The sequence below is a fragment of the Streptomyces sp. NPDC014764 genome, assembly GCF_043082785.1.
GTDB classification, from domain to species: Bacteria; Actinomycetota; Actinomycetes; order Streptomycetales; family Streptomycetaceae; genus Streptomyces; species Streptomyces althioticus.
Window position 1 is genome coordinate 1 of the sequence record NZ_JBIBXY010000024.1, and the last position, 89,146, is coordinate 89,146.

Annotated in this window: 94 protein-coding genes, 1 rRNA gene and 2 pseudogenes; 42 read left to right on the forward strand and 55 right to left on the reverse strand. The window is 72.2% G+C overall.

The genetic code is table 11. The features are described 5' to 3' along the window. The first annotated feature begins 418 nt into the window (after window positions 1–418). On the forward strand, window positions 419–1,081 hold the full coding sequence (locus ACF1AG_RS32025) for a Type 1 glutamine amidotransferase-like domain-containing protein (RefSeq protein WP_359599550.1): 663 nt from the start codon (window positions 419–421) through the stop codon (window positions 1,079–1,081). Window positions 1,082–1,140: 59 nt separating this feature from the next. On the opposite strand, the gene ACF1AG_RS32030 is transcribed toward ACF1AG_RS32025, so the two are convergent. From ACF1AG_RS32030 to ACF1AG_RS32065, 8 genes are all read right to left on the reverse strand, one after another. Continuing rightward, complete coding sequence (locus ACF1AG_RS32030; RefSeq protein ID WP_359599548.1) at window positions 1,141–1,629, reverse strand: DUF5959 family protein; 489 nt, start codon at window positions 1,627–1,629, stop codon at window positions 1,141–1,143. Window positions 1,630–1,708: 79 nt separating this feature from the next. Beyond that, the gene (locus tag ACF1AG_RS32035; protein WP_359599547.1) at window positions 1,709–2,161 is read right to left on the reverse strand and encodes a DUF4234 domain-containing protein; all 453 of its coding nucleotides are present in this window, start codon (window positions 2,159–2,161) and stop codon (window positions 1,709–1,711) included. 158 nt (window positions 2,162–2,319) lie between these two features. Then, a complete protein-coding gene (locus ACF1AG_RS32040) occupies window positions 2,320–2,526 on the reverse strand; it encodes a hypothetical protein (protein WP_359599545.1) in 207 nt (68 codons plus the stop codon). Between the two features lie 124 nt (window positions 2,527–2,650). Continuing rightward, window positions 2,651–3,118 (reverse strand): type II toxin-antitoxin system VapC family toxin, encoded by a 468-nt coding sequence (locus tag ACF1AG_RS32045; protein WP_387798757.1) that lies wholly within the window; start codon window positions 3,116–3,118, stop codon window positions 2,651–2,653. Next, the gene (locus ACF1AG_RS32050) at window positions 3,108–3,377 is read right to left on the reverse strand and encodes a type II toxin-antitoxin system Phd/YefM family antitoxin (RefSeq protein ID WP_387798759.1); all 270 of its coding nucleotides are present in this window, start codon (window positions 3,375–3,377) and stop codon (window positions 3,108–3,110) included. Before ACF1AG_RS32050 ends, ACF1AG_RS32045 begins: the two co-directional genes overlap by 11 nt. Window positions 3,378–3,432: 55 nt before the next feature. Then, window positions 3,433–4,431 carry a type I glyceraldehyde-3-phosphate dehydrogenase gene (gene gap, locus ACF1AG_RS32055; protein WP_359599540.1) on the reverse strand — a complete coding sequence of 333 codons (999 nt, stop codon included), beginning with the start codon at window positions 4,429–4,431 and terminating at the stop codon, window positions 3,433–3,435. Window positions 4,432–4,539: 108 nt separating this feature from the next. After that, window positions 4,540–5,496, reverse strand: a complete 957-nt coding sequence (locus ACF1AG_RS32060; RefSeq protein WP_359599538.1) for a helix-turn-helix domain-containing protein — start codon at window positions 5,494–5,496, stop codon at window positions 4,540–4,542. A gap of 35 nt (window positions 5,497–5,531) precedes the next feature. Then, a complete protein-coding gene (locus tag ACF1AG_RS32065) occupies window positions 5,532–5,954 on the reverse strand; it encodes a DUF2000 family protein (RefSeq protein WP_387798764.1) in 423 nt (140 codons plus the stop codon). 49 nt (window positions 5,955–6,003) lie between these two features. On the opposite strand from ACF1AG_RS32065, the gene ACF1AG_RS32070 reads away from it, so the two are divergent. After that, entirely contained in the window at window positions 6,004–6,831 is an 828-nt protein-coding gene (locus tag ACF1AG_RS32070; RefSeq protein WP_359747231.1) for an AraC family transcriptional regulator, read from the forward strand. Between the two features lie 139 nt (window positions 6,832–6,970). Here the strand turns inward: ACF1AG_RS32070 and ACF1AG_RS32075 are convergent, their stop codons facing one another. Together ACF1AG_RS32075 and mshA are read right to left on the reverse strand one after the other, a co-directional pair. Next, window positions 6,971–7,486 carry a YbjN domain-containing protein gene (locus ACF1AG_RS32075; RefSeq protein WP_359599534.1) on the reverse strand — a complete coding sequence of 172 codons (516 nt, stop codon included), beginning with the start codon at window positions 7,484–7,486 and terminating at the stop codon, window positions 6,971–6,973. Beyond that, complete coding sequence (gene mshA / locus ACF1AG_RS32080; RefSeq protein ID WP_359599532.1) at window positions 7,479–8,816, reverse strand: D-inositol-3-phosphate glycosyltransferase; 1,338 nt, start codon at window positions 8,814–8,816, stop codon at window positions 7,479–7,481. The genes ACF1AG_RS32075 and mshA overlap by 8 nt, the downstream gene beginning before the upstream one ends. A gap of 220 nt (window positions 8,817–9,036) precedes the next feature. On the opposite strand from mshA, the gene ACF1AG_RS32085 reads away from it, so the two are divergent. The 3 genes from ACF1AG_RS32085 to ACF1AG_RS32095 all read left to right on the forward strand — a co-directional run bounded on the left by ACF1AG_RS32085 (window position 9,037) and on the right by ACF1AG_RS32095 (window position 12,857). Continuing rightward, window positions 9,037–9,858 (forward strand): class I SAM-dependent methyltransferase, encoded by an 822-nt coding sequence (locus ACF1AG_RS32085; RefSeq protein WP_359599531.1) that lies wholly within the window; start codon window positions 9,037–9,039, stop codon window positions 9,856–9,858. A 205-nt stretch (window positions 9,859–10,063) separates the two neighbouring features. Further along, on the forward strand, window positions 10,064–11,179 hold the full coding sequence (locus tag ACF1AG_RS32090; RefSeq protein ID WP_391810853.1) for a C40 family peptidase: 1,116 nt from the start codon (window positions 10,064–10,066) through the stop codon (window positions 11,177–11,179). A gap of 334 nt (window positions 11,180–11,513) precedes the next feature. Then, window positions 11,514–12,857, forward strand: a complete 1,344-nt coding sequence (locus tag ACF1AG_RS32095) for a fused response regulator/phosphatase (RefSeq protein ID WP_359599529.1) — start codon at window positions 11,514–11,516, stop codon at window positions 12,855–12,857. A 166-nt stretch (window positions 12,858–13,023) separates the two neighbouring features. On the opposite strand, the gene ACF1AG_RS32100 is transcribed toward ACF1AG_RS32095, so the two are convergent. The 3 genes from ACF1AG_RS32100 to ACF1AG_RS32110 all read right to left on the reverse strand — a co-directional run bounded on the left by ACF1AG_RS32100 (window position 13,024) and on the right by ACF1AG_RS32110 (window position 14,829). After that, window positions 13,024–13,356 carry a DUF2516 family protein gene (locus tag ACF1AG_RS32100; protein ID WP_359577532.1) on the reverse strand — a complete coding sequence of 111 codons (333 nt, stop codon included), beginning with the start codon at window positions 13,354–13,356 and terminating at the stop codon, window positions 13,024–13,026. 196 nt (window positions 13,357–13,552) lie between these two features. Further along, window positions 13,553–14,212, reverse strand: coding sequence for a hypothetical protein (locus ACF1AG_RS32105; RefSeq protein WP_359747245.1), 660 nt, complete (start codon window positions 14,210–14,212; stop codon window positions 13,553–13,555). Between the two features lie 77 nt (window positions 14,213–14,289). Next, complete coding sequence (locus tag ACF1AG_RS32110) at window positions 14,290–14,829, reverse strand: helix-turn-helix transcriptional regulator (RefSeq protein ID WP_359599526.1); 540 nt, start codon at window positions 14,827–14,829, stop codon at window positions 14,290–14,292. 97 nt (window positions 14,830–14,926) lie between these two features. Here ACF1AG_RS32110 and ACF1AG_RS32115 point away from each other — a divergent pair, with 97 nt between their 5' ends. From ACF1AG_RS32115 to ACF1AG_RS32130, 4 genes are all read left to right on the forward strand, one after another. Next, window positions 14,927–15,496, forward strand: coding sequence for a S1 RNA-binding domain-containing protein (locus ACF1AG_RS32115; RefSeq protein WP_359599524.1), 570 nt, complete (start codon window positions 14,927–14,929; stop codon window positions 15,494–15,496). 69 nt (window positions 15,497–15,565) lie between these two features. Beyond that, window positions 15,566–16,633 (forward strand): MerR family transcriptional regulator, encoded by a 1,068-nt coding sequence (locus tag ACF1AG_RS32120; protein ID WP_359599522.1) that lies wholly within the window; start codon window positions 15,566–15,568, stop codon window positions 16,631–16,633. A gap of 74 nt (window positions 16,634–16,707) precedes the next feature. Further along, complete coding sequence (locus ACF1AG_RS32125; protein WP_359599520.1) at window positions 16,708–17,631, forward strand: GNAT family N-acetyltransferase; 924 nt, start codon at window positions 16,708–16,710, stop codon at window positions 17,629–17,631. After that, window positions 17,628–18,524, forward strand: coding sequence for an aminoglycoside phosphotransferase family protein (locus ACF1AG_RS32130; RefSeq protein WP_359599518.1), 897 nt, complete (start codon window positions 17,628–17,630; stop codon window positions 18,522–18,524). Before ACF1AG_RS32125 ends, ACF1AG_RS32130 begins: the two co-directional genes overlap by 4 nt. Here ACF1AG_RS32130 and ACF1AG_RS32135 read toward each other — a convergent pair. After that, a complete protein-coding gene (locus ACF1AG_RS32135) occupies window positions 18,517–19,050 on the reverse strand; it encodes a hypothetical protein (protein WP_387798824.1) in 534 nt (177 codons plus the stop codon). The genes ACF1AG_RS32130 and ACF1AG_RS32135 overlap by 8 nt on opposite strands. A gap of 136 nt (window positions 19,051–19,186) precedes the next feature. Here ACF1AG_RS32135 and ACF1AG_RS32140 point away from each other — a divergent pair, with 136 nt between their 5' ends. Next, window positions 19,187–19,816 carry a DinB family protein gene (locus ACF1AG_RS32140; protein ID WP_359599515.1) on the forward strand — a complete coding sequence of 210 codons (630 nt, stop codon included), beginning with the start codon at window positions 19,187–19,189 and terminating at the stop codon, window positions 19,814–19,816. Here ACF1AG_RS32140 and ACF1AG_RS32145 read toward each other — a convergent pair whose 3' ends face one another. The 4 genes from ACF1AG_RS32145 to ACF1AG_RS32160 form a co-directional block, all read right to left on the reverse strand. After that, window positions 19,817–20,653: a carbohydrate ABC transporter permease gene (locus tag ACF1AG_RS32145; RefSeq protein ID WP_102637980.1), complete on the reverse strand. Its 837-nt coding sequence runs from the start codon at window positions 20,651–20,653 to the stop codon at window positions 19,817–19,819. Next, window positions 20,650–21,681, reverse strand: coding sequence for a carbohydrate ABC transporter permease (locus ACF1AG_RS32150; protein ID WP_387798773.1), 1,032 nt, complete (start codon window positions 21,679–21,681; stop codon window positions 20,650–20,652). Before ACF1AG_RS32150 ends, ACF1AG_RS32145 begins: the two co-directional genes overlap by 4 nt. After that, window positions 21,678–22,973 carry a sugar ABC transporter substrate-binding protein gene (locus ACF1AG_RS32155; protein ID WP_359747262.1) on the reverse strand — a complete coding sequence of 432 codons (1,296 nt, stop codon included), beginning with the start codon at window positions 22,971–22,973 and terminating at the stop codon, window positions 21,678–21,680. The genes ACF1AG_RS32150 and ACF1AG_RS32155 overlap by 4 nt, the downstream gene beginning before the upstream one ends. Window positions 22,974–23,132: 159 nt before the next feature. Further along, a complete protein-coding gene (locus ACF1AG_RS32160; protein ID WP_387798775.1) occupies window positions 23,133–24,359 on the reverse strand; it encodes an aminotransferase class V-fold PLP-dependent enzyme in 1,227 nt (408 codons plus the stop codon). Between the two features lie 224 nt (window positions 24,360–24,583). Here ACF1AG_RS32160 and ACF1AG_RS32165 point away from each other — a divergent pair, with 224 nt between their 5' ends. Continuing rightward, window positions 24,584–25,279 (forward strand): FCD domain-containing protein, encoded by a 696-nt coding sequence (locus tag ACF1AG_RS32165; protein WP_359599511.1) that lies wholly within the window; start codon window positions 24,584–24,586, stop codon window positions 25,277–25,279. Window positions 25,280–25,292: 13 nt separating this feature from the next. On the opposite strand, the gene ACF1AG_RS32170 is transcribed toward ACF1AG_RS32165, so the two are convergent. The 4 genes from ACF1AG_RS32170 to ACF1AG_RS32185 form a co-directional block, all read right to left on the reverse strand. Further along, entirely contained in the window at window positions 25,293–27,332 is a 2,040-nt protein-coding gene (locus ACF1AG_RS32170; RefSeq protein ID WP_359599510.1) for an AAA family ATPase, read from the reverse strand. A gap of 46 nt (window positions 27,333–27,378) precedes the next feature. Continuing rightward, window positions 27,379–27,981 carry a TetR family transcriptional regulator gene (locus ACF1AG_RS32175; RefSeq protein ID WP_359599509.1) on the reverse strand — a complete coding sequence of 201 codons (603 nt, stop codon included), beginning with the start codon at window positions 27,979–27,981 and terminating at the stop codon, window positions 27,379–27,381. Between the two features lie 38 nt (window positions 27,982–28,019). Beyond that, window positions 28,020–30,146: a phosphotransferase gene (locus tag ACF1AG_RS32180; protein WP_391810855.1), complete on the reverse strand. Its 2,127-nt coding sequence runs from the start codon at window positions 30,144–30,146 to the stop codon at window positions 28,020–28,022. Between the two features lie 256 nt (window positions 30,147–30,402). Continuing rightward, window positions 30,403–31,281, reverse strand: coding sequence for a winged helix-turn-helix domain-containing protein (locus tag ACF1AG_RS32185; protein WP_387798779.1), 879 nt, complete (start codon window positions 31,279–31,281; stop codon window positions 30,403–30,405). A 184-nt stretch (window positions 31,282–31,465) separates the two neighbouring features. Here ACF1AG_RS32185 and ACF1AG_RS32190 point away from each other — a divergent pair, with 184 nt between their 5' ends. Then, window positions 31,466–31,648, forward strand: coding sequence for a hypothetical protein (locus ACF1AG_RS32190; protein WP_359599505.1), 183 nt, complete (start codon window positions 31,466–31,468; stop codon window positions 31,646–31,648). On the opposite strand, the gene ACF1AG_RS32195 is transcribed toward ACF1AG_RS32190, so the two are convergent. Together ACF1AG_RS32195 and ACF1AG_RS32200 are read right to left on the reverse strand one after the other, a co-directional pair. Further along, a complete protein-coding gene (locus ACF1AG_RS32195; RefSeq protein ID WP_359599504.1) occupies window positions 31,639–32,364 on the reverse strand; it encodes an HAD-IA family hydrolase in 726 nt (241 codons plus the stop codon). The two genes, ACF1AG_RS32190 and ACF1AG_RS32195, sit on opposite strands and share 10 nt — an antisense overlap. 29 nt (window positions 32,365–32,393) lie before the next feature. Next, a complete protein-coding gene (locus tag ACF1AG_RS32200; protein ID WP_359599503.1) occupies window positions 32,394–33,278 on the reverse strand; it encodes a winged helix-turn-helix domain-containing protein in 885 nt (294 codons plus the stop codon). Window positions 33,279–33,480: 202 nt separating this feature from the next. On the opposite strand from ACF1AG_RS32200, the gene ACF1AG_RS32205 reads away from it, so the two are divergent. Further along, the gene (locus tag ACF1AG_RS32205; RefSeq protein ID WP_190003044.1) at window positions 33,481–33,669 is read left to right on the forward strand and encodes a hypothetical protein; all 189 of its coding nucleotides are present in this window, start codon (window positions 33,481–33,483) and stop codon (window positions 33,667–33,669) included. A gap of 69 nt (window positions 33,670–33,738) precedes the next feature. Here ACF1AG_RS32205 and ACF1AG_RS32210 read toward each other — a convergent pair whose 3' ends face one another. Beyond that, the gene (locus ACF1AG_RS32210; protein WP_359599502.1) at window positions 33,739–34,653 is read right to left on the reverse strand and encodes a GntR family transcriptional regulator; all 915 of its coding nucleotides are present in this window, start codon (window positions 34,651–34,653) and stop codon (window positions 33,739–33,741) included. 176 nt (window positions 34,654–34,829) lie between these two features. On the opposite strand from ACF1AG_RS32210, the gene ACF1AG_RS32215 reads away from it, so the two are divergent. Further along, window positions 34,830–35,015, forward strand: a complete 186-nt coding sequence (locus ACF1AG_RS32215) for a hypothetical protein (protein WP_048458968.1) — start codon at window positions 34,830–34,832, stop codon at window positions 35,013–35,015. Between the two features lie 174 nt (window positions 35,016–35,189). Here ACF1AG_RS32215 and ACF1AG_RS32220 read toward each other — a convergent pair whose 3' ends face one another. After that, window positions 35,190–36,446, reverse strand: a complete 1,257-nt coding sequence (locus ACF1AG_RS32220) for a GNAT family N-acetyltransferase (protein WP_359599500.1) — start codon at window positions 36,444–36,446, stop codon at window positions 35,190–35,192. Window positions 36,447–36,506: 60 nt separating this feature from the next. Next, window positions 36,507–37,154, reverse strand: coding sequence for an aerial mycelium formation protein (locus tag ACF1AG_RS32225; RefSeq protein WP_359599499.1), 648 nt, complete (start codon window positions 37,152–37,154; stop codon window positions 36,507–36,509). Window positions 37,155–37,331: 177 nt separating this feature from the next. Here ACF1AG_RS32225 and dtd point away from each other — a divergent pair, with 177 nt between their 5' ends. After that, window positions 37,332–37,757, forward strand: coding sequence for a D-aminoacyl-tRNA deacylase (gene dtd, locus ACF1AG_RS32230; RefSeq protein ID WP_359599498.1), 426 nt, complete (start codon window positions 37,332–37,334; stop codon window positions 37,755–37,757). A 45-nt stretch (window positions 37,758–37,802) separates the two neighbouring features. Here the strand turns inward: dtd and ACF1AG_RS32235 are convergent, their stop codons facing one another. The 6 genes from ACF1AG_RS32235 to ACF1AG_RS32260 all read right to left on the reverse strand — a co-directional run bounded on the left by ACF1AG_RS32235 (window position 37,803) and on the right by ACF1AG_RS32260 (window position 42,465). After that, window positions 37,803–38,771, reverse strand: coding sequence for a folate-binding protein (locus tag ACF1AG_RS32235; protein WP_359599496.1), 969 nt, complete (start codon window positions 38,769–38,771; stop codon window positions 37,803–37,805). Window positions 38,772–38,780: 9 nt separating this feature from the next. After that, entirely contained in the window at window positions 38,781–39,218 is a 438-nt protein-coding gene (locus ACF1AG_RS32240; protein WP_359599494.1) for a transcriptional repressor, read from the reverse strand. Window positions 39,219–39,352: 134 nt separating this feature from the next. Beyond that, a complete protein-coding gene (locus ACF1AG_RS32245) occupies window positions 39,353–39,928 on the reverse strand; it encodes an FABP family protein (protein WP_359599493.1) in 576 nt (191 codons plus the stop codon). A gap of 223 nt (window positions 39,929–40,151) precedes the next feature. Next, window positions 40,152–41,006, reverse strand: a complete 855-nt coding sequence (locus ACF1AG_RS32250; protein WP_359599492.1) for a hypothetical protein — start codon at window positions 41,004–41,006, stop codon at window positions 40,152–40,154. Next, entirely contained in the window at window positions 41,003–41,794 is a 792-nt protein-coding gene (locus tag ACF1AG_RS32255) for a hypothetical protein (RefSeq protein WP_359599491.1), read from the reverse strand. Before ACF1AG_RS32255 ends, ACF1AG_RS32250 begins: the two co-directional genes overlap by 4 nt. Next, window positions 41,791–42,465, reverse strand: a complete 675-nt coding sequence (locus ACF1AG_RS32260; protein WP_359599490.1) for a hypothetical protein — start codon at window positions 42,463–42,465, stop codon at window positions 41,791–41,793. Before ACF1AG_RS32260 ends, ACF1AG_RS32255 begins: the two co-directional genes overlap by 4 nt. Before the next feature lie 152 nt (window positions 42,466–42,617). Between ACF1AG_RS32260 and ACF1AG_RS32265 the strand changes: the two genes are divergently transcribed. Further along, window positions 42,618–42,980, forward strand: a complete 363-nt coding sequence (locus tag ACF1AG_RS32265) for a DsrE family protein (protein ID WP_359599488.1) — start codon at window positions 42,618–42,620, stop codon at window positions 42,978–42,980. Window positions 42,981–42,985: 5 nt separating this feature from the next. Here ACF1AG_RS32265 and ACF1AG_RS32270 read toward each other — a convergent pair whose 3' ends face one another. The 8 genes from ACF1AG_RS32270 to ACF1AG_RS32305 all read right to left on the reverse strand — a co-directional run bounded on the left by ACF1AG_RS32270 (window position 42,986) and on the right by ACF1AG_RS32305 (window position 48,244). Beyond that, window positions 42,986–43,246 carry a DUF3099 domain-containing protein gene (locus ACF1AG_RS32270; RefSeq protein ID WP_359599487.1) on the reverse strand — a complete coding sequence of 87 codons (261 nt, stop codon included), beginning with the start codon at window positions 43,244–43,246 and terminating at the stop codon, window positions 42,986–42,988. Between the two features lie 71 nt (window positions 43,247–43,317). Further along, window positions 43,318–43,605: a DUF1416 domain-containing protein gene (locus tag ACF1AG_RS32275; protein ID WP_004986406.1), complete on the reverse strand. Its 288-nt coding sequence runs from the start codon at window positions 43,603–43,605 to the stop codon at window positions 43,318–43,320. 32 nt (window positions 43,606–43,637) lie between these two features. After that, window positions 43,638–44,483 (reverse strand): sulfurtransferase, encoded by an 846-nt coding sequence (locus tag ACF1AG_RS32280; RefSeq protein WP_359599485.1) that lies wholly within the window; start codon window positions 44,481–44,483, stop codon window positions 43,638–43,640. Window positions 44,484–44,618: 135 nt separating this feature from the next. Then, complete coding sequence (locus tag ACF1AG_RS32285) at window positions 44,619–44,726, reverse strand: putative leader peptide (RefSeq protein ID WP_350328463.1); 108 nt, start codon at window positions 44,724–44,726, stop codon at window positions 44,619–44,621. Between the two features lie 183 nt (window positions 44,727–44,909). Further along, complete coding sequence (locus ACF1AG_RS32290; RefSeq protein ID WP_359599484.1) at window positions 44,910–45,650, reverse strand: DUF2993 domain-containing protein; 741 nt, start codon at window positions 45,648–45,650, stop codon at window positions 44,910–44,912. 296 nt (window positions 45,651–45,946) lie between these two features. After that, on the reverse strand, window positions 45,947–47,026 hold the full coding sequence (locus tag ACF1AG_RS32295) for a hypothetical protein (RefSeq protein ID WP_359599482.1): 1,080 nt from the start codon (window positions 47,024–47,026) through the stop codon (window positions 45,947–45,949). 2 nt (window positions 47,027–47,028) lie between these two features. After that, on the reverse strand, window positions 47,029–47,283 hold the full coding sequence (locus ACF1AG_RS32300; protein WP_359599480.1) for a MoaD/ThiS family protein: 255 nt from the start codon (window positions 47,281–47,283) through the stop codon (window positions 47,029–47,031). A 40-nt stretch (window positions 47,284–47,323) separates the two neighbouring features. Continuing rightward, a complete protein-coding gene (locus ACF1AG_RS32305; RefSeq protein WP_359599478.1) occupies window positions 47,324–48,244 on the reverse strand; it encodes an alpha/beta fold hydrolase in 921 nt (306 codons plus the stop codon). A gap of 245 nt (window positions 48,245–48,489) precedes the next feature. Here ACF1AG_RS32305 and ACF1AG_RS32310 point away from each other — a divergent pair, with 245 nt between their 5' ends. The 6 genes from ACF1AG_RS32310 to ACF1AG_RS32335 all read left to right on the forward strand — a co-directional run bounded on the left by ACF1AG_RS32310 (window position 48,490) and on the right by ACF1AG_RS32335 (window position 54,175). Further along, window positions 48,490–49,269: a response regulator transcription factor gene (locus ACF1AG_RS32310; protein ID WP_359599476.1), complete on the forward strand. Its 780-nt coding sequence runs from the start codon at window positions 48,490–48,492 to the stop codon at window positions 49,267–49,269. Window positions 49,270–49,376: 107 nt separating this feature from the next. Further along, entirely contained in the window at window positions 49,377–50,399 is a 1,023-nt protein-coding gene (locus tag ACF1AG_RS32315; protein ID WP_359599474.1) for a LacI family DNA-binding transcriptional regulator, read from the forward strand. Between the two features lie 315 nt (window positions 50,400–50,714). Further along, window positions 50,715–51,680 (forward strand): trypsin-like peptidase domain-containing protein, encoded by a 966-nt coding sequence (locus tag ACF1AG_RS32320; RefSeq protein ID WP_359599472.1) that lies wholly within the window; start codon window positions 50,715–50,717, stop codon window positions 51,678–51,680. A gap of 98 nt (window positions 51,681–51,778) precedes the next feature. Beyond that, window positions 51,779–52,513 carry a response regulator transcription factor gene (locus tag ACF1AG_RS32325; RefSeq protein ID WP_359599470.1) on the forward strand — a complete coding sequence of 245 codons (735 nt, stop codon included), beginning with the start codon at window positions 51,779–51,781 and terminating at the stop codon, window positions 52,511–52,513. Continuing rightward, window positions 52,510–53,976: a HAMP domain-containing sensor histidine kinase gene (locus ACF1AG_RS32330; RefSeq protein WP_359599468.1), complete on the forward strand. Its 1,467-nt coding sequence runs from the start codon at window positions 52,510–52,512 to the stop codon at window positions 53,974–53,976. Before ACF1AG_RS32325 ends, ACF1AG_RS32330 begins: the two co-directional genes overlap by 4 nt. A 13-nt stretch (window positions 53,977–53,989) precedes the next feature. Then, window positions 53,990–54,175: a DUF1737 domain-containing protein gene (locus tag ACF1AG_RS32335; protein WP_048458949.1), complete on the forward strand. Its 186-nt coding sequence runs from the start codon at window positions 53,990–53,992 to the stop codon at window positions 54,173–54,175. A 63-nt stretch (window positions 54,176–54,238) separates the two neighbouring features. Here ACF1AG_RS32335 and ACF1AG_RS32340 read toward each other — a convergent pair whose 3' ends face one another. After that, window positions 54,239–56,062 (reverse strand): bifunctional metallophosphatase/5'-nucleotidase, encoded by a 1,824-nt coding sequence (locus ACF1AG_RS32340; protein WP_387798799.1) that lies wholly within the window; start codon window positions 56,060–56,062, stop codon window positions 54,239–54,241. 182 nt (window positions 56,063–56,244) lie between these two features. On the opposite strand from ACF1AG_RS32340, the gene mshD reads away from it, so the two are divergent. Further along, window positions 56,245–57,171, forward strand: coding sequence for a mycothiol synthase (gene mshD / locus ACF1AG_RS32345; protein ID WP_359599464.1), 927 nt, complete (start codon window positions 56,245–56,247; stop codon window positions 57,169–57,171). 111 nt (window positions 57,172–57,282) lie between these two features. Here mshD and ACF1AG_RS32350 read toward each other — a convergent pair whose 3' ends face one another. The 5 genes from ACF1AG_RS32350 to ACF1AG_RS32370 form a co-directional block, all read right to left on the reverse strand. Continuing rightward, window positions 57,283–58,014 (reverse strand): ABC transporter, encoded by a 732-nt coding sequence (locus ACF1AG_RS32350; RefSeq protein WP_359599462.1) that lies wholly within the window; start codon window positions 58,012–58,014, stop codon window positions 57,283–57,285. After that, window positions 58,011–59,531, reverse strand: a complete 1,521-nt coding sequence (locus ACF1AG_RS32355) for an ABC transporter permease (protein WP_359599461.1) — start codon at window positions 59,529–59,531, stop codon at window positions 58,011–58,013. The genes ACF1AG_RS32350 and ACF1AG_RS32355 overlap by 4 nt, the downstream gene beginning before the upstream one ends. Then, window positions 59,528–60,388: an ABC transporter ATP-binding protein gene (locus ACF1AG_RS32360; RefSeq protein ID WP_359599460.1), complete on the reverse strand. Its 861-nt coding sequence runs from the start codon at window positions 60,386–60,388 to the stop codon at window positions 59,528–59,530. Before ACF1AG_RS32360 ends, ACF1AG_RS32355 begins: the two co-directional genes overlap by 4 nt. A 68-nt stretch (window positions 60,389–60,456) precedes the next feature. After that, window positions 60,457–61,308, reverse strand: coding sequence for a zf-HC2 domain-containing protein (locus tag ACF1AG_RS32365; RefSeq protein ID WP_359599459.1), 852 nt, complete (start codon window positions 61,306–61,308; stop codon window positions 60,457–60,459). Continuing rightward, entirely contained in the window at window positions 61,305–61,856 is a 552-nt protein-coding gene (locus ACF1AG_RS32370) for an RNA polymerase sigma factor (RefSeq protein ID WP_114874191.1), read from the reverse strand. Before ACF1AG_RS32370 ends, ACF1AG_RS32365 begins: the two co-directional genes overlap by 4 nt. A 110-nt stretch (window positions 61,857–61,966) precedes the next feature. On the opposite strand from ACF1AG_RS32370, the gene ACF1AG_RS32375 reads away from it, so the two are divergent. The 11 genes and pseudogenes from ACF1AG_RS32375 to pstB all read left to right on the forward strand — a co-directional run bounded on the left by ACF1AG_RS32375 (window position 61,967) and on the right by pstB (window position 73,335). Then, window positions 61,967–62,392 carry a GntR family transcriptional regulator gene (locus ACF1AG_RS32375; protein ID WP_190003067.1) on the forward strand — a complete coding sequence of 142 codons (426 nt, stop codon included), beginning with the start codon at window positions 61,967–61,969 and terminating at the stop codon, window positions 62,390–62,392. Then, window positions 62,389–63,276 (forward strand): ABC transporter ATP-binding protein, encoded by an 888-nt coding sequence (locus tag ACF1AG_RS32380; protein ID WP_359599456.1) that lies wholly within the window; start codon window positions 62,389–62,391, stop codon window positions 63,274–63,276. The genes ACF1AG_RS32375 and ACF1AG_RS32380 overlap by 4 nt, the downstream gene beginning before the upstream one ends. Then, window positions 63,273–64,274, forward strand: coding sequence for an ABC transporter permease (locus ACF1AG_RS32385; RefSeq protein ID WP_359599454.1), 1,002 nt, complete (start codon window positions 63,273–63,275; stop codon window positions 64,272–64,274). Before ACF1AG_RS32380 ends, ACF1AG_RS32385 begins: the two co-directional genes overlap by 4 nt. A gap of 271 nt (window positions 64,275–64,545) precedes the next feature. Further along, a complete protein-coding gene (locus ACF1AG_RS32390) occupies window positions 64,546–66,780 on the forward strand; it encodes an RNA degradosome polyphosphate kinase (protein WP_359599452.1) in 2,235 nt (744 codons plus the stop codon). Continuing rightward, window positions 66,761–67,072: pseudogene (locus tag ACF1AG_RS32395) on the forward strand (CHAD domain-containing protein); the annotation flags it as partial. The gene ACF1AG_RS32390 and the pseudogene ACF1AG_RS32395, both read left to right, overlap by 20 nt. A gap of 447 nt (window positions 67,073–67,519) precedes the next feature. Next, window positions 67,520–68,524 (forward strand): annotated as a pseudogene (locus tag ACF1AG_RS32400) (CHAD domain-containing protein); the annotation flags it as partial. Window positions 68,525–68,549: 25 nt separating this feature from the next. Then, window positions 68,550–68,978: an NUDIX hydrolase gene (locus ACF1AG_RS32405; protein ID WP_359599451.1), complete on the forward strand. Its 429-nt coding sequence runs from the start codon at window positions 68,550–68,552 to the stop codon at window positions 68,976–68,978. Window positions 68,979–69,187: 209 nt separating this feature from the next. After that, window positions 69,188–70,315, forward strand: a complete 1,128-nt coding sequence (gene pstS, locus ACF1AG_RS32410; RefSeq protein ID WP_359599449.1) for a phosphate ABC transporter substrate-binding protein PstS — start codon at window positions 69,188–69,190, stop codon at window positions 70,313–70,315. A 133-nt stretch (window positions 70,316–70,448) separates the two neighbouring features. Continuing rightward, complete coding sequence (gene pstC, locus ACF1AG_RS32415) at window positions 70,449–71,453, forward strand: phosphate ABC transporter permease subunit PstC (RefSeq protein ID WP_359599447.1); 1,005 nt, start codon at window positions 70,449–70,451, stop codon at window positions 71,451–71,453. Then, complete coding sequence (pstA, locus tag ACF1AG_RS32420; protein WP_359599445.1) at window positions 71,450–72,508, forward strand: phosphate ABC transporter permease PstA; 1,059 nt, start codon at window positions 71,450–71,452, stop codon at window positions 72,506–72,508. Before pstC ends, pstA begins: the two co-directional genes overlap by 4 nt. A 50-nt stretch (window positions 72,509–72,558) precedes the next feature. Continuing rightward, window positions 72,559–73,335, forward strand: coding sequence for a phosphate ABC transporter ATP-binding protein PstB (pstB, locus tag ACF1AG_RS32425; RefSeq protein ID WP_359599443.1), 777 nt, complete (start codon window positions 72,559–72,561; stop codon window positions 73,333–73,335). A gap of 104 nt (window positions 73,336–73,439) precedes the next feature. Here pstB and ACF1AG_RS32430 read toward each other — a convergent pair whose 3' ends face one another. Next, window positions 73,440–74,438: an inorganic phosphate transporter gene (locus ACF1AG_RS32430; RefSeq protein WP_359599442.1), complete on the reverse strand. Its 999-nt coding sequence runs from the start codon at window positions 74,436–74,438 to the stop codon at window positions 73,440–73,442. A 7-nt stretch (window positions 74,439–74,445) separates the two neighbouring features. After that, the gene (locus ACF1AG_RS32435) at window positions 74,446–75,066 is read right to left on the reverse strand and encodes a DUF47 domain-containing protein (RefSeq protein ID WP_026244101.1); all 621 of its coding nucleotides are present in this window, start codon (window positions 75,064–75,066) and stop codon (window positions 74,446–74,448) included. 237 nt (window positions 75,067–75,303) lie between these two features. Between ACF1AG_RS32435 and ACF1AG_RS32440 the strand changes: the two genes are divergently transcribed. Further along, a complete protein-coding gene (locus tag ACF1AG_RS32440) occupies window positions 75,304–75,726 on the forward strand; it encodes a metal-sensitive transcriptional regulator (RefSeq protein ID WP_359599441.1) in 423 nt (140 codons plus the stop codon). A gap of 24 nt (window positions 75,727–75,750) precedes the next feature. Here ACF1AG_RS32440 and ACF1AG_RS32445 read toward each other — a convergent pair whose 3' ends face one another. Both ACF1AG_RS32445 and ACF1AG_RS32450 read right to left on the reverse strand, forming a co-directional pair. Beyond that, a complete protein-coding gene (locus ACF1AG_RS32445; protein WP_190003076.1) occupies window positions 75,751–75,936 on the reverse strand; it encodes a hypothetical protein in 186 nt (61 codons plus the stop codon). Between the two features lie 114 nt (window positions 75,937–76,050). Next, entirely contained in the window at window positions 76,051–76,893 is an 843-nt protein-coding gene (locus ACF1AG_RS32450; RefSeq protein ID WP_359599439.1) for a hypothetical protein, read from the reverse strand. A gap of 453 nt (window positions 76,894–77,346) precedes the next feature. Between ACF1AG_RS32450 and ACF1AG_RS32455 the strand changes: the two genes are divergently transcribed. Continuing rightward, the gene (locus ACF1AG_RS32455; RefSeq protein ID WP_359599437.1) at window positions 77,347–78,888 is read left to right on the forward strand and encodes an FAD-binding oxidoreductase; all 1,542 of its coding nucleotides are present in this window, start codon (window positions 77,347–77,349) and stop codon (window positions 78,886–78,888) included. Between the two features lie 77 nt (window positions 78,889–78,965). On the opposite strand, the gene ACF1AG_RS32460 is transcribed toward ACF1AG_RS32455, so the two are convergent. After that, window positions 78,966–79,673 carry a phosphatase PAP2 family protein gene (locus ACF1AG_RS32460; protein ID WP_359599435.1) on the reverse strand — a complete coding sequence of 236 codons (708 nt, stop codon included), beginning with the start codon at window positions 79,671–79,673 and terminating at the stop codon, window positions 78,966–78,968. Window positions 79,674–79,883: 210 nt separating this feature from the next. Then, window positions 79,884–80,894 carry a bifunctional lytic transglycosylase/C40 family peptidase gene (locus tag ACF1AG_RS32465; RefSeq protein ID WP_359599433.1) on the reverse strand — a complete coding sequence of 337 codons (1,011 nt, stop codon included), beginning with the start codon at window positions 80,892–80,894 and terminating at the stop codon, window positions 79,884–79,886. A gap of 351 nt (window positions 80,895–81,245) precedes the next feature. On the opposite strand from ACF1AG_RS32465, the gene ACF1AG_RS32470 reads away from it, so the two are divergent. The 6 genes from ACF1AG_RS32470 to ACF1AG_RS32495 all read left to right on the forward strand — a co-directional run bounded on the left by ACF1AG_RS32470 (window position 81,246) and on the right by ACF1AG_RS32495 (window position 88,381). Next, the gene (locus ACF1AG_RS32470) at window positions 81,246–81,554 is read left to right on the forward strand and encodes a hypothetical protein (protein WP_006136301.1); all 309 of its coding nucleotides are present in this window, start codon (window positions 81,246–81,248) and stop codon (window positions 81,552–81,554) included. Between the two features lie 199 nt (window positions 81,555–81,753). Beyond that, window positions 81,754–82,554, forward strand: coding sequence for a hypothetical protein (locus ACF1AG_RS32475; RefSeq protein ID WP_387798818.1), 801 nt, complete (start codon window positions 81,754–81,756; stop codon window positions 82,552–82,554). After that, window positions 82,544–83,866, forward strand: a complete 1,323-nt coding sequence (locus ACF1AG_RS32480; protein WP_391810854.1) for a hypothetical protein — start codon at window positions 82,544–82,546, stop codon at window positions 83,864–83,866. Before ACF1AG_RS32475 ends, ACF1AG_RS32480 begins: the two co-directional genes overlap by 11 nt. Further along, window positions 83,863–85,422, forward strand: coding sequence for an SCO6880 family protein (locus ACF1AG_RS32485; protein WP_359747334.1), 1,560 nt, complete (start codon window positions 83,863–83,865; stop codon window positions 85,420–85,422). Before ACF1AG_RS32480 ends, ACF1AG_RS32485 begins: the two co-directional genes overlap by 4 nt. 14 nt (window positions 85,423–85,436) lie before the next feature. Then, window positions 85,437–86,846, forward strand: coding sequence for an ATP-binding protein (locus ACF1AG_RS32490; RefSeq protein WP_359599426.1), 1,410 nt, complete (start codon window positions 85,437–85,439; stop codon window positions 86,844–86,846). 20 nt (window positions 86,847–86,866) lie between these two features. Beyond that, window positions 86,867–88,381, forward strand: a complete 1,515-nt coding sequence (locus tag ACF1AG_RS32495) for a type VI secretion protein (protein WP_387798822.1) — start codon at window positions 86,867–86,869, stop codon at window positions 88,379–88,381. On the opposite strand, the gene ACF1AG_RS32500 is transcribed toward ACF1AG_RS32495, so the two are convergent. Next, window positions 88,370–88,933 (reverse strand): GNAT family N-acetyltransferase, encoded by a 564-nt coding sequence (locus ACF1AG_RS32500; protein WP_359747338.1) that lies wholly within the window; start codon window positions 88,931–88,933, stop codon window positions 88,370–88,372. The two genes, ACF1AG_RS32495 and ACF1AG_RS32500, sit on opposite strands and share 12 nt — an antisense overlap. A 128-nt stretch (window positions 88,934–89,061) precedes the next feature. Then, a 5S ribosomal RNA gene (gene rrf / locus ACF1AG_RS32505) occupies window positions 89,062–89,146 on the reverse strand; the annotation flags it as partial.

Sequence of the window (89,146 nt, forward strand, 5' to 3'; positions counted from 1 at the left end):
GCGATCCCCGCAACTACCTGGCCTTTCTCGGCCTCGCCGCCGCCCTGTGCTGCTACAAGCGGCTCATCCGCCTCACCACGTAGGACACGGTCTTAGGCGGGTCTGATTGCCGGGCCGGTCTCGGCGAGGCGGCCGTCTACGACCAGGCGGCCGGCCGCCGCCGGTCACCTGGTGCGCTCGGTGTGGCCGTCGTACTCTTCGCGGGCGGTGATGACTTCTGTGATGTGGCCGGGTCTCCGCCTCCAGCCGGGCGATCGGTGGACTCCCCGTCCGACCCGCTGCCCGTCCTCCGGCCTCGGCGAACGGAAGCGGGTGCGCCGTCGAGAACGGCAGCCACCGTTTTGCGGGCCCGCGATGAGTTACAGCTCGGTCCGGAGTCCTCAGGTGCGTCCACTTTCCGCGCGCGTCTGGAGACACCTTGAAGCTCTTGCTCACATCGGGCGGCGTCACGAACCCGAGCATCCGGTCGGCCCTCGTGCAGCTTCTCGGCAAGCCGATCGACGAGTGCCGTGCCCTCTGCATCCCGACGGCACAGTGGGGTCACCCGATGTGCGGTCCTACGTCGGTCCGGGGCCTCGCCGCCGCGGAGCCGCTGTGGCAGCACCTGACCGGCCTGGGTTGGGGGACGCTCGGCGTCCTCGAACTCACCGCCCTGCCGACCATCGGCACGGACCGATGGGTCCCCTGGGTCCGGGACGCCGACGTGCTCCTGGCCGACGGCGGCGACGCGACCTACCTGTGCCACTGGATGCGGGAGTCCGGGCTTGCGGATCTGCTGCCGTCGCTGCCGGACACGGTCTGGGTGGGAGTGAGCGCCGGAAGCATGGTGATGACACCGCGCATCGGCACGTACTTCGTCGAGTGGCCGTCCGCCCCGGACGACCGCACCCTGGGAGTCGTCGACTTCTCGATCTTCCCGCACCTGGACGCGTTCCCGCAGAACACCATGGCCGACGCGGAGCGCTGGGCCGCGGACATCGGCGTCCCGTCCTACGCCATCGACGAGCAGACGGCCGTGAGCGTCGTCGACGGGACCGTCGACGTCATCTCCGAGGGGCGGTGGGCGAAGTTCGGGTCGTAGCCGCCCATCGATCGGCCCGGCTCACCGCCCGTCCTGACAGCCGTCAGGAGAGCCCTGCTTCAGCCGGTCGCCTCCGGTTCCACCGTCGGGCGGCCATGCCGCCACTCGTACGCGCCGAGTGACGTCTTGACCACCTCTTGCGGGTACGCCTCGCGTACCCCGGCGAGACGACTCCGTTGGTCGGCGGTCCAGGCCGGCGGCAGAGGCGTCAACGGGACGGTGACGGTGGCTCCTCCGGCCGGTTCGTCATGGACGGAGACAAAAAGGGCACCGGCCGTCCGGGTGAACTCCAGGGACGGGGTTCTGCCGGAGTCGAGCCACCTGGCGGGTTCGCCGGCCTCCAGGCGCGCCAAGGTCTCCTCCCAGTCCTCCAGGTCTTCGGGGAGCAGGGTCACCGGGTAGGACGCGCTGTGGTTCTGACCGGTCGTCACGGAGATCTCGGCATCGAGGAAGTCGTGGCCGGTCAGGATGCCGGGCTGGGCGCGGCCCAGGATGACTACCGAGACGCTTCGGCCGCTGTCGTCGGCCAGGTGGATCAGGATGAGCATGGGGGCATCATGCCGGGCCCTGAGACACCACGGCCCACGGCGTCCGCGAGGGCGGCCGTGGGCCGTGGAGGGGGCGGGGTCAGGCCGCCAGGGGGACCTGGGTGCCCGGGGTCGCGCCCGGGTACGCCTCGGTCACGCGGTTCAGTTCGCGCTGCATGTACCAGACGTTGATGCCGAAGGCGAAGGCCAGCCAGGTGCTCGCGGCGGGGCTGCACGTCACCTGGAGACCGGCCGCGCGCTGCGCGTTCGCGATCGCCTTGCCGGTGTTGTGGAACGAGATCAGCGGGGCGATCAGGGTCCAGCCCAGGAAGAGCAGCACCAGCAGGCTGCCCGCGGGGCTGAGGTCCTGACGGCGGTCGTACTCGTTCAGCTCCTTGTGGATCTTGTAGTACCAGACCAGCTGGTAGATGCCGAACGTGATGATCGGAAGACCCAGCCACACTGCGACGGGGCCGCGGCGCTTCATGGCCAGTCCCGACAGGGGGGCCGCGGTGTCCGGACCGGCTTCGGTGGTGGGCTGTGTGTCGGCCATGGCGGCGCTCCAGGTGCGAGTGCGGAGTGATGCGTACGGATCGGTAGTGATCTCGGGCCGCGCCAGCATGGCAAGAAGTAAAGGCTACGTGAAGATCCGTGATGGTTTCATGGATGCTTTTGTCATGCACTCGTGATCAAGTGCTACACCCGCCGAGGTCAGACGCGCGTGCGCCGGGCCCGGACGTGGCGGACGCCGAGGGCCGTCAGGGCGGCGAGGGTGACCAGGCCGGTGGCCAGGTTCACGACGAGGGGCGCCTGGGCGACGGACGAGACGAGGTTCGCCACGCCGCTCACGGCCACGAGGGCCCACAGGGCCGTGTGGGTCGTGGAGTTGTCGGACGCCTTGGGGTGGGTGGTCGTCATGGTGCCTGCTCCTAGCGGGAGTTCGGACGCGATTTCGTGGTGTCCACGCTAGGAAGCGGGGCGTTCACCGTCGCGCCGGGAGGCACCCGTTTCCGCGGTACAGCAGGCTGTACCGTCCGCCGCCTCAACGCTCGTGCGGCACTCCCGGGCGACCGACCGGAACGACGGTGAGGAGGTCGTCCAGCCCCTTGAAGTCGTCGGGGTTCGTGGTGAACAGCGGCAGGCCCTCGGCCACGGCGATCGAGGCGATCATCAGGTCGGCGATCCGACGGCGCGGCCTGCGGCCTGCGCTGATCACCGCCGCGCAGATGCGGCCGTAGATGCGTGCGGCTTCGGCGCCGAAGGGGATGGGGTCGAATTCGTTCTCGGCGCGCTGGAGGACGTCCACTCTGCGGGCGCGTTCGACGTGCTCGTCGTAGGCGCTCTGCTCGTCGTTGCGGCGAACCTCGTGCGGGCCGGCCGACAGTTCCGTCAGTGTGATGGCGGTGATCGCCATTTCGTCCGGCAGTTCCTCGGGATCGACCCAGCGCCGAAGGATCACGATGTCGGTGTCGAGGAGCCCCTGCTCGTAGGTCGTGCGCTCAGCGGGCATACGGGTCGTCCAGATAGGTGTCCGCCGTGGCGTCCTGGTCGACGCGGAAGGTGTCGATATCGATGTCCGCAGCCGCCTTGGACATCGCGGCGAACTCCCGGCGCGAAACGAAGCGACGGCGCCTGTGCAGCGGAACGAGCTGCCCGATCGGGTGACCGTCGCGGGTGACGGTGAACGACTGACCACTCTGTATGGCGTCCATGATCTCCCGGGACCGGTTCCGCAGGTCCCGCTGGGTGATTTCCGGCTGAGCGCTCATACCCGACGGCAGCAAGGTGTGGCACCAGGTGCCACACCTTGCTGTGGACTGCCGCTCAGCCCCGCGCCAGCAGCTCCAGCGTGTCGATGACCCGGTTGGAGAAGCCCCACTCGTTGTCGTACCAGGCGACCACCTTGACGTGGCGGCCGTCGACGCGGGTGAGGGCCGAGTCGAAGATGGACGACGCCGGGTTGCCGGTGATGTCCGAGGAGACCAGCGGGTCCTCCGAGTACTCGAGGACGCCGGCCAGCGGGCCCTCCGCGGCCGTGCGGTACGCGGCCAGCACGTCCTCGCGCGTCACGTCACGGGAGACCGTCGTGTTGAGCTCGACGATCGACCCCACCGGCACCGGCACCCGGATCGAGTCGCCGGACAGCTTGCCGTCGAGGTTCGGCAGCACCAGGCCGATCGCCTTCGCGGCGCCGGTCGTGGTCGGCACGATGTTGACGCCGGCGGCGCGGGCGCGGCGCGGGTCGCGGTGCGGGCCGTCCTGGAGGTTCTGCTCCTGCGTGTAGGCGTGCACGGTCGTCATGAACCCGTGCTCGATGCCGGCCAGGTCGTCGAGGACGGCCGCCAGCGGCGCGAGCGCGTTGGTGGTGCAGGACGCGTTGGAGACGATCGTGTGCAGCTCCGCGTCGTACGCGTCCGTGTTCACGCCGTACGCCAGCGTCACGTCCGCGCCGTCCGAGGGCGCGCTGACCAGTACCTTCCGCGCGCCCGCGTCGAGGTGGGCGCGGGCGGCCTTGGCCGAGGTGAAGCGGCCGGTGGCCTCCAGCACGAGGTCGACGTCCAGCTCGGCCCAGGGAAGCTGAGCCGGTTCGCGCTCGGCCAGCACCTTGATCCGGCGGCCGTCCACGACGAGCGTGTCGCCGTCGACGCTCACCGGGCGTCCGAGGCGGCCGGCGGTGCTGTCGAAGGCGAGCAGCCGGGCGAGGGCGGCCGGCTCGGTCAGGTCGTTGACGGCGACGACCTCCAGGGCGGTGTCCCGCTCCAGCAGGGCGCGCAGCACGTTGCGTCCGATGCGGCCGAATCCGTTGATGGCGATGCGAGTCATGAGTGGTGTCCCTTCCTCTCGTCATCCAGGCTCGCGCGCCGCCGACGTCGCTGCCAGTGGCGGGAACGCCATGGTTCACAAGTATCCCGCCAGGCCCGCGAGGGCCCTCTACTCCCCCCGCGTGAACGTGCGCCGGTACTCGCTCGGCGTCGTCCCGAGGATCCGCTGGAAGTGCAGCCGCAGATTCGCCCCGGTGCCGAGCCCGGTGTCGGCGGCGATCTGCTCGACGCTGCGCTGCGAGCGTTCCAGCAGCTCACGGGCCAGGTCGACGCGGGCGCGCATCACCCACTGCATGGGCGTGTAACCGGTCTCCTCCACGAACCGCCGGGAGAACGTCCGCGGCGACACCCCCGCCTGCCGCGCCAGCACCTCCAGGGTGAGCGGATCGCCCAGCCGGTGCAGCGCCCACTCCCGCGTCGCCGCGAACCGCTCCCCGAGCGGCTCGGGCACGCTGCGCGGCACGTACTGGGCCTGGCCCCCGCTGCGGTACGGCGCCGCGACCAGCCGCCGGGCCGCGTGGTTGGACGCGGCCACCCCGAGGTCGCCGCGCAGGATGTGCAGGCACAGGTCGATCCCGGAGGCGGCGCCCGCCGAGGTGAGCACGCTGCCCTCGTCGACGAACAGCACGTTCTCGTCGACCTTGATCCGCGGATACCGGGCCATGAGGGCGCGCGCGTAGTGCCAGTGCGTGGTGGCGCGCCGCCCGTCCAGCAGGCCGGTGGCGGCCAGCGCGAACGCGCCCGTCGAGATCGCGGCGAGCCGCGCGCCCCGCTCGTGCGCGGCGACCAGCGCGTCGACGACGGCCGGCGGCGGGTCCTCCCGGTCCGGGAAGCGGTATCCGGGCACGAAGACGACGTCGGCCCACTCCAGTGCGTCGAGGCCGTGCGAGACGGCGTACGCGAGACCGTCCCCGCCGGTCACCAGGCCGGGCGCCGCCCCGCACACCCGCACCTCGTACGGCATGCTCGCGCGGGTCGTGAAGACCTGCGCGGGGATCCCGACGTCGAGCGGCTTCGCGCCCTCGAGCACCAGGACGGCGACACGATGCAGACGGGGAGCGGGCACGGAGAAAGCGTACGCGGCGCATCGCCGCAGCCCTCTTACGGATGCATCCGCGCCCCCTTCAGCACCTTGTCCACCGCGTTCCTCGGGCCGTGCACCGCGAGACCCACCAGGTCCAGGTCCGCAGTAGCCACGGCCCGGACCGCCGCGCGGTTGGCGTCGTCGTGACCGGTGGCGAAGAGGTCGGAGGTGAAGACCGCGCGCGGCAGGGCGCGGGACAGGGCGCGTTCGTGGGCCGCCCTCAGGACCTCCTTGGCGCCCTGGAAGACCAGCACCGGCTGGCGGAACATCGGCAGGTACGGCACGCCGTCCGCGTCCTCGTACGGCTGCCCGATCAGCTCGGGGAGCTGTGTGCCCAGGCCGCTGACCAGGAACGCGGTGACGTTGAGGCGCTGCCAGGGCTCCAGGTCCTCGCGCAGCAGGACGGCGATCTTCGTGTCGAAACGGGTGCTCGTGCTCATGCCGTGAGACTGCCGTCCGGCGCTGTCCCCGGTCTTGTACGTTGTTTGCATGCCCGCCCCGGCATCCCCGCCCCCGGAACCGGCGCCCACGAGCGTCTCCGCCTGGCGGCCCTCCGTCCCCGGTGTCGTCGAGGTGTTCCACGCGCGGTTCACCGAGTACGCCTATCCGATGCACGTCCACGACGCCTGGACGCTGCTGATCGTCGACTCCGGCGCCGTGCGGTACGACCTGGACCGGCACGAGCACGGCACCCCGGACGACACCGTGACCCTGCTGCCGCCGCACGTCCCGCACAACGGCGAACCGGCCACCGCCGAGGGCTTCCGCAAGCGGGTGCTGTACCTGGACTCCAGCCGGCTCGACGACGACCTCATCGGGGCGGCCGTGGACCGCCCCGACCTGCGCGATCCGCTGCTGCGCCGGCGCGTCGGGCAGGTGCACTCCGCGCTGGTGCGGCCGGGGGACGAACTGGAGGCGGAGAGCCGGCTGACGCTGGTCGGGGAGCGGCTGCGGGAGCATCTGGAGTCGCGGGAGCCTGCCGCGCCCCGCCGCCCCGACCCCGTACTGGCGCGGAGGCTGCGGGAGTTGCTCGACGCGCGGGTGGCCGAAGGGCTCACGCTGGCGGAGGCGGGCTCCGAGCTGTCGGCCCATCCCGCCCATCTGGTAAGGGCGTTCAGCACCGCGTACGGCATCCCGCCGCACCAGTACCTGATGTCCAGACGGGTCGGGCGGGCGAGGCGGCTGCTGCTGGAGGGGTGGCCGCCGGGCGACGTCGCGGCCACCGCCGGGTTCTACGACCAGGCCCACCTGACCCGGCACTTCCGCCGGCTGGTGGGGGTCACTCCGGGGCGGTACCGGAGCGCCGGACACCCTTGAGGAAGCACTCCGCCGGGGGTCCGCATACGCGAAACCCCCGCGGCGCGGTCGGACCCCTGTGTCCGGGGCCCGGATCGGGGCAGGTCAACAGCCCGTCCCCGCACACCCGTTCGGACCGCCAGAGGTCGGTCGCGGGGCGTCAGTCGTCCGAGGGCCGTTGCAGCAAGTGCGTGAACGCGTCCAGGTTGCGCGTGGACTCGCCCCGGGCCACGCGCCAGGCGTACTCCTTGCGGATCGCGGAGGCGAAGCCCAGCTCCAGCAGGGTGTTGAAGCTTCCGTCGGCGGCCTCCAGGACCTGTCCGAGCAGCCGGTCGAGCTCCTCGGGGGTGATCGCGGGCAGCGGCAGGCGGCCGGTGACATAGATGTCGCCGAGCGGGTCGACCGCGTAACTCACCCCGAACAGCTTGAGGTTGCGCTCCAGGAGCCAGCGGTGGACGCCGGCCTCGTTCTCGTCGGGGTGACGGATGACGAAGGCGTTGAGGGACAGGGTGTGCCGGCCGACGATCAGGGAGACCGTCGTGGACAGCTTGCGGGTGCCGGGGAGTTTCACCACGTAGTTCCCGGGGGCCGGGCTCTCCCACTCCAGCTCGGCGTCCTTCAGCACGCTCTCGACGACCCGTACCGCCGCCCGCTGCTCCGCTTCCGTGTCAGCCATGGTGGGAGCGTACGTGACGGCGATGGGCCTGGGTCGCGGCCGTGTACACGTCGGCCGTGGCGGCGGCCGCGGTGTCCCAGCCGAAGGACTGGGCGTGCCGGGCGGCGGCCTCACCCATGCGCGCGGCGAGCTCCGGCCGGTCGGCGAAGTCGCGCAGGACGCGCGCGTACGCGGCCGGGTCGTGGCCCTGGATCAGGAAGCCGGTCTCCTCGTCGCGCACGGCGACCGGCAGGCCGCCGACGGCCGCGGCGAGCACCGGGGTGCCGGACGCCTGCGCCTCTATGGCGACCAGTCCGAACGACTCGCTGTACGACGGCATGACCAGCACGGACGCGGCGCGGAACCAGTCCGCGAGCTCCTCCTGCCCGACCGGCGGGTGGAAGTGGACGACGTCGGCGATGCCGAGCCGCGCGGCGAGCTTCTGCAGCCCTTCCGGCTTGGCGAGGCCGCTGCCGCTGGGGCCGCCGACGACGGGAACGCAGACGCGGGAGCGCAGCTCGGGCCGTTCGGCGAGCAGCTCGGCGACCGCCCGCAGCAGCACGTCGGGGGCCTTGAGCGGCTGGATACGGCCGGCGAAGAGCGGGATCAGCGCGTCCTGGGGCAGCCCCAGGCGGGCGCGGGCGGCGGCGCGGCCGTCGGCGGGGCGGAAGCGGCCCAGGTTCACGCCGGGGTGGACGACGGCGACCTTGGCGGGGTCGGCGGCGTAGTGGTGGACGAGCTCGCCGGCCTCCTCGGTGGTGTTGGCGATGAGCCGGTCCGCGGCGGCGACGATCTGGGTCTCGCCGATCACTCGGGCGGCGGGCTCGGGTGTGTCGCCGTCGGCGAGGTTGGCGTTCTTGACCTTGGCCATGGTGTGCATGGCGTGCACCAGGGGGACGCCCCAGCGCTGGGCGGCCAGCCAGCCGACGTGGCCGGAGAGCCAGTAGTGGGAGTGGACCAGGTCGTAGTGGCCGGGACGGTGCCCGGCCCAGGCCTGCATCACGCCGTGGGTGAAGGCGCACAGCTGGGCGGGCAGGTCCTCCTTGGCCAGTCCCTCGTAGGGGCCCGCGTCGACGTGCCGGACGAGGACGCCGGGCGCGAGCTCCACGACGGGCGGGAGGGCGGCCGTGGTGGCCCGGGTGAAGATCTCGACCTCGATGTTGATCGCGGCGAGCCGCTGGGCCAGCTCCACGATGTAGACGTTCATGCCGCCCGCGTCGCCGGTGCCCGGCTGGTGCAGCGGCGAGGTGTGCACGGAGAGCATCGCCACGCGGCGTGGCCTGCGGTGCAGCCGCAGCCGCGGCGGTACGGCGGGAGAGCGCCGCCCGAGCCTCGCGATGTACTGGCTCACGTGGCGTTCCTCCTCGCTGCGGGCACGGCTGGGGGAGGGCGTACGACCCTCGGCGACTCCAACGTCGGAAGATTGCGTTCCCATTTCCGCGGGACGCCGTCGACGGCGGTCTTTACCGAATCTTGGCCTGGGGTAGCTCAACCGTTCGACCGTGTGGCGCGTGCCCGTGGCGGCGCACGCGCCGCGATCCGGGGGCGGGTACCCCCGTACCCTCGTCCTCATGACACCGCGTCCCGCTTCCGCCCCCGTGGGCACGGTGACGCGCGGCACCACCAATCCCAACCGGCTGCGCCGCATGGACCGCTGGATCGCGGCCGCGCACGGGGCCGAGCTGCGCCGCGCCGCCGACCCCCTCGCCGTCGACCTCGGCTACGGCGCGGCGCCCTGGACCGCGCTCGAACTGCTGCACCGGCTGCGCACGGCGGCCCCCCGCACCCGGGTGGCGGGCGTGGAGATCGATCCGGCCCGGGTCGCCTCGGCACGGCCGTACGAGCGGGAGGGGCTGGCGTTCCTGCGGGGCGGCTTCGAGATCCCGGTGCCGGGGAGCCCGGTCCTGGTCCGCGCGGCGAACGTGCTGCGCCAGTACGACGAGGGGGAAGTCGCCGGCGTGTGGCGGCGGCTGTGCGCGCGGCTCGCCCCGGCCGACCCGGCGACCGGCTCGCGCGGCGGGCTGCTGGTCGAGGGCACCTGCGACGAGATCGGACGCCGGCACGTGTGGGTCGCGCTCGGCCCCGAAGGGCCGCGCACGGTCACCTTCGCCACCCGGCTCGGCTCCCTGGAACGCCCCTCCGACCTGGCCGAACGACTCCCCAAGGCGCTCATCCACCGCAACGTCCCCGGCGAGCCCGTGCACGCATTCCTGCGCGACTTCGACCGCGCCTGGGCCGCCGCCGCGCCCTACGCCTCCTACGGCGCGCGCCAGCGCTGGATCCGGACCGTGCGGGACCTCACGGCCGACTGGCCGGTGGCGGACGGCCCGGCACGGTGGCGGCAGGGCGAAGTCACCGTGCGGTGGGGGGCGTTGGCGCCGCGCGGGTGGTGAGAGCACCGGAGGTCCAGCCTCCACTTGTATCGGCCGGGAACGATCGGCCCAGGCCGTTCGTCACATCGACCGGGACGACGGTCGTACGGGGACCAGCGGGACGGAAGGGGTGTTGTCCACACCCCCTGTCGTTTCTCGCTCATTGATGGCAGCATCCCCCCGGACACGAAAAGTTACTGACGATTAACCAGGCGGGGGTGCACGCATGGGGGCAGGCAAGCGCGGAGTGCTGACGGCGGCCGTGACCGTGGTCTGCGCGGTCACCGTACTGGCCGTGCCCGGTGCGGCGTTCGCGGCGCCCGCTCCCCCGCCCGGCCCGGGCGCGACGGCGAGCCCGGATCCGGGCACGACGGCCAGCGTCACCGTGGTCACCAGCGACGTCGAGCTCGAGGCCGTCCGCAAGAGGCTCGACAAGCTCTACCGCGCGGCGGCCAAGGCCACCGACGAGTACAACGCGGCCGAGGAGAAGGCCCGGCAGCAGACCGCGCAGGTCGTGCGGCTGGCGAAGAAGATCGTCGAGGGCCGGGAGAAGCTGGACGACCTCAAGGACCGCGCGGGCGCCGCGGCGGCCGCGCAGTACCGGGGCGGCGGGCTGCCCCCCGAGGCGCGCCTGGTGCTGAGCGACGACCCGCAGGACTTCCTCGACGGCGCCGGCCGGGTCCGGCAGGAGCAGCACGCGACCAAGGGACTGCTCGGGGAGATGACGCGCACCCAGCGGGACTTGGAGGAGTACGCCGAGGACGCCCGGGAGCAGATGCGGAAGCTGGAGGCGGGCCGCAAGGTCAAGGCCGCCGCGCAGAAACGGATCGAGACGCAGATCGAGGCGGCCGAGAAGCTCGAGGCCGAGCTCGAGCAGGAGGAGAAGGAGCGGCTGGCCCGGCTCGAGCGGCAGGCCGCCGCCCGCGCCCAGGCCACCTGGCTGAGCTCCGGCGTGCTCGACGATCTGACCTCGAAGGCGACCGCGCAGGGCCGCAAGGCCGTGGCGTACGCCACGGCGCAGATCGGCAAGCCCTACCAGTGGGGAGCGGAGGGTCCGAACACGTTCGACTGCTCCGGGCTCACCTCGCAGGCGTGGCTGGCCGCGGGGAAGACCATTCCGCGCACGTCGCAGATGCAGTGGCAGCACCTGAAGCGCGTCGCCGTCGAGGACATGCGGCCCGGCGACCTCGTCATCTACTGGGCCGACGCCAGCCACGTCGGGATGTACGTGGGCGACGGCGTCATGGTCCACGCGCCCCGGCCCGGCCGGACCGTGACGCTTGCCGGGGCCGGTTCGATGCCCATCCTGGGCGTCGTACGGCCCGATCCGGCCGCCGAGTGACGTCCGGGGGCGCTGCCCCGCGTCCCCAACGGCCCGGTGGCACCGGCCACGTGACCCACCGCACGTGGATCTCGTGGCCAACGCCCCGTGGACGTGACGTTCGTCATCCCCACGGCATCTCCGGCCTGTCCAACTGCGGTAGCAAACGCGGCATATGACAGCGGCCGTTGGCCGGGCGGCGTGGTTCACACCATTCCGCTGCGGCGCGGTCACCCGCTATGGTCCCCGTTCGAAGGGGCATCCCCTGCCCGCCCAAGCCAGACGCACGCGGGGGACAGGGCCGAGATCCGTCGCCCCCGCCATGCCCTCGGGGGGAGGGAAGGAACCCGGAACAATGCCCGCACCCGTACCGCGGCAGAGAGCGATCCCGGCCGCGGAAGGTGGTCAGGGAACGGTCGCCGCACCGAACGAGGCCGCACAGGAGTTGCCCGAGAACCGGACGGCGGCCGTCGACGCGGCCACCCCGTCCGACACCGAACCGGCGAAGACCACGACCACCACGACACCCGCGCAGCTCACCCTGCTGCTCATCGAGGACGACCCGGGCGGCACGCCGATCGTGCCCGACCTGCTCGACCAGGCCGGGCGGCCGATTCGCATCCGCACCGCCCGCAACCTCACCGAGGCCGAGCGGCTGCTGACCGACGACGTCCACTGCATCCTGCTGGACCTGGCGCTGCCCGCGCCCGGCCGGGCGGACGACGGCGACGAGCTGACCGTCCTCCGGCACGTCCTGGAGCTGGCGCCCCGGCACGCCGTCCTCGCCCTCACCGGCGCGGACGACACCGAGCGCGGCGCCGAGGCCGTGCGGGTCGGCGCGCAGGACTACCTGGTCCGCGACGAGCTGGACGGGCGGCTGCTGAGCCGCGCCATCCGCTACGCGGTGGAGCGCAAGCGGTCCGACTCCGCGGAGCGGCGCCTCGCCGAGGGCCGGCTGCGCGCCCAGGAGAACCGCCGGCTCGAGCGCGGCCTGCTGCCGACGCCGCTGCTGGACGGCTCCCCGCTGCGGTTCGCCGCCCGCTACCGGCCCGGCCGCTCACGCGCCCTGCTCGGCGGCGACTTCTACGACGTGGTCCGCACGCCCGACGGCACCGTGCACGCCATGATCGGCGACGTCTGCGGGCACGGCCCGGACGAGGCGGCGCTCGGCGTGGAGCTGCGCATCGCATGGCGGGCGCTGACCCTGGCCGGGCTGTGCGGTGACCAGCTGCTGAGCACGCTGCAGCAGGTGCTGGAGCACGAACGCCCGGACGACGAGATCTTCGCGACGCTGTGCACGGTGGACATCGCGCCGGACGGCCGCCGCGCGGGGCTGTGCCTGGCCGGCCACCCGTCGCCGCTGCTGGCCCGCCCCGGCATGCCAGCAAGGCTCCTGCCGTACGACAACAACGGCCCCGCCCTCGGAGTGCTGCCCGGCGCCCGCTGGCCGCGGATGCAGGTGGAGCTGGGCGCCGAATGGAGCCTGATGCTCTACACCGACGGCCTGATCGAGGGCCGCGTCGGCGACTCCGGGGAGCGGCTGGGCCAGGACGGCATGGTGGACCTGATCCGCCGCAGGCTCTCCGAGGGTCTGAGCGGGGAGGAGCTGCTGCGCACGGCGGTCAATGAGGTGCGTGACCTCAACGGGGGCGAGCTCACGGACGACGTGGCGGTACTGCTGCTGGACCGCACCCGGTGACGGGCGTCGGCCGAGGTTCCGGGCCGGCCGCGTCCCGTCCTCAGCCGTTCGCGCAGTTCCCCGCGCCCCTGAAGGCGCTGCGGTGAGCGCGCCCTGAAGGGGCACGGGGAACTGCGCGAGAAACCACGACGCACCCGCGGATGCGACTCAGGGCGACGGGTTCCGGTCACCGACCGCCGTTGTACGGCCCGTACGGACCGTCGCTGCTGGAGCCCTTGCGGGCCCGGCCGCCGCCGGGGAGCGACCTCAGGGCCGGACGGACGTCGACCATGTACACGATCGTCGCGATCAGACCGATGATCGGCAGGAACGACAGGATGTTGAAGATCAGGTTCACCACGAAGGCGAGACCCAGGACGATCAGCCAGAACGGCTTGGTCTTCTTGTCCGCGGCCCGGTAGGCGTCCTCACGGCGCGTGGCGGCGTCGATCAGCGCGAAGCCGCTGAACACGATCAGAGCCATGCTCAACAGCCACAAGAAGTTAGCGAAGCCCTGCATCAGCACTACGTCCACCACCCGTAATCGGCTCGTCCACCGCGCCGTCGTCCTTGCCGCGCCGCCGACGGGCGCCACGTCGTCCTACCGCCGTCACCGTACCCGCATCCGCCGGTCGGCTACCCGATGAACGGGCCGGGCACCGCGTAAGTGCCCGGCCCGTGCCGTTCCGTCCCGTTTCAGCGGGCTGCGACACCGCTCACTTGGCGGGCGGGGTCGTCTTCTTCGCCGTGGCCTTGCGGGCCGCCGGGGCCTTCTTCGGGGCGGCGGGCTTCTTCGCGGCGGCCTCGGCGGGCTTGGCGTCCGCCGGCTTGACCTCCGTGACCCTGGCCTCGGCCGGCTTGGCCTCGGCGGGCTTCTCGGCCGTCCTGGCCTCGGCCGGAGCGGCCGCGGGCTTCGGCCGGGCCGGCGGCTCGACGGCCACCGCGATGTCCTCGATGCCGTCGGCGGCGTCGCCGCGCCAGGTCTTCACGGCCTGCTCACCGTGCTCGGCGAGCTTCTCGTAGGTCTCGCGGGCCTTGACCGCGTACTCGGCGGCGACGCCCACGCTGCGCAGCGCCAGGTCCTGGGCGGTCTCGCCGAACTTCTTCAGGTCGGTGTCGATCGTCCCGAACAGCTCGTTGGCCTTCGCCTGCAGGGTCTCCTGCGTCTCCCGGACCCGGACGGTCACCCGCTCCTGGACGGCCTTGGGGTCGGTGTTGCGCACGGCGTCGATGCGGGCCGGGGCCTCGGTGCGCAGCTGCTCCACCAGGGCCGGCACCTTCCTGGCCTGCTGCATCGCAAGATCGGCGGTGCCGGCGGCGAAGTAGAGCGGCTTGGGGTCGCTGAAGGTCTTGCGCAGGTCGTCGGTGATGGCCATGGTGATGGTCCTCCCGGATGTCGTGTTCGGCTGAGGGTCTGTGTGGTCCGTGGCGGGCGCCCGGCGCCCTGGCCGGCTCAGCCGGCCGTCCGCCGCGGACCGTTGTCGTCACCGCCGGCCTCGTGGCCGGGGCGCTCGGCGGGTCTGCCGCCCGTGCCGGCGGAGGCCTGCGTACCCGGCCCGGGCCCGACGGCTTCCACACCCGGCCCGGGTCCGACGGCTTCCACCGCACCGTCCTCGGTGCCCGCGAAACCGTCCTCGGTGCCCCCGAATCCGTTCTCCTTGCGGAAGGACTCGTAGATCTGGAGGAGCACTTGCTTCTGGCGCTCGTTCAGCGTGGGGTCGGCGAGGATCACGGCGCGCGTCTCGACCTCGTCCCGGTCGCGCTCGGCGTCGAGGATCCCGGCGCGGACGTACAGCGTCTCGGCGGAGATGCGCAGCGCCTTGGCGACCTGCTGGAGCACCTCCGCGCTGGGCTTGCGCAGCCCGCGCTCGATCTGGCTCAGGTACGGATTGGACACCCCGGCGGCATCGGCGAGCTGCCGCAGCGACAACTGCGCGCTGCGCCGCTGCTCGCGCAGATACTCGCCGAGTCCGCCGACGTTCAGGGATGCCATGCCCCCACCATGACGCACCGCGCTAACTATTGCAAGCAACCTGCTTGCAAGAGTGCGCTCCCTCTCCGCGCGGCCCGCGAGGATTACGCTCGCCTCCGTGCCCGAGCCTCCCACCGACCCCCGCCTGCGGGCCCTGATCGACACGCTCCGGCCGGGGGCCGTGCGAAGGGTGAAGGTCACCGGGTTCGACGGAGCGGACGTCCTGGTGCGTCTCCCGGACGGCGAAGGGGACTCCTGGACGGGCCGGATTCCCGGGCATGAGGCGTCGATGCGTCGGACGGGACACCCGTCCGAGCTGTTCGAGGCCTGCCGGGAACTCGACGCCGAAGAGATCGGCCGCCTGCGCGGAGGTCGGCTCCACCTTTCCGCCAGGGCGTGCGAGACCCCGGCCCTGCGGTCCTTCCTCCTCGGGCTCGCACCGGGGCAGGTGGTCGCCGGCACGGTCTCCGCGGTCCACGACATCGGGATCTTCGTCCATGTCGACGGCGAACCGGACGGTCTGTGCACCGGCTTCCTCAGGGTGCCGGACCTGGCACGGGACCGGATCGGCCACCCTTCCGAAGTGGTCGCGGCCGGACGGCGGATCACCGCCGGGGTGATCATCGCCGACACGCGCTCCGGGCAGGTCACCCTCTCGCCGAAAGGTGCCGGGAAAGCCCGCTGTTGACCTTCACCCAAGGGGAGCGCCCAGCATCGACGGTGCCGGGCGACGGGCCCGGTACGAGGAGGGACACGCATGGAGCTGCTGACCATCGGGGCGTTCGCCAAGGCGTCCCGGCTGTCGCCGAAGGCGCTGCGGCTCTACGACGAGCTCGGCCTGCTGACTCCCGCCCGCGTCGACCCGGACACCGGCTACCGCCGTTACGCACCCGGGCAGCTGGAGCAGGCCCGGCTGGTCGCCTGGCTCCGCCGGCTGGGCATGCCGCTCGCCCGCATCCGGCGGGTGTGCGCCATGGAGCCGGGCGAGGCGGCCGGCGAGATCCGCGCGTACTGGGCGCGGGTCGAGGCCGACACGGCCGCGCGGCGGGACCTGGCCGCCTTCCTCGTCGACCACCTCACCGGGAAGGACCCCACCATGTCCCGCACCACCGCACCTCTCGCCCTCCGCTACGCCGCCCTCTCCGACACCGGCCGGGTCCGCGCGAGCAACCAGGACACCGCCTACGCGGGCTCCCGCCTCCTCGCCGTCGCCGACGGCTACGGCACCCGGGGCGCCCCGGCCAGTGCGGCCGCCGTCGACGCGCTGCGAAGTCTGGAGTCGGAGACCGTCCCGGCGGGCGACCTGCTCAACGCGCTCGAGGACGCCCTCGGCCGCGCGGAACAGGCCGTGCACGGCGTCTCCTCACCCGGCGACGACGCCGGCACCACGCTCACCGCGATGCTCTGGACCGGCTCGCAGCTCGCCCTCGTCCACATCGGCGACTCCCGCGTCCATCTCCTGCGCGACGGGGAGCTGTTCCAGATCACCCACGACCACACGGTGGTGCAGTCGCTGATCGACGAGGGGCGTCTCACCCCCGAGGAGGCCGCATCGCACCCGCAGCGGTCCCTGCTGATGCGCGCCCTGGGCCGGGGCGCCGACTCCACGCCCGACCTGCGGCTGCACGACGCCCGCGCCGGCGACCGCTACCTCCTCTGCTCGGACGGCCTGTCCACGGCCGTGGCCGCCGGGGACGTCCACCGCGTGCTCGCGGACACGCCCGAGCCGGAGGCGGCCGTCCGTGAACTCGTCGGCCTGGCCAACGCGTCGGGCGGCCCGGACAACGTGAGCTGCGTGGTCGCGGACGTGGTGGCACAGGCGTAGGACCTTCCGGCCACCCGTCGGCGGGATCGGTGCGAACCCCCGCTCGCCCGGTCCCGCGTCCGGCACGATGAGGCATGCTCCCGGACCACTGGCATCTCACCACCGACGTCGAGGACTTCCTCGCCCGGGCCGGCGCCTTCCTGCGCTCGCGCCCCGCCCTGCACACCACCGCGCTCACGGACGTCGAGAACCTGCGCCTCGACGGCGCGGGCGACCGGCTCCTCGGCCGGCTGGAGACGGAGGGCGAGGTCCGCGCGGTCTGCTACCTCACCCCGCGCGGCCGCCTCGGCCTCACCCCGCTGACCGCCGACGACGCCGACGTCCTCGCCGCCCGCCTGTCCGCGCTCGGCCACGCCCCCGCCCAGGTCGTCGCCGACCAGGAAACCGCCGACGTCTTCGCCTCGGCCTGGCAGGAGCACACCGGCGCGACGCCGAAGCCGTTCTGGCACACGCACCTCTACCGCCTCGGCACCCTCACCCCGCCCCGGCCGCACCCGGAGGGCCGCGCCCACCCCGCGCGGGCGGAGGACCGCGAGCTCGTGGTGCGCCGGTGCAGGGAGTTCTGCGTCGAGGTCGGAGAGCAGCCGTCCATCGACCTGATCGACGCGGGCGCCTGGGACCGATCACGGTTCGGAGACCGGCACTTCACCTTCTGGCGGACCCCGGACGGCGCGCCCGTCTCGATGGCCGCCGTCACCTCCGTCACCGGCGGCATGGTCCGCGTCGACCCCGTCCACACCCCGTCCCGCTTCCGCGGCCACGGCTACGCGGGCGCGGTCACGGCCGCGGTGAGCCGGGCCGCGATCGAGGCGGGCGCCACGGACGTCGTCCTGTTCGCGGACCCGGCCAACCCCACCAGCAACGCCCTCTACCAGCGCCTCGGCTACGTCCACCTCACCGACTGCGCCGGCTACCGCTTCACGTACGACGGTTGCGAGGGGGACGGGCGGAAACCCGGTGGCCTCCGACGCCGCGCCGGGACCACACTTCCCGGGTGACGTCGCTGCACGAGAACGAGATCACCGTCGACGAGGGCCTCGTACGGTCGCTGCTGCGGGCCCAGTGCCCGCAGTGGGCGGACCTGCCGCTGCGGCCCGCGGGCGCGGGCACGGACAACACCATGTACCGGCTGGGCGACGACCTGCTGGTCCGCCTGCCGCGCAAGCCGGACGGCGGCCCGTCCCTGCGCAAGGAACAGCGGTGGCTGCCCCGCCTGGCGCCCCTCCTCCCCCACCGTGTGCCGGAACCCGTGCACGCCGGGACGCCCACCGACGCCTACCCGGTCCCCTGGGCCGTCCACCGCTGGATCGACGGCGAGGACGTCGGCCCGGACACGGTCCGCGACTGGGCCGTCTTCGGCACCGACCTGGCCACGTTCGTACGGGAGTTGCACCGCGTCGACCTGATGGGAGCCACGCGGGAGGACGGGCTGTCCTGGTATCGCGGAGGCACCCTGGCGGCGTGCGACGAGTGGGTCGGGCCGGGCTTCGACGCGTGCCAGGCCGTCGAAGGGCTGGACCTCGACATCGACACGCTGGAAGAGATGTGGCGGGAGGCGCTCGCGCTGCCCGACCCCGCCGGGCCGCACGTGTGGCTGCACGGCGATCTCAGACCGGCCAACCTCCTGGCCCGCGACGGGAAGCTCCACGCCGTGATCGACTTCGGCGCGCTCTCGATCGGCTTCCCCGACGCCGAGCACGCCCCCGTCTGGGACCTCCCGCCCGAGGCCCGCCGCGCCTACCGGGACGCCCTGTCCCTCGACACCCCGACCTGGCTGCGCGCCCGCGCCTGGGCGGTCGCGGTCGCCGTCGTCGGCATCCCGTACTACCGGGACACGTTCCCGGCGTTCGCGGCGGAGTGCCGCGGCCGCCTGGAGGCGGTCCTCAGCTGAGCGCGGGCACGGGCTCCTGAGTCCAGAGGTTGAGGTCGCTGCTGGTGGCGACCGCGAGGGTGCGGCCGGACGGGGAGAAGCCGGCGGTCCGGAACTCCGACCAGGACGCGTGGTGGACGTGCCACCAGCTGCCGCCCGGCTCGCCGCGGTGTCCACCCCCGTCCGCCGAGAGGATCACGCGGTGGTCGGGCCAGTCGGGAGCGACGACGTCCAGCGTCCAGCCGTCGGGTGTGGTGTGGTGCAGGCCGCCGCCGAAGAGGCCGGCGATCCGTACCGGCACGCCCTCGACCGGACCGAGCCCGGGGCAGGCGAGGTCGGGTCCCGCATCGGGGGTGCTCGTGTCCGGGCCGGGGTCACGGTCGCGCGCGACGATCTCACCGGTCGCCGCGTCGAAGAGGCCGTGGCCCGCGGTCGACACGGTCATCACCAGGTCCTGACCGGTGCCGGGATGGACGGCGAAGCCGATGCCGAGCAGGCCGCCGACCGGCCGGTCGAGCACCTTGCGCCACGGCTCCGGTGCCGCCATGACGGGCGCGGAGAGGTACCGCTCGCGGATCCTCCGCCGATGGTCCGTGATCACGCCGCGAGAGTCCCACACGCGGCGCCCCCGGGGCGAACGATTTCGGCGGACGCGGGCGCCCCCGTCCGACAGACTGAACCCCATGCCACTCACCGACACCGCCAAGGCCGACCTGCACCGCTACCTCCAGGAGGCGCGCGACGCGCTGGTCTGGAAGCTGGAAGGGCTGTCCGAGTACGACGTCCGGCGGCCGCTGACGCCGACCGGGACCAATCTCCTCGGGCTCGTGAAGCACGCCGCCGGTGTCGAACTCGGCTACCTGGGCGACACGTTCGGGCGTCCGTCCGGCGAGCCGCTGCCGTGGCTCGCGGAGGGCGCCGAGGTCAACGCGGACATGTGGGCCGCGCCCGACGAGACGCGTGACGGCATCGTGGCGCTGTACCGGCGGGCCTGGGCCCACGCGGACGCGACGGTCGAGGCGCTGCCGCTGCACACGACCGGCACGGTGCCGTGGTGGCCGGAGGACCGCGCCGAGCTGACCCTGCACCACGCCGTGGTCCGCGTCATCGCCGACACCAACCGGCACGCGGGCCACGCCGACATCCTGCGCGAGCAGCTGGACGGCGCGACGGGCGAGCGGCCTGGCGCGACCAGCCTGCCCGCGGCCGACCCCGCATGGTGGGCGTCCTACCGCGACCGGCTGGAGCGGGCGGCGCTGGAAGCCGCCGGGAACGACACCGCCGACGGCCCCGGCACCCGCGCCGCGCCCTGATCAGCCCTTCACCGCCCCCGCCGTCAGGCCCTGCACGATGTGCCTGCTGGCGAAGGCGAACAGCACCATCGTCGGCAGGATCGTCAGCACCGCCGCCGCGGACATCGAACCCCAGTCGATGTTGAAGCTGGAGATGAAGCCGTTGAGCGCGGTCGGCACCGTCTTGTTCTCGTCGCTGTTCATCAGCGTCACCGAAAGGAACAGTTCGTTCCAGCAGTTGACGAAGTTGAAGATGAACGCGGCGACGATCCCCGGCCGCATCACCGGCAGCAGCACCCGCACCAGCGCCCCGAGCCGGGACAGGCCGTCGATCATCGCGGCCTCCTCCAGCGCGTCCGGGACGTTCTCGAAGAAGCCGCGCAGCATCACCGTGCAGAAGGGGATGCACACGGCGATGTAGACCAGCATCAGCCCCAGCCGGTTGTCGACCAGCTGGAGGTCGGTCATCAGCAGGTACAGCGGGCCCAGCGCGATGAACGACGGGATCATCTGTGTGACCAGGAACGCCATCAGCAGCGCGGACTTGCTGCGGAACTCGAACCGGGCGAGGACGTACGCCGAGAGCGTCGAGATGGCGGTGGCCACCGCGCCCGCGACGGTCGACACGACCAGGCTGTTCACCAGGTACGTGCCGAAGTCCGCCTTGCCGAACAGACCTTGGTAGTTCTCCAGGGAGAACCGCTCGGGCCAGTAGGCGATCGGGAAGGAGAAGATGTCACCGGGGTCCTTCAGGGACGTGACGGTGATCCAGTACAGCGGGAAGAGGGAGAAGACGAGCCAGAGCCCCAGGAAGGTGAACTTCGCTGCCCGGCCGGCCGTGGTTTCCTTGCCGATCACGCCCGCACCCCTCGCTTTCCGCCCTTGCCGGCGCCCCGGCGGCCGCCGCGCCGCTCCCTCGTCGCGGTCAGGAAGAACATCGCGAACACCAGGAGCACCGCCACCACCAGCAGGCCGAGCGCGGAGGCCTTGCCGTAGTCGCCCTGCTGCGTGATCTTGATCATCCAGGTGGTCACGATGTGCGTCTCGTCGTTCGGCCCGCCTCCGGTCATGCCGAAGATCAGGTCGGGGAAATTGAAGATCCAGATGACCCGCAGCAGCACCGTGAGCACCAGGGTCACGCGGATGTAGGGGATGGTGATGCGGAACAGCGTCCGTGCCTTGCCCGCGCCGTCCAGCGCCGCCGCCTCGTACAGCTCGTCCGGGATCGACTGCAGCGCGGCGAGGATCATGATCGCGAAGAAGGTGACCCCGTACCAGACGTTGGCGACCAGCACGGCGATCATCGCGGTGTCGGGGTCGGCGAGCCAGGCGACCGGCTCGTCGATCAGGCCGGCCTTCTGGAGCAGGTCGTTGACGACGCCGAACTCGCTGTTGAACATCCAGCGGAACAGGATGCCGATGAGGAACCCGGAGATCGCCCACGGGAAGAAGATCAGCGCCTGGTACAGCCCGCGGAGGCGGAACCTGCGGCGCAGCCACAGCGCCAGCGCGAACCCGATCACCAGCTGCGGCACGATCGAACCGACCACCCACAGCGCGGTGTTGCCGAGCACCGTGCCCCACGCGGGGTCGGTGAAGACCTCCCGGAAGTTCTTGAGACCCACCCACGAGGTGTCCGTGAGGTCGGTCAGGTTCCAGTTACGGAACGCCATCTGGCTGCCGGCGATCATCGGGTAGTACGTGAAGAGCGCCACGAAGACCGCCGCCGGCGCCATGAACGCGGCGATGACCAGACCGCGTCGGGCGGTGAACTCCCGCCCCCGGCGTCCACCGGCGCCGGTGCCGCGGGGCGGGGCGCCCTCCTTGCGCACGGAGGGCGCCGCGGTCACGCCGGACGCGGGCGTGGACGTACCGGACATGGTCACTTCTTCCACTTCTCGGTCCAGTAGGCGTCCCAGCCGGCCAGCAGCTCCTTCGGCGTCAGCTTGCCGAGGATCATCTTCTGCACGTCCGTGTCGGCGCGCTGCTGCCACTCCGTCCACCACGCGACACCGCGCGGCTGGGTGACGACCAGGTACTTGTCCGGGTTCTCCGTCATGGTGACGTAGCTGGCCCACGGTCCGGTGCGGTAGAACTCGTCCTCCGCCGCCGCCTTCAGGATCGGCACCAGGCTGTTCCCCTTGGTGAACCGCGTCGACGCCTCCCCCTCGGAGAGGAACTCCACCAGCTTCACGGCCTCGGCCTTGTGCTTGCTGCCCTCCGCGACCCCCCATCCGGCGGTCGCCAGCGGCTGCACGGTCCTGCCGCTCGGCCCGGCCATCAGCGGCGCGGTGCTCCACTGGTCCGCGTCGATCGACTTCGACTCGGAGACGGTGGCGATGACCTCGGGGTCCTGGAGCAGGAACGCGGTCGAGCCGTTGGAGAAGCCCTCGACCATCTCCGGGTAGCCCCACGCCACGGACGACTTCGGCGACGCCTGCTCGAACAGCTTCAGGTACATCTCCATCGCGTCCAGCGCCTCGGGCGCCGAGAAGATGGTCCTGCCGTCCTTCAGCAGGTAGCCGTTGGCCGGGTCGATCCTGTCGGCGACGTACGCCTCGATGGCGGCCGTGGCGTTGCTGTGCGCGTTGGGACCGCCGCGGAAGGCGTAGCCGTACCGGCGCGAGGACGGGTCGTGGATCTCCGACGCCTGCTCCAGCAGCTCCTCCCAGGTGGCCGGGGGCTTGTCGAAGCCGGCGTCCTCGATGAGGTCGGTGCGGTGGAAGAGGCTCAGTCCGTAGAAGCCGTACGGCACGAAGTAGGTGCGGCCCTTGGCGTCCTCGGAGGCGGCGACAGCGTTGTCGGTGAGCGCGTCCCAGCCCTTCCAGCCGGTCAGGTCCTTCTTCATGTCGTACAGCCAGCCGTTGTTCGACCAAGGCCCGACGGTGATGTCGCGGACCTCCAGGACGTCGACGCCGCTGCCCGACTGGAGCATCTGCTGGAGCTTCTGGTCGGCCTGCTCGGTGGGCGGTGAGACCAGCTTGACCTTGATCTTCGGGTTCTGCTTCTCGAAGTCGGCTATCAGTTCCTCGAGCAGGTCGGTGCGGGCGGGATTGGTCAGGCTCTCCACCATGTTGAGGGTGACCGTTCCGCTCTCACCGGGGCTCATGGTGGAGCAGCCGGTCAGGGCCATCGCGGCGGCGGTGCCGAGCGCGAGAGCTGCCGTCCTTCTTCTCATCGTGCTGACCTCTTCCTTGGGTGAACGGGGCGACGGGGCGGGGGGAGGTGCAGAGGATGGGGGGTGCGGGGGATGGGGGGTGCGGGGGATGGGGGGTGCGGAGGATGGGGGGTGCGGAGGATGGGGGGTGCGGAGGATGGGGGGTGCGGAGGATGGGGATCAGGGGCGGGCTGCGCGGGCCCATTCGCCGAGCACGGGCACGCACCGCTCGGCGAAGTACTCGTAGTCCTCGGGGGTGTTGTAGAGATGCGCGGACAGCCGTACGTAGCCGACGCCGCCGAAGGCGGTGAACGCGGCCTCGACGCCCAGCTCCGCGGCGGCGCGGTCGCGTAGGGCGTCCGCGGCCTCCCGCCGGTCGGCCAGGCCGTCCGGCAGCCGCACCAGCCGCATGCCCGGCACCGGCATCCCCACGTCCACGCGGGCGTCCTCGCCGGTCAGCGCGGTGACGGCGGCGGCGACGATCCGCTCGCCGTACCCGGCCAGCTCGTCCATGTAGCGGCGGGCCGCCTCCCAGCCCCAGGTGCTGTCGACGAAGTCCAGCGCGGTCTGCGCGGCGAGGTAGTTGGTGGCGTCGAGCGTGCCCTGATGGTCGAACCGGTCCGGGTACGGCTCCGGCGCGCCCCAGGAGTCGATCAGGGGGTGGAGACCGTCACGGAGCGGGCCGCGGGCGACCAGGGCGGCGGTGCCGCGCGGGGCGCAGGCCCATTTGTGGAGGTTGCCCGCCCAGAAGTCGCAGGTCAGGCCTTCGAAGGGGGCGGCGAGCAGGGCGGGCGCGTGGGCGCCGTCGACGAGGAACGGCACACCGCGCCGCGCCGCCTCCGCGCCGATCCGCTCCACGGGGAAGCGGCGGGCGGTCGCGGAGGTGATCTGGTCGACGACCAGCAGATCGGTGGCGTCGCCCACCTCCGCCATGACCGCCTCGTACGCCTGCTCCTCGTCCGCGTCCAGCGGCACCCGTGCGGTGCGCACCCGGCCGCCCCAGCGGCGGGCGAGGCGTTCGGCGCCCATGGTGACGGCGCCGTAGCCGTGGTCGGTGACGACGATCTCGCCGCCGGCACTCTTCTCCAGGTTGGCGTAGACGACGCTGACGCCGGCGCTGGCGTTGGGCACCAGGGCGAGGTCGCCCGCGTCCACGCCGAGGAACGCGGCGAGGCCGGTCCGGGCCTTCGCGATCCGCTCCGGCAGCTCGGGGAACCACACGACCGGCGCCCGCTCCATCTCCTCCCGCAGCGCGTTCTGCCGCTCCTGGGCGACCAGCGGGACGGCGCCGAAGGAGCCGTGGTTGAGGTGCCGCAGGGCGGGGTCGAGCGACCACGCGTCCACCGCGGGCCGTCCGTCGGCCAGCAGCAGGGGGCGGGGCGTGGTGCTGACGTCGGTCTCGCTCACATGACTCCCATCCGCGAGGGACATCGGACCATCGGGAGACCCGAGGGCCAAGACGTATGATGACTCGGGATGTTGGCATGGTGTTTTCCGCCATGACAAGACCTGTGAGCCACAAGAAATCAGATGACTCGGAGATGTTTCACGGAAGACATCTGATCTCTCGTCCCGCTACGCTTCACTCGGACGGGGGCGCGGAGGACGCGGCCCGTCAGGGGAGGCAACGGATGTCGGCAGTCGACAAGGCGTTCCACGGCCTGCGCCACATGATCGCCACGGGGCGGCTGGGCGCCGGGGAACGCATTCCGCCCGAGGCGGACCTCTGCGAGGAACTCGGCGTCTCCCGCGGCTCGTTGCGCGAGGCGGTACGGATGCTGGCGGCGCTGGGCGTGATCGAACCGCGCCACGGCTCGGGTACGTACGTCTCGCAGCTGCGCCCCGAGGATCTGATCGGCAGCCTCTCCCTGACCCTGCAACTCCTGCCCCTGCCGGGCCTGTTGGAGGTGTACGAGATCCGCCGCGTCCTGGAGGCCCACGTGGCGGCCCAGGCGGCGGCCCGTGCGACCCCGGAGACGGTCGGGACGCTGTTCTCCCTCATCGAGGCGATGGAAGCCACGGAGGACCCGACGGAGGCGTCCGACCTGGACCACCGCTTCCACGCGGAGATCGCCCGCACGGCCGGCAATCCCACCCTTGCGTCCCTCCTCGCGGTCTTCCGCGCGCGCTCCCGCAAGTATCAGGTCTTCACCCTCCCCGAGGGCCCCGACCTCCGCCGCAAGAGCGACGCCGACCACCGTAATCTCGCCACGGCCATCGCCGCCCACGACCCGGGCGCGGCTGCGGGCGCGGCGGAGGCGCATGTGGCGCAGACGGAACGGTGGCTGAGGGCGCTGGAGCCGCCGGTGGAGGACGAGGAGGCGTGAGCGGCGCCCCGCGTCAGAACGGCAGGGGCCGCGCCCGCACCACCTCCAGGCGGGACACCGCCCGGGTGAGCACCACGTAGAGCCGGTGCAGCCCGCGCTCCTCCGCCTCGGCGATCGCGGCCGGCTCCACCGCCACCACGTGGTCGTACTCCAGGCCCTTGGCGACGCTCGCGGGAATCACGGCGACACGTGCCTCCAGCGACTCCGGCGCCGCGGCCTCCACTCCTGCCGCCGCCAACGTGTCCCGAAGCAAGGGGACATCGGCGTCCGCCGCGACGACACCGACGGACCCTTCCCGCTCCAGGGCATCCCGGACCGCGACCACGACCGTGCCCGGCACGTCGGCAGGGGCATCGACGATCCGGCTGCGCAGCTCGCCGTCCGGGCGCAGGGATCGCGCCTCCGGCACCTCGACGTCCAGCCGTCTCAGCAACCGGTTGGTCAGCTCCACCACTGCCTGAGGCACCCGGAAGCCGGTGGTCAGCGGCACGACGGCCGCCTCTGGACGGCCGAGGTGACGCAGCGTTCCGGGCCAGGAGCGGGACGCCCAGGGTGTCGTCCCCTGCGCCAGGTCGCCCAGCACCGTGAGCGAGCCGAACGCGGCCCTGCGGGCGATGGCCCTGCACTCCATCGGGGACAGATCCTGCGCCTCGTCGACGACGACGTGTCCGTAACCATCGGGGTGCTCGATCAGCCCGGCCACCTCGTCGAGCAGCAGCAGGTCCGCGGCCGACCAGCGTGCCGAACGCCACGACCGCGGCGGACGCGTCCACAGCAGGGCGCGCTGCTCCTCCGCATCCAGGATCCCGTCGGCCGCCCGCGCCAGCCGGTCACCGTCGGAGAGCAGTTCCGCCACCACCTGCTCCGGCCGCACGGCCGGCCAGACGGCGTCCACGTACGCCGACACCGGCCGCGCCCGCTCGATCCGGCGCACCCAGGCGGCGCCCCGCGGACCGCCGCGCCGCTCGGCCTGGTCCTGGACGGCCCGCACGATCCGGGCCCGCACTCTCTCCCTCCCCACGGCGTACGGCGGTTCCTCGTCCAGCACATCGGCGACGATGCGTGCCGACGCCTCCCCTTCGACCCGCCACCGGTAGGAGCCGTCGGGGACGGCGAGGGAGTCACCGTGATCGTTGCGAACCCGCGCGTACAGCGCACGGCGCAGCAGCTCCGCCGTGCGGGCGTCGTGCTTGAGGAGGGCGGTCGGTTCGTCGTCCTTGCCGGTCACCGGGTGCCGGGCGATTTCCTCGGCGAGGGTCGACTGGCGTACGCCCGTCTCACCGAGGGAGGGCAGGACCTCCGCGATGTAGGTGAGGAAGGTCCGGTTCGGGCCGAGGACGAGCAGGCCGCCGCGCCGCATGCGCTGCGGATGGGTGTAGAGCAGATAGGCGGCCCGGTGCAGGCCGACGGCGGTCTTGCCGGTGCCGGGAGCGCCCTGCACGCACACGGTGAGGCCCAGGTCGCCGCGGACGAGGTCGTCCTGCTCGGGCTGGATGGTGGCGGCGATGTCCCGCATCGGGCCGAAGCGGGGCCGCTCGATCTCCCTGGCGACGATCCCGCTGACGCGGTCCTCGCCCCGCGCCAGGTGCTCGTCCTCCAGGCCGGTCAGATCACGGGAGTCGCCCTGGCTGCCGGACGCCCAGCCGAACCTGCGGCGCACGGTCACCCCCAGCGGGGCACGGGCGGACGCCTGGTAGAACGTGCGGGACACCGGCGCCCGCCAGTCGATGACCAGGGGCGGGGCGGCCGGGTGCTCGGTGATCCGCAGGCGCCCGACGTGGTAGGTCTGGCCCGCATGGCCGGGCTCGTCCGTGCCGAAGTCCAGGCGCCCGAAGAACAGCGGGCCGGGCGGCAGCTCCCCCAGCTCCTTGGCCCGGCTGCGCAGCCGGTACCCGAGGACCTCGGCGTCGGCGCCGGACGCGGAGACGTCCTCGCCGTTCCTCACCTGGTCGTCGGCTCCGCCGGTCATGGCGGTGAGGGCCTCACGGCAGCGGTCGTGGTGAGCGCGTTCCTGGTCGAGGGCGCACTGGGACACGGGGGCGTCGGACGTCATTCCCCGAGCGTAACAAAAGTGAAACTCGGTAACGTTATTTACCCGGTCACGACGATGGCAGACTCCGCGCCAACGAGCCGAAGGCCCTCTCCGCCGCGACCACGGCGTCCTCGCCCACGGCGTCGAGGTGCTCCCCCGCCGCGATCCGACGCCAGTTCTCCTGCGCGAGGATCCGCCGCACGGCCACGATCTGCCCGGCGGCCAGCCGGGCGTCGAGCCCGCCCCCGAGCGCCTCCGCCAGCGTCTCCTCGGTCCGCTCCAGGTGGCCGTACAGCCGGACGACCAAGGAGGGCGTGCCGTAGAGCAAGGTGTGGAAGGCGAGCACTTCGGGGTCGTCGTTGAGCCCCGTCACGGGGTCGTGGCGCTCCAGGCCCTCCAGGAAGTGGCGCTTCAGTGCCTCGACGGGGGTCGGCCCCTCCCGCACGACACGAGCGGGCTCCTCCTCGTGGTCCGCGATCCGGTACAGGACGAGGTCCTCCTTGGCGGGGAAGTACCGGAAGAGCGTCGGCTTGGAGATCTCGGCCGCGGCGGCCACCTCAGCGACGGACACCGCGTCGAACCCGCGCTCCAGGAACATCCGGATCGCGATGTCCGACACCGTCCGGTACATCCGCCGCTTCTTCCGCTCCCGCAGCCCGATCTCGCTCATGCGGGCGAGCCTACGCACCCGAGCAGGCCGCGCCGGCCTCACATCAGGGCGCGAGCGAGGTACGGGTTGGCCGTGGCCCGCACCGGCATGCCGAGGGCGCCCGTGGCGACTTCCAGGGTCACCGCGTACGAGGCGACCGCACGACGGACGTTGGGGGCGTCGAGGCTCGCTCCGGTGACGATGCGGTCGAGGTCGATGTACGCGGAACGGACGACCTCCAGGCGTCGGTACACCTGCCAGTCCTTCCGCCAGTCGCGCGTGTACTCGGGCGGGAGGTTGCGCTCCCAGCGGCGGAACATGCGGTCCCGGATCTCCGGGCGGGTCGGGGTGAGGTGCATGTGCCGGACCAGGTCGTACAGGGGGTCACCGATGAGGGCCATCTCCCAGTCGATGATGCTCAGCCCCCCGTCCCGGCGCACCAGGTTCCAGGGGTTGAGGTCGCCGTGGAGGAGGGAGTGCTCCCGGCGGCTCACCTCCTGCCGGGACAGGATCTGGTCGAGCCGTTCGGCGTCCGGAAGTCCCAGCTGCCGGGCGAGCTGCTTGGTCTTCCTGGGCAGCGCTTCGACGAGGCGGACCAGCTCACCCTTGAGCCAGCGGTGGAAGCCCACCTCGTCGGCCGCCGGGTCGACCTCCTCGTATGTCACCTGGGTCAAGGCGCAGAGCTGGTCCACCAGCCCGTCCGCCTCGTGGGGCAGAAGTCCGTGCACAGGGTGGTTCGGGGGGCGATCCACGTCTTCCGGGCCCATGTAGGTGTGGATCGCGAAGTGGTCGTTCGCATATGTCTCGCCCAGCGCCAGGACTTTGGGCGCGTTCACGGCGGCCTTCGCCTCCTCGATGCCGCGCAGCACGGCGTGCTCGCTGAGGAAGTGCGGCTCCCGCCGGGTGACGTCGGGCAGCCTGCGCCGTACTACGACCGGGTAGCAGACCCCGGGGACCCGGACGACGGTGTTGAGGTGGGCCGTGCCCTTGAAGACCCGACTGGCCGGGGCCGCGCCCTCGACCGACAGCGCGTGGGCGACGGCGGTTTCACCGAAGTCGTCCGGCAGCGGCAGACGACGGTCCCTGACCCACGTGACAGCCCGGGCGTCAGGCCCACCGCGCGACGCCAGCCAGCGGAACAGGGCCCGCTCGACCTCCCTCGGCCCGGGCACGCTCCGCAGTCCCAGCGGCCGCGCCGCGGCCCGCAGCGCCCGGTCCACCTCCGCCGTCGCCTCGTCCAGGTTCTTCTGCGAGTACGCCTGCTCGAGGGACTGCGCCGCCCGCATCACGTCCGGGAAAACGGACTGTGCGCGCTCGAATGCGAGGTAGTGCTTGAGATCCTTGCCCAGCCCGTTGACGGCCGCCGGACGGACGCGGCACATGGCCGCCTCCCATGCGCCGATGACCTCGGGCCACTGGTGCTCCGGGTATTGCATGCGCACCAGGTGGGTCGCCAGGTCGTGGAGGGGATCGCCGTAGGTCGCCAGCTCCCAGTCGACACAGATGAGAGGAAGCGATTCGCCGTAGGAGACGATCACATTGTCACGGTGCAGGTCGGCGTGGAGCAGACTGTACGGCCGCCGCGCCATGGCGGGAGTGCGCTCGGCCAGCCGGATCAGGGCGTCCTCCGGAATCCCCAGCGCCGCGAACAGTCCGCCGAAGGCAGTCCAATTGGGCCGGCGGATCTGCTCGTCCGCGAGATGGGCGAGAGTGCGCAGGAACGCCTGACTGTCGGTGTCGTTGCTCGGCCAGTGGGTCGGCAGGGCCGGCAGGGAGTTGCGTCTGACCCGCGTCATCTGGGCCAGCAGCCCGGTCAGTGCCCGTACGAGCAAGGTGTCCAAGGGCTTGCCGTCGGCGCAGATGCTGGACAGCGGCACGCCTTCCACATAGCTGTGGACGGCGAAGTCAGGGCCCTTGGCGAGGCACTGCGGCACGTGCGGCAGCACGTCCTTGACGGCCCCGAGGATCTCGTCCTCGTTGTCCCAGGTTCTGATCACCACCGGCAGGGCCTCGGCTCGGCGGATGCGTACCGTCACCGATGTCCCCGGCTCCCGGCCGAGTAACCGCGCCTCGGGTTCGTTCAGTGCCAGCACGTAGTTCTGGTTGTGGTGACCGCTGGCGGCCGTACCGCACAGCGTGGCGCGCTCCACCAGGTCGCGGAGCCGGTCGTGCGGCAACGTGGGCACCCCGAGGGCCGGTCGGGGAATGGGTGGTGCGCCCACTGGCCGCTCCGTGACGTGCGAGGGAGACACAAATGACGGTAGGCATACGGCCTCCGTTTCCGCATGCGGAAGTCAACCGCACGGCGTCTGGCACCGGGCGGCCGGGTGTCACCCAAGTGCCCGAGTCACGAAGGCCCGTCCCAGTGGCTGATGTGCTCTCTGGTACGTACGGGGGAGCAGTTTCTGCTCGATCGGTGGCCGGAATCGTACAGCACCGCAGTCACTGGGCGAGGTGATTCCACACGGAGTCGAACCACTGCTGCATGCTGTCCACGAACACGGTTCCGGGGGCGCCGGCATCGGCCGGATCCTTCACATGGTGGGTAAGGGTCGCGCCCAGCCCCAGCACGTCCAGCGCGGTCACCACCTCGCCGGCCGCCAGCTCCAGCTGCCGCTCGATGATCTCGTACATGCCGTGCAGCGCCTCGACCTCGTTGAGCAGGTAGAGCTTGAAGGTCGGCGTGAGCGGAGTGTGCTGAACCTTCACGTCGACGGTGGGGACCAGACCCTCGGTCTGCAGGTCCCTCAGCGCGCCGACGAGCGACGCGGTGTGCGTCTCGGTGATGCGCAGCAGTCGCTCCCGCATCCGGGAGTCGTCCAGATCCCCCTTCACCCGCGGATACGGCAGCGGAAGTGACGGGTCCGGAAGGAGCATACGGAGCGTGATGCGCTCGGGCGAGATGAAGCCACCGCGGATGCGCTCCGACTGGAGCCGGATGTGGGCGTCGAGGGACTCCGACGTCAGGGTGTAGACGTCGAGCGTGACCTCCGGCTGCTCGAAAGCCTCGCTTATGAAGGGCGCCAGCGTCACCTGGCCGCGGAGGCGGGTCGCCTTGGCCGTCGACGACTGTATGCGCTGGACCTTCATGACCCGCGAGCCGCTGCCCCGCCGGGACTCGATCCACCCCTCGCTCGCCAGCTCCCGCAGCGCCCGCTGCACCGTGTCGCGTGAGACGCCCAGCTCGACGGCGAGAGCGCGCTGCGCCGGCAGGAAGGAGTGCAGCGGATACACGTGCCCGATCCGGGCGCGCAGCTCGTCGGCGACCCGCTGGGCCTCCCGCCCGCCGCCGCCGCTTGACTCGTCACCCCTCCCGGCCACGACCGGAACGTACCGCTTTCGGTCCACCGGCAAACCAACCGTCCACAAGTCACCTATCGGGGCGGGCTGTTGGTTAAGGGATCAACCGGCACGGGCAGACAGCCCTCAGGCCAACCGGTCCAATTGGACCGTGAGTTGGACGCTTCCGGACGGTGCCGGAAAGTGGAGGGGAGATGGTCGGCTCATGTACCGCCTTCAGTTGATCACAGCGCTCGGCGAGCTGCTGATGAGCCTGCTGGCCGAGACGCGGCTGGGCGTGCTCGGCCTCCTCCTGCTCCTTCTCGTAGGCGTGGGCATACGCGCCCGCCGTGAGGGCCTCGCCGTCGGGGCGGCCGTGCTGCTCACCGCGCTGATGATTCAGGCCTGACCCGCCTCCCACACCGCCTTCAGCACCGGTTCCAGCGAGCCCACGATCGTCTCCGCCCCCGCCTCCCGCAGCACCTTGTTCTTCCGCTCGTTGCGGGCGTACCCCAGGAACGGCACCCCCGCCGCGCGCGCCGCGAGGTAGTCGGACGGGGTGTCCCCGATCATCAGAGCCGTCGCCGGAGCCGCGCCCATCGCGTTCAACGCCCGCTGGATGCAGTGCGGATGCGGCTTCAGGTAGCGGAGTTCCTGCGTGCGCCCGTAGATGTGCGGGGCGAAGCACGGCAGCAGGTCACGGGACGTCAGGTACTCCTTCACCACCCGCGGTGAGTTGTTCGTGGTGATGGCCAGGCGGGCGCCCACCGCCGTCCAGGTGCGGACCAGGGGGTCGGCGTACGGCGTCGGCCGGGCGGAGGCCGCGGCCTTCAGCTCCTCCTGGGTGAGACGTTCCTCGAGTTCCGCGACGAGGTCGCTGCCGGGGTGCCGGCGGTCCACCGCGCGCAGGACGACGTGCGGGTCGAGGGACTCGCGCGCGGACTCGTCCAGCAGCCCGTGCAGCCCCCGCCCCTCCAGCCAGTCCACCAGGTCCCGGGCCACCCGCTCGGCGGAGTGGCCGGCGAACAGCCGGCAGACGGGGCCGTCGAAGTCCCACAGCACGACGCGGGCGCCTTCGATCAGGTTCCGCAGGTCGTTCGGTTCCGTCTCGGTCTCGGTTGTCACCGCTTCAGTCTGCTGCGTCTCAGAAGTCACTAGGAGAGTGTCAGGTCCGTCGTGATGGTTTCCCAGAGGGCGTCGAACCACTTCTGGGATTCCTCCACGAACGCCTGGTCCCGCCGTCCGGCCCGCTTGGCGAAGGAGAAGAGGAGGGAGGCGGAGCCGAGGGCGTCGTACATCTCCAGGGTCCGGCTCTCCCACTCCTCCTCGCGGCGGGTCAGCATGTAGTAGCCGATCAGCGCCTCCTCGCCGTTGAGCAGGTACAGCTTCACCGGCGGGGTGAAGGGCAGCGCCCGGAAGGACACGTGCACGTCGATGCCGTGCGTGGCGCGCAGCGCCTGGAGGTTGTGCTGGAGCACACGGGCCTGGGAGTTGCGCTGGGCCAGCCACCGTTCGTGCACCGGGTCCTCGTCGCCCGCGTCGCGGCCCTCGACGGGCACGGGGAAGGCGAGGTTGATCCGCCGGGACGGCAGCATGATGCGGACGTCGATCGCCTCCGGGCGGATACGGCTCTCGTGGATGTGCCGGACCGGCTCGCCGACCGCCAGCATGAAGCTCTCCGCGGTGAGGCACACGGCGTCGATCCGCACGCGGGGCGCGGAGAACGCCTCCGTCAGCCGGGGCGCCAGCCCCACCATCGTCGGCTGGGGCGCCTCCCGGGCCGGGGCGGGCGCGGCGATCCGGGGCGGGCTGCCCTTGCTGACGTTGCTGAGGAGCCCGTCATCCTGCAGGGCGCGCAGGGCCTGGCGGACGGTGCCGCGCTCCACCCCGAACTCCTCGGCCAGCTCGGCCTGCGTGGGCAGCCGGTCGCCCGCCTTCAGCGCACCCCCGCGGATGCGTTCCCGCAGGATGTCGGCGATCTCCTGGGCCGAGAGCCTGCTGCTGCCGTTCACTGACACGTTCTCCTGGGCCACGACCAAACGCTACAACTTTGATCCATCTAAAGGCAGTTGTTTGAAAGTTGTTTATGAGTAGACGCCAAGTGGGGACAACTCTAGTGGAGTTGGTTGCCAACTTGGTGGAGTTGGCGGAAGTTAGCATTCCGCTCTTCGGACACTCACCGCCTCAGGGCCGCCGGCACCGTCGCCCCGTTCCACCGTCGCCACTCGAAGGGGGTACACCATGCCCGTCATCGCCCTGATCTCCGCCGTCGTCGTCGTCACCGTCGAGCAGCTCGTCCAGTGGAGGTACGGCGCGGCCGGCCTCCTCGGCCTGCTGCTGGTCACCGTGGGCATCCACGCGAAGCGGCCGGGCGTCAGCTCCGCCGGAGCGGTGCTGCTGGCGCTGCTCGTGGCCCGTCCCGCGCTGTGACCGGCCCGCCCCGGCCGCCACGGCCGCCGCGGGACCGCGGCCGGCCCCGCCCGACCCCTGTGGGAGACGTCAGTCCGTGAGCTCCAGCTCCGAACTGATCGTCTCCCACAGGGCGTTGAACCACAGGTGGGACTGTTCCACGAAGGTCGTGTCGCGCAGGCCGTCACCCTGCTCGAAGGCGAACAGCATCGACCGTATGCCCTGCGCGTCGTACGTCGGCAGGCTCTCCTGGCCGATCAGCGCCTCGCTGCGGGTCACCGTGTAGTAGGCGAACAGCGCCTCGGCGTTGTTGAGCAGGTACAGCTTCACCGGCGGGGTGAACGGCAGCGCCCGGAAGGTCACGCGCACGTCGATCCCGTGCGTCGCGCGCAGGGCGAGCAGGTTGTGGCGGAGCACCTGCCCCTGGGCGTTGCGCTGGGCCAGCCAGCGCCCGTGCACCGGGTCGTCGTCGCCCTGCCGCCCGCCGACCGGCACCGGGAAGGCCAGGTCGATGCTCCGGCTGGGCAGCAGCACGCGGACGTCGACCTTGGCCGGTTTCAGTCGCCCCGCGTAGATCTGCCGCAACGGCTCGCCGATGGCGAGTGTGAGGGAGACGGCGGTGAGGCAGACGGCGTCGATCTCCACGTGCTCGGCCTCGAAGGCGGAGGCTATCCGGGGTGCGAGCGCCACCGTGGTGGGCTGCGGCGGGGCCGCGGGGCCCGCCGCAGCACGGTCGGCCCGCTCCGCGACCGTCGCGGGCGCCCCTTTTGAGATGTTCGTCAGCAGGTGTTCCGACTGCAGGATACGCAACGCGCCCCGCACGGCCTGCCGCTCCACGCCGAACTCGGCGGCCAGCTGCGCCTGCGTGGGCATGCGCTGACCCGGCCGCAGCACCCCGGACCGGATCCGGGCGCGCAGCTCGTCCGCCACCTCACGATGCGTCCGCTGTGGCCGCTGTGGCTTCTTCCGTCCATTGACGGAGACGTGTTCCGGCTCCACGGCCAAACACTACAACTTCTCGCCATCTTGCGGCAGTTCAACGAAGGGTGGTTATAGGACTCTTCCAAGTGGAGATAACTAAGAACAAGTTGGTCACCAACTCGCCCAACCTGGCAGACCCGCACAGGGGTTGGTTCCACCAGGAGGGCGGTGGGGAGGCCGCCGGACAAAGGGGGACCGCCATGCCGCTCATCGCCGTCGTCGTCGCCGCCCTGGCCATCGGGTTCGAGCAGCTCGTCCAGTGGAAGTACGGCCCGATGGGGATCATCGCCTTCGTCGCCCTCACGGTGGGCATCAAGGCGCGCAACACCATGATCGGCGGCATCGGCGCGGTCATCCTCGTGATGCTGTTCGCCCAGTCCGGCTGACACCACTCCGCACGGACCGCCGGCCGGGCTCCCTTCCGGAGGGGAGCCGGGAGCCCGCCGACGGAGCACCACACCCACAACCACAACTGAACAGCTCGCTACGGATGCACGATCACGCCCGCCCGTCACCGGCGGAAGGAGGAAGCGGCACCGAGGGCGCGGAAGCGTCCGCGCTCAGAAGATGTCCGGGCACCACGGTCGCCTGGACGTACGCAGCAGGGCGTCGGCCTGACGGGCGGCGCCCGCTCGTTCTTCCCGGACCCGGCCCAGCGCCGCGAGCCGCACCGCCGACTCGTCGCCGAGCCACAGCGTCGCCAGATCCGCGACGTCCAGGGCAAGATCAGGGCTCTCCGTCGTCGGCGCGCAGGCCCCGGAGCCGTCCGCCGACGCCTCCAGCCGGTACCGCCCGCCGGCCAGGCCGCCCCCGTCGGCCACCTCCAGCACCAGCGACCCCGCCCCCTCGTACGTCCGCGCCTCCAGCGCCCGTACGACGTCGAGGATGCGCACCCACAGCCAGTCGGCCTGGGTGGTGACGGCAGCGGCACGCGGGTCGGGCAGGAAGTGCGGAAGCAGGTCGTCCGGAGCGCGGTAACCGGTCTTCACGGCGACCACCCAGTCGATCGAGCACAGGTAGCGCCACAGCGCCCGCTCTGCGGCAGGGGTCACCCCGGTCAGCCACTTCACCTGGACCGTGTTCAGCGGCTGCTTGCCGTCGCCCCACTTGTCGTCCGAGGTGTAGGCGGCGATGCCCTCGACCTCGCCGGAGGCCGAACGGTAGATCACGTAGTACGGCTCGTGGAACGTCGCGTGGAAGCGCACGGCGCCCGTGGTGGCCTTCCACCACAGCTCGTCGCGGCTCACGGCACCCGGCTGGGACCGGCGCAGCCGCTCGTACAGCTCGGGGCCGTGCTTGCGGATGTCCTCGGCGTCCACCAGATCGATCCGGCCGCCGTCCTCCGGGCCCGCCCAGCGCGGGTCGAGCCCGGCGCGCGGCACGTCGATCGTCCACTCGGTGGCCCAGGTGGCGGGGCCGAAGCCGTACCTTCCGTAGATCGGGTACTCGGCGGCGATCAGCGTGGCGACGACGTCCCCGCGCTCCTTCGCCGCCGCCAGGTCCTGGGCCATCATCCGCGTCAGCAGGCCGCGCCTGCGGTGGGTCGGGGAGACGGTGACGTTGGTGACCGCGTCGGCCGGGACGGCAGCCCCGCCGACAGCGGTGAGCTCCTGCGCGAAGGAACGGAACGTCGCGACGCAGCGCCCTGCGTCGAAGGCGGCCGTCGAGCGGCCGGGCGTGAACTGCGCCCGGCGCGCGTCGAGGACCTCCTCACTCAGGGCCGGCTGATGCAGGAACCCGATGTTCATGGCCCGCTGCCAGTCGGGGAACTCGGATGCGTCGATGGGGCGTACGTCGATGTCGGCACGGGAGGTCATGGGGTCACGGTAGGTCGGCCTCCCGGCAGGTGTCGACGTGGTTTCGCCGGGACCCGCGCCTCATGCGAGAAGGTCGTCGACCTGCGCCTCCCCCTCCCGGTAGCGCCGGGTGATCTCCGCCCCGCACGCGTCGGCGGTGCGCTGCAGCCGCTGCCGGCGGCGCGACACCTGCTGCTCGTACCCGACCAGCCGGGCCATCGCGGTGTGCAGCTCGCCGTCCGTCCGCGCGCCCAGGTCGGAGAGCTCCACCTCGCCGAGCATCTCGGAGGCCAGCCGCCGGTACTCCTCGCTCCGCGGGGTGCCCAGCGTCAGATGGCGGGCGGAGGAACGGTGGCGCGCGGGGGTGTCCCGCAGGATCTCCGGCAACCGCTCCACGACGGAGGCCTCCCCCTGCGCGACGGCCGCCGGCAGCCCCGCCGGCAGGTCGCGCCGGGCCAGCTCCGCGCGCAGGATGTCGATCCGCCCCTGCAGCAGCCTCCGTACATAGCTGAGATCGGCCTCGTCGCGCTGTGCGTCCCGCCGCATCGTGCGCAGTTCGGCCAGGCTCAGGCCGGTCAGTTCGCCCTCCGCCCCGTCCCCGGGCAGCTCGGGGCTGTCCGTGCGCTGCACGGGCGGCCGGCGGAACTCCCGTTCCCCGGCGCCTCCTTGGGTCAACTCCTGGGCCAACGCGACAGCCGCGGACGACTGCCCGATCCCCGATGTGCTCATATGCCTCAACCGTCCCCTCGACCGGCATGTGCCAGCATGGTGCCACCCCTGGCGGCCGCAATGTGAGCGAGTGGCCCCGATCCGCCCCAGATGGGCGCTAAGGAGTAAAAATAGCCCGACCGGGGTGGGCCGCGGGCCGCCGTCGGGCGTCTGTTCGCGGACCGGCATCATGGGCGTATGCGTGCAGTGGTGCAGAGGGTGGACGGCGCGAGCGTCGTCGTGGACGGCGAGACCGTGGGGGAGATCCGGGGCGAGGGTCTGTGCGTCCTGGTCGGTGTCACCCACGAGGACACCGAGGAGAAGGCGGCGCAGCTCGCCCGCAAGCTGTGGTCGATCCGGATGCTGAAGGACGAGCGGTCCTGCAGCGACGTCAACGCCCCGCTCCTGGTGATCAGCCAGTTCACCCTCTACGGGGACGCCCGCAAGGGCCGCCGTCCCACCTGGAACGCGGCCGCCCCCGGCGACCTCGCCGAGCCGCTGGTCGACGAGGTGGTGGCGCAGCTGCGCGCGCTGGGCGCGACGGTGGCGACGGGCCGGTTCGGCGCGCAGATGCGGGTGTCGCTGACGAACGACGGCCCGTTCACCGTGCTGCTGGAGATGTGAGCCGCACCGGTCGCCCGGCTCGCGCGGGCGTACGGCTCGGGGAGCTCAGGGCTCGACGACGGTCTCCTGCGCGGCGGCCGTGTCCCCGGCCAGCAGCGGGGCGTCCACCGGGACGTTCCGCTTCACCAGGGCGAGGGCGACCGGGCCCAGCTCGTGGTGGCGTACGGAGGTCGTGATGAAGCCGATCTTCCGGCCGTCCGGGCCTCCCTCACCCGCGAGGCGCAGCTCGGTGCCCGGCACGGGCAGGTGCACCTCGCTGCCGTCCAGGTGCAGGAAGACCAGCCGACGCGGCGGCTTGCCCAGGTTCTGCACACGGGCGACGGTCTCCTGGCCGCGGTAGCAGCCCTTCTGCAGATGCACGGCGGAGCCGATCCAGCCCAGCTCGTGCGGGATGGTGCGGTGATCGGTCTCGAAGCCGAGCCGGGGGCGGTGCTGCTCGACGCGCAGCGCCTCGTAGGCCAGGAGTCCGGCGGCGGGGCCCGCCGTGCGCGCGAACTCCTCCAGGTCGCCGCGGCGCAGGAAGAGGTCCCTGCCGTACGGCGTCTCCCGCACCGCCACGCCCTCGGGCACCTCGGCGATGGACCCGGCGGGCAGGTGCACCACCGCGATGTCCTCCGTGCGGTCGGCGACCTCGACCCGGTAGAAGAACTTCATCGACTCCAGGTACGCGACCAGCGCCTCCTGGGTGCCGGGCTCGACGTGCGCCCAGGTCGTCTCGCCGTCGTCGACCAGGTAGAGCGCGTGCTCGATGTGGCCGTTGGCGGACAGGATCAGCGCCTCGGTGGCCTCGTGCGGGGGCAGGTCCTGGACGTGCTGGGTGAGCAGCAGGTGGAGCCAGCCGAGCCGCTCGGCGCCGGAGACGGTGACGACCCCGCGGTGGGACAGGTCGACGAAGCCGGTGCCGTCGGCGAGGGCGCGCTGCTCACGGAACAGGTCGCCGTAGTGGGCGGCCACGCCTTCGTCCACGCCCTCGGCGGGGACGGCGCCGGGCAGGGTCAGCAGGGGGCTTTTCATACGCCTAGCCTACGACTCGGTAGTTGAAGTCTTCAGGGCACAGCCCTGGCACCGGCCGAAGATCGCGAAGTGCTTCAGGTCGGTGTCGAAACCGAAGGTCTCCCTCAGCTTCTCCGTGAACTCCGCGGCCACCTCCACGTCCGCCTCGATCACCTTGGTGCAGTCACGGCAGACCAGGTGCAGGTGGTGGTGGCGGTCGGCGAGGTGGTAGGTCGGTGCGCCGTGCCCGAGGTGGGCGTGACTGACCAGGCCCAGCTCCTCGAGGAGCTCCAGCGTGCGGTACACGGTGGAGATGTTGACCCCCGACGCCGTCTTCCTCACTTCCACGAGGATGTCGTCCGGGGTCGCGTGCTCCAGGGTGTCGACGGCTTCGAGCACGAGCTGGCGCTGGGGCGTCAGCCGGTACCCGCGCTGCCTGAGGTCGCTCTTCCAGTCGGTGCTCACCACACCCACGAGTCTAGGTCCTCCCGTTCGGATCACCCCGGGGCCGGCGGACGAGGCACCGCGCCCCACAGCCGGCCCGGTCCGGACGGGAGGCCCGGGGGCCTGGTCCGCGGAGCCCCCCCCCGGGCCCGGACTGCCTACTTGAAGAACGCGATGCCGTCGTCCGGCATGTCGTCGGGCAGGGCCTTGGCCCAGCGCTCGACCTCCTCCGGCGTGACGACCTTCTTCAGGTGCGCCGACATGTAGGGGCGCAGCTCGACTTCGGGGGTCTGCTTCTCGCCGACCCACATCAGGTCGCTCTTGACGTAGCCGTAGAGCCGCTTGCCCCCGGTGTACGGGCCGGAGGCGGCGGTGCGCGCGACGGCGTCCGTGACCAGGTCGATCTGCGGCTTCTTCTCGGCCATCTCGCCGTACCAGATCTCGACGACGCCGTCGTCGCGGACCATGGTCACCTCGATCTTGCGGTCGGCGTCGATGCGCCAGAAGCCGTGCTCCGACTCCAGCGGGCGGACCTTGTTGCCGTCGCCGTCGAGCACCCAGGTGCGCGAGGAGTATTCCAGGAAGTCCCGCCCGTCGTGGGTGAAGGTGACCTCCTGGCCGAAGTTGCACTTCTCGGCGCCGGGGAAGTCGTGCACGCCCGCACCCGCCCAGTTGCCGAGCAGGAACGCGAGCGGGACGAGGTCCTTGTGCAGGTCGGACGGGATCTCGATCATGAGAGGTACTTCCTGGTCGCGGTCAGCGCTGGCCCTGGAACAGCTTCTTCACGGTCAGTCCGGCGAAGGCGAGGACGCCGACGCAGACCAGGACCAGCAGGATTTCGAAGAAGATGATCACGGGGTGCTCCTTGAGCGGGGTGCGAAGGTGTGCACAGGGCCGGCCCCCAGCTTACGCGGCCGGGTGCGGCCCCCGTCGTGCGAGGTGCCGCACCCGCGCGGCTCAGCCCAGCAGCTGGCTCTGCAGCACGACCGTCTGCCGGAACGGCACCGCGTGCGCGGCCCCCTTCCGCGACTGCAGCACGACGGCGAGCACGTCGCCGGAGACGAGGTACGCCTGCCGGTCGTGCTCGGCGCCGCGCGGCTCCGCCTCGTCGTACACGGTGCGCTGCACACCGGCGACCGTCGCCGCCTCCGGGAACGTCTCGTCGCTCACGACGTTCTCCGTCCCGGTCACCCGGTGGGCGGGGCCGGAGTACGGGAAGAGCACGCCGTGGAACCTGTCGTCCGCCACGGCCGCGGTGTCGAACCGCAGCAGATAGACGCGGGTGCGGGTGCCGTCCTCGGTGGTCCAGCCGCGCGCGGCGATGTGCCGCAGACCCCAGTCGACGAGACGCTGCCGGAACTCGTCCCGGTCCTCCTTCTCCGCGATCTCCTTCAGGAAGGCGTCCGCAGGCAGCCACCCCCGCGTGCCGCGCAGCGCCTTGTTCTCCTTGGCCCCCTTCGGCGCGGGCAGCAGCAGGGCGCGCAGGTCGGCGTGGTGGGTGCCGGCCGGGTTGGACTCGGCCTGCGGGCCCGGGCTGCCGGAGGGCAGCGGCGGCTTCACCAGCAGCGGGTAGTCCCAGCGCCCGTCGGACTCCGTCGCCAGACCGGGCACGTCCGTGCGTTCCATGCGCGTGATCCCGTACGCCGTGCCGGCTCCGGCCACCGCGAACACGACGACGGCGGCGGTCCAGCGCAGGGCGGCGCGGAGCTTCCGGCGGTCCTTGCGCACCGCGGGCGGCCCGGCCGGTTCGGCGGAGACTTCCGGCGGCTCGGCGGGCAGGGCCGCGACGGGGGTCTGCTGCTGCTCGGTCATACGGCCTTCCCCGGTTCCTCGATGCGGTCGAGCTGTTCGCGGACCAGGCCGGCGACGCTCTTGGCGTCGATCGGCGCCACGGCGCTCGCGGTGACGGTGACCAGGACGTCACCGATGTGCGCCGTGCAGAACATCGCCTCGATGTCCCGCTTCCGGTCCTTGGGCGGCAGGAAGCAGGCGGCGTCCTTGTGGCCCTTGATCTTCGGTCCCTTGCGCAGGACGTCCAGGGCGTCGAGGAACTCGGCCTGGGAGCGGGCGATGTCGCGCACGGCCGACCGGTTGTCCATCCGCGAGAGCACGACGCTCGCCGTGTAGATCTCGTCCTGGTAGAGGCTGTCCGCGCCGCTGACGTAGCTGCGCATCGCCATGCCGGTGATGCGGCGTCGGTCGATCGCCTTCTCCAGCCGCTTGCGCTCGGAACGCGGCAGCCCCTGCAGCGCCTCCTTCTGCAGTGCGGTCGCGCGAGCCCCGCTGAGCTGCGCGTCCGCGCCGAACTCGCCCATGTCGGGGCCGCGCATGCGGCCGTCCTCCCCGTAAGGGAGGAGCAGCGAGGCGAGACCCCGCGGCTCGGGTGGCTCCCCGTCCGCCGGAACGGTCCTCGGGAACTGCCACGAGGGCGCGCCGGGATCGCGGTCGGCGTTCGCCACGGTCACGGCGGTGACGCCCGTGCCCGCGGCGACCGCGCAGGTCAGCAGCACCCCCACGGCGACCGCGACGAGACGGCGGCGTGACACGGCGGGGAGGTCCGGCTGTTCCGGACGGACGGACTCTTCGGGGGTCTCGCTCACAGCCGCTCCATCTGCCGCTCGGCCACGTCCATGATCCTCTTCTTGGGGACGGGCTTCGGTCCGGTCACCCACACGCTCATCGCGATGTCCCCGCGCCAGGCGTGCGCCTCGGCGGTGTGCTGGGGGACGAAGCCGGGTTCGGCCTCGGGCTCGGTCATCACGTAGGCCCGGCCGTTACCGGTGCCGGGTATCGCCCAGCTCTTGTTGGGTCGCCCCTCGGCCCAGCCCTGGAAGTCGTCGGTGGCGTCGGTGGCCGCCGTGTACTCCTCCTGACGGAACTGGGTGAGACGGATCTCCACCGTGTATCCGTCGTCCTCCCAGACCGTCATGACCGACCGCCGGAACTCGTCCCGGACGAGGTCGCCGAACACCTCGCCGGGCTGGGTCCAGGTCTCGGCCAGGGCCGTCAGGTCCAGCCAGCGGACGCCGTCCTTCAGCCACTGCGTGTTCTTCGCCCCGCGCGGCTTCTTCAGCAGCAGCTCGCGCAGGTCGCCGTCGGTCCTCACCCGCCGGTCCTGGGAAGCGGGCAGTGGCGCCGGCGCCTCGCCCCGGGCCTGTGCGAGCACCGGCTGCGACAGCGGCGGGAGCGGGGTGGGCTCGCGGCCGGCCTGGACGAGATAGCCGGTGCAGGTCCCGGCGATCAGACCCAGCACCAGGGCGCTCCCGGTCAACCCGGCGGTCCGCCCCCGTCGCCGCCGGCCGGCTTCTTCCTCGGTTCGTTCCAAGACGTCCCCCACAACAAGTGAACGCGCGTTCGGTCCGCGCGCACAGGAGACCCACAGCCGGCGACCGAAGTTGCGGCGATCATGATTACGATTCGGTCATGGCGAAGAAGCTCGTGATCAAGGTGACCGCCGGGGCCGACGCACCCGAGCGCTGTTCCCAGGCGTTCACGGTGGCCGCGGTGGCGGCGGCCAGTGAGGTCGAGGTGTCGCTGTGGCTGACCGGGGAGTCGGCGTGGTTCGCGCTGCCGGGGAGGGCCGCGGAGTTCGAGCTGCCGCACGCCGCTCCGCTGCCGGACCTGCTGGACTCGCTGCTGGCGTCCGGCAGGGTCACGCTGTGCACCCAGTGCGCGGCGCGCCGGGACATCACGGAGAAGGACGTGATCGAGGGCGTGCGGATCGCGGGGGCGCAGGTCTTCGTGCAGGAGGCCATGGCGGACGGCACGCAGGCCCTCGTCTACTGACGGACCTACCGGGGCCCCTTCTTGCCGTCCAGCTCGTCCCACCACTCGTCGGACTGCGGGTCGCCGGTGGGGTCGTCCCACCAGCGGTCGTCGGGGCCGCGCCGGTTGGCGACGACCGCGGCGACCGGCGGGATCACCATGGCGACCACGCACATCGCCACGGCAGCGGGCACCGACCAGAGGCGTACGACGCCCCACGCCAGGACGAACAGCCCGATGCAGCCGCCCATCATGGCGAAGTAGACATGCCGCCTGCGCGCGTACATGTCTCCAGCGTAGGTCCGGACATGCCGAAGGGCCGCGTCCACAGGGACGCGGCCCCTCGTGCGGAGCCTGCTCAGACCGCGATCGCGACCTCGGCCAGGCCGCCCTGCTGGGCGACGACCGTGCGGTCGGCGGTGCCGCCGGGCACCAGGGCGCGGACGGTCCAGGTGCCTTCCGCCGCGTAGAAGCGGAACTGTCCGGTCGCGGAGGTGGGGACCTCCGCGGTGAACTCGCCGGTCGAGTCGAGGAGACGGACGTATCCCGTCACCGGCTCGCCGTCACGGGTCACCTGACCCTGGATGGTGGTCTCACCGGGCTTGATCGTCGAGGCGTCCGGGCCGCCGGCCTTCGCACCGCACATGTCTTACTCCTGAGAGGTCGGTCGGGGAGGGATTACTTGCCGGAGCCGAGCTCGATCGGCACGCCCACGAGGGAGCCGTACTCGGTCCAGGAACCGTCGTAGTTCTTGACGTTCTCCACACCGAGCAGCTCGTGCAGCACGAACCAGGACAGCGCGGAGCGCTCACCGATGCGGCACAGGGCGATGGTGTCCTTGGACAGGTCGATCTCCTCGTCCTCGTAGAGCTTCTTGAGCTCCTCGTCGGACTTGAAGGTGCCGTCGTCGTTGGCGTTCTTCGACCACGGGATGTTGCGGGAGGTCGGCACGTGGCCGGGGCGCTGCGACTGCTCCTGCGGCAGGTGGGCCGGGGCGAGCAGCTTGCCGGCGAACTCGTCGGGCGAGCGCACGTCGACGATGTTCTGCTTGCCGATGGCGTCCACGACCTCGTCGCGGAAGGCGCGGATGGAGGTGTCCTGCGGCTTGGCCTTGTAGTCCGTCTTCGGGCGCTCCGGCACCTCGTCGCCGGGGACCAGCTCGCGGGCGTCGAGCTCCCACTTCTTGCGGCCGCCGTCGAGGAGCTTGACGTTCTCGTGGCCGTACAGCTTGAAGTACCAGTAGGCGTACGAGGCGAACCAGTTGTTGTTGCCGCCGTACAGGACGACCGTGTGGTCGTTGGCGATGCCCTTGTCGGACAGGAGCTTCTCGAAGCCGGCCTGGTCGACGAAGTCACGGCGGACCGGGTCCTGCAGGTCCTGGGTCCAGTCGATCCGGACGGCGTTCTTGATGTGGTTCTTGTCGTAGGCGGACGTGTCCTCGTCCACCTCGACGATCGCGATGGTCGGGTCGTCCAGGTGCTCCTGGAGCCAATCTGCGTCGACCAGGACGTCGCTGCGAGCCATGCTGTTCTCCTCCGGGGCAGTTGCGGGGGGCGTGCGGGTACGGGGGTGCGGGGGTGCGCAGCGCCCAGGCCCGGGCGGCGCACGGGTCCCCTGATCAGGGAACGGAGCGGGAATGCGGACGGAAGACGCGTCCGCTCAGAAGGTGCGACAGAGCATGGCGGCGACACGGCACAGGTCCACTGCCCGCCGCTTCGTGAGATCCGCCTGTCCCCTCGGACGGAGGACGCTCGTCTGACACTGCATGGGGACGATCGTAAGGACGGACGAGGGGCCCTGTCACCGGCATGTCGCATGCTGAGACGAGATCGTCCATCCATCGATACGACGACCGGGATACCCGCCTGCCCGGGCGTCCGCGACCCCGCCCCCGGAGCCGCTCCATCTGCCCAGCGGACGTGACCGTCTCGCCCACCGGACACCGCCCGCCTAGCCGGCCAGGCGTACGTCCTTCCCGGTCACCGTCACGTCCACACCGTCCGCGGCAGCCTGGACCTTCTCCAGGCTGATCCCGCCGGGCAGGCCGTCGATCTTCTGCTCGAAGTCGGTGATCCGCCGCACCCTCGACTCCGCGATCTCCACCCCGCCCAGCACCGGCAGCGCGTCCGCCCGCACCCGCACGGTGTTCCCGTCGACGACGGTCACCGAGCTGAGCACGCTCACCGGCTCGGGCAGCTTCGTGCCGAGCACGGTGGTCTCCAGCGCGACCTTGATCTTCCCGTTGCCCCCGTCGGACAGCGCCACCACCTCGGCGGTGATGCCGGGCGCCACCTTCGTGGGCTCCGCCTTGGCATTCCGCAGCAGCTCGTCGTAGGCGATGGTGGCCGTGCCCGTGGCGCTGTCGGCGACGGCGGAGCCGAAGTCGCCGGAGAACTCGACGCCGCGCAGGTCCGCCCGCAGGTCGGCGATGCGGATGGTCTTGCCGCCCTCGCCGGCGCCCGCCTCGTAGTCCGAGATGCCGACCCGCACCTCGTCGAGCGAGCCGCCGAGCACCTGGGTGAGGAAGGGGAAGCCCTGGATGTCCACGTCCGGGGTGGAGGACAGGCCCTCGGAGGCGCGGACCCGGTCGGCGGCCTCGCCCTCGGCGAAGTGGACGGCGACGCGGTCGACGATCACGAAGATGCCGCCGAGTACGACGGCGATGACGAGCAGTATTCGCAGTGCGCGCATGCGGAGTCCCCCACCTGACGTGTCCCGACGGCCGGCGGCCGCCCTCACGCGAGCGTAATGCGGGGGTGGCGGGGAAGCCGGGGATTGTGGATCACCTGTGACAGGGACGCCTCAGAAAACGCCCGGCGTGGGGGCGCCCGCACGCGCGCACCAGTCGGCGAGGGTCTCGGGCGCCGCACGCCACCGGTGTCGGACAGCCGCCCACGGCGGGGAGGGGACGGGGTCCGCACCACCCACCCCACCGTGGGCGCGACAGCAACCGCACCGGACAGAACCCTGCGCCGCAGGCGCAAACCTCAGCCGAGCACTCGGCCCAGCGTGTACACGACCGGGCCGGCCGCCGCCAGAGGCAGGGCGACTCCCGCAGTGAAGTGGACGAAGCGGGACGGGTAGTCGTAGCTGGCCACCCTGTGGCCGATCAGTGCGCAGACCGCCGCCCCCACCCCCATCAGCGCCGCGTCCGTCGACATCCCGCCGACGGCGTACCCCGCACCGCCCGCCGCCGCCAGCGCGATCACCACCGACGCCGCCGTCGCCACCGGCAGCGCCCGCACGACCATCGCCGCCGCCACCGCGACCGCCCCGACGACCACCGCGTCCGCGTCCGCCGCGAGGTAACCGCCCGCCGCGATCGCCAGCGCCGCCGCGACCACCGTCGCCATCAGGCCGTACATCCGCTCGTCCGGATCCGCGTGCGACCGCAGCTGCAGCACCAGCGACAGCAGCACCCACACACCCAGCGCTCCGAGGATCACTCCGGGCGACCGGTCCGAGACCAGCATCGCCGCGTCCGCGACCAGCGCCCCCAGGAACCCCAGCGCGATGCCCTGCCGCGCCGGCCACATCCCGTTGAGCCGGAACCATCCCGCCGCGGTCACGCCCTGCAGCACCACCAGCGGCACGAGCAGCGCGTACGTGCCCAGCGCGGCGCCGCCCGCCAGCAGCAGCCCCAGCACCGCCGTCAGCAGCGCGGGCTGCATCCCCGGCTCGATGACCGGCGACCGCCCCTCGGCCCGGGCCCGCTGCGCGTCGGTGATCCGGGCGTTCCCGGCGAGGGTGGCGGGACCGTACTCCGGAGCCGGTTCCGCAGTACCTGCCGGAGCCGGCTCCGGCACCTGTGCAGGGGCCGGGGGAGCACTCCCCTGCGGCGGCAGGTAGGACGTCTCCTCAGCCGCCGCCACCGGCGGCTGCATCTGCGTCTCCCACGTCTGCCCCTGCCACTGCTGCGTGTGCTGCTGATCCGCGTACGGATCGTACGGATTGTCGTAGCCCTGCCCGGGCCACGTCTGCGGCTGGGACTGCGGCTGCTGGTACGGCGTGACCGGCGGCTCCTGGGCCCCGTACCCGTAACCACCGCCGTACGGCTGGTTCGTCATCCTCACCCTCCTGCGAACGGCGGAAGCACCTCGACCGTGCCGCCGTCGGCCAGCCGTACCGTCTCATGCGCGCGCTTGCCCACGGGATCGCCGTCGACGAGGAACGAGCACCTCAGCAGCACGCGCGCCAGCTCGCCGGAATGCCGTTCGCGCACGGCGGCGAGCGCGTCGGCGAGCGTGTCCGCCTCGTACGGCTCCTCGGCCACCCCCGCGGCGGCCTTGGCGGCGGCCCAGTACCGCACCGTGACCTTTGCCATCTGCTGGTTCCTCGATCAGTTGACGGTGAACACGGTCAGGCTAGCCCGCCCGGGCGACCGCCCAGTCCCCGATCCGCCTCAACAGCGGTTCGGGCGCCGCGTTCTCGGCGTGCCCCATGCCGGGCTCGACCCACAGCTCCCCGTGCTCCCCCGCGGCGTCCGCGAGCATCCGGGGGTGGTCGAGCGGGAAGTAGGCGTCCTGGTCTCCGTGCACGACCAGCAGCGGTGCCGGCGCGATGCGCGGTACGGCCTCGACGGGGGACAGCGGCACGGGGTCCCACTGCCGGTGGTGGATGCGGGTGCGCAGCCCGTACCGCCCGACCAGCCGCCCCGAGGGCCGTGTCACCAGCCAGTGGAGCCGCCGCATGGGCGCGGTGCCCCGGTAGAACCACCGCGCGGGCGCGCTCACCGAGACGACGGCCTCGACGTCACCCGTGTCCAGCGCCGCGTGCCGCAGCACCACCGACCCGCCCATGGAGAACCCCACGGTGACCACCCGCGTGTGCCCCAGTTCCCGCGCCCACGCGACCGCCGCGGCGAGGTCGAGCACCTCGCGGTCGCCGACGGTGGAGCGTCCGCCGGACCGCCCGTGTCCTCGGAAGGAGAAGGTGACGACCGCGCCGTACCGCGCGAAAACCTGGGCGACGCGCCGCACGTGGGGGCGGTCGGCGTCCCCGGTGAACCCGTGCGCGACCACGAGAACGAGCCCCTGGGAAACACCGGGGACCGCATTCCGCGAACCGTTCCCCGAACCGTTCCGCGAACCCTCCTCGGCCTGTTCGTATACGACCTTCCCCGGGTCGTGTACAACGCCTCCCGGCTCGTATACGGAATCGATCGCCACACCGTCCGCCGTGCGCAGGAACGTCCGCATTGGCGCGCCGCCCCGTGTCACATTCGGCGTCTCGGAATATGGACGAATGGTGGATCGCGCCACATGACCTGCCGCATCGGTGCCCATGTCGGCTATTCTGCTGCGAAGAGGACTCGGGCAGTGAAGCCCCCGGGTCCTTTTGTGCTTTCGGAAGCGTTGTATACGAAGGCGGGAAACCGCCGGGTGTACGGGCCGTCGAACGCACGCAGCAATGCCGTAAACGTCCTCGCAGGGACCGAGGAGGAACCAGACGTTATGGGCGAGCGAACCGTGCACGAACGCAGGACGGCCCCGTTCCGGGCAGCCACGATCCGAGCAGGTGAGGCGACCCGATGAGTTCCCTGCTGCTCCTGACCAACGCGCTCCAGCCGTCGACGGAGGTGCTCCCCGCCCTCGGCCTGCTCCTGCACAACGTCCGGGTGGCGCCCGCGGAAGGCCCGGCGCTGGTGGACACCCCCGGCGCCGACGTGATCCTCGTCGACGGCCGCCGCGACCTCCCCCAGGTCCGCAGCCTGTGCCAGCTGCTGCGCTCCACGGGGCCCGGCTGCCCCCTCGTCCTGGTCGTGACCGAGGGCGGCCTCGCCGCGGTCACCGCGGACTGGGGCATCGACGACGTACTGCTGGACACCGCCGGCCCCGCGGAGGTCGAGGCGCGGCTGCGGCTGGCGATGGGCCGCCAGCAGATCGTCAACGACGACTCCCCGATGGAGATCCGCAACGGCGACCTCTCCGTGGACGAGGCGACGTACTCCGCGAAGCTGAAGGGCCGGGTCCTGGACCTGACCTTCAAGGAGTTCGAACTGCTCAAGTACCTCGCGCAGCACCCCGGCCGGGTCTTCACCCGCGCCCAGCTGCTGCAGGAGGTCTGGGGCTACGACTACTTCGGCGGCACCCGCACGGTCGACGTGCACGTACGCCGCTTGCGCGCCAAGCTCGGCCCGGAGCACGAGTCGCTGATCGGCACCGTCCGGAACGTCGGTTATCGATTCGTTACGCCGGAGAAGGTGGAGCGCGCGGCCGAGGAGGCGAAGACGAAGGGCGCCCGGCAAATGGCGGCGGAAGCGGACGAGACGGCCGCGGCGGACGCCGACGGGGTGCGGGCGAAGGCCTGAGGGTCGCACGCATGAGCGGCGCGTCCGCGCAGACGAGCCGCTTTTCCGCAGTTCACAACCTCCGGCACGCCCTGCCCGGAAGGGATATATCCGCGTAGACTCCGCGCGTGGCCAAGGTAACCAGGGATGACGTGGCGCGACTGGCGGGGACGTCGACCGCGGTCGTCAGCTATGTCATCAACAACGGACCCCGGCCGGTCGCCCCGGCCACGCGCGAGCGGGTGCTCGCAGCGATCAAGGAGCTGGGGTACCGGCCCGACCGCGTCGCCCAGGCGATGGCGTCCCGGCGCACGGATCTCATAGGTCTGATCGTGCCGGACGCCCGCCAGCCGTTCTTCGGCGAGATGGCGCACGCGGTGGAACAGGCCGCGTCCGAGCGCGGGAAGATGGTCCTGGTCGGGAACTCCGACTACATCGGCGAGCGCGAGGTCCACTATCTGCGTGCCTTCCTCGGCATGCGGGTCTCCGGTCTGATCCTGGTCAGCCACGCGCTGAACGACCTGGCCGCGGCGGAGATCGAGGCGTGGGACGCCCGGGTGGTCCTGCTGCACGAGCGGCCGGAGGCGATCGACGACGTCGCCGTCGTCACGGACGACCTCGGCGGCGCGCAGCTCGCCGTGCGCCATCTGCTGGAGCACGGCTACGAGTACGTCGCCTGCGTCGGCGGTACGGCGGAGACGCCCGCCGTCGGCGACCCCGTCTCCGACCACGTCGAAGGCTGGCGGCGCGCGATGGACGAGGCCGGGAAAGCCACGGAAGGGCGCCTCTTCGAGGCCCCGTACAACCGCTACGACGCCTACCGCGTGGCGCTGGACATCCTGTCGGGGCCGCGGCGGCCGCCCGCGGTCTTCTGCTCCACGGACGACCAGGCCATCGGTGTGCTGCGTGCCGCGCGTGAGCTGCGTATCGACGTGCCGGGCGAGCTGGCGGTCGTCGGGTTCGACGACATCAAGGAGGCGGCGCTCACCGATCCGCCGCTGACCACGGTCGCTTCGGACCGTCCGGCGATGGCCCGCGCGGCGGTCGATCTGGTCCTGGACGACGGTCTCCGCGTCAGCGGCTCCCGCCGGGAGCGGCTGAAGGTGTTCCCGTCCCGGCTGGTCCTGCGCCAGTCCTGCGGCTGTCCCTAGCCGCCGTTGCGCCACGGGCGGGTCGTCTGCGGCTGAGCGCGCAGTTCCCCGCGCCCCCGAGGGGGCGTGCCGCCCCAGCGCTGCCGGCGCAGCGACACCCCGCCGACGCCGGGTGCGGGCAGTACGTGGCTGGGCGCGCAGTTCCCCGCGCCCCTTCAGGGCGCCTCCGCCGCGGCGCCGGGTGCGGGTCGTGGATGGCTGGACCCGCAGTTCCCCCGCGCCCCTGAAGGCGTTTATTTCGGGCATACGCACTTCTGCCGGGCTTCTCAGCCCGTCCTCAGACAGCTCTCATCCCCGAGCGGGACGCTCATCCACATGAGCGAGAACCTCCATCCTCACCAGGTGAACCCCGAGTGGCCGCCCCCGCCGGCCTACGCTCCCGAGCCCACTGCCCCTGCACACCGCCGAAGCCGTGGCCCCGCCAGACTGCTCGTCGCCGTGGCGATCGTCGCCGCCGCCGTCGGCGGGACCACCGCCTACGGCGTGCAGGAACTGACCGGCGGTTCCTCCACGGGCGTCACCGCGTCCTCCGCCGCCGAGACCGACGTCGTGCCGGCGTCCCTGAAGGGCACGGTCGCCGGGGTCGCCAAGACCGTCAGCCCGAGCATCGTGGAGATCAAGGCCGCCTCGTCGTCCGGTTCGGCCACCGGGTCCGGTGTCATCGTCACCGAGGACGGCGAGGTCGTCACCAACAACCACGTGGTGGCCGGCGCCTCCCGGATCCAGGTGCGGACGCACGACGGCAAGACGTACGGCGCCCGTGTCGTCGGCACCGACAGCAGCAAGGACCTGGCGCTGATCAAGCTGGAGGACGCCTCCGGTCTGAAGGCCGCCACCCTGGGCAACTCCGACGGCGTGCAGGTCGGCGACCAGGTCGTCGCGATCGGCTCGCCCGAGGGCCTCACCGGCACGGTGACCAGCGGCATCGTCTCCGCACTCGACCGGGACGTCACCGTGTCCACGGACGAGAGTCAGGGGCAGCAGCAGTGGCAGCGCGGCGACGGCTGGCCGTTCGAGTTCGGCGGCCGGCAGTTCAACGGCGACACCGGCGGCTCCACCACCACGTACAAGGCGATCCAGACCGACGCCTCGCTGAACCCGGGCAACTCCGGCGGCGCGCTGATCGACATGAACGGCAACATCATCGGCATCAACTCCGCGATGTACGCGCCGAGCGGCGCGGAGTCGTCCACGGCGGGCAGCGTGGGCCTCGGCTTCGCCATCCCGGTGAACACGCTCAAGGCGGACCTGCCGGACCTGCGGGCCGGTGCGGGCGGCTGACGCGCGAGCCCGGAAACGTGCGACGCTGAAGATCCGACAGCCCGTCCCCTCCCCGCCGCGCCCACCGCGCGGCGCGCAGACGAAGGACCCGCCACCCGATGAGCCCCGCAGACGGCGACCGTGCCCCGCAGCGCATCCTGATCGTCGACGACGAGCCGGCCGTGCGCGAAGCACTCCGGCGCAGCCTGGCCTTCGAGGGTTACGACACCGAGGAGGCCGTCGACGGAGTGGACGCCCTGGAGAAGACGGCGGCCCACCGGCCCGACCTCCTCGTGCTCGACATCCAGATGCCCCGCATGGACGGCCTGACCGCCGCCCGCCGTATCCGCGCCACCGGCGACACCACGCCGATCCTGATGCTGACCGCCCGGGACACCGTGGGCGACCGGGTGACGGGTCTGGACGCGGGGGCGGACGACTACCTGGTGAAGCCGTTCGAGCTGGACGAGCTGTTCGCCCGGATCCGGGCCCTGCTGCGGCGCAGCTCGTACGCGGCGGCGGTGGCCGCGTCCGCCGAGACGGACGACGTCCTCACCTTCGCCGACCTGACGATGAACCTGGCCACCCGGGAGGTGACCCGCGCCGGACGCCCGGTGGAGCTGACCCGCACGGAGTTCACGCTGCTGGAGATGTTCATGGCGCACCCGCGCCAGGTGCTCACCCGTGAGCAGATCCTCAAGTCGGTCTGGGGCTTCGACTTCGAACCGTCGTCCAACTCGCTGGACGTGTACGTCATGTACCTGCGCCGCAAGACCGAGGCGGGCGGCGAGCCGCGCCTGGTGCACACGGTGCGGGGGGTGGGGTACGTGCTGCGGCAGGGCGGCGCGGAGTGACCGGACCGGTGCGCCGTTTCCGCGCCCTGCCGATCCGGGCGCGGCTGTCGCTGCTGGTCGCCGCGGCGGTGGCGTTCGCGGTGGCGGCGGTGTCGGTGACCTGCTGGTTCATCGTGCAGGGCAAGCTGTACGAGCAGGTCGACGAGGACCTGAAGAAGGCGACCGTGCTGCAGGGGCCGCAGCGGGTGGACGAGATCCGCAGCGCCCTCACCGACTGCACGGACACACCCCGCGACAGCGCGGGCGGTTTCCAGTACACGTACTCCCAGGTGGTCAAGGAGGACGGCACGGTCTGCCTGTTCCCCAGCTCGGTGGGGAACGTCGAGGTCACCGCGTCGGACCGCAAGGTGATCGAGAACGCGGGCACCGGGTCCAGGGGCATCTTCCGCGACGGCACCGACGAGGACGGCGACGACGTCAGGGTGCTGACCCTGCCGCTGGTCATCAACGACCCGTCCACGCTCACCAGCACCCACGCGGCCGTCATCGTGGCGGTCCCGCTGAAGGGCACGCAGTCGACGCTGAACGACCTGGCGCTGATCCTGCTGCTGGTGTCCGGCATCGGCGTGCTCGGCTCGGCCGCCGCGGGTCTGGCCGTCGCCCGCACCGGACTGCGCCCGGTCGACAGGCTCACCGAGGCCGTGGAGCACGTGGCGCGCACCGAGGACCTGGGCGTGCGCATCCCGGTGGAGGAGGAGTCGGAGGACGAGATCGCGCGGCTGTCGCGCTCCTTCAACTCCATGACGTCCGCACTGGCCAGCTCCCGCGACCTCCAGCAGCAGCTCATCGCGGACGCCGGGCACGAACTGCGCACCCCGCTCACCTCGCTGCGCACCAACATCGAGCTGTTGACCCGCAGCGAGGACACCGGGCGGCCCCTCCCGCCGGCCGACCGCAAGGCGCTGCTCGACTCGGTGAAGGCGCAGATGACGGAGCTGGCCGCCCTGATCGGCGACCTCCAGGAGCTGTCCCGCCCGGACCCGGGCCATCAGTCGGGCCGCGTGGAGATCGTCGCCTGGCAGGACGCGGTGGAGGCGGCCCTGCGCCGGGCACGGCTGCGCGGCCCGGAGCTGACGATCACCGCCGACCTGCATCCCTGGTACGTGCGGGCCGAACCGGCGGCGCTGGAGCGGGCGGTGGTCAACGTGCTGGACAACGCGGTGAAGTTCAGCCCGCCGGGCGGCACGGTCGAGGTGCGGCTCGCCGACGGCGTGCTGACCGTACGGGACCACGGTCCCGGCATCGCGGCCGACGAACTCCCGCACGTCTTCGACCGCTTCTGGCGCTCCCCCGGCGCCCGCGCCCTCCCCGGCTCCGGCCTCGGGCTGTCGATCGTGGCGCGCACGGTGCAGCAGGCGGGCGGCACGGTCGCGCTCACCCCGGCCGAGGGCGGCGGCACCACCGCCACCGTCCGTCTGCCGGGCGCCCCGACCCCTCCGCCGGAGGTTCCCGACGTCCCGTGACACGCTGGGACGCATGGCGAACCCACCTGACGGACTGCCCGTCTACCGCGTACTGACCGGCCCCGACGACTCCGCCTTCTGCCGGCGGGTCAGCGAGGCGCTGGAGCTGGGATACCGGCTGCACGAGGGGCCCGCCGTGACCTTCGACGGGGAGCGTGTGATCGTCGCGCAGGCGGTCGTGTGGGACGTGGAGGGCTAGAACGCGGAGAGGGCCGGTGCCCGGCACCGGCCCTCTCCGTCCTGCTCGTCCCCGTGTCGCGGGTTACTGCACGATCGTGATGCGGTCCGCCGCCGGCGGGTCGATCGGGGCGCCGGCCGAGGAGTTGGCCGTCAGGTACTGCTCCAGCGCCTTCAGGTCGTCGTCGCCGACCAGGGCGTCGGCGCCCTGGCCCAGGGTGGTGAAGCCGTCGCCGCCGCCCGCGAGGAAGCTGTTCATCGCGACGCGGTAGCTCGCCGACGGGTCGATCGCCTCACCGTTCAGCCGGATGGAGTCCGTGACGACCCGGTCGGCGCCGGTCTTCGTCAGGTCCAGCGTGTAGGTGAGGCCGTCGGACACCTGGAGGATCTTCGGAGCCGCCTCGTTGGAGCCGCTGACCTGCTCCTTGAGCGCCTGGACCAGCTGCTCGCCGGTGAAGGTCTGCAGGTTGACCGTGTTGGCGAACGGCTGGACCGTGAACGCCTCCGCGAAGGTCACCACGCCGTCGCCCTCGGCGCCGCTCGCCGCGTAGGTGAGGGAGGCGCGGATGCCGCCCGGGTTCATCAGGGCGAGGTCGGTCTCCGGGTCCAGCGTGCGGGCGTACTCCAGCTGGGCGTCGGCGATCAGGTCGCCCAGCGGGGACTCGGTTCCGTCCTTGACGACGTCACCGGAGATGTAGCCGATGGCGCGGTTGCCGATCGGGGCAGCGAGGGTGTTCCACTTGCCGATCAGACGGGTCATGTCGGGCGCCTTGGGGACGTCCCGGGACACCACGTGGTTCGCGGACTTCACGGCCGTACGGGCGATGTCGCCGGTCTTGCGGTCGTAGGTCAGCGTGGTGTCGGTGTAGAGCCGGCCGAAGGACGCGGCGGAGGTGACCATGCGCGGGTTGCCCGCCGGGTCGGGGACGGTGCAGACGTACGCGTTGTGGGTGTGACCGGTGACCAGCGCGTCCACCTCGGGCGAGACGTTCTGCGCGATGTCCGCGATGGGGCCGGAGATGCCGTCGCCGGCGCCCGGGGCGTCACAGTCGTAGTTGTAGTTCTGCGAGGCCGGGAAGCCGCCCTCGTGGATCAGCGCCACGATGGACTTCACGCCCTTGCGGCGCAGCTCCTCGGCGTACTTGTTGATCGTCTCGACCTCGTCCTTGAAGACGAGGCCCTTGACGCCCTCGGCGGAGACGATGTTCGGCGTGCCCTCGAGCGTCACGCCGATGAAGCCGACCTTGACGCCCTTCTTCTGCCACACCCAGTACGGCTTGAGGAGGGGCTTCTCGGTCTTCTCGTTCAGGACGTTGGCCGACAGGTACGGGAAGTCGGCGCCCTTGAACTTCTTGTCGGTGTAGCAGCCGTCCGTCGGGTGGCAGCCGCCGTTCTGCAGGCGGGACAGCTCCTTGGCGCCCTCGTCGAACTCGTGGTTGCCGACGGAGGTGACGTCCAGTTCGAGCTTGTTCAGCGCCTCGATGGTGGGCTCGTCGTGGAACAGGCCCGAGAGCAGCGGGGAGGCGCCCACCATGTCGCCGCCGGCCGCGGTGACGGAGTACGCGTTGCCCTTGCGGGCCTGGCGCAGATGCGTCGCCAGGTACTCGGCGCCGCCCGCGTCGATGGTCTTCGTCGTGCCGTCCGGCTGGAGTTCGGTGACCCGGCCGGAGGAACCGGTGGGCGGCTCCAGGTTGCCGTGCAGGTCGTTGAAGGACAGCAGCTGCACGTCCTGGTAGCGGCTCGGCCCGTGGCCGTGGCCCTTGCCCTTGCCGTGCTGCTCGCCCGCGCTCGCGGACCCCGGCAGGGCCGCGGCGGCCAGGGCACCGACGGTGAGGACACCGGCGGCGGTCGCGAGGAGACGGTTCGTACGGCGTCTGCGGCGCGGGTGCGCCGGGGATGTGGCTGGCATACGCCCCCCTGTCGGTGCGAGTGGGTACCGGCGCAGCCTAGAGTCAACGCGCGTAGCGCGACAGGGGCTTCCGGGTTACAGCCTGGTTTATCTTTTCCGGCCACGGTCGCCGCCGTCGCCGCAGCGGCCGTACGCGCCCCGCTGCCACCCCCTCGCCGCGCTGTCCCTTTACCCTCGTACGCATGACCAGCGACGCGTTCTCCCGGCCCGGCAGCCCCCGTTCGCTCCGGACGTTTCCCACGCTCGACCAGGAACAGGTCGGCGCGGTTCTCGCCCTGCTCGAGGAGGCGGCGCGCGAGGACGGCCAGCAGGCCGTGTCCGAGCAGGGCCGGCTGCAACTGCGCGGCGGCGCGCGGGAGGGCGTCTCGCATCTGCTGCTGACCGTCGGCGAAGAGCTCGTCGGGTACGCCCAGTTGGAGGACACCGACCCGGTGGAGCCGCCCGCCGCGGAGCTGGTGGTGCACCCCTCGTTCCGCGGGCAGGGGCACGGGCGGGCGCTCGGCACGGCGCTGCTCGCCGCGTCGGGCAAGCGGCTGCGGGTGTGGGCGCACGGCGGGCACTCCGCGGCCCGGCACCTGGCGCAGGTGCTCGGGCTGACGCTGTTCCGTGAACTGCGTCAGATGCGGCGGCCGTTGGCGAATCTGGACCTGCCCGACCCGGTGCTGCCGCAGGGCGTCACCGTGCGCACCTTCGAGCCCGGCCGGGACGACGCGGCGTGGCTCGCGCTGAACGCCGCCGCGTTCGCCCACCACCCCGAGCAGGGTTCCCTCACCCAGCGCGACCTCGACGACCGCAAGGCCGAACCATGGTTCGACCCCGCGGGCTTCTTCCTCGCGGAGGGCGACGGACGGCTGGTCGGCTTCCACTGGACGAAGGTGCACGCCGAGGAGGGCCTCGGCGAGGTGTACGTCCTCGGCGTCGCCCCCGGCGCGCAGGGCGGCGGGCTCGGCAAGGCGCTGACGACGATCGGCCTGCGCCACCTGGCGGACCAGGGCCTGCCCACCGCCATGCTGTACGTCGACGCCGACAACAAGGCGGCGGTGTCCGTCTACGAGCGGCTGGGCTTCGTCACCCACGAGACGGACCTGATGTACCGGACGGAGACGTGACGGGGCGGCCGGGGCCGGCACTTCGTCTGTCACGCCGGGCCTGAACGCCGGCGGCGGCACGGGGGCCGGGGGTTCCGCCCCCGCCGCCCCTACTCGTCCCCTCCCTGAGGGCTACGCCCCCGGACCCCCTTTTCCGGTGCCGGCGGGCCTCGTCCTCAAACGCCGGACCGGCTGAAATCGGCGCACCGGTTCGACGCAGCACACCGCGACCGCCAGGAGCGCCCCGCCCAGCAGCAGCGTCCAGTGGCCGTGGGCGTCCGCCCAGCGGGGGTCGTCGGGCACGGTGAACAGCGCCCACTCCGAAGGGCTCAGCAGGGGCGCCAGGACCCCGGCCACCAGCAGGGACGCGGCGACCGCCTGCCCCGGCCGGTCGGCGCCCCGCAGGCGCACCGCGAAGGCCGAACCTGCCAGGGCGAGCGCGAGGGCCGTCGCCGCCTCCAGGGTGATGTCCCAGGCCGGGGGCCGCGCCTCCTCCGGGACGAGCAGTACGGCCGCCGTCCACCACGCGGCGGCGGGAGGCAGCACGAACGCGCACCGCAGCGCGTGCCGCAGGACGCGGCGGACGGGGACGGCGACGGTGGTCTGCCGGGCCGGGTCGTCCAGCAGGAACGCGGCACCCAGCGCGAAGCACAGGGCGGCGGCCCGCAGGGCGTTCGCCCCGGCCCACGGGGTGACCTCGCCCCCCGCCAGCCTAGGCAGCGCGGCCGTCAGCAGTCCCAGCCCGCCGCCCGCCGCGAGCGCCCACCAGGGCACGGTGCGGGCGACCGGGCGGACCAACTGGAGGAGGGCGCCCCACCGGGCCTCGAGCACCGGGGTGTCCCCGGCCGCCGGGGTTCCGGTCACATGCACTCGTCCTCCCCCTCGGGCTTCTCCAGGCCCAGCACCCGCGCGACGCGGTCCGTCGTCACCTTCGGGGCGGTCAGCTCGGCCCAGCCGGCCCTCACCTTGGCGGCGGCCTCGTCGCGGGGCAGTTCCAGCAGTTCGCGCAGCAGCTCCGTCTGGGCGGAGGTCATCTGCAGCGGCTCCGTCTGCGAGATGACGATCGCCGAGCCGGTGTCGCTGTCGTCGATCCGCACCCGGCGCAGGTCGGCGACCGGGTCGGGCCGGCCGGCGAGGGCCAGCCACATCACGGTGACCATCCGGCCGTCGCACATCTCGCCCGTCGTGGCCTCCGAGCCGGTGACCAGCGCACCGGCCACCCCGACCGCGAACTCGGGCACCCGGTTGCCGCCCCACGCCGTCCCCACGGTCACCTCGCCGGGGCCGGTGAGCGGGGCGAGGGTCGCGTCGGCGTCCAGGCCGTAGCGCGCCTCGACCCGCTGCCGTACGACCAGGGGGCGGTCCTGCGCGTCGCCTCCGGCCAGAGCGCGGACGTCGGCGACGGCCCGGGCCCAGTCACCGGTGCGCGGCCCCCACTCGGGGAAGGCGCAGTACGTGGTGGCGTCGCGTTCGACGCAGGTGTGGAGCTTCTCCGGGGTGACCGAGGCCCGTACGCGCGCCTCCGTGACGGTCTCCGGCACGCCCCGGGACTGGCCCACCGCGCCGACCAGGGTCAGCGCCACCGCGCCGGCGACCGCGGCCTGCGCGGTCCGCAGCCGGGCGCCGCCCGACAGCAGCACGGCGGCCGTCATCAGGGTCAGCGCCAGTCCGCCCAGGTAGAGGGCGTGCCACGCGGCGGGGCGTCCGATCAGGTCGGAGGGCAGGGTGACGACGCTGTACGTGCCGACGGACGGCATGAGCCACCGCGTCCAGTCGTCGGCGGAGAAGCCGAGGAAGGTGGCGAGGAAGAGCAGCAGGACGATCAGCAGCGGCGCCGCGAAGGGTGCGGTGACCACGCGGGCCAGCAGCACCCCGAACCCGCCGAGGAGCAGCACGGCCAGGGGGCCGACGAGGAGTTCGGCGGGTGAGCCGTGTCCGACCGCGCCCGGCTTGAGCGCCTCCCACGCGAACTGCCCGCCGACGCACACCGCGACCAGGAGGGCCGCCGCCACGACGGACAGCAGGTGCGCGACCGTGCGGCCCCACCGCGGGAGGACCAGCACGTCCAGGTGCCGTTCGGTGTCGTGGCGCCGGGAGCGCAGCATGGCGTGGTTGACGCTCAGCAGCACCGCGAGGCCGACGAGCAGCGGCCCGTCCTGGGTGGCGCGGTCGGCGTCCTGCAGTGCGGGGAAGCCGTCGAAGGAGACGCGGGTGCGCCAGACGGTCCAGGCGACGTACACCGCGAACGCGACGACCACGGGCACGCGGGTGAGGAGCTTGCGCGCCTCGAACAGGGCGAGGGCGGACACGGCGGCCCAGGAGGCGCCGGGCGGGGTCGTCACCGGGGCCGGGGCCGGCGACGTGGTGGTGGTCGTCGTCACGCGGTCACCTCCGCGGCCGCGCCGTCCAGGGTGAGCAGGTAGCCGTCCTCGAGGGTGGGTTCGAGGAGGTCGGCGCCGGGCGGCGGGTCGCCCACGTTGCGGAAGGTGCCGAGTCCGGTGCGCCAGCCGGCCAGCGCGCCGGGGTCACGGCCCTCGCTGCTCCACACCCTCCCCGCGGCCCGCGCGGTCAGCTCGGCGGGGGTGCCGTCGAAGCGGACGGTGCCGCCCGCCAGGACGACGACCCGGTGGCAGAGCATCGCCACGTCCTCGGTCTGGTGGGTGGACAGCAGCACGGTCCGGCCCTCGCCGGCGGTGGCGATCAGCTCGCGGAACCGCATGCGCTGTTCGGGGTCGAGCCCGACGGTGGGCTCGTCGAGGACGAGGAACGCCGGGTCGCCGACGAGCGCCGCCGCCAGCGCCACCCGCTGCCGCATGCCGCCGGACAGCTTGCGGATCCGCTTGCCGCGCACGTCGGCCAGGCCGACCTCGTCGAGGACCCGCCGCACCTCGCGGTGGCGGGCCGCGCGGTCGGTCAGCTCCTTGAGGATCGCCACGTAGTCGACGAACTCGAAGGCGGTGAAGTCCGGGTGGAAACCGGGCGTCTGCGGCAGGTAGCCGACCCGTCGGCGCACCTCCTGGCGGCCGCGCGCGCCGGACGGGTCGTGGCCGAGCACGGTGAAGGCGCCCCGGTCGGCCGGCACGGCGGTGGCGAGGACCCGCAGCAGCGTGGTCTTGCCCGCGCCGTTGGGACCGAGCAGCCCGGTGACGCCGGGGGACAGCCGCAGCGACACGTCGTCCAGGGCGCGGGTCGCGCCGTAGTGGAGGCTCAGCCCGGAGGCCGAGACGGTGGGGGACATGGGGAACTCCCGTGGCAGGTGGTGGCCGGGGCGGTGGTGCGCCCCGGCCGGTGGGAAACCGGGCGCGGTCAGACCGCGGGGTCCCGGCTCAGGTCGAAGCGGTCCCGGAGCAGGACCAGCAGGCCGGCGGCGAGCACGGCGACGGTCGCCGACACGCCCTGTCCGGCCGCGGTGAACGGGGCGAGCGTCTCCTGTCCGCCGGAGCGGACCGCGTCCGCCGCGACCAGCAGCGCGATCCAGCCGCCGCCGGTCAGCGCGGGCGCCAGGACGGGCCCGAGCCGGGCCGACAGCGCGAGCGCCGTGGCGGTGAGGGCGAGCGCGGGCAGGAGCCAGCTCAGGGCGAGCAGCCCGTACCCGGGCAGGGCGAGCGTGGCCAGGCCGTTCAGCCCGAGCCCGGCGGTCAGCACGGCGACCGTGCGGATCATCAGCAGCCGGAACCCGTGCATCGGCGCGACCACGGCCATCTCGTACGTCGGGTCCATCCGCGGCCCGTACGACAGCGCGACCCCCGCGAGCGGCAGCAGCGGGGCGAGCGCGAGGAAGAAGGTGAGCCGGTCGCTCTCGGTGCGGCCGACGGTGACGGCCACGGTGAGCAGCAGCACCGCCGTCACCGCGCCCAGCCAGGAGCGGCGCAGCGCCGGGGTGGCCGCGAGCAGCCGGGCGGTGTGGTCGCGGACGCCGAGCCTGAGCAGCAGCGACTCCAGCAGGCCGGGCCGGGGCGCGTCGAGCTCGGCGTCCAGCCGCTCCCAGCCGCCGTCCAGGGCGACGGGGTCGCCGAGCCCCGCCAGGACGGCACGGCAGTGCGCGCACGCCGTGAGATGGGTGTCGGCCGACCACAGCGCGGGCGCCTCGAGCCCGCCCCGCGCGTAGGCCCGCAGGTCGTCCTCCGGCACGTGCCAGCGCCTGTCCTCGTACGTCATGCCAGCGCCTCCCGGAGTTGCCTGCGGGCCCGCATGGCCCGCGTCTTGACCGTGCCCGGCGGGATGCCGAGCAGAACCGCGGCCTCACGGGTGGTCAGCCCGTCGACCACGGTCGCCTGGAGCACCGCGCGCAGTTCCGGCGACAGCCGCACCAGGGCGCCGGCGAGGTCCCCGTGCTCGACCCCCGCGAGCACGCGTTCCTCCGCCGACACCTCGTCCCGGTGCCGCAGCCGCGCCAGCGCCTGCCGCAGCCGCCCCCGCGCCCCGGCACCGCGCAGCGCGTCGACCAGCCGGCGTGAGGCGATCCGCCACAGCCAGCCGGCGGCGTCCGCGCCCGCCGCGTCCTCACGCCAGCGGGCCGTGCCGCGCCACACCGCGAGGAAGGTCTCCTGCACGACGTCGTCGACGAGGGCGGCGTCGGCGCACCGGGTGCGCATGCGCGCGGTCAGCCACGGCGCGTACCTCCGGTACAGCTCCTCGAAGGCGCCCCGGTCGCCGTCGGCCGTGACGGCGCGCAGCAGCTCGCCGTCGCTTCTCATCTCGCTCACGTCCCCTCATCGGACGGGCCCCGCGGATCGGTTCACGGATCCTCGGTTGACTTTCGCACCACCCTTGCACCACCCTTTCACTACTCAATTAGTGAAAGGGTGGTTGTCGAGTGGTCGACTACCGCATCGACCGGCGCAGCGGCGTGGCCACCTATGTCCAGATCGTCCAGCAGACGAAGCAGGCGATCCGACTGGGCCTGCTGGTTCCCGGCGACAGGCTGCCCACGGCCCGCGAGGTCGTGGAGGCCACCGCCGTCAACCCGAACACCGTGCTCAAGGCGTACCGGGAACTGGAGCGCGAGGGTCTGGTGGAGGCCCGGCGCGGCCTCGGCACCTTCGTGCGCCGCTCCCTCGGCGCGGCCCCCGCCGACTCCCCGCTCCGCGCGGAGCTGGAGGACTGGGCCGCCCGCGCCCGGGAGTCCGGCCTGGAGCGGGAGGACGTCGCCGCGCTGTTCACCGCCGTACTCGAGACGCACTACCCGGAGCAGGCCGCGCACGCCGCGCCTGCGCACACCCCCCAGGGAGACCCGTCATGACCGTCCCGGCCCTCGAGGCGGACGCGCTCGGCAAGCGCTTCGGCCGCCGCTACTGGGCGCTGCGCGACTGTTCCTTCCGGCTGCCCGCCGGTCGCGTGTGCGCCGTCGTCGGACCCAACGGCGCCGGCAAGTCCACGCTCCTCGCGCTCACCGCCGGACTGCTCGCACCCACCGAGGGCACGATCCGCGTGCTCGGCGCCCACCCGGCCGCCGCCCGCCCCCGGGTGGGGTTCATCGACCAGGACAAGCCGCTGTACCCGCAGCTCACGGTCGCCGAGACGCTGCGCATGGGCGCCGACCTCAACCCCGGTCGCTGGGACACGGACACCGCGCGCCGGGTCGTGGCCGGCGGCGACCTGGACCCGGGCAAGCGGATCCGCGCCCTCTCCGGCGGGCAGCGCACCCGGGTCGCGCTCGCCCTCGCCCTGGGCAAGCGGCCCGAGCTGCTGCTCCTGGACGAGCCGATGGCCGACCTCGACCCGCTGGCCAGGCACGAGCTGATGGGCCTGCTGATGGGCGAGGCCGCCGCCCACGGCACGACCGTCGTGATGTCCTCGCACGTCGTCGCCGAGCTGGAGGACTCCTGCGACCACCTGCTGCTGGTGGGCGACGGCAAGATCCGGCTCTCCGGCGAGATCGACGACCTGATGGCCGCCCACACCCGGGTGTCCGCCCCGGCCGAGGCCGACCTCTCCGCGCACGAGGTCGTCGAGTCCCGCACCACGGGCCGCCAGCTCAGCGCGGTGATCCGCCCGTCCGGACCGCTGCCCGACGACTGGCGCACCGCCGCACCGTCCCTCGAGGACCTCGTCCTGTCCTACCTGCGCAACCCCGCGGCCCCGGCCCTGGCCCCCGCACCCGAGATTCTGGAGGCCGCCGTATGACCGCCGCCCTCACCACCCCGGCCGCCCCCGCCGCCCGCACCGCCGGCGCGCCCCGCCAGTGGCGCTGGCTGGCCCGCCTGCACCGCCCGGCCCTGATCGGCGGCGGCGCGCTGGTGCTGCTCACCGCGGCGGTCCTGGTGTGGCTCGGCGGGCCGCTCACCGACGCCTCGGCGGCGGCGTGGAAGGTGTACAACGCCTGCGGGTTCACCCCGCGCTGCTCCTACGACCAGAGCGCGATCCTGCTCTACAAGGACGTCTACAACTACGCGACGTTCGCCGTGCTGACCGTGCCGTTCCTGGTGGCCGCCTGGGCCGGGGGCGCGCTCGTCGGCCGCGAGACGGAGTCCGGCACGGCCCGCCTGGCCTGGACCCAGGGTGTCTCCCCGGCCCACTGGCTGGCCTCCCGGCTGGTCCTCCCCGCCGTGCTCACCGTCGCCGCGACCGGTCTGCTGGCGGCACTGCACCACTGGGCCTGGGCGACGGGCAGGGACCATATCGACACCACCAAGTTCTGGTACGACATGGCCACCTTCACCGCCAACGGCACCGTCCCCGTGGGCCTGGCGCTGGCCGGGCTGGCGGCGGGCGCCCTGGCCGGGCTGCTGCTGCGCCGCGCGCTGGCCGCGATGGCCGCCGCCACGGTCACCGTGGGGGTGCTGTGGGCCGCCGTCCACGCCGCCATGCCGTACCTGTGGCCGTCCGTGACCCGGGTCAGCGGCCTGCAGGAAGGGCCGCTGGGACGGGGTCTGCTGGTCGGCGAAGGGGTGCTGACCCCCGAGGGCCGGGCGGAGGCCCCGTGCGTCAACGGCGGGCTGGGCGGTTGCCGCGGCTCGCTGGCCGACATGGGCGCCACCGCCTTCTACCGCGACCTGCACCCCGTCTCGCACTACTGGCCGCTCCAGCTGGTCGCCACGGGCATCCTGCTCACCGTGGCCGGCCTGATGACGTACGCGGCGTTCCGGGTGCTGCGCCGCACGACCGGGACGGCTCACGGCTGACGCGCCCGCGTTCACGGCCAGGGGGCGTGCCCGTGGGGGCACGCCCCCTCGGCGTGAACACCCCGCGGGCCACCGCCCGCTGCCCTGGACGTCATGTCGCCGTAACCACGGATTCAGACGGCCTTGCGACGCTCGGTGAATGCATCCCGCCGCGGCAGAGCCCTCACCCCGCCGGGTGAACGGGAGGTACGGGAGCGCCTCAGGGCCACCACCGCTCCCACCCGCGCTTTCCGACGCGCCCATGACGCCCTTCGCGCGGAACAATGGGGTCATGAGCCAGCCCAACACCCAGGCACAGGTCCAGCACTCGCAGCCCTCCGTGGGCTCCATCGCCGCGCACCGGCCGCACACCGTGGCCGGGACGGTGTCCGATCTGGAACCCGACATCGACGCCGACCTGGACGGCTACGAGGAGGCGCACATCGAAGGGGCCGCCCCGCTGCCGCAGGGCCGTTTCCTCGACCGCGAGCGCAGTTGGCTGGCGTTCAACGAGCGGGTGCTCGAACTGGCCGAGGATCCCGAGACGCCGCTGCTGGAACGGGCGAACTTCCTCGCGATCTTCGCCAGCAACCTGGACGAGTTCTTCATGGTCCGGGTCGCGGGACTCAAGCGGCGCATAGCCACCGGCGTGGCCACCCGCTCCGCCTCCGGCCTCCAGCCGCGCGAGGTGCTGGAGATGATCTGGGCCCGCTCCCGGGAACTCATGGCGCGGCACGCCGCCTGCTACCACGAGGACGTCGCCCCCGCCCTCGCGGAGGAGGGCATCCACCTGGTCCGCTGGAACGAGCTCACGGAGAAGGAGCAGGCCCGCCTCTTCACCCTGTTCCGGCACCAGATCTTCCCCGTGCTGACCCCGCTCGCGGTGGACCCGGCGCACCCCTTCCCGTACATCTCGGGTCTTTCGCTCAACCTGGCCGTGGTGGTGCGCAACCCGGTGACCGGGCACAAGCACTTCGCCCGGGTGAAGGTGCCGCCGCTGCTGTCGCGCTTCCTGGAGTCCTCCCCCGGCCGCTACGTCCCCGTCGAGGACGTCATCGCCGCGCACCTGGAGGAGCTGTTCCCGGGCATGGAGGTGCTGGAGCACCACGCGTTCCGGCTCACCCGCAACGAGGACCTGGAGGTGGAGGAGGACGACACGGAGAACCTGCTCCAGGCGCTGGAGAAGGAGCTGATGCGGCGCCGCTTCGGGCCGCCGGTGCGGCTGGAGGTGGAGGAGTCCGTCGACCGCGAGGTGCTGGACCTCCTGGTGCGCGAGCTGAAGATCTCCGAGGCCGAGGTGTACCCGCTGCCCGGCCCGCTCGACCTGACCGGCCTGTTCCGCATCCACAGCCTGGACCGGCCCGAGCTGAAGTACCCGAAGTTCGTCGCCGGCACCCACCGCGACCTGGCAGAGGTGGAGTCGGCGTCCGCGCCGGACATCTTCGCCGCGCTGCGCAGCCGGGACGTGCTGCTGCACCACCCGTACGACTCCTTCTCGACCTCCGTGCAGGCCTTCCTGGAGCAGGCGGCGGCCGACCCGGACGTGCTGGCCATCAAGCAGACGCTGTACCGGACCTCCGGTGACTCCCCGATAGTCGACGCCCTCATCGACGCCGCCGAGTCCGGCAAGCAGGTCCTCGTCCTGGTCGAGATCAAGGCCCGCTTCGACGAGCACGCCAACATCAAGTGGGCGCGCAAGCTGGAGGAGGCCGGCTGCCACGTGGTCTACGGCCTGGTCGGACTGAAGACCCACTGCAAGCTGTCGCTGGTGGTCCGTCAGGAGGGCGAGACGCTCCGGCGCTACAGCCACGTCGGCACCGGCAACTACCACCCGAAGACGGCCCGGCTGTACGAGGACCTCGGGGTGCTCACCGCGGACCCGCAGGTCGGCGCGGACCTCTCCGACCTGTTCAACCGCCTGTCCGGCTACTCCCGGCGCGAGACCTACCGGCGGCTGCTCGTCGCCCCCAAGTCCCTGCGTGACGGGCTGATCTCACGCATCGACAAGGAGGCGCAGCACCACCGCGCGGGGCGGCCCGCGTACGTGCGCATCAAGGTCAACTCGATGGTCGACGAGGCCGTCGTCGACGCCTGCTACCGGGCGTCCCAGGCGGGCGTGCCCGTCGACATCTGGGTGCGCGGCATCTGCGCGATCCGGCCCGGCGTGCCGGGGCTGTCGGAGAACGTGCGGGTGCGGTCCATCCTCGGCCGCTTCCTCGAACACTCGCGTGTGTTCGCCTTCGGCAACGGCGGCGAGCCGGAGGTGTGGATCGGCAGCGCCGACATGATGCACCGCAACCTCGACCGGCGGATCGAGGCTCTGGTGCGGGTCACCGACCCGGCGCACCGGGCCGCCCTCAACCGGCTGCTGGAGACGGGGATGTCCGACACCACGGCGTCCTGGCACCTCGGTCCGGACGGCGAGTGGACCCGGCACTCCACGGACGCCGACGGCCAGCCCCTGCGGAACATCCAGGAGATGCTCATTGACGCCCGGAGGCGCCGGCGTGGCACAGCGGCACCCTGATCCCGCGGACGTCCTGGCCCGCCATCTGCGGGCCAGGGCCACCGAGTTCCTCCGCGCGCTGCGCCTCCACCGGGACGCGGCGACACCGGAGGACTCCGCGGAGGCGGCGCGCGCCCTGAGACGCGCGGCCCGCCGCATCGGCGCGGGCCTCTACACCTTCCGGCCCGCCCTTGACCCGTCCTGGTCCCGGACCCTGGGCCCGGAACTCGCCTGGGTCTCAGGCACGTTGTCCCAGGAGGACGCCTGCGCCACCCGCCTGGCCCGCCTCCTGGACGCCCTCCACCACCTCTCGGGCCCGCCGGCCCCACCGACTTCCTCACCCCGGCCCCCGATACGGCGGGTACCCGCCCCCGGCGGGGCTCCGGAGCCCACGAAAGCCACCGCGGGCGGACGCGCGGGCCCGGCCGACGACGGCCTCTCGGACGCGGCGGCCCCACCGACGGCCCCGGCACGGCGGCCCGCGCAGCACGCGCCTTCCTCCCCTCCCGTCGCCGACGAGGCCTCGGGCCCCGCCGAGCACTCCGAGGCCGTACCGCGAAGCGCGGCCCGTGCTGCGAGGGCCGGTACGACCCTCCCCCGCACCCCCGGCGGACCTGTGTCCGGGGCGGGTGACCACGGGGGTGACGCGCCGGCCGTCGACACCCCCGTCGAGCCGTCCACACCGTCCGCCGAAGGCCGGCGGGAGGCCCCGGCCCCCGCCCGCACCGGCGCAACCCCCCTCACCGGCCCCGCGCGCGCCGCGCTTCCTGCCGCGGCCGGCCCGTCCGCCGCCCGCGGCCCCGGCGCGCCCGCCACCCGGCCCGCGTCGCGCACTCCCGGTGCACCCGCACCCGCCGACGGCACCCCGCCGGACGTACCCCGGCGGGCCGCCCCGGCGCCCGGCGCGCAGCCCTCCACCCGCACCGTCCACGCGACCGGGGCCCGTCCCACCCCGGCCCGCCGCGCCCCGACCGTGACCGCCACCGTCCCGGCCCCGGCCGGCCGGCGTCCTGGGGGTGAGCCCGGTGCCGCCGCCGTCCGGCGCCCCCGGGACGACGCGCGTCTCCCCGGCCGCGGCCCAGGGCACGATTCCGCGGCGGGCGACCCGCGCCCCGGGAGCGGGACCGGCGGGGCCGGCGACCGGGGCCACCTCGCCGCAGGCGCCGCCAAGGCCGCCGCCCTGCTCGAGCGGCAGCTCACCCTGGCCCGGACGCGGGCGCACTCCGCCGCCCTGCAGGCGCTCGGGTCCGCGCGGTTCCATGCCGTCGCCGATCAGGTGGCCGTACTGGCCAGTGAGGTCCCCCTGGCCGGCGAGGCCGGCCACATCGATCTGCGGCCGCTCGCCGACGCCGCGCGGGAGCGGCTCGAGGACGCCGTCGCCGCGTTGCCGTTGCTCACCGCGGGGAGTCCGTACAACGCCGAGGCGCTGGTGCGCGGCCTGTCGCCGGACCCCTCCCCGCATCCGCAGGACACCCCCTGGCACCAGGTGCGGCTCCTGCTCCGGCTGCACCGGTACGCCCAGGAGGTGCTGGACCCCGCCGCGGGCGACGACCCCCGGCTGCGCGCCGCGGGCGAGGCGCTGGACCGGCACCGGGACGCCGCAGAGGCCGCGGCCGCCGCCGCGCAGGCGGGCCGCACGCCGAGGATCGCACCGGCCACGGCGTACGCGCTGGGCGTGCTCCACGCCGGCCAGCGGCATGAGGTGGAGGCCGCGCGGTACGCGTTCCAGCGTGCCTGGCAGCAGCCGCCCGCCGGCACCCCGTAGAACGCCCTGCAACAGGGAGGCCCCGGTGCGCACCACACGACCCGGAAGGAACGGCGCCCTCACCGTCGAGGCGGCCGGCTGCGTCCTGTGGCGCCGCTCGCCCGTCACCGGCGAGCTGGAGCTGTGCCTGGTCCACCGGCCCAAGTACGACGACTGGTCCTGGCCGAAGGGCAAGCTGAAGCGCGGCGAGGACGCGCTCGCGGGCGCCCTGCGCGAGGTCGCCGAGGAGACCGGGTACACCGCGGCGCCGGCCGCCGAGCTGCCCAGCACCCGCTACCTCGCGCACGGCCGCCCCAAGAGGGTCCGCTACTGGGCGGCCGAGGCGGTCTCCGGCACGTTCACCCCGAACGACGAGGTCGACCGCATCCTCTGGCTCCCCCCGGACGCGGCCCGCCGCCATCTCACCTCACCCATGGACGCAGGCCTGGTGGACGCCGTCCGCCCGGCCCTCTGAAACCGGCCGCGCCGCGGCCTCACCGCACCGTCCTCAGGGGTTCACCCCTCGTTCATGTACGCCCATCGGCCGCTTCACCTCTTCTGCCTAATTTCGGCCTTACGCGGTGCGGATCGCCCGTACCCGCACCCTTACAGGACGAGGCGTCGCGCCTCACCACACTTCGCACGCCGCCGAATTCAGGACGGCGGCCACTGGAAGGAACACAAGTGAAGCTTCAGCGCATGAACCGGCGGGCCCTCGCTCTCGGTGCTCTCGCCGTCACCGGCGCCCTGGCCCTCACGGCGTGCGGCTCCGACGACACCGGCAACAGCAACGGCGGCGACGCCTCGGCGACCGCGCAGGCCGGGAACATCGACTGCGGTGACGCCAAGGGCCAGCTCCAGGCGTCCGGCTCCTCCGCCCAGAAGAACGCCATCGACGCCTGGGTGAAGCAGTACACCGCGGCCTGCAAGGACGTGCAGATCAACTACAACCCGACCGGTTCGGGCGCCGGCATCACCGCGTTCACGCAGGGCCAGACCGCGTTCGCCGGCTCGGACTCCGCGCTGAAGCCGGAGGAGGTCGAGGCGTCGAAGAAGGTGTGCGCCGACGGCCAGGGCATCGACCTGCCCATGGTCGGCGGCCCGATCGCGGTCGGCTTCAACGTGCCCGGCGTGGACACCCTCGCCCTGGACGCCCCGACCCTCGCGAAGATCTTCGACAACAAGATCACCAAGTGGAACGACCCGGCGATCGCCGGGCTCAACGCGGGCGCCGACCTCCCCGACCTGAAGATCCAGGCCTTCCACCGCTCCGACGAGTCCGGCACCACGGACAACTTCACCAAGTACCTGAAGGCCGCCGCGCCCAAGGACTGGAAGTACGAGCCGGGCAAGTCCTGGGAGGCCGAGGGCGGCCAGTCCGCGCAGGGCTCCTCCGGCGTCGCCCAGCAGGTGAAGCAGACCTCCGGCGCCATCTCGTACTTCGAGCTGTCCTACGCCTCGGACGGCATCAAGACCGTCGACATCAAGACCGAGGCCACCGAGCCGGTGAAGGCGACCATCGAGAACGCCACCGCCGCCATCGGCGCCGCCAAGGTCGTCGGCACCGGCAAGGACCTCGCGCTCGAGCTGGACTACACCCCGTCCGCCGAGGGCGCGTACCCGATCGTCCTGGTGACGTACGAGATCGTCTGCGACAAGGGCAACAAGGCCGACACCCTGCCCGCCACCAAGTCCTTCCTGAACTACATGGCCTCCGACGAGGGTCAGGGACAACTGGCCGAGGCCGGCTACGCCCCGATGCCGCAGGAGATCATCACCAAGGTCCGCGAGACGGTCTCGAGCCTCAGCTGACCCGAGTGTGCGGCCCGCGCCCGGTCCCGGGGCGGGCCGCACCGTCCGGTGCACCGCCAACAGGAGCCCCGAGGGTTCCGGACGGCTCCGAGGGAGCCTCCCGGCCCGGCGGCTCCGCAGACCGGAGAACCCGATGGACACCACCACGCAGAAACCCGCGGCCCCGCCGGCACCCGGCCCGGCCGCGCCCCCCGACACCCCTGCCGCACGCGGCGTCACCCGCCCCGGCGACCGGATCTTCCTCGGGCTGTCCCGGGGATCCGGCATCCTCGTCCTGGTCCTGATGGCCGCCATCGCGGCCTTCCTCACCTACCGCGCCTCGCTCGCGATATCCAAGGACGAGGCCAACTTCTTCACCACCTTCGAGTGGAACCCGAGCGGCTCCCCGCCGGAGTTCGGCATCGCCGTCCTGGCCTTCGGCACCGTCGTGTCGTCGGTCATCGCGATGGTCATCGCCGTGCCGGTCGCCGTCGCGATCGCCCTGTTCATCACGCACTACGCCCCGCGCCGCCTCGGCGGCCCCATCGGCTACGTGATCGACCTGCTCGCCGCCGTCCCATCCATCGTCTACGGCCTGTGGGGCGCGCTCGTCCTGGTGCCGCACCTGGACGGCCTGTACGGCTGGCTCGACGACTACCTCGGCTGGACCGGAATCCTCGAGTGGAACGACGGCGCCCCGCGCTCGCTGTTCACCGTCGGCATCCTGCTGGCGGTGATGATCCTGCCGATCATCACCAACGTCAGCCGTGAGGTGTTCCGCCAGGTCCCGCGGATGCACGAGGAGGCCGCCCTGGCCCTCGGCGCGACCCGCTGGGAGGTCATCCGCATGTCGGTGCTGCCGTTCGGCCGCTCCGGCGTGATCTCCGCGTCGATGCTGGGCCTCGGCCGCGCCCTCGGCGAGACGATGGCCGTCGCCATGGTGCTCTCCCCGAGCTTCACGATCAGCGCCAGCGTGCTCGACCCGGGCGGCGGCACCTTCGCGCAGAACATCGCCAGCAAGTTCAACGAGGCCACCGAGATGGGCCGGGACGCGCTGATCGCCTCCGGTCTCGTGCTGTTCGTCATCACGCTGCTGGTCAACGGCGCGGCCCGGCTGATCATCGCCCGCCGCAAGGAGTACTCGGGGGCCAACGCATGAGCCACGCACTCAACGACACCCGCCCGTCCGGCTCCCTGCGCGGCGCGACCCTGCCGAAGTGGTTCCCCTGGGCCGTCGCCGGCGCCTCCGCCGCCCTCGGGTACGGGATCAGCGCCGCGGCCGGGCTGCACAGCGACATCCAGTGGGCGCTGATCGCGGCGCTGCTGTTCGTCGGCGGCTCGTTCGCCGTGTCCGCCAAGGTCGAGGGACGCCGCCAGGCCCGGGACCGCACCGCGACCAGCCTGGTGTGGGTGGCGTTCCTGCTGGCGATCGTCCCGCTGGCCTCGCTGACCTGGGAGACCGTCAAGCGGGGCACCGAGGTCCTCGACGGCTACTTCCTCACCCACTCCATGGGAGTGGTCGCCGACACCGAGCCGGGCGGCGGCATCTACCACGCCCTGCTGGGCACGCTGGAGCAGGTCGGCCTGGCCACCGCGATCTCGGTCCCGGTCGGCGTGCTCACCGCGATCTACCTGGTCGAGTACGGCCGGGGCCGGCTGGCGAAGGCCGTGACCTTCTTCGTCGACGTGATGACGGGCATCCCGTCCATCGTGGCGGGCCTGTTCGTCCTCAGCCTGTGGATCCTGATCCTCGGCATGGGCTACTCGGGCTTCGCCGGCTCGATGGCGCTGTCCATCCTGATGATCCCGGTGGTGGTCCGCTCCACGGAGGAGATGCTCAAGCTCGTCCCGAACGAGCTGCGCGAGGCGTCCCTCGCCCTCGGTGTCCCGAAGTGGCGCACCATCCTCAAGGTGGTCCTGCCGACGTCCGTCGGCGGCATCACCACCGGCGTGATGCTCGCGATCGCCCGCATCACCGGCGAGACGGCCCCCGTGCTGCTCCTGGTGTGGGGCACGAACTTCATCAACGCCAACCCGTTCCAGGACCCGCAGGCCTCCCTGCCGATGTACATCTACCTCCAGTACACCAACGGCTCCGAGGCGGCGTACGACCGTGCCTGGGCGGCGGCCCTGACGCTCATCGCGTTCATCATGATCCTCAACCTGGTGGCCCGCGGCATCGCCCGCTGGAAGGCCCCGCAGACCGGTCGCTGACCGGCTCCCCCCACACAGTCGTCGGCGACCCGAAAGAAGCAGTGATACCCATGGCCAAGCGCATCGACGTCAGCGGCCTCAACGCCTACTACGGATCCTTCCTCGCCATCGAGGACATCTCGATGACCGTCGAGCCCCGCTCCGTGACGGCCTTCATCGGCCCCTCCGGCTGCGGCAAGTCGACCTTCCTGCGCACCCTCAACCGCATGCACGAGGTGACCCCGGGAGGCCGGGTCGACGGCAAGGTCATGCTCGACGACGAGAACCTGTACGGCGCCGGCATCGACCCGGTGGCCGTCCGGCGCGAGGTCGGCATGGTCTTCCAGCGCCCGAACCCGTTCCCCACGATGTCGGTCTACGACAACGTGGCTGCGGGCCTGCGTCTGAACGGCAAGTACAAGAAGTCCCAGCTGGACGACATCGTCGAGAAGTCCCTGCGGGGCGCCAACCTGTGGAACGAGGTCAAGGACCGGCTGAACAAGCCCGGCTCGGGCCTCTCCGGCGGCCAGCAGCAGCGCCTGTGCATCGCGCGGGCCATCGCGGTGGAGCCGAACGTGCTGCTGATGGACGAGCCCTGCTCCGCCCTGGACCCGATCTCCACCCTCGCCATCGAGGACCTGATCGGGGAGCTGAAGGAGCGCTTCACGATCGTCATCGTGACGCACAACATGCAGCAGGCGGCGCGCGTCTCGGACCGCACGGCGTTCTTCAACCTGGCCGCGGTCGGCAAGCCCGGCAAGCTGATCGAGATCGACGACACCGAGCGGATCTTCTCCAACCCGTCGGTCCAGGCCACCGAGGACTACATCTCCGGCCGCTTCGGCTGATCCGGCTCCTCGCGACGCTGCATGGCGGTGCCGCCGCGAGGCACGAAGGGCCCGCCCCCACTCAACGGGGGCGGGCCCTTCCACGTGCGTGCCGGCGCGCGGGTCTACAGCGCGATCAGATGCACCAGTCCGAAGCAGGCCGCGGCCACCAGGGCGGCGGCCGGCATGGTGATGAACCAGCCGAGGACGATGTTCTTGGCGACGCCCCAGCGCACGGCGTTGACGCGCTTGGTGGCGCCCACGCCCATGATCGCGGAGGTGATCACGTGGGTGGTGGAGATCGGCGCGTGGAAGATGAACGCCGAGCCGAACATGATCGACGCGCCGGTGGTCTCGGCGGCGAAGCCCTGCGGCGGGTCCAGCTCGATGATCTTCCGGCCGAGGGTGCGCATGATGCGCCAGCCGCCCGCGTAGGTGCCGAGGGACAGCATCAGCGCACAGGCGATCTTCACCCACACCGGGATCGGGTCGCCGTAGTCCTCGACGTCGGCGATGACCAGGGCCATCACCACGATGCCCATGGTCTTCTGGGCGTCCTGGAGGCCGTGGCCGAGGGCCATGCCGGCCGCGGAGACCGTCTGGGCGATGCGGAAGCCGCGCTTGGCCTTGTGCGGGTTGGCCCGACGGAACATCCACATGATCGCCGTCATCACCAGGTAACCGGCGATCAGGCCGACGACCGGCGACACGAACATCGGGATGACGATCTTGTCGACGACGCCGTGCCAGTAGACGGTCGTCCCGCCGGCCAGCGCGGCGCCGACCATGCCGCCGAACAGGGCGTGGGACGACGAGGACGGCAGGCCGAAGTACCAGGTGATCAGGTTCCAGGTGATGGCGCCCACCAGCGCGGCGAAGAGGATGCCCATCCCCGTCGACCCTTCGGGCGTCTCGATCAGCCCTTCGCTGACGGTCTTGGCGACCCCGGAGCCCAGGAAGGCGCCGGCCAGGTTCATCACGGCCGCCATGGCGAGCGCCGCGCGGGGCGTCAGCGCACGCGTGGAGACGGACGTGGCGATCGCGTTCGCGGAGTCGTGGAAACCGTTGGTATAGGTGAAGAAGAGCGCGACCCCGATGGTCAGGATCAGAGCGAAGGTGTCCATGAAAGGCTCAGGACTCCTTGACGGCGATGGTCTCCACCGTGTTCGCCACGTGCTCGAAGGCGTCCGCCGCCTCCTCCAGTACGTCCACGATCTGCTTGAGCTTCAGCACCTCGATCGCGTCGTACTTGCCGTTGAAGAGGTGGGCGAGCAGCTTGCGGTGGATCTGGTCGGCCTGGTTCTCCAGCCGGTTGACCTCGATCCAGTACTCGGTGAGGTTCTCCATGGTGCGCAGGTGCGGCATGGCCTCCGCGGTGAGCTCCGCGGCCCGCGCCAGGACCTCGATCTGCTGCTCGACACCCTTGGGCAGTTCCTCGACGTTGTAGAGGACGACCAGGTCGACGGCCTCCTCCATGAAGTCCATGATGTCGTCGAGGGAGGACGCCAGGTTGTAGATGTCCTCGCGGTCGAACGGCGTGATGAACGAGGAGTTCAGCTGGTGGAAGATCGCGTGCGTGGCGTCGTCACCGGCGTGTTCCGCGGCCCGCATACGCTCTGCGATCTCGGCCCGGGCGGAGGTGTCCGCCCCGAGCAGTTCCATCAGGAGCTTGGAGCCCGTGACGATGTTGTCCGCGGACGCGGCGAACATGTCGTAGAAGCTCGTCTCCCTGGGGGTCAGACGAAAGCGCACGTGGGGTCCTCGGTATGCGTCGGTTTCGGTCAGGCTGATGCTAGGCGCATCATCCGGCCACCAATAACGGCCGCCCCCCAGTGTCGCCCATCAGGCACAGTGATGAGTACGGGGGCGGCAGGCGCGGCCCGCGGGGCCCGGCGAGCGGCGCGGACCGGCCGTCCGCGGACCGGCGAAGTTCGGTAACATATACCCACCAGGGGTATATAGCGCCCATCAGGACAGCAGGAGGACGCGATGACCACCACCGGGACCGGCGCGCACGCGCCCTCCTCGCCGGACGCGGACGGCGCCGTGGACACCGCGCCCGCCGCGGGCCCCTCGGAGACTGCGGATGTGACGGACGTAACGGACATCGTGACCGACCACGACCGCGGGATCCACGGCTACCACCACCAGAAGCAGGAGCACCTCAAGCGGCTGCGCCGCATCGAGGGCCAGATCCGCGGACTGCAGCGGATGGTCGACGAGGACGTCTACTGCATCGACATACTCACCCAGGTGTCCGCCTCCACCAAGGCGCTGCAGTCGTTCGCGCTGCAACTGCTGGAGGAGCACCTGCGCCACTGTGTCGCGGACGCGGCCGTCAAGGGCGGCGACGAGATCGACGCGAAGGTCAAGGAGGCCACGCAGGCCATCGCCCGCATGCTGCGGACCTGACCGGCTGGGCGGGGGCCGGGGCGGTCAGGATCCGGCGGTGTCCGTCCGCGCCTCGGCCACCCGCAGCACCTCGTCGATGCTCTCCAGGCTCAGCCGGTCCTCGGCGTTGGACGCGGCGATGATCAGCTCGCCGCACAGCTCGATCTCGGCGAGCGCCACGTGATCCTGGACCGGAACCGTCCCTCTCCCGAGCGGAGCCACGCGCCTCACCTCACTCTGTCGTCACCGACTTCCTAGAGTAGGGAGCGCCCTACGGACCGCGCATGGCACGGAAGGGCTAGTTCGGCCCGGCCACCACGGGCCCGCCCGGCCCGCCGGGGCCGCTCACTCCTGGGCGATCCGCCCGGCGTAGATGTCTGCGTCCGCCGGAAGCCGCACGTCGGCGGGGGCGCCGAAGTCGTACAGCAGGGTGGTGGAGGCGACCGCGACGGGCTTCTGCCCCTCGCCGTTCACGAAGCTGAACCGGTGCCGGATCTTGCGGATCCGCCCCTCGTCGTCGAGGTACACGTCGAACGGCACCCGCGCGGTGGCGAACCCTTTCGCCGCCGAGCCCAGCGGCCCCCGGTTGACCTCCGACGCCGCCTGCGAGGCCGCCTCCAGATCGGCGGTGCCCCGGTAGTGCCGCACCCGCGCCCCCGCCACCTCCGTCCGCCCGACGAACGCCGCCGAGCTCGTCCCGCGCAGCACCTCGGCCGCGGCGAACGGATCGGTCGCCCCGCCGGTGACCAGGTTCCCGTCGGACAGCGTCGCGGTGTCCACCCGCACCCACTTGTCCGCGGGCACACCGGCGCCCCGGTTCTTCATGTACAGCGCGCCCGGGGCGAGCAGTTCGGTGATCGGCCGGCGGTCGGCGGCGCCCGCGGGGTCCTGCGGCAGCCGCACCTCGAGCCGCCCGAGCCGCTTGCGGTAGTCGTAGACCCCCTCGCCCCGGATGGTGACCCGGGTGCCTCCGGTGGCCATCTCCAGCGAGGTGCGCGTCTGGGAGCTGCCGGCCTCCACCAGCGCGTCGGCGGCCGTGCGCAGCACCTGCACCGGATCCCCGGCGGGCGGCCCCTGCGCGACGGCGTCGCTGCGCGCGCACCCGGCGGCGCCGAGTCCGAGACAGCAGACGACCCCGGCCACGGCCGCCACGCCGTGCGTCCGCCTGTGCTGTCGCCCTCGCGCCATCACTGCCTACCCCCGCTCCGTCCGACACGGGCCGCTGTCAGTGCGTTAACGAACGGTAAGGGGGCCCGTCACGCGGCCCCTTACGGGCGTTACCGTGGGCGGCGTGCCGCACCAGGACGACGCGCCGGCCCCCCGGCCCCACCTCACGACCACCACCGAGCAGGGGCCCTTCTGCACGGCCCGCTGCACCTGCGGATGGCGCGGCCCGGCCCGCAGAGCCAGGAGCCTGGCCCGCAGGGACGCCGAAAACCACACGGGGGAGTGACGCGGACCCGGCAGGGTGCCGAGAATGGGCCGGCACCGGGTTCCCCGACGGACCGCCTCCCAGGCGCCCTACGGTGCGCGCCCGCCGAGGTCCCTGGGCGGGTCCCCCTCACACAGCTCCCGCCAAGGCGCCGCCGTCCCGGCTGCCGTGACGGGCCGTCCCCCCACCCGACGTCCGGAAGGCCGCCCGTGAACCGCCGCACCTTCGTCGCCGGCACCGCCGCCCTCACCACCTCCGCGTGCACCATCTCGGAGCCCCGGCCCGCGCCGCCCACCTCGCGCGCCTCGTCCTCCCCCACTCCGTCCCCCACCCCGCGCCCCGCGACGCCCGCCGACTGGACCACCCTGGCCGGGCACCTCGACGGCCGCCTGGTGCGCCCCGGCGACGCCGACTGGACCACCGCCCACCGCCTCTACAACACGCGTTTCGACACCCTCAGACCCGCCGCCGTCGCCTACGTCCGGCACGCCGACGACATCCGCACCGCCCTCACCCACGCCCGTGAACACGCGGTTCCGCTCGCCGTGCGGAGCGGCGGCCACTCCTACGCGGGCTGGTCCTCCGGCGACGGCCGCCTGATCGTCGACGTGTCCGCCATGGCCGGCATACGCGTCGAGGGCGACACGGCCGTCGTCGGGGCCGGCGCCAGGCTGATCGACGTCTACCGCACCCTCGCCGCCCGCGGGCTCACCGTCCCCGGCGGTTCCTGCCCCACCGTCGGCATCTCCGGCCTCGCCCTCGGCGGCGGGCACGGCGTCACCTCCCGCGCCTACGGCCTGACCTGCGACAGCCTCACCGAGGCCACCCTGGTCACCGCCGACGGCAGAGAGCTCACCGCCTCGGACTCCGAGCACCCGGACCTGTTCTGGGCGCTGCGCGGCGCGGGGAACGCCCAGTTCGGCGTCGTCACCGAGTTCCGCTTCCGCACCCACCCCGCGCCCCGGAGCGTCACCGGCCACCTCACCTGGCCGTGGGAGCGCGCGGCCGCCGTGGTCGCGGCCTGGCAGGAGTGGGGTCCCGACCAGCCCGACGAGATATGGTCCGCGCTCCACCTGGAGAACACCGGCGCCGGCCCCTCCGTCTCCGTCACCGTCTTCTCCCTCGGCGCCTACGGCGAGCTGCAGAACGCGGTCGACCGGCTCGCCGGCCGCGTCGGCGCCTCCGCGAGCAGCGTCCTGCTGCGCCGCCGCTCGTACCAGGAGTCGATGGAGCTGTACGCGGGCTGCACCTCGCTCGCCGACGACCGGTGCCGGCTCCCCGGCGGGACGCCCGGTCGCAGCCCCGAGGGCGCCCTGTCCCGCGAGACCTACGCGGCCCGCTCCGACTTCTACGACCGGCCCCTCGACGACGCCGGGATCAACACCCTGCTGGACCGGACACGGGCGGCCCGCGGCGGCTCGGCGAGCATCGACCTCACCGCCCTCGGCGGCGCCGTCAACCGGATCGCGCCCGCCGCGACGGCGTTCGTGCACCGCCGCTCCCGCGTCCTGGCCCAGTACCTCGCGTCCTGGCACCCCGACAGCTCCGACGGCACCGCCGTCCGGGAATGGCTGACGGACACTCACCGGGCTCTGCGCCCGCACGCGTCCGGCGCCGCCTACCAGAACTACACCGACCCCGGCCTCGCCGACTGGCGCCGCGCCTACTACGGCGACGCCGCCCCGCGCCTGTCCCGCCTGAAGGGGCGCTACGACCCGGACCGCGTCTTCACCACCCCGCAGGCCCTCTGAGGCCGCAGGACGCACGAAGGGCCCGTGACCGCCCGCCCCTCAGCGGGACGGTGGTCACGGGCCCTCGTGTGACGTCGTCAGGCCGCCAGGTCCCGCTCCTCGGGGCCGGCGCCCGCGGCCCGGCCCCGGCCGCGCTCGGCCACCTTCCGCCGCTGGCCCTGCGGCCGGGCGGCGACCAGCCAGCCGGCCTTCGGCGACCGCTCCACCGCCCGCACCAGCGGCGTCAGCAACGCCATCGCGAGCGGCGACAGCAGCAGCGCGACCGCGGTGCCCAGCGCCAGTCCGCCCACCACGTCCGTCGGGTAGTGCACGCCCATGTAGACGCGGATGAAACCGCCGATCAGGCCCAGCACCAGCGCGACCAGGCCGAAACGCCGGTTGGCCAGGAACAGCCCCACCGCCAGCGCCATGCAGAGCGTCGCGTGGTCGCTCACGAAGGAGAAGTCGTCCTTGCCGTCGACCAGCACCTCGAGCCCTTCGTGGTCGTTGAACGGCCGTGGCCGCTCGACGAATCCACGGATCGGCACGTTCACCAGGACCGCGACGCCCGCCGCGAGCGGAGCCCACGCCAGGGCCGCCACCGATGACGCCGCGTCAGGTCCGCCGCGCTTGCGCACGCCCCACCAGCACCAAAGGACCATCGCGAGAAGGCCGAAGAGCACCCCGTACTCACCGACGAACTCCATCACGTGGTCGAACCACGGCGGGGCGGCCTTCGCGAGGCCGTTGATGTCGTAGAGCAGGTCGACGTCGGGGTTCGACCCGGAATCGGCGAGTCCAGCCATGGTGCTGCGGCCCCTTCGTCATGTCGTCCGGCGCGCGGACGCGCGCCGTGTCTGCCACCCCCGTGGTCTGTAGATCCGCTCGTCCGCTCGGCTACGAGAACAGGAACGCACGGCCCCCGTCGATACGTTCCACACTCCACCGAAAGATCACGCAGACGTTATCGAAGAGAGATGCGTCTTCGCAGCTCAGGGGGGCGTTTGTCGCTCCGCTCACACCCTCGTGGGGAGCGCTTTCGCGCCATCTTCCGTGACCCGGGTGGCACCAAAGTAGTCAGGAGTGTCGATCGGGTCGAATCGGATCACGGCACCCGTGCGCGGCGCGTCGATCATGTACCCGCCGCCGACATAAATACCCACATGCCGGATGGCCCGCGAATCGGTCAGGTCGTCCGAGAAGAACACCAGATCACCCGGCAAGAGCTCGTCCCGGTCCGGATGCGGACCCGCGTTGTACTGGTCGTTCGCCACGCGCGGCAGCGTGATCCCCACACTCTCGTACGCTGCCTTCGTCAGCCCCGAGCAGTCGAAGCGTCCTCCCTGGTCAGCGGTGCCGTTGCCGCCCCAGAGATAGGGAGTGCCGAGCTTCTTCTGCGCGAAGGCGATCGCCCCGGCGGCCTGCCGCGAGGGATCCACCCGCCCCACGGGCGCCGCGAAGCTCTTCTCCAGCTCGCGGATGCGCTTCACGTAGTTCTGCGTCTCCTTGTACGGCGGAACGCCCCCGTACTTGATGACCGCGTACGCCCCCGCGTTGTACGAGGCGAGCATGTTTTCGGTCAGATCCCCGCCGACGTCCTTCACGTAGGACGCGAGCGTGCAGTCGTAGGTCGCCGCGGACGGGATCGCGTCCGCCGGGTCCCACACGTCACGGTCGCCGTCCCCGTCGCCGTCGATCCCGTGGACGGCCCAGGTGCCGGGGATGAACTGCGCGATGCCCTGCGCGGCGGCATGGCTCTGCGCCTGCGGGTTGAACCCGCTCTCCTGGTAGAGCTGCGCGGCGAGCAGCGCCGGGTTGATGGCGGGACAGAGATTGCCCCAGCGGGCGACGAGCTGCTGATAGGCCGCCGGCACACTGCCCTTGGCCAAGGTCTTGGCGGCGCCTCCGCCCACCCCGTTCACCAGGTTCCCGGCGACGACGTACACCCCGACGACGAGCAGCATCACGAAGGCGAGCGCGGACCCGACGGCAAGAGTCGCACCGACCCACACCTTACGCACCGTCAACCACCCCTCACCGTCCGGCAGTCCGCCGCCGCCCGACAGTGTAGAGGCGCGACGGCCGAACGGGAGGGATCAGATACGACGACATGCACGGTCCGCGCCACCGGGAACGAGCCGCGCTTCATTGCCCGGCGTTACCCACCGTGATACACAGAGTGACGATACGACTCTTCACCCTTCGGAGCGCGCCCCTCCCGGAGTCCGGCGCGCGCCGGTGGCAAGCTATTCCCACGAAACCTGCCAACAGATGACGTCAAGTCGACATACGACGGCGTCATCGTCGGCGACAATGAGGCCTGACCTCTGCACCCCCGCAGAGGATGCGGAACTACCCATACAGGGGCGGTGACTTACATGCTCTTTGCGGCCGACGAGGGAGACATCAACACCATCATCGGCGGGATCGCTCCGGACTGGGGCCCCTTCGGCAGCCTGGGCAACGAGGCCAAGGTGATGATCGAAGTGGTCATGGCCGTCGCCATCCTCATCTGCCTCGGCATCGCCATCTGGGGGGCGGCCAAACAGCGCATCGGCGCCACCGCGTTGAGGGACACGTTCAGCGCCGAACAGGGCAAGGGCCTCATCATCGCGGGGCTCACGGGCGTCTTCATCATCGGCTCGCTCGGCACCCTGTTCACCATCGTGTACGGCATGGCCGTCTGATCCCGCACCATCGGTCCCGACCGGGCACGCCCGGCCCCCCTCCATCCCACCCGCCCGTCGTGCCCACCGGCTGAGGTTGCGTTTCCCTGATGTCCAGTCACCACACCACGCCCGAGCGGCGGCCGGTACGGCTACCGTCGTACGTGGAGTACACGGAGTACGAGGTGTTCCCGCACGACGCTGAGGGGGCGTACGCGGCATGAGTCTCGGAGACGACACGGGCCGGACCCGCACCCGCCTGCCCGAGGCGGGCGACGACCCGTACGGCGGCGCGCGCCGAAACGGCCGGTCGTCGTCACGCAGCCTGGTCACGGTCGTCGGCGTGGTGGTCCTCCTCATCGCGGCGATCGCCTTCGCGAACCGCGGAGGCGGGGATTCCGACGCGGAGGAGGGGGGTGACTCCCCCAAGGCGGCGGCGACAGCACCCTCGGGCGAGAAGCCCGTCCCGGCGGGCGCGGCCGGCATCCCGTCGGGCTTCGCCCACGACAGACAGGGGGCGGAGAGCGCGGCCGCCAACTACGCGGTGGCGCTCGGCTCCGCCGAGATGTTCGACAAGGCCAGGCGCGACGCCATCCTGCAGTCGATCATCGTTCCCGCCCGGGTCGCGGACTTCGAGACACGGCTGGACAAGGCTTACACGCCCGAATTCAACAAGAACGTGGGCCTGAACGGCGACGGCACCACGCCGGACGGCCTCACGTTCGTCTCCCGGACGACCCCGATCGGGACCAAGGTCACCGAGTCGTCCTCCGACACGGCCACGGTCGAGGTTTGGTGCAGCGGCCTCCTGGGGCTCGCCGGGGAGAACTCCACGAGTCCGGTCACCAACAGCTGGTTCACCATCACCATGCAGCTCGAGTGGACCAATGACGACTGGAAGATCGTGACCCACTCTCAAAAGGACGGCCCTACGCCGGTTCCAGGCGACGAGCGGGCCTCCAGCGCCGACGAGATGGCGAAGGCCGTCCAGGAGTACGGAGGGTTCTCGTATGCCCGCTAATCGCCGCACGCTCGCGCTGACGGGCGCCATCGCCGCCCTCCAGGCGACGGTCGTCCTGTTCGCCTCCCGCGCCGTGGCCGCGCCCACCCCCACGCCGACGCCGAGCAACGACCCATGTGACCTGATCCACGGCCCCGCCAAGGACTACTGCGAACGCGGTGAGAGCGGCTCCTCCGGAGGAGGAGGGGAGCGCGGCACCTTCAGCGACCCCACCTCCGCCCTCGACCCCCTCGCCTCCCTCGCCCGCGGCTGCGCCGACGCCGCGTCCTGGACGGTCAAGCAGCTCAGCGCCGCCGTCGAGGACACCGCGAAGGTGGACTTCACCAACGACACCTTCCTCCAGCAGTACGCCGTCGTCTTCGCCGCGTCGACCATCCTCACGCTCCTGCTCTGGCTGCTGGCGGTCGCCAAGCGGGCAGTCCGCGGCGTGCCGCTGGCCACCGCCCTGTCCGAGGCGATCGGCTTCCTCTGGCTGACCGTCCTCGCCTCCGCCTTCACCCCGCTGATCCTCTACACCGTCGTCTCCGCGACCGACGGCGTGACCGACGTGCTGGCGAAGGCGACCGGCGACCAGACGGACGCGTTCTTCGGGACGTTCTCCGGCGCGCTGGAGAAGGGCGACGACATCGGCGGCGGCCCGATCATGCTGATCGTCGTCTCCCTGGTCTCCATCCTCGCCGCCGGCATCCTCTGGCTGGAGCTGGTCATCCGCGCCGCCCTGCTCTACGTCGGCGCCCTCCTCGGCACCGTCGTCTACGCGGGCCTGGTCGACAAGAACCTGTGGGGCCACGTCCGCCGCTGGGCGGGCATCATGATCGCCGTGATCATGGTGAAGCCGGTCATCGTGATCGTGCTCGGCCTGGCCGGCGCGCTCTCCGCCGACGACGGCCCGGACGCCTTCTCCGCCGTGGTCTCCGGACTGGCGATCATCCTGCTCGCCATCTTCGCCTCGGCGATGATCTACCGCTTCGTCCCGGGCTTCGGCGACGAGATCGCCGGCTCCCGCAACAACCGCCTCATGCAGGGCGCCGAGGGCAAGGCCGCCGCCGTCATCAGCTCCCCGGCCACCCTGGTCGCGCAGGGCATCAAGACCCACAGCACCCGCGCCGACAACCACGGCGGTGGAGGCCAGTCCTCCGCGCCCCGCCCGTCCAACCCCGCGTCCGGGGGAGTCGCCGCGCACAGCTCCCGCCCCTCGGGCGGCGGCGGTTCCGCCGCCGCGCCCCCGCCCCGGACGGGCAGCCCGGTGAACACCCCGCACGCCGGCACCCGCAACAGCAGCAACAACCGCACGGGAGGTGAAGGGCGTTGACGACCGAGTCCCATCTGTCCCCCACGGTCACGCCCCGCCGTACGTATCTGATCGGCCGCGCCCGGCCGAACGCGATCGTCGGCCGCAATCGCGAGACCGGTGAGATCGCGCTCATCGTCATCGGCGCGTTCCTCGGCATGATGTGCGGGCTCCTCGTCCCCGTCCTGTCCGTGCGGATCGTGCTGCTGGCGGGCCTGCCGATGCTCGCCCTGGCCGCCGTGTACGTGCCGTACAAGCACCGCACGTTCTACAAGTGGTTCGAGATCAACCGCAGTTACAAGCGCACCCTGCGCCGCGGCGCCACCTACCGCTCCGGCGTCGTCGAGGCCGGCACGCGGCTGGACGGCCGCGAGGTGGAGGTCGGCCCGCCGCCCGGCATCGGCCGCATCACCTGGCTGTCCGCGCCGTTCGGCCCGGACGAGATCGCCGTGCTGCTGCACGCGGACCGCAAGACCGTCACCGCCGCCATCGAGATCGAGGGCCCCGGCGTCGGCCTGCGCGACTCCGAGGACCAGGAGGCCCTCGTCGACCGCTTCGGCACGCTGCTCAAGCACGTGGCCAACGGCGACGGCTTCGTCACCCGCATCCAGATGCTCGCCCGCACCCTCCCCGCCGACCCGGACGCGCACGCCAAGGACGTCACGGTCCGCGGCGACGACAGAGCGCCCGCCTGGCTCCAGCAGTCCTACGACCAGCTGCAGTCGATGGTGTCGACCAGCAGCGAGCAGCACCGCGCGTACCTGGTCGCCTGCATGCACTACACCCGCGAACTCGCCGCCGAGGCCTCCACGATGGCCCGCGCCATGCGCAGCCAGGGCGGCGGCCGCGTCGACCGGGACGCGGGCCTCGCCGTCGTCATGGCCCGTGAGCTGACCGACATCTGCTCCCGGCTCCAGGAGGCCGACATCCGCGTACGCCAGCCGCTCGGCCAGAGCAGGCTGTCCTCGCTGATCCACTCCATGTACGACCCGGACCACCCGATCGACCACATCCAGGCGATGTCCCGGCGCAACGCCTGGCCGGCCGAACTGGACGCCACGGAGCCCACGTACCTCCAGGCCAAGACCCGCGAGTCCACCACCCGCGCCCCCTGGTGCCACGCCACGGCCTGGGTCAAGGAGTGGCCGATGACCCCGGTCGGCGTGAACTTCCTCGCGCCCCTGCTCGTCCACACCCCGGACGTGATCCGCACGGTCGCCGTCACGATGGACCTCGAACCCACCGAGGTCGCCATCGAGCGCATGCTGACCGAGAAGACCAACGACGCGGCGGAGGCGTCCCGCGCCGCCAAGATGAACCGCACCGTAGACCCCCGCGACGTTGCCGCGCACAGCCGTCTCGACCAGCGCGGCGAGGACCTCGCCAGTGGCGCCGCGGGCGTCAACCTGGTCGGCTACATCACCGTCTCCTCCCGCACACCCGAGGCCCTGGCCCGCGACAAGCGGACGATACGGGCGTCGGCCGGAAAGTCGTACCTGAAGCTGGAGTGGTGCGACCGCGAGCACCACCGCGCGTTCGTGAACACTCTCCCGTTCGCCACCGGCATTCGTAGGTAGGGGCTGAGCTGAAGATGCGGGATCCGCTGTCCGTCGTCACCGACGCCTTCACGTCCTTCCTGTTCGGGAAGGTCGAGACGACCCGGCTGCCGGTGCGCACGTCCACGGGCCAGGCCCAGGCGGTGTACCTGCCGACCGCCGCGCCCGGCCTCGGCGACTCCGGCGTCATCATCGGCCGCGAGGTCTACTCCGGGAAGGGTTACATCTACGACCCCTTCCAGCTCTACGGCCAGCAGCTCCCGGCCCCCCACTGGCTGGTCCTCGGCGAGTCCGGCAACGGCAAGTCGGCGCTGGAGAAGACGTACGTCCTGCGCCAGCTCCGCTTCCGCGACCGCCAGGTCGTCGTCCTGGACGCGCAGGGCGAGGACGGCGCCGGCGAGTGGAACCTCATCGCCCAGGAGCTGGGCATAACCCCCATCCGCCTGGACCCGATGGCCGCGCTCGACCAGGGCATCCGCCTCAACCCGCTCGACCCGGCGATCACCACCACGGGCCAGCTCGCCCTGCTGCGCACCATCATCGAGGTCGCCATGGGGCACGGCCTCGACGAGCGCTCCGGCTTCGCCCTGAAGGTCGCGCACGCCTACGTCAACGAGACCATCGTCGAACGCCAGCCGGTGCTGTCGGACATCGTCGACCAGCTCCGCCACCCGGAGCCGGAGTCCGCGGAGGCGATGAACGTCGCCATAGACGACGTCCGCGCGTGGGGCCTGGACGTCGCCCTGGTCCTCGACCGCCTCGTCGACGGTGACCTGCGGGGCATGTTCGACGGCCCGACGACCGTCGGCATCGACCTGGACGCCCCGCTCATCGTCTTCGACCTGTCCCACATCGACCGCAACTCCATCGCCATGCCGATCCTCATGGCGATCGTCGGTGTGTGGCTGGAGCACACCTGGATCCGCCCCGACCGGAAGAAGCGCATCTTCCTGGTCGAGGAGGCCTGGCACATCATCAACAGCCCGTTCGTGGCGCAGCTGTTCCAGCGGCTGCTGAAGTTCGGCCGGCGCCTCGGCCTGTCCTTCGTCGCGGTCGTCCACCACCTGTCCGACGTGGTCGACGGGGCGGCGGCGAAGGAGGCCGCGGCGATCCTGAAGATGGCGTCCACCCGCACCATCTACGCCCAGAAGGCGGACGAGGCGCGGGCCACGGGCCGGGTGCTGGGCCTGCCCAGGTGGGCCGTGGAGATCATCCCGACGCTCACCCCGGGCATCGCGGTGTGGGACGTCAACGGCAATGTCCAGGTGGTCAAACACCTGGTCACCGAGACGGAACGCCCACTGGTCTTCACCGACCGCGCGATGACCGAGTCGTCCGCCGACTTCACCGACGACGCCCTGCGCGCCGCCGAGCTGGAGGCGGAGGAGCGGGCGGCGGCCTTCGTGGAGCAGCACGTCGGGGACTCCGAGTCGACGGTGGCGTAGAAACGACAGGAGGGGGAAGCGTGAGACCGGACGAGCGACGCGAGCACGACGGCGGCCGGAGCGGCGGCATCCCGGACGGACTGCTGGTCGGGGTGCTCGCGTTCCTCCTCGGCATGACGGCGATGGTGTGGACGGCCACCGGCCTCGCGGGCCTCTTCGCCCACGGCCGCTGGCCGTCCGGCCTCTCCTTCGCCCGCACCCCCCTCGCCATGCGCCACCTCGTCGCCGAACCGCACGACGTCCCCGGCGCCTGGCCCGACGCCCCGCCCGCCGAGCTCTCCGGCTACGGCCTGTTCTGGGGCCTGCTCATCGGCCAGCTGATGATCCTGCTGGTCCTCACCGTGTTCGTCCTCGGCACGGTGGCCCGCTGGCGAGCGGTACGGGCGCGGCGGCGCGCGGAGGGAACGGTGACGGAGTCGGCGCCCGCGTCTCCCAGGCGGATGCCGAAACCGCTGCCGGAGCCCGTGCTCGAGCCGAAACCGGCGCCCGAGCCGGAGCCGGTGCTCGAGCCGGAGCCGGTGCTCGAACGGCAGCCGGAGCCCACGCCGGTGCACGAGGTACCCGCCCCGAGGCCCTCCGAGCCGGCCCTCCGCCCCACCGCGGAGGTGACGGCCCCCGGCCTCCACTACGGCCCCCCGGCCACCCGCCACACCACCGCCGCGCAGGCCGTACGCGACGCAGAGGGCCCCGCCCTCGTCGTCACGTCCAACCCGACCCTCTGGTACGACACCAAGGACGCCCGCGCCAAGCTCGGCCCCGCCCACCTCTACGACCCGACACACCTCTGCGACACCCCGGCCCGCCTCCACTGGTCGCCCACCGCCGGCTGCGAGGACAAGGACACGGCGACGGCCCGCGCGGCGGCGCTCCTCGCCCCGGTCCGCCCCACCTCACGGCTCGACCAGCAGCTCGGCGACACCGCCGAACTGCTGCTCCGCAGCTACCTGCACGCGGCCGCCGTCGACGGCCGCGCCGTCCGCCACGTGCACCGCTGGGCACAGGGCCTCCAGGTCCAGGACGCCGTACGGGTCCTGCGCACGCATCCCAGGGCGGCGTCCGGCTCAGCGGGCGAACTCGAGGCGGCACTCACCGCGCACCCCGAACGCCGGGACATGGCCCAGCAGCTGACGGCGCGTGCGCTGGCGGCCCTCTCCACGGTCAATGTCCGGGAGGCCTGCAATCCGCACCGAAGTGATGCCCTTGCCTTGGATTCCTTCATCCACGAAGGGGGAACGCTTTACGTGGTGGGCGAGTCCATCGAGGATCCGCGCACCGGTCCGGGCGCCATGCCTCTGCTCACGGCGCTCGTCTCGTACGTGGTCGAGCACGGCCGGCGCATGGCCGAACGGTCATCCTCCGGTCGGCTCGACCCACCACTCACGCTCGTCCTGGACGACGTGGCGGCGGTGGCCCCTCTTCCCCAGCTCCCGGAGCTCCTCACCGCCGGGCCCGAGCGCGGCATGCCCACGGTGGCCCTCCTGCGCTCCCGCGAACAGGCCCGCGCCCGCTGGCCGCACGCCGAACTACCGGTCTGACTCCGGGTCCGGCCGCTCCACGGCCAGCTCCAGCTCCCGCTCACCCGGGTCGGAACCCAGCGTCGTAGTCACCCCTGTCTCGACGAACCCGGCCTTCCGGTAGGCCCGCAGCGCCCGCGCGTTGTCCTCGTGCACGAGCAGTCGCACCCGCTCGGCACCCCGCGCCCACGCCCACTCGAGACCGGCGTCGAATAGCACTTCGGTGAGCCCGATCCCCCGGTGCCCCGGCTGCACGTACACCCCGACCAGATGCCCCTGGAGCCGCTCGACGGGCATCCCGGCCCAGTCCGTGGCCCCGGCCTCCTCCATCAGCACCGTGACCGTGCCGACCCACTCTCCGTCCGGCCCCTCGGCGATGATCTGCTGCGCCCCCGACGCCCCTTCGGCGCCTGCTTCGGCCCGCTCCTGCCAGAAGGAGTCCGGGCGGGCGACGGCGGACTCGTAGGTCTCCATGAAGGCGATGGACGCCACGGGATCCCGCAGCGCCTCCAGCCGCAGGGCCTTGGCCACGGCCCACTCGTCGACGCGCAGGGAACGCACTTTGTAGCTCATGCGGCCACGGTAGTACCGGAGCACCACGGCCTTCCATGGAGTAAGGCCGCCCTGGGCATCGACAGTGAGGCCCTAAAACGCAGAAAGCCCCCGTGCCGAATGGCACGGGGGCTTCCTATTCAAGAATTGTTCGGCGGCGTCCTACTCTCCCACAGGGTCCCCCCTGCAGTACCATCGGCGCTGTAAGGCTTAGCTTCCGGGTTCGGAATGTAA

Bases quoted from the DNA above. Each gene is read 5' to 3' on its own strand.
- ACF1AG_RS32090 (WP_391810853.1), top strand. From the start codon at position 10,064: ATGGGGGCAGGCAAGCGCGGAGTGCTGACGGCGGCCGTGACCGTGGTC.
- ACF1AG_RS32285 (WP_350328463.1), bottom strand. From the start codon at position 44,726: ATGCAGTGTCAGACGAGCGTCCTCCGTCCGAGGGGACAGGCGGATCTC.
- ACF1AG_RS32390 (WP_359599452.1), top strand. From the start codon at position 64,546: ATGAGCCAGCCCAACACCCAGGCACAGGTCCAGCACTCGCAGCCCTCC.
- pstC (WP_359599447.1), top strand. From the start codon at position 70,449: ATGGACACCACCACGCAGAAACCCGCGGCCCCGCCGGCACCCGGCCCG.
- ACF1AG_RS32310 (WP_359599476.1), top strand. From the start codon at position 48,490: ATGAGTTCCCTGCTGCTCCTGACCAACGCGCTCCAGCCGTCGACGGAG.
- ACF1AG_RS32220 (WP_359599500.1), bottom strand. From the start codon at position 36,446: ATGACCTCCCGTGCCGACATCGACGTACGCCCCATCGACGCATCCGAG.
- ACF1AG_RS32165 (WP_359599511.1), top strand. From the start codon at position 24,584: ATGTCGGCAGTCGACAAGGCGTTCCACGGCCTGCGCCACATGATCGCC.
- ACF1AG_RS32155 (WP_359747262.1), bottom strand. From the start codon at position 22,973: ATGAGAAGAAGGACGGCAGCTCTCGCGCTCGGCACCGCCGCCGCGATG.
- ACF1AG_RS32140 (WP_359599515.1), top strand. From the start codon at position 19,187: ATGCCACTCACCGACACCGCCAAGGCCGACCTGCACCGCTACCTCCAG.
- ACF1AG_RS32475 (WP_387798818.1), top strand. From the start codon at position 81,754: ATGAGTCTCGGAGACGACACGGGCCGGACCCGCACCCGCCTGCCCGAG.
- ACF1AG_RS32095 (WP_359599529.1), top strand. From the start codon at position 11,514: ATGCCCGCACCCGTACCGCGGCAGAGAGCGATCCCGGCCGCGGAAGGT.
- ACF1AG_RS32270 (WP_359599487.1), bottom strand. From the start codon at position 43,246: ATGTACGCGCGCAGGCGGCATGTCTACTTCGCCATGATGGGCGGCTGC.
- ACF1AG_RS32430 (WP_359599442.1), bottom strand. From the start codon at position 74,438: ATGGACACCTTCGCTCTGATCCTGACCATCGGGGTCGCGCTCTTCTTC.
- ACF1AG_RS32325 (WP_359599470.1), top strand. From the start codon at position 51,779: ATGAGCCCCGCAGACGGCGACCGTGCCCCGCAGCGCATCCTGATCGTC.
- ACF1AG_RS32480 (WP_391810854.1), top strand. From the start codon at position 82,544: ATGCCCGCTAATCGCCGCACGCTCGCGCTGACGGGCGCCATCGCCGCC.
- ACF1AG_RS32190 (WP_359599505.1), top strand. From the start codon at position 31,466: ATGTACCGCCTTCAGTTGATCACAGCGCTCGGCGAGCTGCTGATGAGC.
- ACF1AG_RS32380 (WP_359599456.1), top strand. From the start codon at position 62,389: ATGACCGTCCCGGCCCTCGAGGCGGACGCGCTCGGCAAGCGCTTCGGC.
- ACF1AG_RS32490 (WP_359599426.1), top strand. From the start codon at position 85,437: ATGCGGGATCCGCTGTCCGTCGTCACCGACGCCTTCACGTCCTTCCTG.
- ACF1AG_RS32340 (WP_387798799.1), bottom strand. From the start codon at position 56,062: ATGCCAGCCACATCCCCGGCGCACCCGCGCCGCAGACGCCGTACGAAC.
- ACF1AG_RS32500 (WP_359747338.1), bottom strand. From the start codon at position 88,933: ATGAGCTACAAAGTGCGTTCCCTGCGCGTCGACGAGTGGGCCGTGGCC.
- ACF1AG_RS32300 (WP_359599480.1), bottom strand. From the start codon at position 47,283: ATGGCAAAGGTCACGGTGCGGTACTGGGCCGCCGCCAAGGCCGCCGCG.
- ACF1AG_RS32460 (WP_359599435.1), bottom strand. From the start codon at position 79,673: ATGGCTGGACTCGCCGATTCCGGGTCGAACCCCGACGTCGACCTGCTC.
- ACF1AG_RS32440 (WP_359599441.1), top strand. From the start codon at position 75,304: ATGACCACCACCGGGACCGGCGCGCACGCGCCCTCCTCGCCGGACGCG.
- ACF1AG_RS32290 (WP_359599484.1), bottom strand. From the start codon at position 45,650: ATGCGCGCACTGCGAATACTGCTCGTCATCGCCGTCGTACTCGGCGGC.
- ACF1AG_RS32365 (WP_359599459.1), bottom strand. From the start codon at position 61,308: ATGACGTACGAGGACAGGCGCTGGCACGTGCCGGAGGACGACCTGCGG.
- ACF1AG_RS32030 (WP_359599548.1), bottom strand. From the start codon at position 1,629: ATGCTCATCCTGATCCACCTGGCCGACGACAGCGGCCGAAGCGTCTCG.
- dtd (WP_359599498.1), top strand. From the start codon at position 37,332: ATGCGTGCAGTGGTGCAGAGGGTGGACGGCGCGAGCGTCGTCGTGGAC.
- pstA (WP_359599445.1), top strand. From the start codon at position 71,450: ATGAGCCACGCACTCAACGACACCCGCCCGTCCGGCTCCCTGCGCGGC.
- ACF1AG_RS32280 (WP_359599485.1), bottom strand. From the start codon at position 44,483: ATGGCTCGCAGCGACGTCCTGGTCGACGCAGATTGGCTCCAGGAGCAC.
- ACF1AG_RS32040 (WP_359599545.1), bottom strand. From the start codon at position 2,526: ATGACGACCACCCACCCCAAGGCGTCCGACAACTCCACGACCCACACG.
- ACF1AG_RS32125 (WP_359599520.1), top strand. From the start codon at position 16,708: ATGCTCCCGGACCACTGGCATCTCACCACCGACGTCGAGGACTTCCTC.
- ACF1AG_RS32360 (WP_359599460.1), bottom strand. From the start codon at position 60,388: ATGTCCCCCACCGTCTCGGCCTCCGGGCTGAGCCTCCACTACGGCGCG.
- pstB (WP_359599443.1), top strand. From the start codon at position 72,559: ATGGCCAAGCGCATCGACGTCAGCGGCCTCAACGCCTACTACGGATCC.
- ACF1AG_RS32105 (WP_359747245.1), bottom strand. From the start codon at position 14,212: ATGGCCATCACCGACGACCTGCGCAAGACCTTCAGCGACCCCAAGCCG.
- ACF1AG_RS32215 (WP_048458968.1), top strand. From the start codon at position 34,830: ATGCCGCTCATCGCCGTCGTCGTCGCCGCCCTGGCCATCGGGTTCGAG.
- ACF1AG_RS32075 (WP_359599534.1), bottom strand. From the start codon at position 7,486: ATGGCTGACACGGAAGCGGAGCAGCGGGCGGCGGTACGGGTCGTCGAG.
- ACF1AG_RS32035 (WP_359599547.1), bottom strand. From the start codon at position 2,161: ATGGCCGACACACAGCCCACCACCGAAGCCGGTCCGGACACCGCGGCC.
- ACF1AG_RS32100 (WP_359577532.1), bottom strand. From the start codon at position 13,356: ATGCAGGGCTTCGCTAACTTCTTGTGGCTGTTGAGCATGGCTCTGATC.
- ACF1AG_RS32320 (WP_359599472.1), top strand. From the start codon at position 50,715: ATGAGCGAGAACCTCCATCCTCACCAGGTGAACCCCGAGTGGCCGCCC.
- ACF1AG_RS32235 (WP_359599496.1), bottom strand. From the start codon at position 38,771: ATGAAAAGCCCCCTGCTGACCCTGCCCGGCGCCGTCCCCGCCGAGGGC.
- ACF1AG_RS32470 (WP_006136301.1), top strand. From the start codon at position 81,246: ATGCTCTTTGCGGCCGACGAGGGAGACATCAACACCATCATCGGCGGG.
- gap (WP_359599540.1), bottom strand. From the start codon at position 4,431: ATGACTCGCATCGCCATCAACGGATTCGGCCGCATCGGACGCAACGTG.
- ACF1AG_RS32170 (WP_359599510.1), bottom strand. From the start codon at position 27,332: ATGACGTCCGACGCCCCCGTGTCCCAGTGCGCCCTCGACCAGGAACGC.
- ACF1AG_RS32110 (WP_359599526.1), bottom strand. From the start codon at position 14,829: ATGGCATCCCTGAACGTCGGCGGACTCGGCGAGTATCTGCGCGAGCAG.
- ACF1AG_RS32045 (WP_387798757.1), bottom strand. From the start codon at position 3,118: ATGCCCGCTGAGCGCACGACCTACGAGCAGGGGCTCCTCGACACCGAC.
- ACF1AG_RS32070 (WP_359747231.1), top strand. From the start codon at position 6,004: ATGCCCGCCCCGGCATCCCCGCCCCCGGAACCGGCGCCCACGAGCGTC.
- ACF1AG_RS32275 (WP_004986406.1), bottom strand. From the start codon at position 43,605: ATGTGCGGTGCGAAGGCCGGCGGCCCGGACGCCTCGACGATCAAGCCC.
- ACF1AG_RS32335 (WP_048458949.1), top strand. From the start codon at position 53,990: ATGGCGAACCCACCTGACGGACTGCCCGTCTACCGCGTACTGACCGGC.
- ACF1AG_RS32135 (WP_387798824.1), bottom strand. From the start codon at position 19,050: ATGGCGGCACCGGAGCCGTGGCGCAAGGTGCTCGACCGGCCGGTCGGC.
- ACF1AG_RS32175 (WP_359599509.1), bottom strand. From the start codon at position 27,981: ATGAGCGAGATCGGGCTGCGGGAGCGGAAGAAGCGGCGGATGTACCGG.
- ACF1AG_RS32385 (WP_359599454.1), top strand. From the start codon at position 63,273: ATGACCGCCGCCCTCACCACCCCGGCCGCCCCCGCCGCCCGCACCGCC.
- ACF1AG_RS32085 (WP_359599531.1), top strand. From the start codon at position 9,037: ATGACACCGCGTCCCGCTTCCGCCCCCGTGGGCACGGTGACGCGCGGC.
- ACF1AG_RS32225 (WP_359599499.1), bottom strand. From the start codon at position 37,154: ATGAGCACATCGGGGATCGGGCAGTCGTCCGCGGCTGTCGCGTTGGCC.
- ACF1AG_RS32050 (WP_387798759.1), bottom strand. From the start codon at position 3,377: ATGAGCGCTCAGCCGGAAATCACCCAGCGGGACCTGCGGAACCGGTCC.
- ACF1AG_RS32450 (WP_359599439.1), bottom strand. From the start codon at position 76,893: ATGGCGCGAGGGCGACAGCACAGGCGGACGCACGGCGTGGCGGCCGTG.
- ACF1AG_RS32295 (WP_359599482.1), bottom strand. From the start codon at position 47,026: ATGACGAACCAGCCGTACGGCGGTGGTTACGGGTACGGGGCCCAGGAG.
- ACF1AG_RS32065 (WP_387798764.1), bottom strand. From the start codon at position 5,954: ATGAGCACGAGCACCCGTTTCGACACGAAGATCGCCGTCCTGCTGCGC.
- mshD (WP_359599464.1), top strand. From the start codon at position 56,245: ATGACCAGCGACGCGTTCTCCCGGCCCGGCAGCCCCCGTTCGCTCCGG.
- ACF1AG_RS32120 (WP_359599522.1), top strand. From the start codon at position 15,566: ATGGAGCTGCTGACCATCGGGGCGTTCGCCAAGGCGTCCCGGCTGTCG.
- ACF1AG_RS32205 (WP_190003044.1), top strand. From the start codon at position 33,481: ATGCCCGTCATCGCCCTGATCTCCGCCGTCGTCGTCGTCACCGTCGAG.
- ACF1AG_RS32305 (WP_359599478.1), bottom strand. From the start codon at position 48,244: ATGGGCACCGATGCGGCAGGTCATGTGGCGCGATCCACCATTCGTCCA.
- ACF1AG_RS32245 (WP_359599493.1), bottom strand. From the start codon at position 39,928: ATGATCGAGATCCCGTCCGACCTGCACAAGGACCTCGTCCCGCTCGCG.
- ACF1AG_RS32265 (WP_359599488.1), top strand. From the start codon at position 42,618: ATGGCGAAGAAGCTCGTGATCAAGGTGACCGCCGGGGCCGACGCACCC.
- ACF1AG_RS32250 (WP_359599492.1), bottom strand. From the start codon at position 41,006: ATGACCGAGCAGCAGCAGACCCCCGTCGCGGCCCTGCCCGCCGAGCCG.